Source organism: Pseudomonas sp. HD6422 (assembly GCF_025377065.1).
GTDB lineage: Bacteria > Pseudomonadota > Gammaproteobacteria > Pseudomonadales > Pseudomonadaceae > Aquipseudomonas > Aquipseudomonas putida_U.
This window is the reverse complement of the sequence record NZ_JAHWIW010000010.1, coordinates 1-105,260: the sequence shown is the minus strand read 5'-3', so window position 1 is coordinate 105,260 and position 105,260 is coordinate 1. Positions and strand designations below refer to the sequence as shown.

151 protein-coding genes and 1 pseudogene (1 of these 152 running past the window's edge) are annotated in these 105,260 nt (G+C 56.3%); 108 read left to right on the top strand and 44 right to left on the bottom strand.

Annotated elements, in window-relative coordinates:
* From KY379_RS09620 to KY379_RS09555, 14 genes are all read left to right on the top strand, one after another.
* Positions 1-1,267, top strand: partial view of a hypothetical protein gene (locus KY379_RS09620; RefSeq protein WP_084850946.1) — the 3' portion only. Its footprint begins 842 nt before the window's first position; 1,267 of the gene's 2,109 nt are visible here — the last part of the coding sequence; its start codon lies beyond the left edge, outside the window; it ends in the stop codon at positions 1,265-1,267.
* 222 nt (positions 1,268-1,489) lie between these two features.
* On the top strand, positions 1,490-1,840 hold the full coding sequence (locus KY379_RS09615; protein WP_084850948.1) for a hypothetical protein: 351 nt from the start codon (positions 1,490-1,492) through the stop codon (positions 1,838-1,840).
* A 52-nt stretch (positions 1,841-1,892) separates the two neighbouring features.
* Complete coding sequence (locus KY379_RS09610) at positions 1,893-2,405, top strand: hypothetical protein (protein ID WP_084850949.1); 513 nt, start codon at positions 1,893-1,895, stop codon at positions 2,403-2,405.
* Between the two features lie 15 nt (positions 2,406-2,420).
* The gene (locus KY379_RS09605) at positions 2,421-2,714 is read left to right on the top strand and encodes a hypothetical protein (protein ID WP_084850951.1); all 294 of its coding nucleotides are present in this window, start codon (positions 2,421-2,423) and stop codon (positions 2,712-2,714) included.
* A gap of 204 nt (positions 2,715-2,918) precedes the next feature.
* On the top strand, positions 2,919-3,404 hold the full coding sequence (locus tag KY379_RS09600; protein WP_084850953.1) for a hypothetical protein: 486 nt from the start codon (positions 2,919-2,921) through the stop codon (positions 3,402-3,404).
* 109 nt (positions 3,405-3,513) lie between these two features.
* Complete coding sequence (locus KY379_RS09595) at positions 3,514-4,194, top strand: hypothetical protein (protein WP_084850954.1); 681 nt, start codon at positions 3,514-3,516, stop codon at positions 4,192-4,194.
* Entirely contained in the window at positions 4,187-4,837 is a 651-nt protein-coding gene (locus KY379_RS09590; protein ID WP_084850956.1) for an RES family NAD+ phosphorylase, read from the top strand. Before KY379_RS09595 ends, KY379_RS09590 begins: the two co-directional genes overlap by 8 nt.
* Positions 4,838-4,985: 148 nt before the next feature.
* Positions 4,986-5,846 carry a hypothetical protein gene (locus KY379_RS09585; RefSeq protein WP_084850958.1) on the top strand — a complete coding sequence of 287 codons (861 nt, stop codon included), beginning with the start codon at positions 4,986-4,988 and terminating at the stop codon, positions 5,844-5,846.
* Positions 5,847-6,139: 293 nt separating this feature from the next.
* Entirely contained in the window at positions 6,140-6,931 is a 792-nt protein-coding gene (locus KY379_RS09580) for a hypothetical protein (protein ID WP_139813902.1), read from the top strand.
* A gap of 125 nt (positions 6,932-7,056) precedes the next feature.
* Positions 7,057-7,998: a hypothetical protein gene (locus KY379_RS09575; RefSeq protein WP_084850961.1), complete on the top strand. Its 942-nt coding sequence runs from the start codon at positions 7,057-7,059 to the stop codon at positions 7,996-7,998.
* 574 nt (positions 7,999-8,572) lie between these two features.
* A complete protein-coding gene (locus KY379_RS09570; RefSeq protein WP_084850962.1) occupies positions 8,573-8,932 on the top strand; it encodes a hypothetical protein in 360 nt (119 codons plus the stop codon).
* 267 nt (positions 8,933-9,199) lie between these two features.
* On the top strand, positions 9,200-9,748 hold the full coding sequence (locus KY379_RS09565) for a hypothetical protein (RefSeq protein ID WP_084850964.1): 549 nt from the start codon (positions 9,200-9,202) through the stop codon (positions 9,746-9,748).
* A gap of 4 nt (positions 9,749-9,752) precedes the next feature.
* Positions 9,753-10,925 carry a hypothetical protein gene (locus tag KY379_RS09560; protein WP_249414255.1) on the top strand — a complete coding sequence of 391 codons (1,173 nt, stop codon included), beginning with the start codon at positions 9,753-9,755 and terminating at the stop codon, positions 10,923-10,925.
* Positions 10,926-11,715: 790 nt separating this feature from the next.
* Entirely contained in the window at positions 11,716-13,302 is a 1,587-nt protein-coding gene (locus KY379_RS09555; RefSeq protein ID WP_084850968.1) for a hypothetical protein, read from the top strand.
* A gap of 292 nt (positions 13,303-13,594) precedes the next feature.
* On the opposite strand, the gene KY379_RS09550 is transcribed toward KY379_RS09555, so the two are convergent.
* The 5 genes from KY379_RS09550 to KY379_RS09530 all read right to left on the bottom strand — a co-directional run bounded on the left by KY379_RS09550 (position 13,595) and on the right by KY379_RS09530 (position 17,253).
* Positions 13,595-13,990: a hypothetical protein gene (locus KY379_RS09550; RefSeq protein WP_084850972.1), complete on the bottom strand. Its 396-nt coding sequence runs from the start codon at positions 13,988-13,990 to the stop codon at positions 13,595-13,597.
* 107 nt (positions 13,991-14,097) lie between these two features.
* Complete coding sequence (locus tag KY379_RS09545; protein WP_084850973.1) at positions 14,098-15,189, bottom strand: hypothetical protein; 1,092 nt, start codon at positions 15,187-15,189, stop codon at positions 14,098-14,100.
* 390 nt (positions 15,190-15,579) lie between these two features.
* Complete coding sequence (locus tag KY379_RS09540) at positions 15,580-16,047, bottom strand: hypothetical protein (protein WP_084850975.1); 468 nt, start codon at positions 16,045-16,047, stop codon at positions 15,580-15,582.
* A 622-nt stretch (positions 16,048-16,669) separates the two neighbouring features.
* Positions 16,670-16,849 carry a zinc ribbon domain-containing protein gene (locus tag KY379_RS09535; protein WP_084850977.1) on the bottom strand — a complete coding sequence of 60 codons (180 nt, stop codon included), beginning with the start codon at positions 16,847-16,849 and terminating at the stop codon, positions 16,670-16,672.
* Between the two features lie 101 nt (positions 16,850-16,950).
* A complete protein-coding gene (locus KY379_RS09530; protein ID WP_084859127.1) occupies positions 16,951-17,253 on the bottom strand; it encodes a hypothetical protein in 303 nt (100 codons plus the stop codon).
* Positions 17,254-17,758: 505 nt separating this feature from the next.
* Here KY379_RS09530 and KY379_RS09525 point away from each other — a divergent pair.
* Together KY379_RS09525 and KY379_RS09520 are read left to right on the top strand one after the other, a co-directional pair.
* Positions 17,759-18,826 carry an HNH endonuclease gene (locus KY379_RS09525; RefSeq protein ID WP_253249188.1) on the top strand — a complete coding sequence of 356 codons (1,068 nt, stop codon included), beginning with the start codon at positions 17,759-17,761 and terminating at the stop codon, positions 18,824-18,826.
* Positions 18,827-19,004: 178 nt separating this feature from the next.
* Complete coding sequence (locus KY379_RS09520; RefSeq protein ID WP_139813900.1) at positions 19,005-19,247, top strand: hypothetical protein; 243 nt, start codon at positions 19,005-19,007, stop codon at positions 19,245-19,247.
* Positions 19,248-19,329: 82 nt separating this feature from the next.
* On the opposite strand, the gene KY379_RS09515 is transcribed toward KY379_RS09520, so the two are convergent.
* The 12 genes from KY379_RS09515 to KY379_RS09460 form a co-directional block, all read right to left on the bottom strand.
* Complete coding sequence (locus tag KY379_RS09515; RefSeq protein WP_158242108.1) at positions 19,330-19,473, bottom strand: hypothetical protein; 144 nt, start codon at positions 19,471-19,473, stop codon at positions 19,330-19,332.
* Positions 19,474-19,780: 307 nt separating this feature from the next.
* The gene (locus KY379_RS09510) at positions 19,781-20,635 is read right to left on the bottom strand and encodes a hypothetical protein (RefSeq protein WP_172402843.1); all 855 of its coding nucleotides are present in this window, start codon (positions 20,633-20,635) and stop codon (positions 19,781-19,783) included.
* Entirely contained in the window at positions 20,635-21,072 is a 438-nt protein-coding gene (locus KY379_RS09505) for a hypothetical protein (RefSeq protein ID WP_084850981.1), read from the bottom strand. The genes KY379_RS09510 and KY379_RS09505 overlap by 1 nt, the downstream gene beginning before the upstream one ends.
* 7 nt (positions 21,073-21,079) lie before the next feature.
* Positions 21,080-21,313, bottom strand: a complete 234-nt coding sequence (locus tag KY379_RS09500; RefSeq protein ID WP_176705117.1) for a hypothetical protein — start codon at positions 21,311-21,313, stop codon at positions 21,080-21,082.
* Positions 21,314-21,333: 20 nt separating this feature from the next.
* Entirely contained in the window at positions 21,334-21,540 is a 207-nt protein-coding gene (locus tag KY379_RS09495) for a hypothetical protein (protein ID WP_084850985.1), read from the bottom strand.
* A 375-nt stretch (positions 21,541-21,915) separates the two neighbouring features.
* Positions 21,916-22,407, bottom strand: a complete 492-nt coding sequence (locus KY379_RS09490) for a hypothetical protein (protein ID WP_176705115.1) — start codon at positions 22,405-22,407, stop codon at positions 21,916-21,918.
* A gap of 28 nt (positions 22,408-22,435) precedes the next feature.
* Complete coding sequence (locus KY379_RS09485) at positions 22,436-22,852, bottom strand: hypothetical protein (protein ID WP_084850988.1); 417 nt, start codon at positions 22,850-22,852, stop codon at positions 22,436-22,438.
* Between the two features lie 9 nt (positions 22,853-22,861).
* A complete protein-coding gene (locus KY379_RS09480) occupies positions 22,862-23,188 on the bottom strand; it encodes a hypothetical protein (protein ID WP_178082064.1) in 327 nt (108 codons plus the stop codon).
* 629 nt (positions 23,189-23,817) lie between these two features.
* Entirely contained in the window at positions 23,818-24,045 is a 228-nt protein-coding gene (locus KY379_RS09475) for a hypothetical protein (protein ID WP_084850991.1), read from the bottom strand.
* Between the two features lie 271 nt (positions 24,046-24,316).
* The gene (locus tag KY379_RS09470) at positions 24,317-24,550 is read right to left on the bottom strand and encodes a hypothetical protein (RefSeq protein ID WP_084850992.1); all 234 of its coding nucleotides are present in this window, start codon (positions 24,548-24,550) and stop codon (positions 24,317-24,319) included.
* A complete protein-coding gene (locus KY379_RS09465) occupies positions 24,540-24,821 on the bottom strand; it encodes a hypothetical protein (RefSeq protein WP_261261831.1) in 282 nt (93 codons plus the stop codon). Before KY379_RS09465 ends, KY379_RS09470 begins: the two co-directional genes overlap by 11 nt.
* A gap of 197 nt (positions 24,822-25,018) precedes the next feature.
* Positions 25,019-25,252, bottom strand: a complete 234-nt coding sequence (locus KY379_RS09460; protein WP_084850995.1) for a hypothetical protein — start codon at positions 25,250-25,252, stop codon at positions 25,019-25,021.
* Between KY379_RS09460 and KY379_RS09455 the strand changes: the two genes are divergently transcribed.
* The 21 genes from KY379_RS09455 (at position 25,239) to KY379_RS09355 (ending at position 39,332) form a co-directional block, all read left to right on the top strand.
* A complete protein-coding gene (locus KY379_RS09455) occupies positions 25,239-25,937 on the top strand; it encodes a hypothetical protein (protein ID WP_084859125.1) in 699 nt (232 codons plus the stop codon). The genes KY379_RS09460 and KY379_RS09455 overlap by 14 nt on opposite strands.
* Positions 25,931-26,647 carry a hypothetical protein gene (locus KY379_RS09450; protein WP_084850997.1) on the top strand — a complete coding sequence of 239 codons (717 nt, stop codon included), beginning with the start codon at positions 25,931-25,933 and terminating at the stop codon, positions 26,645-26,647. Before KY379_RS09455 ends, KY379_RS09450 begins: the two co-directional genes overlap by 7 nt.
* Complete coding sequence (locus KY379_RS09445) at positions 26,644-26,871, top strand: hypothetical protein (RefSeq protein ID WP_084851000.1); 228 nt, start codon at positions 26,644-26,646, stop codon at positions 26,869-26,871. Before KY379_RS09450 ends, KY379_RS09445 begins: the two co-directional genes overlap by 4 nt.
* Before the next feature lie 394 nt (positions 26,872-27,265).
* Positions 27,266-28,006, top strand: coding sequence for a hypothetical protein (locus KY379_RS09440; RefSeq protein ID WP_084851001.1), 741 nt, complete (start codon positions 27,266-27,268; stop codon positions 28,004-28,006).
* A gap of 155 nt (positions 28,007-28,161) precedes the next feature.
* Positions 28,162-28,677 (top strand): hypothetical protein, encoded by a 516-nt coding sequence (locus KY379_RS09435; protein ID WP_224372732.1) that lies wholly within the window; start codon positions 28,162-28,164, stop codon positions 28,675-28,677.
* A 53-nt stretch (positions 28,678-28,730) separates the two neighbouring features.
* Complete coding sequence (locus KY379_RS09430; RefSeq protein ID WP_084851003.1) at positions 28,731-29,177, top strand: hypothetical protein; 447 nt, start codon at positions 28,731-28,733, stop codon at positions 29,175-29,177.
* The gene (locus KY379_RS09425) at positions 29,174-29,548 is read left to right on the top strand and encodes a hypothetical protein (RefSeq protein WP_084851004.1); all 375 of its coding nucleotides are present in this window, start codon (positions 29,174-29,176) and stop codon (positions 29,546-29,548) included. The genes KY379_RS09430 and KY379_RS09425 overlap by 4 nt, the downstream gene beginning before the upstream one ends.
* Before the next feature lie 251 nt (positions 29,549-29,799).
* Entirely contained in the window at positions 29,800-30,204 is a 405-nt protein-coding gene (locus tag KY379_RS09420) for a hypothetical protein (protein ID WP_084851006.1), read from the top strand.
* A 149-nt stretch (positions 30,205-30,353) separates the two neighbouring features.
* Positions 30,354-30,872 carry a hypothetical protein gene (locus tag KY379_RS09415; RefSeq protein ID WP_084851009.1) on the top strand — a complete coding sequence of 173 codons (519 nt, stop codon included), beginning with the start codon at positions 30,354-30,356 and terminating at the stop codon, positions 30,870-30,872.
* Complete coding sequence (locus tag KY379_RS09410) at positions 30,869-31,318, top strand: hypothetical protein (protein ID WP_084851011.1); 450 nt, start codon at positions 30,869-30,871, stop codon at positions 31,316-31,318. Before KY379_RS09415 ends, KY379_RS09410 begins: the two co-directional genes overlap by 4 nt.
* Positions 31,319-31,391: 73 nt before the next feature.
* Positions 31,392-31,610, top strand: coding sequence for a hypothetical protein (locus KY379_RS09405; RefSeq protein ID WP_139813899.1), 219 nt, complete (start codon positions 31,392-31,394; stop codon positions 31,608-31,610).
* 335 nt (positions 31,611-31,945) lie between these two features.
* A complete protein-coding gene (locus KY379_RS09400; protein ID WP_084851014.1) occupies positions 31,946-32,191 on the top strand; it encodes a hypothetical protein in 246 nt (81 codons plus the stop codon).
* Positions 32,192-32,286: 95 nt separating this feature from the next.
* Positions 32,287-32,934: a hypothetical protein gene (locus tag KY379_RS09395; protein ID WP_084851015.1), complete on the top strand. Its 648-nt coding sequence runs from the start codon at positions 32,287-32,289 to the stop codon at positions 32,932-32,934.
* A gap of 94 nt (positions 32,935-33,028) precedes the next feature.
* A complete protein-coding gene (locus tag KY379_RS09390; RefSeq protein ID WP_084851017.1) occupies positions 33,029-33,496 on the top strand; it encodes a phage protein NinX family protein in 468 nt (155 codons plus the stop codon).
* Between the two features lie 94 nt (positions 33,497-33,590).
* A complete protein-coding gene (locus KY379_RS09385; RefSeq protein ID WP_084851019.1) occupies positions 33,591-34,127 on the top strand; it encodes a hypothetical protein in 537 nt (178 codons plus the stop codon).
* Positions 34,124-34,681 carry a hypothetical protein gene (locus tag KY379_RS09380; RefSeq protein ID WP_084851021.1) on the top strand — a complete coding sequence of 186 codons (558 nt, stop codon included), beginning with the start codon at positions 34,124-34,126 and terminating at the stop codon, positions 34,679-34,681. The genes KY379_RS09385 and KY379_RS09380 overlap by 4 nt, the downstream gene beginning before the upstream one ends.
* Positions 34,682-35,302: 621 nt before the next feature.
* Positions 35,303-36,364, top strand: coding sequence for a hypothetical protein (locus tag KY379_RS09375; RefSeq protein ID WP_084851025.1), 1,062 nt, complete (start codon positions 35,303-35,305; stop codon positions 36,362-36,364).
* 538 nt (positions 36,365-36,902) lie between these two features.
* Positions 36,903-37,133: a hypothetical protein gene (locus KY379_RS09370; protein WP_084851027.1), complete on the top strand. Its 231-nt coding sequence runs from the start codon at positions 36,903-36,905 to the stop codon at positions 37,131-37,133.
* A 66-nt stretch (positions 37,134-37,199) separates the two neighbouring features.
* Positions 37,200-37,769, top strand: a complete 570-nt coding sequence (locus tag KY379_RS09365; protein WP_084851028.1) for a hypothetical protein — start codon at positions 37,200-37,202, stop codon at positions 37,767-37,769.
* A gap of 229 nt (positions 37,770-37,998) precedes the next feature.
* Positions 37,999-38,976 (top strand): methyltransferase, encoded by a 978-nt coding sequence (locus KY379_RS09360; protein WP_084851030.1) that lies wholly within the window; start codon positions 37,999-38,001, stop codon positions 38,974-38,976.
* A gap of 95 nt (positions 38,977-39,071) precedes the next feature.
* Entirely contained in the window at positions 39,072-39,332 is a 261-nt protein-coding gene (locus KY379_RS09355) for a hypothetical protein (RefSeq protein ID WP_084851032.1), read from the top strand.
* A 60-nt stretch (positions 39,333-39,392) separates the two neighbouring features.
* Here KY379_RS09355 and KY379_RS09350 read toward each other — a convergent pair whose 3' ends face one another.
* The 3 genes from KY379_RS09350 to ligD all read right to left on the bottom strand — a co-directional run bounded on the left by KY379_RS09350 (position 39,393) and on the right by ligD (position 41,118).
* Positions 39,393-39,839 carry a hypothetical protein gene (locus tag KY379_RS09350; RefSeq protein ID WP_139813975.1) on the bottom strand — a complete coding sequence of 149 codons (447 nt, stop codon included), beginning with the start codon at positions 39,837-39,839 and terminating at the stop codon, positions 39,393-39,395.
* 136 nt (positions 39,840-39,975) lie between these two features.
* Entirely contained in the window at positions 39,976-40,260 is a 285-nt protein-coding gene (locus KY379_RS09345) for a hypothetical protein (protein ID WP_084851654.1), read from the bottom strand.
* A gap of 18 nt (positions 40,261-40,278) precedes the next feature.
* Entirely contained in the window at positions 40,279-41,118 is an 840-nt protein-coding gene (ligD, locus tag KY379_RS09340) for a non-homologous end-joining DNA ligase (RefSeq protein WP_172402859.1), read from the bottom strand.
* A gap of 428 nt (positions 41,119-41,546) precedes the next feature.
* Between ligD and KY379_RS09335 the strand changes: the two genes are divergently transcribed.
* From KY379_RS09335 to KY379_RS09305, 7 genes are all read left to right on the top strand, one after another.
* Positions 41,547-41,777, top strand: coding sequence for a hypothetical protein (locus tag KY379_RS09335; RefSeq protein ID WP_084851656.1), 231 nt, complete (start codon positions 41,547-41,549; stop codon positions 41,775-41,777).
* Between the two features lie 73 nt (positions 41,778-41,850).
* A complete protein-coding gene (locus KY379_RS09330) occupies positions 41,851-43,011 on the top strand; it encodes a hypothetical protein (RefSeq protein ID WP_084851658.1) in 1,161 nt (386 codons plus the stop codon).
* Positions 43,012-43,102: 91 nt separating this feature from the next.
* Positions 43,103-43,264, top strand: a complete 162-nt coding sequence (locus KY379_RS09325) for a hypothetical protein (protein ID WP_172402860.1) — start codon at positions 43,103-43,105, stop codon at positions 43,262-43,264.
* A gap of 142 nt (positions 43,265-43,406) precedes the next feature.
* Positions 43,407-43,721, top strand: coding sequence for a hypothetical protein (locus KY379_RS09320; protein WP_084851660.1), 315 nt, complete (start codon positions 43,407-43,409; stop codon positions 43,719-43,721).
* 85 nt (positions 43,722-43,806) lie between these two features.
* On the top strand, positions 43,807-44,277 hold the full coding sequence (locus KY379_RS09315; protein ID WP_084851662.1) for an antitoxin Xre/MbcA/ParS toxin-binding domain-containing protein: 471 nt from the start codon (positions 43,807-43,809) through the stop codon (positions 44,275-44,277).
* A 14-nt stretch (positions 44,278-44,291) separates the two neighbouring features.
* On the top strand, positions 44,292-44,774 hold the full coding sequence (locus tag KY379_RS09310) for an RES family NAD+ phosphorylase (protein WP_371916984.1): 483 nt from the start codon (positions 44,292-44,294) through the stop codon (positions 44,772-44,774).
* 180 nt (positions 44,775-44,954) lie between these two features.
* Complete coding sequence (locus KY379_RS09305; RefSeq protein WP_084851667.1) at positions 44,955-45,368, top strand: hypothetical protein; 414 nt, start codon at positions 44,955-44,957, stop codon at positions 45,366-45,368.
* Between the two features lie 88 nt (positions 45,369-45,456).
* On the opposite strand, the gene KY379_RS09300 is transcribed toward KY379_RS09305, so the two are convergent.
* Complete coding sequence (locus tag KY379_RS09300) at positions 45,457-45,765, bottom strand: HNH endonuclease signature motif containing protein (protein ID WP_253249196.1); 309 nt, start codon at positions 45,763-45,765, stop codon at positions 45,457-45,459.
* 108 nt (positions 45,766-45,873) lie between these two features.
* On the opposite strand from KY379_RS09300, the gene KY379_RS09295 reads away from it, so the two are divergent.
* From KY379_RS09295 to KY379_RS09290, 3 genes and pseudogenes are all read left to right on the top strand, one after another.
* Positions 45,874-46,410 carry a hypothetical protein gene (locus KY379_RS09295; RefSeq protein ID WP_253249197.1) on the top strand — a complete coding sequence of 179 codons (537 nt, stop codon included), beginning with the start codon at positions 45,874-45,876 and terminating at the stop codon, positions 46,408-46,410.
* Positions 46,411-46,534: 124 nt separating this feature from the next.
* A pseudogene (locus KY379_RS27385) lies at positions 46,535-46,759 on the top strand (Arc family DNA-binding protein); the annotation flags it as partial.
* A 174-nt stretch (positions 46,760-46,933) separates the two neighbouring features.
* Positions 46,934-47,194 carry a hypothetical protein gene (locus KY379_RS09290; protein ID WP_224372759.1) on the top strand — a complete coding sequence of 87 codons (261 nt, stop codon included), beginning with the start codon at positions 46,934-46,936 and terminating at the stop codon, positions 47,192-47,194.
* Between the two features lie 17 nt (positions 47,195-47,211).
* On the opposite strand, the gene KY379_RS09285 is transcribed toward KY379_RS09290, so the two are convergent.
* The 8 genes from KY379_RS09285 to KY379_RS09250 form a co-directional block, all read right to left on the bottom strand.
* Positions 47,212-47,775, bottom strand: a complete 564-nt coding sequence (locus tag KY379_RS09285) for a nucleotidyltransferase family protein (RefSeq protein WP_084851669.1) — start codon at positions 47,773-47,775, stop codon at positions 47,212-47,214.
* Between the two features lie 70 nt (positions 47,776-47,845).
* Entirely contained in the window at positions 47,846-48,097 is a 252-nt protein-coding gene (locus KY379_RS09280) for a hypothetical protein (RefSeq protein ID WP_139813976.1), read from the bottom strand.
* 89 nt (positions 48,098-48,186) lie between these two features.
* A complete protein-coding gene (locus tag KY379_RS09275) occupies positions 48,187-48,723 on the bottom strand; it encodes a hypothetical protein (protein ID WP_084851670.1) in 537 nt (178 codons plus the stop codon).
* Positions 48,724-49,181: 458 nt separating this feature from the next.
* Positions 49,182-49,424, bottom strand: a complete 243-nt coding sequence (locus tag KY379_RS09270; protein ID WP_084851672.1) for a hypothetical protein — start codon at positions 49,422-49,424, stop codon at positions 49,182-49,184.
* Positions 49,414-49,734: a hypothetical protein gene (locus tag KY379_RS09265; RefSeq protein WP_084851674.1), complete on the bottom strand. Its 321-nt coding sequence runs from the start codon at positions 49,732-49,734 to the stop codon at positions 49,414-49,416. Before KY379_RS09265 ends, KY379_RS09270 begins: the two co-directional genes overlap by 11 nt.
* An 87-nt stretch (positions 49,735-49,821) precedes the next feature.
* Positions 49,822-50,079 (bottom strand): hypothetical protein, encoded by a 258-nt coding sequence (locus tag KY379_RS09260; protein ID WP_084851676.1) that lies wholly within the window; start codon positions 50,077-50,079, stop codon positions 49,822-49,824.
* A 47-nt stretch (positions 50,080-50,126) separates the two neighbouring features.
* A complete protein-coding gene (locus KY379_RS09255; RefSeq protein ID WP_084851678.1) occupies positions 50,127-50,417 on the bottom strand; it encodes a hypothetical protein in 291 nt (96 codons plus the stop codon).
* Between the two features lie 234 nt (positions 50,418-50,651).
* Positions 50,652-50,822, bottom strand: coding sequence for a hypothetical protein (locus KY379_RS09250; protein WP_158242110.1), 171 nt, complete (start codon positions 50,820-50,822; stop codon positions 50,652-50,654).
* A 373-nt stretch (positions 50,823-51,195) separates the two neighbouring features.
* Here KY379_RS09250 and KY379_RS09245 point away from each other — a divergent pair, with 373 nt between their 5' ends.
* From KY379_RS09245 to KY379_RS09230, 4 genes are all read left to right on the top strand, one after another.
* Positions 51,196-51,723 carry a hypothetical protein gene (locus KY379_RS09245; RefSeq protein ID WP_139813977.1) on the top strand — a complete coding sequence of 176 codons (528 nt, stop codon included), beginning with the start codon at positions 51,196-51,198 and terminating at the stop codon, positions 51,721-51,723.
* Positions 51,724-51,945: 222 nt separating this feature from the next.
* Entirely contained in the window at positions 51,946-52,185 is a 240-nt protein-coding gene (locus KY379_RS09240; protein WP_139813978.1) for a hypothetical protein, read from the top strand.
* 191 nt (positions 52,186-52,376) lie between these two features.
* A complete protein-coding gene (locus KY379_RS09235) occupies positions 52,377-53,378 on the top strand; it encodes a ParB/RepB/Spo0J family partition protein (protein WP_084851682.1) in 1,002 nt (333 codons plus the stop codon).
* Between the two features lie 216 nt (positions 53,379-53,594).
* A complete protein-coding gene (locus KY379_RS09230; RefSeq protein WP_084851684.1) occupies positions 53,595-53,846 on the top strand; it encodes a hypothetical protein in 252 nt (83 codons plus the stop codon).
* A gap of 129 nt (positions 53,847-53,975) precedes the next feature.
* Here KY379_RS09230 and KY379_RS09225 read toward each other — a convergent pair whose 3' ends face one another.
* Entirely contained in the window at positions 53,976-55,001 is a 1,026-nt protein-coding gene (locus KY379_RS09225) for a hypothetical protein (RefSeq protein WP_084851687.1), read from the bottom strand.
* A gap of 308 nt (positions 55,002-55,309) precedes the next feature.
* Here KY379_RS09225 and KY379_RS09220 point away from each other — a divergent pair, with 308 nt between their 5' ends.
* The 3 genes from KY379_RS09220 (at position 55,310) to KY379_RS27380 (ending at position 57,535) form a co-directional block, all read left to right on the top strand.
* A complete protein-coding gene (locus KY379_RS09220) occupies positions 55,310-55,693 on the top strand; it encodes a hypothetical protein (protein ID WP_084851694.1) in 384 nt (127 codons plus the stop codon).
* Between the two features lie 247 nt (positions 55,694-55,940).
* Positions 55,941-56,846 (top strand): hypothetical protein, encoded by a 906-nt coding sequence (locus tag KY379_RS09215; RefSeq protein WP_084851699.1) that lies wholly within the window; start codon positions 55,941-55,943, stop codon positions 56,844-56,846.
* 98 nt (positions 56,847-56,944) lie between these two features.
* On the top strand, positions 56,945-57,535 hold the full coding sequence (locus KY379_RS27380; RefSeq protein ID WP_084851700.1) for a DUF6012 family protein: 591 nt from the start codon (positions 56,945-56,947) through the stop codon (positions 57,533-57,535).
* Positions 57,536-57,637: 102 nt separating this feature from the next.
* On the opposite strand, the gene KY379_RS09210 is transcribed toward KY379_RS27380, so the two are convergent.
* The gene (locus KY379_RS09210) at positions 57,638-58,501 is read right to left on the bottom strand and encodes an Ig-like domain-containing protein (RefSeq protein WP_084851701.1); all 864 of its coding nucleotides are present in this window, start codon (positions 58,499-58,501) and stop codon (positions 57,638-57,640) included.
* A gap of 595 nt (positions 58,502-59,096) precedes the next feature.
* Here KY379_RS09210 and KY379_RS09205 point away from each other — a divergent pair.
* From KY379_RS09205 to KY379_RS09180, 6 genes are all read left to right on the top strand, one after another.
* Complete coding sequence (locus tag KY379_RS09205; protein WP_084851702.1) at positions 59,097-59,513, top strand: hypothetical protein; 417 nt, start codon at positions 59,097-59,099, stop codon at positions 59,511-59,513.
* Positions 59,514-59,583: 70 nt separating this feature from the next.
* Positions 59,584-60,354, top strand: coding sequence for a hypothetical protein (locus KY379_RS09200; protein ID WP_084851703.1), 771 nt, complete (start codon positions 59,584-59,586; stop codon positions 60,352-60,354).
* 103 nt (positions 60,355-60,457) lie between these two features.
* Positions 60,458-60,946 (top strand): hypothetical protein, encoded by a 489-nt coding sequence (locus tag KY379_RS09195; protein ID WP_256819923.1) that lies wholly within the window; start codon positions 60,458-60,460, stop codon positions 60,944-60,946.
* Positions 60,947-61,661: 715 nt separating this feature from the next.
* Positions 61,662-61,796, top strand: coding sequence for a hypothetical protein (locus KY379_RS09190; protein ID WP_256592560.1), 135 nt, complete (start codon positions 61,662-61,664; stop codon positions 61,794-61,796).
* A 123-nt stretch (positions 61,797-61,919) separates the two neighbouring features.
* Positions 61,920-62,117, top strand: coding sequence for a hypothetical protein (locus KY379_RS09185; protein ID WP_084851714.1), 198 nt, complete (start codon positions 61,920-61,922; stop codon positions 62,115-62,117).
* Between the two features lie 840 nt (positions 62,118-62,957).
* Positions 62,958-64,628 carry a hypothetical protein gene (locus KY379_RS09180; RefSeq protein WP_256819925.1) on the top strand — a complete coding sequence of 557 codons (1,671 nt, stop codon included), beginning with the start codon at positions 62,958-62,960 and terminating at the stop codon, positions 64,626-64,628.
* A gap of 23 nt (positions 64,629-64,651) precedes the next feature.
* On the opposite strand, the gene KY379_RS09175 is transcribed toward KY379_RS09180, so the two are convergent.
* Positions 64,652-64,975: a hypothetical protein gene (locus KY379_RS09175; protein ID WP_084851720.1), complete on the bottom strand. Its 324-nt coding sequence runs from the start codon at positions 64,973-64,975 to the stop codon at positions 64,652-64,654.
* 134 nt (positions 64,976-65,109) lie between these two features.
* Complete coding sequence (locus KY379_RS09170) at positions 65,110-66,117, bottom strand: hypothetical protein (RefSeq protein ID WP_084851722.1); 1,008 nt, start codon at positions 66,115-66,117, stop codon at positions 65,110-65,112.
* Positions 66,118-66,282: 165 nt separating this feature from the next.
* Here KY379_RS09170 and KY379_RS09165 point away from each other — a divergent pair, with 165 nt between their 5' ends.
* The 5 genes from KY379_RS09165 (at position 66,283) to KY379_RS09145 (ending at position 68,543) form a co-directional block, all read left to right on the top strand.
* Positions 66,283-66,759, top strand: a complete 477-nt coding sequence (locus KY379_RS09165) for a hypothetical protein (RefSeq protein ID WP_084851724.1) — start codon at positions 66,283-66,285, stop codon at positions 66,757-66,759.
* 86 nt (positions 66,760-66,845) lie between these two features.
* Complete coding sequence (locus KY379_RS09160) at positions 66,846-67,058, top strand: hypothetical protein (protein ID WP_084851742.1); 213 nt, start codon at positions 66,846-66,848, stop codon at positions 67,056-67,058.
* A gap of 127 nt (positions 67,059-67,185) precedes the next feature.
* Positions 67,186-67,650 carry a hypothetical protein gene (locus KY379_RS09155; RefSeq protein WP_139813979.1) on the top strand — a complete coding sequence of 155 codons (465 nt, stop codon included), beginning with the start codon at positions 67,186-67,188 and terminating at the stop codon, positions 67,648-67,650.
* 156 nt (positions 67,651-67,806) lie between these two features.
* Positions 67,807-68,055 (top strand): hypothetical protein, encoded by a 249-nt coding sequence (locus KY379_RS09150; protein WP_084851744.1) that lies wholly within the window; start codon positions 67,807-67,809, stop codon positions 68,053-68,055.
* Between the two features lie 167 nt (positions 68,056-68,222).
* Positions 68,223-68,543, top strand: a complete 321-nt coding sequence (locus KY379_RS09145) for a hypothetical protein (protein WP_176705111.1) — start codon at positions 68,223-68,225, stop codon at positions 68,541-68,543.
* A gap of 18 nt (positions 68,544-68,561) precedes the next feature.
* Here the strand turns inward: KY379_RS09145 and KY379_RS09140 are convergent, their stop codons facing one another.
* Positions 68,562-68,855, bottom strand: coding sequence for a hypothetical protein (locus KY379_RS09140; protein ID WP_084851745.1), 294 nt, complete (start codon positions 68,853-68,855; stop codon positions 68,562-68,564).
* 182 nt (positions 68,856-69,037) lie between these two features.
* On the opposite strand from KY379_RS09140, the gene KY379_RS09135 reads away from it, so the two are divergent.
* The 5 genes from KY379_RS09135 (at position 69,038) to KY379_RS09115 (ending at position 72,094) form a co-directional block, all read left to right on the top strand.
* Complete coding sequence (locus tag KY379_RS09135) at positions 69,038-69,535, top strand: hypothetical protein (RefSeq protein WP_139813980.1); 498 nt, start codon at positions 69,038-69,040, stop codon at positions 69,533-69,535.
* A 57-nt stretch (positions 69,536-69,592) separates the two neighbouring features.
* Entirely contained in the window at positions 69,593-69,874 is a 282-nt protein-coding gene (locus tag KY379_RS09130; protein WP_084851751.1) for a hypothetical protein, read from the top strand.
* Positions 69,875-70,076: 202 nt separating this feature from the next.
* The gene (locus KY379_RS09125; protein ID WP_084851758.1) at positions 70,077-70,451 is read left to right on the top strand and encodes a hypothetical protein; all 375 of its coding nucleotides are present in this window, start codon (positions 70,077-70,079) and stop codon (positions 70,449-70,451) included.
* Positions 70,452-70,508: 57 nt separating this feature from the next.
* Complete coding sequence (locus KY379_RS09120; RefSeq protein ID WP_084851759.1) at positions 70,509-71,276, top strand: hypothetical protein; 768 nt, start codon at positions 70,509-70,511, stop codon at positions 71,274-71,276.
* Positions 71,273-72,094 carry a hypothetical protein gene (locus KY379_RS09115; protein ID WP_224372727.1) on the top strand — a complete coding sequence of 274 codons (822 nt, stop codon included), beginning with the start codon at positions 71,273-71,275 and terminating at the stop codon, positions 72,092-72,094. Before KY379_RS09120 ends, KY379_RS09115 begins: the two co-directional genes overlap by 4 nt.
* 119 nt (positions 72,095-72,213) lie before the next feature.
* Here the strand turns inward: KY379_RS09115 and KY379_RS09110 are convergent, their stop codons facing one another.
* Together KY379_RS09110 and KY379_RS09105 are read right to left on the bottom strand one after the other, a co-directional pair.
* Positions 72,214-72,921 carry a CPBP family intramembrane glutamic endopeptidase gene (locus tag KY379_RS09110; RefSeq protein ID WP_158242111.1) on the bottom strand — a complete coding sequence of 236 codons (708 nt, stop codon included), beginning with the start codon at positions 72,919-72,921 and terminating at the stop codon, positions 72,214-72,216.
* 170 nt (positions 72,922-73,091) lie between these two features.
* Complete coding sequence (locus KY379_RS09105; RefSeq protein ID WP_084851761.1) at positions 73,092-73,508, bottom strand: hypothetical protein; 417 nt, start codon at positions 73,506-73,508, stop codon at positions 73,092-73,094.
* Positions 73,509-73,731: 223 nt separating this feature from the next.
* Here KY379_RS09105 and KY379_RS09100 point away from each other — a divergent pair, with 223 nt between their 5' ends.
* The gene (locus KY379_RS09100) at positions 73,732-74,382 is read left to right on the top strand and encodes an SOS response-associated peptidase (RefSeq protein WP_084851762.1); all 651 of its coding nucleotides are present in this window, start codon (positions 73,732-73,734) and stop codon (positions 74,380-74,382) included.
* A gap of 933 nt (positions 74,383-75,315) precedes the next feature.
* Here KY379_RS09100 and KY379_RS09095 read toward each other — a convergent pair.
* Positions 75,316-76,080, bottom strand: a complete 765-nt coding sequence (locus KY379_RS09095; RefSeq protein ID WP_145994177.1) for a hypothetical protein — start codon at positions 76,078-76,080, stop codon at positions 75,316-75,318.
* A 204-nt stretch (positions 76,081-76,284) separates the two neighbouring features.
* Here KY379_RS09095 and KY379_RS27375 point away from each other — a divergent pair, with 204 nt between their 5' ends.
* Positions 76,285-76,662: a DUF6283 family protein gene (locus KY379_RS27375; RefSeq protein ID WP_220185819.1), complete on the top strand. Its 378-nt coding sequence runs from the start codon at positions 76,285-76,287 to the stop codon at positions 76,660-76,662.
* Between the two features lie 76 nt (positions 76,663-76,738).
* Entirely contained in the window at positions 76,739-77,095 is a 357-nt protein-coding gene (locus tag KY379_RS09090) for a hypothetical protein (RefSeq protein WP_084851775.1), read from the top strand.
* 153 nt (positions 77,096-77,248) lie between these two features.
* Here KY379_RS09090 and KY379_RS09085 read toward each other — a convergent pair whose 3' ends face one another.
* The 3 genes from KY379_RS09085 to KY379_RS09075 form a co-directional block, all read right to left on the bottom strand.
* Positions 77,249-77,449, bottom strand: a complete 201-nt coding sequence (locus KY379_RS09085) for a hypothetical protein (protein ID WP_084851778.1) — start codon at positions 77,447-77,449, stop codon at positions 77,249-77,251.
* Between the two features lie 156 nt (positions 77,450-77,605).
* The gene (locus tag KY379_RS09080) at positions 77,606-78,106 is read right to left on the bottom strand and encodes a hypothetical protein (protein ID WP_084851780.1); all 501 of its coding nucleotides are present in this window, start codon (positions 78,104-78,106) and stop codon (positions 77,606-77,608) included.
* A gap of 106 nt (positions 78,107-78,212) precedes the next feature.
* On the bottom strand, positions 78,213-78,644 hold the full coding sequence (locus tag KY379_RS09075) for a hypothetical protein (RefSeq protein ID WP_084851782.1): 432 nt from the start codon (positions 78,642-78,644) through the stop codon (positions 78,213-78,215).
* A 130-nt stretch (positions 78,645-78,774) separates the two neighbouring features.
* Between KY379_RS09075 and KY379_RS09070 the strand changes: the two genes are divergently transcribed.
* Entirely contained in the window at positions 78,775-80,088 is a 1,314-nt protein-coding gene (locus tag KY379_RS09070) for a phospholipase D family protein (RefSeq protein WP_084851784.1), read from the top strand.
* Between the two features lie 12 nt (positions 80,089-80,100).
* Here KY379_RS09070 and KY379_RS09065 read toward each other — a convergent pair whose 3' ends face one another.
* The 3 genes from KY379_RS09065 to KY379_RS09055 form a co-directional block, all read right to left on the bottom strand.
* Positions 80,101-80,361, bottom strand: coding sequence for a hypothetical protein (locus KY379_RS09065; RefSeq protein WP_084851785.1), 261 nt, complete (start codon positions 80,359-80,361; stop codon positions 80,101-80,103).
* Entirely contained in the window at positions 80,351-80,680 is a 330-nt protein-coding gene (locus KY379_RS09060; RefSeq protein ID WP_084851788.1) for a hypothetical protein, read from the bottom strand. Before KY379_RS09060 ends, KY379_RS09065 begins: the two co-directional genes overlap by 11 nt.
* 508 nt (positions 80,681-81,188) lie before the next feature.
* Positions 81,189-81,866 (bottom strand): GNAT family N-acetyltransferase, encoded by a 678-nt coding sequence (locus KY379_RS09055; RefSeq protein ID WP_084851865.1) that lies wholly within the window; start codon positions 81,864-81,866, stop codon positions 81,189-81,191.
* Positions 81,867-82,039: 173 nt separating this feature from the next.
* On the opposite strand from KY379_RS09055, the gene KY379_RS09050 reads away from it, so the two are divergent.
* The 12 genes from KY379_RS09050 to KY379_RS08995 all read left to right on the top strand — a co-directional run bounded on the left by KY379_RS09050 (position 82,040) and on the right by KY379_RS08995 (position 90,183).
* Positions 82,040-82,393 (top strand): hypothetical protein, encoded by a 354-nt coding sequence (locus KY379_RS09050; RefSeq protein ID WP_084851790.1) that lies wholly within the window; start codon positions 82,040-82,042, stop codon positions 82,391-82,393.
* A gap of 80 nt (positions 82,394-82,473) precedes the next feature.
* On the top strand, positions 82,474-83,055 hold the full coding sequence (locus tag KY379_RS09045; RefSeq protein WP_084851792.1) for a hypothetical protein: 582 nt from the start codon (positions 82,474-82,476) through the stop codon (positions 83,053-83,055).
* Between the two features lie 568 nt (positions 83,056-83,623).
* Positions 83,624-83,950 (top strand): hypothetical protein, encoded by a 327-nt coding sequence (locus KY379_RS09040; RefSeq protein ID WP_084851798.1) that lies wholly within the window; start codon positions 83,624-83,626, stop codon positions 83,948-83,950.
* A gap of 121 nt (positions 83,951-84,071) precedes the next feature.
* On the top strand, positions 84,072-84,863 hold the full coding sequence (locus tag KY379_RS09035; protein ID WP_084851800.1) for a hypothetical protein: 792 nt from the start codon (positions 84,072-84,074) through the stop codon (positions 84,861-84,863).
* 173 nt (positions 84,864-85,036) lie between these two features.
* The gene (locus tag KY379_RS09030) at positions 85,037-85,291 is read left to right on the top strand and encodes a hypothetical protein (RefSeq protein WP_084851802.1); all 255 of its coding nucleotides are present in this window, start codon (positions 85,037-85,039) and stop codon (positions 85,289-85,291) included.
* Positions 85,292-85,348: 57 nt separating this feature from the next.
* Positions 85,349-85,933 carry a hypothetical protein gene (locus KY379_RS09025; protein WP_139813982.1) on the top strand — a complete coding sequence of 195 codons (585 nt, stop codon included), beginning with the start codon at positions 85,349-85,351 and terminating at the stop codon, positions 85,931-85,933.
* Between the two features lie 246 nt (positions 85,934-86,179).
* Positions 86,180-86,770, top strand: coding sequence for a glutathione S-transferase family protein (locus KY379_RS09020; protein ID WP_084851804.1), 591 nt, complete (start codon positions 86,180-86,182; stop codon positions 86,768-86,770).
* A gap of 106 nt (positions 86,771-86,876) precedes the next feature.
* Positions 86,877-87,158: a hypothetical protein gene (locus KY379_RS09015; protein ID WP_084851806.1), complete on the top strand. Its 282-nt coding sequence runs from the start codon at positions 86,877-86,879 to the stop codon at positions 87,156-87,158.
* Positions 87,159-87,172: 14 nt separating this feature from the next.
* Positions 87,173-87,670 (top strand): NADAR family protein, encoded by a 498-nt coding sequence (locus KY379_RS09010; protein WP_139813983.1) that lies wholly within the window; start codon positions 87,173-87,175, stop codon positions 87,668-87,670.
* Positions 87,671-87,775: 105 nt separating this feature from the next.
* Positions 87,776-88,186: a hypothetical protein gene (locus KY379_RS09005; protein ID WP_084851810.1), complete on the top strand. Its 411-nt coding sequence runs from the start codon at positions 87,776-87,778 to the stop codon at positions 88,184-88,186.
* Between the two features lie 132 nt (positions 88,187-88,318).
* The gene (locus KY379_RS09000; RefSeq protein WP_084851818.1) at positions 88,319-88,813 is read left to right on the top strand and encodes a hypothetical protein; all 495 of its coding nucleotides are present in this window, start codon (positions 88,319-88,321) and stop codon (positions 88,811-88,813) included.
* Positions 88,814-89,661: 848 nt separating this feature from the next.
* On the top strand, positions 89,662-90,183 hold the full coding sequence (locus KY379_RS08995; RefSeq protein WP_084859120.1) for a hypothetical protein: 522 nt from the start codon (positions 89,662-89,664) through the stop codon (positions 90,181-90,183).
* Positions 90,184-90,839: 656 nt separating this feature from the next.
* Here KY379_RS08995 and KY379_RS08990 read toward each other — a convergent pair.
* Positions 90,840-91,058 (bottom strand): hypothetical protein, encoded by a 219-nt coding sequence (locus KY379_RS08990; protein WP_084851825.1) that lies wholly within the window; start codon positions 91,056-91,058, stop codon positions 90,840-90,842.
* 206 nt (positions 91,059-91,264) lie between these two features.
* Between KY379_RS08990 and KY379_RS08985 the strand changes: the two genes are divergently transcribed.
* From KY379_RS08985 to KY379_RS08880, 22 genes are all read left to right on the top strand, one after another.
* The gene (locus KY379_RS08985) at positions 91,265-91,906 is read left to right on the top strand and encodes a hypothetical protein (RefSeq protein WP_102059449.1); all 642 of its coding nucleotides are present in this window, start codon (positions 91,265-91,267) and stop codon (positions 91,904-91,906) included.
* A gap of 116 nt (positions 91,907-92,022) precedes the next feature.
* Positions 92,023-92,370, top strand: a complete 348-nt coding sequence (locus tag KY379_RS08980; protein WP_139813984.1) for a hypothetical protein — start codon at positions 92,023-92,025, stop codon at positions 92,368-92,370.
* A gap of 82 nt (positions 92,371-92,452) precedes the next feature.
* Positions 92,453-92,767 carry a hypothetical protein gene (locus KY379_RS08975; protein ID WP_139813985.1) on the top strand — a complete coding sequence of 105 codons (315 nt, stop codon included), beginning with the start codon at positions 92,453-92,455 and terminating at the stop codon, positions 92,765-92,767.
* Between the two features lie 116 nt (positions 92,768-92,883).
* A complete protein-coding gene (locus tag KY379_RS08970) occupies positions 92,884-93,549 on the top strand; it encodes a hypothetical protein (protein WP_084851836.1) in 666 nt (221 codons plus the stop codon).
* A gap of 171 nt (positions 93,550-93,720) precedes the next feature.
* Entirely contained in the window at positions 93,721-94,209 is a 489-nt protein-coding gene (locus KY379_RS08965) for a hypothetical protein (RefSeq protein WP_084851838.1), read from the top strand.
* A 171-nt stretch (positions 94,210-94,380) separates the two neighbouring features.
* The gene (locus KY379_RS08960) at positions 94,381-95,070 is read left to right on the top strand and encodes a hypothetical protein (RefSeq protein WP_084851841.1); all 690 of its coding nucleotides are present in this window, start codon (positions 94,381-94,383) and stop codon (positions 95,068-95,070) included.
* Between the two features lie 36 nt (positions 95,071-95,106).
* Positions 95,107-95,322 carry a hypothetical protein gene (locus tag KY379_RS08955; RefSeq protein WP_084851843.1) on the top strand — a complete coding sequence of 72 codons (216 nt, stop codon included), beginning with the start codon at positions 95,107-95,109 and terminating at the stop codon, positions 95,320-95,322.
* Positions 95,323-95,411: 89 nt separating this feature from the next.
* The gene (locus tag KY379_RS08950) at positions 95,412-95,894 is read left to right on the top strand and encodes a hypothetical protein (protein WP_084851846.1); all 483 of its coding nucleotides are present in this window, start codon (positions 95,412-95,414) and stop codon (positions 95,892-95,894) included.
* A 26-nt stretch (positions 95,895-95,920) separates the two neighbouring features.
* Positions 95,921-96,232, top strand: coding sequence for a hypothetical protein (locus tag KY379_RS08945; RefSeq protein WP_084851848.1), 312 nt, complete (start codon positions 95,921-95,923; stop codon positions 96,230-96,232).
* 944 nt (positions 96,233-97,176) lie between these two features.
* Positions 97,177-97,515 (top strand): hypothetical protein, encoded by a 339-nt coding sequence (locus KY379_RS08940; RefSeq protein ID WP_084851852.1) that lies wholly within the window; start codon positions 97,177-97,179, stop codon positions 97,513-97,515.
* A 203-nt stretch (positions 97,516-97,718) separates the two neighbouring features.
* Positions 97,719-98,057 carry an Arc family DNA-binding protein gene (locus tag KY379_RS08935; protein ID WP_084851855.1) on the top strand — a complete coding sequence of 113 codons (339 nt, stop codon included), beginning with the start codon at positions 97,719-97,721 and terminating at the stop codon, positions 98,055-98,057.
* Positions 98,058-98,259: 202 nt separating this feature from the next.
* Positions 98,260-98,892: a hypothetical protein gene (locus KY379_RS08930; protein ID WP_084859119.1), complete on the top strand. Its 633-nt coding sequence runs from the start codon at positions 98,260-98,262 to the stop codon at positions 98,890-98,892.
* A gap of 53 nt (positions 98,893-98,945) precedes the next feature.
* A complete protein-coding gene (locus KY379_RS08925; protein ID WP_084851859.1) occupies positions 98,946-99,302 on the top strand; it encodes a hypothetical protein in 357 nt (118 codons plus the stop codon).
* 112 nt (positions 99,303-99,414) lie between these two features.
* On the top strand, positions 99,415-99,999 hold the full coding sequence (locus KY379_RS08920) for a hypothetical protein (protein WP_084851860.1): 585 nt from the start codon (positions 99,415-99,417) through the stop codon (positions 99,997-99,999).
* Positions 100,000-100,121: 122 nt separating this feature from the next.
* Positions 100,122-100,562: a hypothetical protein gene (locus tag KY379_RS08915; RefSeq protein ID WP_084859118.1), complete on the top strand. Its 441-nt coding sequence runs from the start codon at positions 100,122-100,124 to the stop codon at positions 100,560-100,562.
* Between the two features lie 306 nt (positions 100,563-100,868).
* Positions 100,869-101,744, top strand: a complete 876-nt coding sequence (gene rpoH, locus KY379_RS08910) for an RNA polymerase sigma factor RpoH (RefSeq protein WP_084852393.1) — start codon at positions 100,869-100,871, stop codon at positions 101,742-101,744.
* A 120-nt stretch (positions 101,745-101,864) separates the two neighbouring features.
* Positions 101,865-102,188, top strand: a complete 324-nt coding sequence (locus tag KY379_RS08905) for a hypothetical protein (protein WP_084852391.1) — start codon at positions 101,865-101,867, stop codon at positions 102,186-102,188.
* Between the two features lie 109 nt (positions 102,189-102,297).
* On the top strand, positions 102,298-102,738 hold the full coding sequence (locus tag KY379_RS08900; RefSeq protein WP_084852389.1) for a hypothetical protein: 441 nt from the start codon (positions 102,298-102,300) through the stop codon (positions 102,736-102,738).
* Between the two features lie 57 nt (positions 102,739-102,795).
* Positions 102,796-103,134, top strand: a complete 339-nt coding sequence (locus tag KY379_RS08895; RefSeq protein WP_084852388.1) for a hypothetical protein — start codon at positions 102,796-102,798, stop codon at positions 103,132-103,134.
* 117 nt (positions 103,135-103,251) lie between these two features.
* On the top strand, positions 103,252-103,602 hold the full coding sequence (locus tag KY379_RS08890) for a hypothetical protein (protein WP_084859117.1): 351 nt from the start codon (positions 103,252-103,254) through the stop codon (positions 103,600-103,602).
* A gap of 154 nt (positions 103,603-103,756) precedes the next feature.
* Positions 103,757-104,185: a hypothetical protein gene (locus tag KY379_RS08885; RefSeq protein WP_084859116.1), complete on the top strand. Its 429-nt coding sequence runs from the start codon at positions 103,757-103,759 to the stop codon at positions 104,183-104,185.
* 386 nt (positions 104,186-104,571) lie between these two features.
* On the top strand, positions 104,572-105,114 hold the full coding sequence (locus tag KY379_RS08880; RefSeq protein WP_084851436.1) for a hypothetical protein: 543 nt from the start codon (positions 104,572-104,574) through the stop codon (positions 105,112-105,114).
* Positions 105,115-105,260 lie beyond the last annotated feature (146 nt).

The following is a 105,260-nucleotide window of genomic DNA, read 5'->3' as shown; positions in this document are numbered from 1 at the left end:
GCCGCGCGACACATCCCTGCCGGCCGGTACCGGGTTGGCAGTGCTGGCTGAGATCAGTGAGCTGGACGACCGAGAGCTGCTGTGGCTGCAGCTGTTCATCGAGCAATGCCAACAGCGCTACTTCCACGAGGGCCAGGCCGAACCTCTCCTGGCCACCGGCTCGATGCTGGCCATCTCGAACAAGCTCGCCAGTGATGACGTTCAGTACCCGGTACCGGTCGGCCGGCAACTCGCCCTGGTCCCTCGCGCCAGCAAGGACCTTACAGCTGCATCGTTCCACGAGTCGGACCCGGGCTGGTTTGAGCGTACGAATCCGAATCTCTGGATGGAACAACGCTTCGCCGAACAAGTCCCGGAGGAATGCCTCTACATTCCCGAATCAGTGATGAAGGCTGGCCAGCTACAGATTGGCCGGGATGTGAAAGGCGAACTGATTGTGAACCATGGGGAATCGCGCAAGGGACTGTTCGTGGCAAACCTGAAGTCGATTCCTCTCAACTCGCTCGATACTCCAGAGCGCATCATCGCGGATGCCCACTATACGGCGCGCCATAACCAGGTTGAGATCATCAAGGGTCTCGCCGCGGCGGACTACAAGCTGCGCGAGCAGGACATGAAGAAGTGGTTCTACAAGGCAGTCGCCAAGAACCTCCCCGCGCTGCTGGACGACCTGCTGCTCGCCAACCACGCCCGGTTCCGCCTGCCCCGGACGGAGAGTGGCCAGCCTACGAGGGGCGTCGCTGGCCCAGCCATGCGGTACATCTCGTACATTTACGAAGCTCGGGCACGGCAGCATGCGCCAGACCCGCGCGATCAGCTGCGCCTTGAACACGTTATCGGCGTCACCAACAGAGCTGCGGTGCAGTGGGATTGCTACCTGCAACCTGGCCAGCATGTGCCGGCGAACCTGTTCATCACACTCAGCACCGAAACCATCTACGACATTGTGGCTCTGACTGGCCTCGAGCTGTCCCAGATACCCCCAGAGCTTCATACCCGAGGCCTGAGTATCTACACCGGCAACCACATACTCAGCCGCCTCGACCCTCTCAGCGGCATCGACAACCCCTGGGATCGCCTGAGGCTTCGCTTCCGTGTGCCTGTGAGTTTCAAGGCATTCAAGGCCTACCGAGCAGAAAGAGGCCTGACTACGCCCGCAATCGCAGCGCTGGAGGAATGGGCGCGAGAGGGTGGCCATCGCGCACACTCTGAAGGCCTGGACCCTTGCCGGTTACTCGAAGACCTTGTCATCAGTCCGGTCGCGTAATGCGGCTGGGCAGTCAGGATGCGAGCGAGGCGGACATTTTACGCGAGGGAATGTCCGCTCTACTGCGCGACCGGGTGAGTTTGGCCACCATCTGAGGGATCCAAAGGCGCTGATTCAGGGGGCGTGATTTAGCCGCGATTTATCTCTCGGGTGGTTCTGCCACACCCAACTCGGGCCGAGACTGTGCTCATCAAATCACACAGCCCGCACAGGACTCACAAGATGCCAAACGTCACCGAGATCAAGAGCACACTCGCCGCAGTAGGTTTCAAAATGCCTGACATGTCCCCTGTCGCTGGAACCAACATCGTCAAGACCGCTGGCTTGGCCGGTTTCTCGAAGGTCCATACCGGCGGCGGTTGCATGGCGCTGCGCTGTGATGCTGGCGACTTCTACATCATGCTCACTGATGAGGGTGGCTGCGACCTGCCTGACGAACAGGACTGGGAGCAGAACCTCATTGGTATCCATCGCGAAACCGACGATGGGGATGAAGAAGTCATCTGCATGTCTGCTCGTAAGTTTCTTGATCTGATCAACGCCGACAAGCTCAACAGCGAGTCGCAGGGTTAAGCCCTGCGGCACCTCTCCCCACCAGCGCCAGCACACCTGACCGGAGTCAAGAATGAACCTAGCATTCCAAGAAGCTCTCGCCGCCCGCCTGCTTTGGGTTGATGTCGTGGTGGTCGACTGTATCGAGGGATCAGAGGGCCAGCTCGAGAAGGCCATCCAGGCTGCATATGACGCAGTTCATGAACTCGCGTCCAACGACGTCCTGATGCATCGCCATTATGGGCCTCGCGCGCCACAGATGCTGCTCGACATCCCGGAGCTGGCGGACCAATACAATCTTGCCCACGAAGCGTACACCCAGAGCTACCACACCAATTATCACCGTGGGGACTTGGTCCTTGAGGCCAAATGGCTCGCGCCAGTTGCGCCGCTGGCCCTGCCTTACAGCGAGTGGATCAGCTTAGTGAGCAAGCGGGTGCGTGAGCTACTGGACGAACTCAAAGTGAGCGATAAGGATGACCTCAACGAATGCACTTACCTGCAGGCTTGGAGCCGAAATCTAGACGTTGAGGAAGCAGCTAAGCATGTAATCGGCAGCGTCCGCCGCGCTGCATTCCGTACCTAAGCAAGGGGCTCAACTATGGCCTTCAAAGTGATCAAGCACGGGCAGTATCTGGTCAAATCCGAGGATGAGGTCTGGGCGGCTGCGACCCATTTTTATAGGCAGCAAACCAGAAAACGGCCCGGGAAGGACTTTGCCGCTTCGATCTATACGATTGCGGCTCACAGCCTGACCATGCTCAATGCTGAGTCTGGTCCCCGGCCGGGCATCGCAGGTTTCGCCCTTTCAGCAAGACCAGGATACGACGTCGACCTGCTCTACCATTTTGACGAGGGCGACCTCCAGAGCATGGTTGATCGGCTCAGCCTCTGACAGGCTGCCGCATTCAAGACCTCTCCAGGCCCTGTCCGTGCCCGAGATTTGCCAGGCAATGTCGACGCCTATCTGAGGAACTGAGGAGTAAAGCGGCCATTCAGGGCAAGCAGCTCCCGGTTGTTATCGTCCTGATCAGGGGCTTCTGGCACACTCCATTGCCCCTGACCATACCCTCATCAAATCACACCTGAGGGCATCCCCATGAGCGCACCACTCTCCCCAAGCTTCACTCACTTCGCAGTCGAGCGTTGCATCCGCATCTTTGCCAAGAACTGTGAGCAGTATGCGCCGGCCTCCTCGCCGAACCGTGAGTTCTTCCTCCCGGTGGATCCGCGCCAAAACCCTGAAATCTTGGCCAACATCACCCGCCCGGACTACCAGCATGACCCTGCAGTCGAGATGGCCTTGGTTCGGACCCGAGTCGAAGGTATCGAGTACTCGGCCGTTGACCCCGCTGGTGGTGCGCTGTATGAAGCGGCCAAGGCCTACGTACCACACGATCACACCTGCCGTTTCGAACCGCTGGGCAGCTATGGTGGCGTCTTCTGGCGGGTGGTTGGGCATGTCTTCGACGCCCCCGCTTCGCCTATGCAGATTCAGGTCTGCAGCGATGAAGAAGCAGCCAAGGCTCTGTGCGCAACGTTCCAAGCCATGCTCGAGGCCTATCAGGGCACGAACCGCAGCTAAGTTCTAGGGTTAGATACAGCGCCCAACGGCTGTTGCGTGCGAGGGTTACAGGGGTTAGATTGGATTTAATTGATTCAATCTAACCTGAATAACTCTGGAGGTGGCTTCGATGGCCCAGCCAGTAGAAGAAACCAGAATCGAAAACGAACACGAGTCTCACCCCGCTCGCATACAGATCGTTGTTGAATCCATTCACAACGAACACCACCCGAAACGGATTATTAAGCTCAACGGGCTGACATCCAAGCAAGTTGACGCATGTTTCGAAGGTGTTGCACTGATGATTCAGGCGTTCGAGGTACAGCTGAAGACCATGCCTGCAGACAAGATTGAAGGCCTGGTCCAGCTGCTTGTACCTGAGAAGCCTGCTCGCCCCACGTTGCTGCGCGAAGCGAAGATGCTGGCCAGGGCGAAGACACGCATCCTCAATAGCGGTGACTGGTTAACGGCCCAGGACGTTGCCGAGGTTGCACAGCTCAGCACGGTCAACGCCAGTTCCCAGCCGAGCAAGTGGAAGCGCGCCGGGAAGATCTTTGCCCTACGCCATGAGGGTACGGATTACTTCCCTGTCTACGGGCTTGATCCGCAAACCGGCTACCGCCCACGCAGCTCACTTGCTCCCGTCATTTCCGTGCTCGCCGACAGCAAGGATGGCTGGGGTATGGCGTTCTGGTTTGGCTCTTCAAACTCATATCTCTCAGGCCGTTTGCCCAAAGAGGTCCTTGCAGAGGATCCTGCAGCTGTGCTCAAGGCCGCCAAGGATGAGGTTTACGGGCCCCAGCATGGCTGAAAAGGAACCAAGGCCCGTGCCAGCTCCGGGTGAGGGGCTGCGCCTGCGTTTCACCACGATTGAGCCAGGCCGCATCTTTCACCGCCTGCACCCAGGCGCCTACCACGCAACAGCCTTCAACGACACCGCTAATGGGAACGGAAGATTCAGCCCCATTCGAAACCTCGCTGGGGAGATCATTCCCACCATCTACGGTGCCGAGACGTTGCACTGCGCAGCCATGGAAACCATCTTCCGCGATCTCGCCTTTCTGCCGGCACCGCGGCACATCGACATGTCCAGGTTCGACGGACATCAGCACTCTCAGGTGAAGGTCGAGAAACCACTGAAGCTCGTTGACCTAACCTCCAAATCGCTAACCGCGCTGGGGCTGATGCGCCGCGACCTAATCGACACTGATGGCAGCCGGTACGGCTATACCCAGAAATGGGCAGAGGCCATCCATGCGCTCGCCCCGGATGCCCAGGGCCTGGCGTGGGTCTCACGACATGACGATACAGCGCAGGTCATTGTCCTGTTCGGTGACAGGGTGGAGCCCAACTCGCTCAACCTGGTTGGCCAGAGTGTGCCGCTCCAGGAGGACTCGACTTGGGATTCCTTGCTGGATCTCCTCGAGATCCTGGACGCGGATGCGAGTTTCTAGGCCAGCGCCAGCCAGTGCTCTACTGCCGGTCCGCGCCCGCGGCGCTAGAGCCAGGTAAAAACCGAGGGTCTATTTTGGTTTGAGGCCTCCGCGACCATCCGCGATACTGGTCGGCATCAGAACCACCCTAAAGGTCATGCAAGGGACAATGGAATACCTCATTACTGGTCCGCAAGTGCGGCAGCTGGAGCAGGGCTGCCCTCCAGCGGCAGTACAAGAAATACTGGGTACCTTACCCTCTGTAGAGAGGGTCTCGGTGGATACCGATCGCACACGCCGAGACGAGGTATCAGTCTGGAGCACTCTGGCGCTTACCCTCCCCAAGTTATTGAAGGTTCACACGGGGAGCTGGTTCTCAAAGGTATGCTCCGGCATCTACTCGATCGGTAGCGAAATCGGTGAGTTTGTTTACTTTATTGGCATGGTCTACGGCTGTATGTGGGGCTACGACTACATTCAGTCCCAGTGGGGCTCGGGTGTAACGGCCGGCATGGTAGCTACCTTGGTGGCGCTCACTGTTGTGGCTGTCCGTGTAGCGACAAGTGTTATCTCCCTCATCATTGCTCTCGCCGAGAAGGACAAGCTAGGTGAGGATGAGTTTTACACACCGCTTTCCGGTCACCTTATTACTGAGTTGCAGATCCAGGGGCTTCTCGAGTCATCCCCCCCTGGCTATGTGATCAAGATGCTCGATAGCCTCCCAGTGATTGCTTACTTCGAGAAAGGCAAAACCCGGCCTGAGGAAACAGAGGTGGCGGCTTCGATGATCGAATCTGGATCGGCGGCCCCTGAGAAAACGCCGAAGTGGTGGGAGTTTGCTGTAGCGATGATCATTCTGGCGTCACCACTTTGGCTGGCGTTCGGTTCTCTCCTCAGCGAGGATCCAGATACGATGGCCACCATCGGCGGATACGCAGTTCTTGCCAGCGTAGCAAACGCCTTGATCTGCCTGGCCTGGGCGCGAGGCAGCGAGCGCTTGATAGCCCAGCGGACTAGTTTGACCTGGTAGACGCCTCACCCGAGCCCGTATCCCCTGCGGGCTATTTACCCCGCCCTTCACCGCCCCTTCCCGTCCCACGCCACACCCTCAGCCACCACAGAATGCTGCGAGTCGTCACAAACCAGAATGCGCCTAGCTGCCATGAGCTCCCTAAAAACGAGGTTGTACTTTGGCTTTGTGCTAGACCCAGTCACCCCTGATACTGGTCGACATCAAAACCACCCAGCGGGGTCATGCAAGGGAAAATGGACTACCTAATCACCGACGCACAAGTCAGGCAGCTGCAGCGAGGTTGCCCGCCAATGGCCGTTCAAGAAATGCTTGGTGCCCTTCCCCATGTACAAAATGCCTCGTTGGATAATGATTCCAACCGTCGCGACGAGGTTTCAGTCTGGAGCACCGTGTGGCTGACCCTCCCCAGGTTGCTGAAGGTTCGCCAGGGGGGCATGTTCGAGAGAGCGTGCTCCAGAATCTACAAGATCGGTCATGAAGTAGCCGATATTCTGGTGTTCTTCGGCTTGGTCAACGGCTGCGTGTGGGGCTATGACTACATCCAGGCCCAGCGGAGCTTGGGGCTCTCAACCGCCATGGCTGGAACCATAGTGGCGCTCACGGTAGCGGCTATAGGTGCAGCCGCAAGCATTGTGACAATCGTTAGGCTCTACAGAAAGGAGGCGGCAGACGGCTTCACCCCACTGTCAGGCCTACTGATTACTGAGTTGCAGGTCCAAGACATTCTCAGATCATCACCGCCAGGCTATGCCATAGCGATGCTCAATGGCCTCCCCGTCATGGCCTACTTCGAGAAAAATGAGATCCCGCCTGAGGGGTTCGAGACGGAGAAGTCGGCGATCGAACCGGAGGCGGTCGCTTCTGAGAAGCCTCAGAAGTGGTGGAGGCGCCCAGTTTGGGTGCTCATCACCCTGTCGGTCTTGTGGCTGGCGATCGGTTCGCTGCTCAGCGAAAATCCAGATACGATGGCTGTGATAGGGTCATGCGCAGTTATTGGGCTTTTGTTTAACGCACTTCTGCGTCGGGTTTTGCGGTGTAGAACTAAGCGAATCATTGCCCAGCGAACTGGGGCCACCTGGTAGACCTGCTGCGCCAAGCCCGCATCCCCTGCGGGCTTTTGCTGCACCCGCCCCACACCTACCCTCCTCAGCCTGGATTCGGGCTTATGTGGTTCATGACTCGCGAGCCCGCTCCAGCTGGTTGATCCATGCGAAAAACGTGGTTGCATTTTGACTTTGCGGTTGAAGCGGCCATTCGTGATACTGGCTGCCTCAACTCCACCCAGAAGGTCATGCCAGGGACAATGGAATACCTCATTACCGAAGCACAAGTGCGGCAGCTACAGCAGGCTTGCCCGCCAGACTCCGTTCAGAAGGTTCTTGATGACCTTCCTCGCGTAACGAAGGTCTCGACTGAAAATGACCGCACCCGACGCGACGAGGTCTCAGTCTGGGGCAACCTGTTACTGGCCCTCCCCCGGATGCTGAAGGTTCGGACCGGCAGCAAATTCGACACAGCGTGCACCATCATCTACAAGGTCAGTCACGAAGCAATCGACATCCTGGTCTTTATCGGATTGAGCTACGGTTGCGTGTGGGGCTATGACTACATCCAGTCCCAGTGGGCCTCGGGCCTCACCGCCGGCGTAGCAGTTACCTTGGTGGCGCTGCTTGTCGCGGCTCTGAGTGCAGTAACAACCATTACCTCAATCGTTAGAAAATTCCGGAGGGAAAAAGCACAGGGTTTTCCCGAGCTGTCCGGCCTCCGTATTAGAGAGTCGCAGATCAATGCGATTCTCAGATCAGCGCCCCCTGGATTTGCAATTAGGATGTTCGATAGCCTGCCCGTTATGGCTACCTACCAGGTAAACGAAAGCCCGGCGGAGGGTGTCGAGGGCGTTGCCGCGCCTGAAGCCCACTCGGCTGCACCTGAGAAGCCACAAAGGTGGTGGGATCTCCCTGTATGGCTGATCACTGCGATGTCCCTGCTTTGGCTGGTAACCGGTTCACTGCTCAGCGACGACCCAGACTTGATGGCCAAGATTGGATCATTCGCAGTTATTTGGCTCGCGGCCGACGCATTAATGCGCCGATTCGTGAGGCTTAAAACTGAGCGGGTAATCGCCCAGCGTACACGACACACCTGGTAGATTCTCTACAACGAGCCCGCATCCCCTGCGGGCTTTTGCTTTAAAACTCCCCGCACCTTCACGACACCCTCAGTCGGGATTCTGGCTGCCTCGGACTACCGTCATGGACGCGTCCATCTCGCAGCCTGGGCAATCGTTGGAAGTATGGGCACTTGGTTGCCCAACCAAAGAGGGCTCCATCGCTTTGAATTCCGAGTGGGAGAGCATCCGATAGCCATTGCGCCAGGGGTCGTTAGGCGACTCCGAAAATCTGACAGTCCCCCCGTTGACTCGAGCGCTGAATGACAGATCAAGACTCTCACCGCTACCTTTCGTGAGCATGGTTTGGGTTCCTAGTTCAGAGTTTGACTGGTCGTGATTATACCCGCGGTACTGCACAGCGAGTGGTAGACCTCGTAACGGACTCATTCTACCCTGCAACGGTAGGGGCGATATGATTTCTAGATAGCGTTTTGGTTTGTTTGGCGCTCCCTCCCAACTTAGAATTTCCCCGCCAGATCTCGGCAAAGTGAACTTGGCTAGCTGCAGCGCCGGCCCAGCCAGGGCTCATCAACACTACGACGACGGGAGACTCATGAATAAAATGATTGCCATGGCCTTTGGCGGCCTCAACAGACTCTACTACATGCGCCACCTGGTGTTTGGGATCATTCTCGGATTGGTATACGCCGCAGGGAAATGGCGCACCGACAGCTTGGATCTCGTCGAGTTTTTGGTGGCAATCATCAGCACCCTTCTGTACCCCTACTCGCGCTTTGTTTACGAGAGCGTTGTGGGCTTTTTCCTGGGTCGCAATGTTCTCGTGACCAGCGGCTTGATCATGATGCTCCTCAAGGTCTGGATTATGATTGCCTGCTGGTTCCTGGCGATCTTCATTGCACCGGTTGGCCTGGCATACCTGTACTGGCACCACAGCCGCGCTCGGGCAAGCTAATCAGCGCGACCTGAGAGCTTTCATACCAAGCCCGCATCCTCATGCGGGCTTCTATTCAAACGCCCCGCCCTCGCTAAACCCTCAGTCTGGATTCACGTTCCAGTCCAGGCCCTATTGTCGGGACCCAATCCACCTCAACTCCAACACTGATAGCGAGGCCACGGTTTGGCTTCTGGCACGCTGGATCTCGGGAGATGATCCTCACATCGTCCACCTGGCAGCGCGAGCCGCGCTACAGGCAACCCAAGCTGCAGAGGAAACGGCCGTATGAGCCAATCCGGAGTGACAAACATCATCACCCTCCCACGGGATCTTGCTGTTCGGATTCTGTTGCGCCTGAACACGGCAGCGTCCGCCTGCAAAACTACTAAGGCGGAGCGTGACGAGCTCCGCGGCATGCTCGAGCAGACCGACGCCGACACCATCAGCATTCCCAGGGACAAGGCTGATCGAATCCTCACCCGCCTGAAACTCACAGCGCCGCGTTTCAAGCTCGCAGCTGTCGAGCGCGATGAGTTGCGTAAATTGCTCAACAAGCGCCAGCTGGCAACTCTAGACGAGGGAGGCCTGAGCCAGAAAGTAGAAAACACTGATCGCGGCGCCGGTGACGCACCTGCGCCAGCGCCATCTCCCGATGTGTCCTCTACCAGTGTTGCAGAGCTGACCGCGCAGCTGACTGATCTGCGCCGGCGCTTCGACTGCCTGCATCAGGGCCTGAAAACAATCGCCGCCGGGCAAGTACCCAGCGGGATCACGATTCCTGACTTTGCATCCGCAGCCGTTGCGGACGCCCAACCCATCAACGCAGGGGCCTAGGCCAATGAGCAACAACGAGCTGGTACCGGGAAGCAAGAGCGATCTCAACCTACTTCCTGACTTCGAGGCCACCGTCCAGGCACTCGAGGAAGCCTATGCCGGCGACAGTAGCCTGGGCTTCATCAATGACGCTGCAGTCTTGCTGCGTAACCTCCATGGAGTTGATCCGCAGGCCATTCGCGCTGGCCTGAAGCCAGGCTATGGTCAGTGCCAAGTGAATGTGCTTTGGAAAGATGGGCGTTCATGGGTGGGCAACACCATCAGCCATGATCAGTACAAAGCCCTCCTCGGCATTATCAAACCTGCAGCTGAAGGAACGAAAGTGGTCGACCACCTGGCTCTCAGCAGCCCTCCCAAACACGTTGCTGAAGGCGATGATGGGCGACTCCCTCCCCCTGAGCGACAGGCAATGTGGCAAACGATCGACAACGCCCTGGCCGGAACACTGCACCCATTATTGCGCGGCGATGTGTGCAACATATTGGCCCCTCTGCTGGTGCCCATGCCCACACGACCAGCGCCAGCACCGTCGAATACAGCACTCAAGGCAACGGCTCCAGTCCAGAGCGCCCCGCCAACAGACACTAGCCCTACCAACGCGAAGAGCCTCGCTACCGGTGACGAATTGACGCCGGAAACCTGGGCTGACTTTGTTCAAAGGCTTTGCCATGACTGCATCGGTGAGGGCGTGCAGGATCACCTAACTGCTGACGTCATGTTCACCGTGCAGGCACGCCGTTTGGTGAGCGGGATCGACAAGGACTTCACCGAAGACCTGGTACTCATTTACGAGGACCGGGAATGGTTTTCCCCGGAGGATTACTGGGATGGCCTTGGCCAAGCCGAGCGTGAAGAGCTTGACCGTTCGATGCTGGGGGTAGTCGGAAAGAAATTCCTGGAGGCAGCAGAGTCTGAGCGCTGGGAATTGCTTGGCGAGCTACCTGACCATACAGTTGTCGGCTACCAGGAAACCTGGGAATTCGTGAACACTCACTTCACGAAGGACGCCGCAGAGGCATTCATCCAGCGCAAGAAGTCAGATTACCGCAAGGGCTTGCGCGTGGCCGTTGAGTCCCAGTATTGGGCCTGGGAGTTCAATGCCATCAAGAATGCGATTCTGACTGGGCGCCTTCAGCTGGTCGACTCCCAGAGCCAGGCGATCGAGCAGCTGGCTTAAACCGCCCCGCGTGCAGCCGGCGCTCTGTTGGTTGCACTGCTCAATTCTAACCAGGCCGCCTGGAGTATCATGCCGGCATCACTTATTTGGCGGGAAACGGATGATGTACGTGGACTCGGAGCCTGTCCGGAAATTCGACGCGTGGGCCATTAATGCGTTTTACCCCCTGTTCCGCAAGGACCGGGCTAGAGCACTCACGGAGGCCAGGGAGCAATCCCAAACGATGAACCCCGCGGAGCGCGATCACGTTATCACCTCAAGCCTGAACCTCGCGGCACGGCAGCGATACATGAGCCACCCTCTGCGTGGCTTAAAACTCGTAATTTGGGGAGTGAGCTTACTATCAACGGTGCTAAACCTCGCCCTTGAGGCCGGCCCCTATAGCCTGGTTTTAATTGGCTTGGTCGCTGCGGTGACGTCGGTGCAATACTTCGTCTGCAGGCGGCAGGCCAAGGCATACGACCAACTCGCTGAGGTGCTGGCCGAGTCAGTCGGGCCGCGCCCAACCTGAGAGTGAGGTAATTTTTGCAACGAGATGAAAATTCGCCAGCTTCTCCCTCTGCAGCTAGAGTAGTACCTGTAATCCCCTTCTGATGTAGCTGCACCCGAAGCCTCAGTCCCGCACTGGGGCTTCGTCGTTTCAGCGACATCCTCCGAGCCAGTCAACTCCGCTGGCACGGGTACATCTTCGCTCTTGATGGCCCTGATTCCGGCCCCCTGGTAGATCGGCTATTGTGAAAGTCGTACGGACAATAGCCGTACACACACCACTGCCAATTTAGGATCGGTCATGCTTGTCTACGCGAACCAGCTGTTCTTCTTGCCAACGAATACAGCTGATGAGTTGATTGGCACTTTCGCCAGATGGCTTGGCAAAAGGGTTCATGTTCCTATCGACCGTGAACGAATGTTAGAGGGCATCAGAGCGCTTCGCTTTCGAGACCAAAGCTTCCTGACGACGACATCCACGTTCGTGCTGGGAAAAAGTGAAAGCTATCCCTTCCTGTTCAATGCAACCTATTCCTATAGTGACAATGAGGTCATCGGCCGACGCTGGACAGTCGAAATGGGCCTACGGCAGCACCAAGCACAAGCTGAAATAGAATGCACAGTGATCCTGAAGACTGAAGAGCGTAGTGCGTGTGTACGAGAGCTAGTTGAGGTTTCTTGTCCAACCTTGATTGAATGGCTCGCTCAGAGGGCTCTAGTCAGCGGAACACCTGGTGCGAATTATCACCTGCTTACACCTGACACGGTCGGTACGTATCTCCAGTTGGTGACTGCAGCAGATCGTCGATTGCCAGTCGTTCTCATGAGTTGTGATAGGGATGGCGCATACTCGATGCCTATCGAGACCATCCAACCGCAGATCGTAGGTCTATGCGACATTTTCCTGGTACCGCAGGTGGTGAGTAGCTATCGACTCGAAAACCTTGTCGGCCGTGACCGTTATACATTCAACGGAGGAGTTAGGATCTTCTGGCCACCCCGGCCTACTGATGAACCTGGATCATGCACTGGGACGGTTTTGCTCCCACCGAGCTCCTCTTCCCCCGGGCATCCGCGCTACTCCGGATCTAACAACCAAATACTTGCGGCAATCACAGACCATTCGAATGTACCGTTGTCCCTGCGCCACATTTCACGTGAGAAAGTATCGGAGCAGATAGTCCGGTCGCGACTGCAGCATATCCAATCAGCGTCGGCTGATCTGCCGGATAACGATGCTGAACTGCAGGTCTATCAGGAGCTGTTAGGCTCAGTCGATGACGAACTGAGAGGCCGAAGCCAGGAAATCTCTACCCTCCGCGACGAGATCAACTCTCTCACTACAGAGAACGGCCGGCTGCTTTCACTCATGGCTGGGTATGGCCACTCGACACACGAGGCGAGCGTTGATGTAGATCTAGTACGTCTTCGGACGGCAGTCCTGGCACAACTCGGCAACACCTCGTCGCTGGTACAAAGCCTTGAATTTGTCCAAGGTCTATTCCCTGAGCGCGTCGACGTGCTGGATTCGGCATTCAAGTCCGCGCAGGAGTCTGACGATGCTCGCTTCAAATTCTGCCGCAAAGCTGGTGATCTCCTGCTGGTCCTTGTGACCAACTATTGGGAGGTGCTGGCCGGCGGGGGGCCAGATCAGACGGCAAAGGACTGTTTCGGTGCACAGGCATACAGTGCGAACGAATCGGGTTTATCGAGCCGCGGACGAGCTGAGCGCACATTCCTCTACAGAGGCGAGCCCGTATTCATGGACAAGCATCTGAAGATTGGCGGCAAGGATTCACTGGCGACCACGCTGCGCATTCACTTCGAATGGTTCAGTGGTGATAGGAAGATCGTGATAGGCCATTGTGGGCGGCACTTGAGATTCTAGTAGCCCGCTTGCCGGGGCTTAAGTGTGTTACGGGTACGTTATCTATGCGCCCCACCACGTAGTGATACCTCCAGCCTGGCGCAACAGGGCCGCCACATCTTCCTCCGTCGCGGGCTCATCTGCATTGACCGTCCAGGAGTACCCGTCAAAGTGCAACCAATGATCCCCCGCGGTCAAAGTCAACGGAAAAAATCTACCGTCAAGCATGTGGCACAGCAGCTGCTCCTTGGGGCTAAATATTGGCGGCGTTGGCTCGCCTGGACGAAGGCTGTAATTCATACCTGTTTCCTTGCTACTTCGACAGGCCGGCTTTCATTGCCAGCGCATCGCTTAGAGCCTGAAGCTTCTCAAGCTGGCTGGGGTCACCCTTCGGATCGAAATAGCTTAAAGGTTCACCTTCGGGGCGCTCATTGAGAGCATCCGAAGCGGGGTTCCTAGGCAAGTAGTTCGCACCGAGAACTGGGCCTTTCAGTGCTGCATTGGTGATGGCGTCTGTTACTTGCGGAGCAATAACCTTCTGACCATCAGCAAGCACGGCCTCGCCTGTCGCTGCCAACGCGGTGACGGCAGCGTGCACAGGTCGTTTGAGGGCCTGTCGGGGAAGGAAGCGTAGATGCCGTATTTTCATTTCGGCAGCAGCTACTTGGCCGTGAATCGCAGATGCCAAGCGGTCCTTCGGTAGAAACATTCTCAAAGCTTCAATCAGTCAGGTATGACACGAGATGGCCCATTCTACCCGCAAAGCCCGGTTTTCAGGCCGGGAATTGGGTGTGCCTAATGAGATTCGCTTGCTGCCTACTCGGACTTGCTACCAATCAACCCAATTGACCATCCGCTGGGGTTACCGATGCCGTTCACCGTGTACTTCTGGAAGAACTCTGCGCTGGACTCGCACTGGGTCTGCACCATAAAAAAGCGAATCGTACATTCAGAGCCTTTGTCCTGAAACTCCGGCCCCGGCTCATTAATGTCCTGTAGAGCAATTGCTGCGTTAAACAACTTGTCGAACGAGTCAAGCGATCTGTTCAGGAGCAGATCGTGCCAAGTCCCCTTGTGATGAATCTGGCCAGCGTAGGTGAACCGCTTTCCCCCAATTTCCTTTTGCTGCAAATGTCCCCAGCAGAGGAGAAGTGTATCCCCCCCTGTGATCGCTTCTGCGCTTTCCAGCATCACTCGACGGACTTCATCTGCCATCCGGTCATGATGATCTAGTGGCGTGTAAGCGAGGCTGGTCAGGAAGACCGGCACCATTTCTGCCTCTGATATTTCAGAGCCGCACGGCATGAAGAACGATGGAGTACCATATTCATAATTTTCGTCATAGCTATCCTCGATCAGATCGAAGCCCTGATCGCTGTAGAAGTCCCAGAAAACCCAAGGCTCAACCGGACGAGAAATGCGCATACGTTCGGTTATGTTGTCCAAGTTGACGCCTTCGAGGCCTGGCGCACCACTGAGAAAATCCTTGAGCATTGCGTCTGTTACCCGGGGATCATCAAAGCCTGGCATATAGAGATTCAGATCGTCTTCTTCGGACGGAGAGTGTACGGTACTCCGGTCGATGGCAATGGGCCTGGGTAATTTTGAGCTGGAAGGACTGAGGTTCGCGGCCAGATGGACGGCCATCAATGGGTTGAGTGCAAAAACATCAACCATTACATCAATGTAGCTATCCCGTCGAGCCATCAACTCGGCTACTTCAAGTTGCTCGTCTGGAGCACTAGGCTTCCTACTCCCTATCGCGCTGGTAACTGCATCCCACGTACGGAAACCGCAGAGGTTTGCATACATGGCAGCGGCCTCTGCGCGCTCGATGCCCAAGCTCTTGCCGCAGGCCTCGACCCATAGGCGAGCCAATTTGTGATCACTTGCGATGAATTGCGTCATGCCGGGGCCTCATTGCTCAACTCAAGTAGTTCGGTGCCCGCGACTCGTAAGGCTGGGCATCCGGCCATCAGTGTGGCGCGCCATCCTCGGCTTGGCACCACGCGGTTTTGTCAGTTAAGCGCACGATTTCGCCGCCGCAAGTCTGCTCGATCCTGGGGATCGGAAATCGCATCCTTCCCTACGTCTTCGGCCCCGGTTATTAGGCCGGGGCTTGGGTGCCGCGCGAGATTTCCTTAACTATTGGCATCTAGGTCAGGGTTAGTTCGAATCAACTGCGCTACCTGGCGCTTGGCTTCTCTCAAGGTGGCCACTGCCCAGACAGCCCTGTAATGCCAGTGCATGATGATTCGAGTGTCGAATCCTTGAATCTTGCTGTCCAGGGCAGCCCCCTTACCAGAGGGTGCGAGGAATATTCTGGTAAAGCCACTTATTGGCTTCGCCGACACTACTTTTCTTCCACCGCTGCTCATATTCATTTTGGACTCTTTGATACTCATCCCAACAATCCAGCGGTGTCTGAGTATCCAGGTAAGCCAGCCACTCGGCACGGCGTCTCGCGCTCAACGTACACCACCAGTTCACGGCGGCCTCTGGCGTTTCATCGTGGCGGCGTTTGGATTCTATCGGGTGAAATTCACTCAACAAATCCTCGCGCTTGTTAACGTGCGTATGCTTGAGCTCGTTGCGCAGCCAGTTCTCCACATCAGCACTGAGCTTGTGCGTGCGCTGGCAGGCATCAATGAAACCAATCACGCGCTGGGCGGCCTCACCGGCTTCCCACAGCGTGCGCAGCGGGCCGATCTGGTCGTGCATGTACTTCATGCAGGCAGCACGTATATCACTCTCGGTCATGGTCATCTTAGAAGCCTCCGCAGCAGCATCTGTAGCATGAGCCCGAACTCGGTGTACCGGCAACTCGGGTTAAGGCTCTAGCTTACGTCGCCGTCCAGCTCTCTGTAGAGCCAGATTCAGTGCCGGACGTGTCCACCCTGGCCCAGCTCGAGCTACACGCTTCACAGTGCGTGTATCGTTGAGCGCAAACTGGGCGGCTTCCAGCAGTTCAACGAGCAATCCATTGTCTAGCTGGGCGAGTGTGTTTTTGATGTGGTTCATGATTTCCCTAGAGTCCGGTTCCGCCCCCGAGGCTGCTCACCTTCAGAATCTACATAGCTAGTAAGGGTGATTAGCCCCCGAGAATTGGTGACCGCAGCCGCAACGGTAATTGCGCTTTGTGCCTGCAATGGGCCCAGCCAAGCCGCCACATTTACGGCAAGACACAGAGTGGTTTCGAAATTCATTCTGCGCTTGCGCTCGTTTTGCTGGACCGCCCGAAAGTACGTCCACGACTTCTATACCTTTCTTAACTACGTCCCAAAATCCCATTGGTAATCCTCGATTAACGCTTAGTCAGTAAGCAGCCTCGGAGGGCTGCCGATGCCCAGCGCAAGGGCTGGGCTTGGGCATACCTTGTCGTTTTCCGTTATTCGGGTTCGTTGGTGGTCATCTCAACACCGCCATCCCACTCGGCCTGGACTCCGGCACCGCACGACGCACAGGCCGTCGTCACCTTGGTCGCAGATTCCGCCAGGTGCAACTGGCCGGCATGCCCGCAAGCCTCGCAGCGGTAGACGTACAGGACTATTGAGGTGGTCGTATCCATGGTCACGCTTTCCTGCATGTCAGTATTTGTTATTTCAATGCATCAAGATGACGTCTTGTACCACCATCGGGCATTCCCTGAAAATCTGGATCAGGTGTGACTTAGGAGTCCTCATCAATTGGGTACAGCCGCAGGGAGCAATCCCGAAAGTCACCAGAAAATCCATAGAGATCTTCTTCAGTCAACGCTCCTGCAATATGGAGCCCCATCAGCAGACGCCACATTTGCGATACAGGCGCGGCCTGCTCTTGCATTGCGGGATCTAGTAACAGCTTACCGATTTCTATCAGAGCGCCATCCAACTTGAGCGCAGTAGAAGCAGGAAGCGGACGGACAGTAGCAATGATGTCGATAAGGAGTTGCTCGACTCTTGCAGCGATTTCACTTCGAACAGCAGATGTCATGGTTAGATATTCCTTCATTTTCCCAGATGCCAATAATGTTGCGCGGCTAATAGGTGCAGTGATGGGGCTCTCTGTCAGGATTGGTGACGAATCGCGGCCGATCCTGAGAGAGTGGGCAGCGGGCCTCCTGAATAGCTTACAGGCCCGAGGGCCGTGTGTTATGGGAAAATTCTATAGGCACTCGCAACTCTTGCAGGCAAAGCTTGGGCCATTCGCATTGGTTACTATCAACCATCGCACGTATTAATCTTGCATGTGCGATAGAGGCCTTGCCAATCGCATTTACTTCAATACTGACAATGGACGATCCATGAACAGAAAGGCCCGGCCTAAGCGCCAGCCCAAACCTTTTGCGAATGCGCCTCGAGGGCAGCTTGGTCGTTGGCGTGGGTACCGGGCCTGGGCCGAGTATTTGAGCGAGTTCACTCGCTATGCCCAAGAGCCAGAGGATTGTCCGAACCACTTTTGGCCAGTAGTCAGGACCATGGAGCGGGACAGAGCAGTATTGGCCTACCCGCTGGGGGATGCACATCTCCAGAACCTGGTGGATGTTAAGCGCCCGATCGCAGGTCCGCCGTTGCTCGAGGCGCCGCGGCATCTGTATGCCCTTGAAGTAGGTGATCTGGCAGATTTCACGACCGACGACGTCCTCTTGGCCTGGTCATTTCGGGACCAGTGTTGCGGATCGATCGAAGTCGCCTCAGAGCTGTATGCCCTATACCGGGTTTTGAATGGCGATGATGAAATCTATGCCGGCCCGGCCGCGTACATGGTCGACCCGGCAGTGCTGGCTATGTTCGCGGTACCGGGCATCGAAGAGCAGGCCGTTCAGGGAAGCAGCTCAACTCCAAGCGCGGGGAATGAGCGGGAGATTCTACCTGGCGACGGGGATACTCAGGATCAGCCAGCGGGCCTCACCCTGGCTGACGTTCGCACTCTTACAGCAGAGCCGCTAAGGGCAGCCTGGGCCAACCGGCCAGAAAGCTTCGCGTCGCTGGAGGCAGCCGCCGAGACCCTGGCCATCTTGCGCTCCCTGAACTCTGCTGACCCTATGAAGCCCACCTTCCACTCCATGATGGACCATGACCTGGTCCAGGATCTATTGGACACCCTCCCGCTCGAGCTATCCCAGGCAGCTCCAGCGCCGGCAGTGGAGCTTGAATACTTACGTGCAGATCAGCGTCAGGTTCGCTCTCAGGCAACGGTCGTACGGCCCCGACAAGGAAACTTCCGGGCATCTCTCCTGCAGCGGTATGGCGGGGCATGCTGCATCACCGGCTGCAAAGTCGACACCCTCCTCGAGGCTGCGCACATTATCCCCTACCGCGGCGATCAGACCGATGATGCAAGCAATGGGCTTCTGCTGCGTGTGGACCTGCACCGCCTATTCGATGCACACCTGGTCACCATCAATCCGGGGACATTCACTGTTGAGGTGGCCAGCGCCATCCAGGACGCTGAGTACAGGGCGTATCACGGCAAGACCCTGTTCACGTTCAGTCCCAAGCCTCGGGTTCTATTCCTCGAAACCCATTACGCTGCCTTCGTAAAAGCGGCGCGCGCGAACCAATAGAGAATTGTTCCTAGGGCATGAACCGACATATTCACTGGGCAAATTGTCTGAACAGCTGAACTACGGCCCGCCCGGCTTGCAAAGATTCGCCACGGCTTTATCGGGCCGTGTGGGGTTTTGGCACAGCCGGCCTGGGGTGATGATTGACGTCATCGAAATCACAACCAGGTACAGAGTCATGACCACTAGCGCCACTGCAAACCTGCTCAACACCCAAACAGAAGTCACTGATGCTGATCAGTCCTCGCTGATGTCAGCCACTCAGAAGCAGGCCATCGCTGAGCTGCGAGACAGAGGATTTGCTGTAGTAGTCTTCAGCCCCGAAGAGCTGGGCTGCGTGAGCCGGGATCGGCTGGAGAGTCGCTTGGTAGCGGATGGGAACGAACACATCGAAGATATCACCGAGTTGGAAAACAACTAGTTCAAGGTCTTCCGCCGAAAGCACCACCGGGCAGCGGCCTTCCAGACTCGCTCAAGGTAGCCATAGAAGTGGCTAACCTGGCTCAAAAGAACTCAAGAACCCTCACTGAGACTTCCAAACCACCGTCGATCAATCCAACGGGAAACACGGTGAGTCGACTGCGGTAGCCTGCGAAATAGCGAACCATGTTCAGGTTGCGGTCCACAGCCAGAGGCTTGTCGCCCATCAGGTCGTGTATTCCAGCTGCCATCTACTGGACTGAAAGACAGGGCTCGATCCGTACGACACGCCCCCGACCTGCAGGAGAAAGGGACTCAATAACAACCTGGCCAGCCATCAGAACCAGGTTGTGCTTTCTACCATCGAGACATGCGCAGCGACCTCGAGGAGGATTTGTTCACCAAGACCGGGAGGGAGGTCTCAACGATCCGCCAACATTTTCCCAGATAGCGCCTGTATTCTGTTTGGCATCGAGTCTCCATGCAGGGTAATTTGTTTGCGGTGTGTGATAGGGCCACAAAGGTAAAGCGAGGTCAGTACGGGAATCTCGAAGTGAAGCCAATGGACTGTTGAGGCCCTTTATAATCCCGCAGGTATGCGTCGAACCTCTCAATCATTTGGGTGAACACGTGGAGCGCGGCGGCTGTTGGATCAGGGAATACTAACTCCCCCCCATCATCCCGCGTATGGTACAGGTCGACCACGTTGTCATCCCTGAGGCGTATGCCGGGCAGGTCTGAGAGGACGGCTGCCAAGCGCACAATTTCGTCCTGCCACTGATGAAGATCAGGGGTGAATACCCAGTGAGGATGGTGAGCATTCCACCTTCTAGCCGCATAGAGACCGGCACGGCTACGGATCTTGAAGGTAACTTCGTTATCCAGACATACGCGCGCCCCATATCGGGAATCCGCTCGGACGTAGAACAGTGCTTTCCTATACCCCTCAAAGATTGGCCAGGTCTCGTTCAGGAATTGCACAGCATTATGATGATCGCGGGACAGGTCGCTCCCGACGTTAAGCGCAAACCTCCGAGTCCTACCCCCCTCTTGGTGCGCCTCGATCGCAAGATACTTCCATTCGTCGAGCATCTGAGCTGGAAACAGCTCTGCGCTGTTGTCGACCATCCTGTGGCATACCGCACACAACCAGATCCCATTGTCGTAGCCGTGCCGATCCATACCTTCAGGCAAGTCCCGGTACCTAGCTGCACCAGGCTTTGCCCCACAAATGTGCGCCGCGTCGCCGGTCAGGCGATCCTTCCGCCTCGAACGGTCGAATACAGCAGTCTGGACCCCACAGAAGGGAGCAGAGCAATACCCTCCAACGTCACGGCGCAAGTCTTCCTTCACGCGTGGGTGGAATCCTTCTTCACCGACATTACTCATCATTCAATCCTGCCCGGCTCAGACTTCAGCCATTGTTGTAATTCGAGGAAGCCTACCCTTCCAAGCCCTGGAACTGTCGACCGCTGCCCCTCAGACACAAACTGCTCCCTTTGGCTGACCGAAGGTCGATCGGTGATCTCGCCGGACCGTACTGCCTCCAATACCTGTTCCCGGCTGACATAACCGCCCTCCACCAAACGGTTAGCAGTCTGACTGCTCAGCCCGGTGTGCCAGTAGGTCACCGGGTTGGCCAAGCACTCCCCCTTGCGGTTCATCTGGCCCGCCCGACTCGGACTTACACCGAGCGCCTGGGCAAGCTCACTGAGTGTCCGACCCTTCGCATATTCGGTATGAACCCACAGGTAACGCTCCTCTGGTGAAGCGAACGCAGGGGGAACCTTTGTGGTTGGACTGCCATTCATTTCCTGTGTCGACATCGCGCAATCACCTGACAGCTGTGTGCGACTTGAAGGAGCAGAACGCCGCAATACTTGCGCCGACAATCGCAACAGCTGTTTCGGTAGAGCTGAAGGTGTCCGAGCCCCATATGAAGCGATACGCCATGCCCATTGTCACGATTCCAAAAATGAGAGCGAAAAGGTCGTACCCTGGAATGGAAGTAACCGGCCCGCCTTGTACCAGCCAATCTTTGAAGGTTTGACTACCCTGGTGACGCATGTTTACACCTCCCAGCACTATCATTTGATCCGGCCTGATTGGATGCCGGCGAAGAGATCGTGCCGGTACTGGTCAGTCTCGATGACCTCAGATTCTCCAAAGCGACGCAGTTCCCACAGCCCCACCCCATCTGCCCTGGAGAGGGTGAACGTAGCGATGCCGCCGCAGCGCACCTCGATTGTCCCATCTGGTTGCTCATGGTCGCTCCAGGGCAGCATCATAGCCATGTAGTGTACTCGTTCGGTTCGTTGGGATCGGTGCTCAATAGCGCTTCATGCCAAGGTCAGCCCGCAAAGGCTGCTAGCCCTATGAGAAATTGGCGGCCGCGTATGCCGCCTGAATGGGGTTCTTGCGAAGGCGCCAGCGGTGGCCGCACTTTGTGCACTCGCCATCGACGTCCCCGGTTGCCTGAGGGTTGACGCCTGCGACACGATCAACCAGAAGACCATCGCGAAGCTCGTAAACATCGCTGACGATGAAAAACTCGTTCAGGTTGATATCACGCCCACCGCACGCTGGGCACCGGCAGAGAATCGGAGTTCCTTTATCCATGATCAGCCCTACCCTTCGTTCACTTTCGGTACCGTCGACCTGGTGGACGATCAGTTCTTGATGATGGTCTCTTGCACGTCTTGAATCGTTTTGGCGCTCAACTGCGGGGCTCGGCTCGATTCGTCGACCATGATCTTTTTGCCTGTGCCGGCGCTGCAGGGCAATTGCTCGACGGAGGCACTGCCGGCGGTGTCAGCTGGGAGGATGCTGTCCAGAAGAATGGAGCAGCTCGCCACCTGGTAAAGCAAGCGGTCGCGAAGAGCGTAATCTTTCGAGCGCTCTGCCGTGTCCGCCGCAGCCTGGTAGAGAGCGCCAGCGCGCACCAAGTTGCGCTGTCTGTGCTGTGGTTTCCACCAATCGGAATCAAATGGCCAGGACTTGGGCTGCGGACTGCTGTCATCACCTGCATTCCGATAGCTCAGCGCGGCAAGCTCCAGGCTTTCTGCACCCAACTCATCGTCATTCTTAGCCGTCCAACCTTCAGTTTCGATCTGGCGCTGGCGCTCAGCAGCGATCAGTTGGATACCGGTCATGTTACTCATCGTACTTCTCCAAGCTCGGATGGGGGGATCAGCCGCGGGCTCGTACACGGGCGGCATCAACACTGCGCTCTTGCACGTCATGGGACGGGCGTTGACGCCCCTGCCAAAGCTTGCCAGCAATCAAACCAACGATTCCGCCGAAGATCCCCTGGATGCCTACAGCTAACCAATGTGCTTTAGTCTCAGCGCTTACAAAACCGATTATGAGAGCACAGGACATCAGGGAGAAAACAACTGCGACGCCGATCGACACTTCGAACGAGACAAAGTCAAATTGTTCGCCCTCTTTTGGCCTCTTAAAAGTAGCCGACATAAGGACGATCATTAGAGCAGCTGTCAAACTAATAGCGATCTGCAGATAACTGCACATCAACCACACAACAACGAAACCAATCACCACAATCAAAGCCACAACCAAATACTTTAAAAATTTCAAGAGATTCATACCCTCAATTCAAATAGTGCATTCGGATATGGAGTCATCCGAAAGAGTTTTGAAGCCCGGTTCCTCACAGTCAACCTGGAAGAGCTCGAACGCATGATCAAGATCACCGCTCACCTGTGCAGAGATAAATTCATCCTCTCGGTAGATAGCGGCGGCCAGCCTATGGTTGCCATCCAGCACAGGCCAGCTTGGACCGCCGAACCCGAGACCAGGGCAGCCCACATCGAGTTGGATCGGTTCACTGGCCGGGTTCAGAACCAGATAGGCGATACGTGCCGGGTGATCATCGCCACCGGGTAGTGCGGCTAGGCGCTGGGTTTGGAGCGCGATTCGCACGTCTCCCATCCTAACTGGCCCTCCCCATGGCGATTCATTGCCATACGGATTGCAATGGCCTTTCAAACGAGGTACCGGAATGTTTACTGGCATCGTCGTTGGCGTCCTATGCGCTCTTTAATTCTCAGATGGTTCTTTAAACCCTTTCAACTCGCCAACCCTCCTGGCGATAAGGGCCACATCAATAGGCTCAAGTTTCGAGCTTGGCACACTACAGATTTTCCAAACCTGTGCCTTTGTCCGCGGCCCGTAAGCAGCTTCAATAGCGTTTAGTTTGGCCTCTCCCTGCGGTGACCAGTAGGTGAGAAACATACCGAGACACACAACCGTGAACATAAACAAAGTTGAGGAAAACTCAGCCTCGCAAAAGACGGCGCTACCGAAGAGTGCGACTGTCAATGGGCGATCAAGCTGAGTAGACAGCTTTGGAGCCGTCCGCAAGAAAACCTGGGTGAATATGCGCTTGTCTATGAAGCACGATATTGCGTCTGTGATTAGCTTACGGCTCATTAGACTTACCAGGATTCAAAGCGTCGATTGTGCGCAGTGGCTGTGCCTGCGGCTCGGACTGGGTAAGGGCACAAGGCCGTGCATCCACAAATGGTTAGAAGCATGGCCATGGCCGGGGCCTACTTCGCCGCGGCGCTCTCCAGTGCGAAGCGGATGACCATGCGCTCAGCTTCCTGATACTCGTCGCCTTCCGATGCCATTGGCACGCACAGTTTCGCAAGCTCGTGCAGCTTACAGTCCTTAGCCAGAACCGCGTTCTTGCGCCAGGCCAGGACATCGGCCGCCAAAGCCGGTAAGTTCGATTCAGTAAAGCCGCGGGCGGCAAGTCGATGTACTTGAGCAGACATGTCGGGCACTCCTTGGGTTGTGGACGTTGGCCTTGAGGTTGAGCGCATCTTCCTCGCCATTAGCGCGTGCCAGAAGCCCGCACCGTTGATTTCTGATCGTGATCCCAGCCGCCCCTTGAGCCTCGGTCGACCGATACCCTCAGGCTTAATCGACAGTGCTAGGTGCCGAGGTTGGGATGCAAATTCTATCTCGGGGATTGTCGCACTCTTTTTTCGGAGACCAAACCAAGAGGGTGGGGTCAAAATTCAAATCCAAAGCTCAGCTCTGGTCTCACTGATCGCATTGCGGCAGGACTTCAAAATCCCTGACCTGGACCAACAGGTATGTTCCTGGCAGATCACCGAAGAAGGCGCCAGAAACGCGTTGCCCAGCGGCCGGAACAGTCACCGACAGCACTTGCTGCTCCACCTCTTCGGGTCCGCTTTTGCCGTCCTCGTCCAGACGGACAGCTTGAACCATGGAGCGGTATCGGTAGTAGCTGGGGATGCTGAGTTCAGTTGTCATGAGGGACTTTCCCATTACTTGAGGTAGCGTCGGCACCGCCATCCATCAGAGCCGCCAGCTTTTGGAATCCCGCGCGTGCGCCCGGCCGGATCACATCATAAAGCTGACCCTTTATTTCCGCCTCCGGACCTGAGGGATCGAATGTGTGACCTGACTGCCAGCGGCTAAAACCGGCAAGCGCCTTTTCGCAGGTCGACTCAGCGGTACCCAGTGCACTTGCCAGGGCTTCGATCAGATCTGCAGCGGCCTGCCGTTCACGCAGGAGATCCATTCTGCTAGGTCCACAGTCTTCACTGGGGGCGAGCCGGAGCTTGCCCACCAATTGGTCAATTTCAGCCTTCTGAGGTGTCATATTGATTCCTAACCAGATCGTGCAGCTTAAGTGGCGACACGATTGAGATCGTCAGAGGGGATACCTTCGGGAACTGGACCGACTAGGCAACCCTCCAGCTCTGGCCCGCGAAGACTTCAGCCGCGGGCTGGTAATTGCTGGTCAGTCTTAGGCGACCAGCCCACGCACACCAGAGATCGCTTCAGCGGTTCAGGCGGCAAAGCAGCCTGAGCACCGCACTTGGCATCAATGTCGGCCTGGCGTTGCGCTTCGGCCTGAGAGGCGTGTTGCTGCCAACCATAACCAGCGACCAGGATCGCTGCGGACAAAGCCAAGACATGCAATGGGCGAAGGTGGATGACGATTTTCATTGGTGGCGACTCTCCAATTTGGTCCAGACCTCTGGACGTTGGCCTGGATGTTGAGCGTATCGTCCACGCCTTTAGCGTGTGCCAGAATCACATCGACCTCAAAACATCCACTGGTTGGCCATTAGCTGATTTCGTTCAGGTCTCGACCCTGCCGCTCCCACTCGGCCACACGGTCAGCGCCGTGCTCCCGAATCAGAGCCTGGCGGCGGCGCTGGTACAAAACGCCTTCGTATTCCTCGCGGGTCAGGACCAGATCTGGACCCAATTCAACAAGGAGCTCATTGACCGAGGAGCCCCATGTGAGCGGGCAGGAGTTAGGAGACTCCTCGCCTACGTGGCGCACAATGGATTCGCCAACTTCGTGAATGGTCTACTCCCCGAGGATTTCTCGGATTTCGTAGACTGCGTTGCGCTTGAAAAAATTAGCGCCCTTCATAGCAGCACCGACAATCAAGCCGTCATCTTCGTCACATCCACGAAATACAAAACGACCAACTCTCATTTCCAGACCTCCGTAGTGATGTCGAGCTTATGTTCAGTCCTTGTTACGCGTACCAGAAGCCCCATGCGCATCTTTTCCGCCCGGCGTTCGGCATTAGAACACATGGCTCTGGCAGAGGGTTCTGGCACAAACAAATCTCCAACATCCTGGATTTCTACTCACATAGGAGATCCACCATGCTAGTGACTGTTCGCTTCAGCTACATCGCAGATGTCATCCCGCCCCGCTGCCGCAACCCACGACCAGTTCGCTTTGACGATGGCGTTGAGGTGGTCACTCTTCGAGAGATCGAAGCCTTGGCAGCACCTGTGGCCATCATCAGCACAAAAGCGGATGAGCCTGTCCCTGTGCGGATAGAGTACCGATGGTTTGAGGGTCAGCTATGGACCAGCTGCAGCGTGTTTGCCTGCCAACGTCAGGCGCAAACTTCTGGTGGGACCGACTTCGAATACTCAAGTCCCGGTACCGAGCTTTCACTGATCACCGACAGCGCCACTTTGTCCGATCACCGCCTGGGTATTTATGTGTCCTCGAGCGTGGGACAAGAGGCCATCGGTCAGTACCTGCAGCACTGGGCACGAGGCTTGATCTTTATCGATGGGCAGCTTTATCGCCCGGCCGGCGAGCCCCGCTATGTGGTGATGACCTTCGGCCTCAGCAACAACCACGGCGGGACTTCGGTGCTGTGCACGGATTACTCGAATTCCAACATCAAGGAGGACGCGTACTTTTCGTTGTACCAGCTTGCGCAAGCGCAGCAGTATGCAGGCCGGATTGCAGCTGCGCGCGGCGACACGAGATCATTCCGTAGTGATCCTGGACTCAGCTTCCAAGTCTTGATCCCGGAGGCAGTTCAGATCGATAACCGGATCGACCTCCAGGTGGCAGCATGAGCGCGCCTGCAGCGAGTCTGGCGAAGGTCGCCAAACCAATCACTGATCATACCTACATCGACCATCCAAATGGCTTCGCATGCCCATGGTGCGCCTCGGGCAACATCACCTTTTCGGGGACCAACCTCACCTTTCACGGCGACTCCATCGGCCAGGCGACCTCATGTGACGACTGCGGGCGCGAGTGGGAGACCATTTACACGCTGACGGGATATAGCAGCTAGATTCTCCAGTCGTTCCCAAGCCCGGCATGCTCCGGGCTTTTCTTTGCCTGCCTGCTGGGCATTTGTTTCCAGAGACAGGTGATGAATCATAGCCCCGGCACATCATTGCACCATCAGATCATGCCGGTTTCAAAAAAATTAACAGACCGGAGAAGATAAGCACCCAGATACTCACGGTCATTACAATTTCACACGCATTGTTCATGTCTATCTGGCCCTTAAAAGGTTCTCGGCTTACAAGCCTGGCATGTAGGCAAACATGGTATCGGTTGCCTTGCTTGCCGCGCCAGTGAAAATCCCCCTCCCAAAACGCATGCACAAAATTCAGTGATTCTGGCACGCTTTCAACTGAGCCAGCATATGCCCGACTATTCAGTGGCATAAAGGGCCCGAAATGACGAACTCCCCCAGCAACCCTCTCGATACCCTGCACTTCACCAGGTTCTCTCTCGTGCGCTGCATTCGCATCGCCAGCGAGGGCGGCACGTACTGCCTGCCAGTTGATCCACGGCAGAATCTGGAAACCTTGATGGAGTTCGATTCCCTGGACCAAGCAGGCGCAGACACCAACCGCTTTACGCTGCTTGAAACTGCCCACCGAGGAACCGCCTACGCAGTGGTTGATCTGGAGGATGGTGAGTTGGAATCTCTGGTAGACATGGCGAATCCGGGCGACGAGGCATCCAGCCATTCACTGGGTGTGTACAACGGCATCGTATGGGCAATTTATGGATACCTATCCGAGAACCCGAGCGCCGGGATCCAACTCATCGTCGACGAGGATATGACCCATGCGGCTAATGTGCATGCCGCCTTCGAGGTAATGCAGAAGGCCCACATGGCCAGCAGCGTCAAGCGCCCTCCTGCTCCAGCGCCAGTCCCTGTAAGAGTGGTTGTTGCACACGATGGTGGCCGACTGCTGCATGTGACCGGCGATGCACCAATTGATGTGGTAATGGCTGATTTCTCCTCAGACGCCGCAGAGCGGTCGAATGGCCATGTTTGCATGAAGGGCGAGCCGGTGGGACTGCAGCGAGGGTCGTTCCCCTTTACGGGTGAGTCTGGCGCGATCGTCGGCCATTTCTTCCAACAGATTGATGCACGCTCTGATGAGCACTTGGCTAACGATGGCTGACGCCACGAGTTTGTGAGGGGCAGGACTGGGCCCCCAGTCCTCCCGCCTCGACTATTGTAGAGCCATCACTAGAATCAACAATTTTGCGTGCCGATGCTTCTGCCACGCGCCCCTCAACCTCATGATTCACTCCATCACGAGATCGGAGCAGCATCATGACGCAAGCCTACACCACCCTCCCCAACCTGGTACCCGCAGAACTGCTTAAGGCAGCTATCGACCAACTCAATAAATGGAATCGCAATCCCGTGACGCGGCTCAGCTGGGTCAACTGGCGGCAGGGCTATCAGATCAAGATGGGCTGGTACGACGGCGCCGCACTGAACTGTTACCTCGACTTCAAGAAGAACAGCGCCGGCCGGGACGCTGTGCTCAAGCACCTGTTCAACCTGCATGCAGGACCTGGCAAGAAGCCCAGCGTTATCAATGGCCACGGCTGGACCAAGCTGTGCCATGAATTCAGCACCGGTGAGTTCCTGAGCGTGAACGAGGTAGCCGAGGTAGCTAAAAGCCTGGGATGTGAGTTCACTGTCATCTACGTCCAAACGTGCGTGTCCGCCCGGCCAGTCTTCGAGGTGATGGGAATACCACTGGTCCCAGGCGAAATGGGGAAAGAGTGGATTGATGGTGAGTTCGTCCCGTACTCCTGCCCCTCCGGGATGAACCTCTAAACAGCATTCCTGCGACGCCGTGCCTGAGCTGGATCAATGAAAAGGACACCGACATGACTGCCACCCCCACCCACTTCAAATACCACTGCCGGATTTGCCATAGCGATCGGCTGCAAGCAATTGTCGTCGACGCCCCGCCTGAGACACCTATACCGGTCTGCTGCGGGGGTTCTCGAGATATGGCTTACATGGGCGTGCACGCGCAGAGCGAGGAAGGCCAGGCCGGTACCGCCTGTGACGATCGTGAACAAGGCAGTTTCGGGCCTAACTCCAAGGCAATCTGGACAAGCACCGCGGCGGCGAGCAAGGGTCCTGTTGAAGTCCTTATCTTGGGACCGGCCGACGAGAGCACCTATGATCGGCATGACGTCGGGCCTATGTACGACATCCAGCTCCCAGACGGTTCAGAGGAATGCGCCTTCGAGGATGAGCTGGTGACCGACAGCAGCGCCCTGAAGTTCGGTACCGAAGCTATCGCCCCAGAAAAGGTGCAGCCATGAAGGCCCGGATCGAAAAGAAGCTGAGCAAGCGCTTGAAAGAGATCGCCCCCTCCCAGTTTGATGAAATGTGGCTTGATTGGTTCGAGCCAAGCGAATTGGCCTATTCGCAGAACACACGGGTGAGGCACGTTTGGAGTGTGGGTGGCGGCAATGAAATCCGTACTGTTTGGGAAGAGTGGAAGAAAAATTGGTGTTGGCAGGGCCCATTTGAGGCCTATCCCGAAGGTCACAAGCTGGAAGGCTTTCCTAACACTGATGGTTTCCGTGCTACGACCATCAACTTGTTGAAGCTCGCGGCCGAATGCGAGCGTCTCGGCACAAAGAGCTCGCTTGAAAGGCTTCGCGCCCTGGCAGGTGCTTCAAACCGCTAGCTGAGCCGCTCAACTCATGAGGGCTCGCTAGATCGTGATGTTGCTACAAGCGCCAGCCTACAAACCGATTTCCGCCAGATTCTGTATCCAATCAATGTCCGGGGGAGGATCTGAACAGAGATCCATCACCGGGCGTGGTGATCTCGCCACTCTCATAACAAAGCAATTGCCCCGGGGCGGGATTCTGCCACGGCTGAATCGCAGTGAAGATAAGGCCCATGAATCGCGGCACTTCGCACTGAGGAACTCTAATGAGCGCTTACACCCCTGACTACCGCCCTGAAATCGGGCAGACCCTCTTCATGTCATTCATGCACGAGGCACCTTTTCTCGCCACGGTGAACGGTTTTCATCGTGATCCCCGCATGCCCCAGGAACAGATCGAGTTCACGACCGCCAAGCTCAACAAGGCGCGCTCGTCGAGCATCGGCTTTTACCGGTTCTATCCGAATGCCCCGATCGACAGCAAATACTGCTACAGCGTTGTTGTGAGTACAGGGAATGACCGGGAGCACTTCGAAACCGTGGAAGGGTATTTTTTGGACCCTCAGAGCGCGTTCGATTTCAAGGCTCGCCTTGAATCTGGCGAAGCCAAATCCCGGTGCGAGTTCTACGTTAAGGGTGACCCGTTTCGAGTTGAGGTAGAGCTGCTCTGATCACGGGCCTCTGCTGAACAGAGCCCCATACATCGGGCAGGCTCGCCGCGCTGGCGAGCGCAGCAAACCGCTAGCCCCGCCAGCTCACTCAACACTGGCGACGACTTACCGACAGCGTCTTGACGCTGGATTCATGAAGGGTATGAGCTGTGATAGAAGAAGACATCATCAAGCTTTCAGCCAAGGCCATGGGCTTCCAACTAGAATACCGCCGCAGCAGCGACGCCTATTACTACGATGACCCTGAGACGGGCCGAGAGGTTTGGCTGCCAATGCAGGACGATCGGCAGGTAGTTCTCATAATTGCCAAACTCAAGGTCGACATAACCTCGCTGGGCGGACTTGCCCGGGCAACGGTATACGTGCCGTGGGTCGGTTTCAAACAGTGCGAGACTCCGCACGCAGACGAACCTGGCGCGCGTCGGGACGCCCTCCGCCTGGCGGTGGCCACGGTTGCAGCAAAATATGGCGACGGGATGTTGGACGGCGATACAGACGAGCGTGTTTTAGGGCATCTTCTCCAGACTGAGGGATCGACCGCACATGACATGCGCGCCGTCGTTCGAGCGTCTCGGGAGGAGATCAGCGAGGCCTGCCAGCGTCTGAAACGAAAAGGTCTGGTGATGAACACGGGGCCGTACTGGAAAGCAGTTGGAGACACAAAGTGAAAGCATGCGAGAAACACAAGGCCGAGCCTGTACGCGGTTACAGCGAATGCCCTGGGTGCGAAGTCGAGAGCCTGCGGGCGGAGATCACCAAGCTGAAAGCCGAGAATGAGTCACTTCAGGAGAAGGCTGAGCTTTATGTACAAGTTCAGCGTGCGGCGGGTCAGCTTCCTGCAGGATGGTTGATCCGTGTTGCAGTGGAGCACGGAGGGGGCGGAGTCGAAGTCATTGACGATGCTGGTAACGATGTTGAATTCGTGGGCGCGGGCGGTATGAGCGAAGATGTTTCTGATGCCCTTGAGCTCGCGATCTCCTTGGGCAATAAGACCGAAGATGTTCCTGACGCACTAGAGCTCGCGATCTCCTCGAACAAGACAAAGGCCGGCCGGCCTGACTACAACGAACTCGACGACGACCGCGATGAGGAGGTTTTCGAGGAGCAACGCTGATCCGGCTCATCAAGCGCCCTGGGTTACAATCCCGCCCAGGGCCATCTTGCCCGGCCACCTCGGTTTAGGGCCAATGGCATACTTCGTCATCATCTACCGCATCAAGGGCTACAGCCCTGCCGATGCATCCAACCCAGATCCTTACTGGGGGAAGATAATCTACACCGCCAACGGAGCCTCAGCGGGGACGGAAGACATCGAAGTCGTCCGCAGACTAGCATCGTCTGCAGAGTGGACGCCTGAAGGCTACGAACTGCTATCGGTCACAGACAATGACGCCGCGGCATGCTGATCGCTTCAGCTGCAGTGACGATGACTGAAGCTCGCCGGCCGCACCATCCAGTACACTAGAGCGCTCGAAATCCATGTCCCAGGACCAATACCCAAATGGCTGCAAATCGTAAGACTTTCTCTATCTATGCAATCGGCCTTGGGGTAGCTGCCGTCTCTTACGGTGCTTACACCCTCTGTGCTGCACCGGCCGACCAGATCGGATTGTTTGGGATTCCCGAGTCCGCCTGGGCTGGGTCATCAATAGCACTTGGGCTGGTTCTGGTGATCATGAATGTCCTGCACAGGCGCTAGTCGTTAACCGGGTCTCAATCCTACACCTACGGAAACCATCCCATGGAAGTCAGCGCGAAGCTCCCGGTAGGGACACCCGTTCAGTTTACTAGCGAGTGGCTCGCCCGCATCGCCCCCGCAGAGGCCAAGCGGTTCGCCAACCGCAAGGGGATCATCAACGGTTACAGGGGACAGTTCGGAACTGGAGTTCCTGAGCCAATCGTCCTATTCCCGAAGAGCGGCCGGCGGTCGGAAGTGAAGTTGTTTGAGGTGCCTTGGAGCCGGCTTGAACTCCTCCCCGAGGACTGACCATTTACCACCGGCTCACCATGGAAAAATGGTTCTGCCACACCTGATCCGCCTTGAAGATGGCTCCACTGTCCACGCAGACCGGAGCCTCAAACATGAACGAAGCATTCCAAGAAGCCCTCGCCGTTCGCCTTCGCTGGGTTGATGTCGTAGCCTTTGAGCGGACCGCCGGCTGTGAAGACCTTTCCCTGAAGGCGCTTAAGGATGCATTCGAGGCAGTGCAGTCGCTGGCCTTGAGTGATGTCTTGCGCTACCGACACTACGGGGCCCAGCCTCCCATGATCCTTCAGGATGTGCCTGAGTTGGCTCTACAGTACACCCTGGCGTATGAGGTCTATACGGACCATTACTTCCAGAATGCTCAGGGTGAGTGGAACAGCACGAACTGGGCCTGCGAAGCGCTCCACAACTCTCCCTCTCTTATCCCCTACTGCGAATGGCTGGCAGGGGTAACGATCAACCTAAGCCAGCTGATGCAGGTCCCAGCCTTGGAAGTAGCAGAGGCTACAAGCGGTCAGACCAGGACCCTGTTCATCGCCTGGAGCAATGGGCTTCCTGCAGCACAGGCTGCGGCAGAGGTACACCAAGAGCATGTGTTGCACCTTGAGGAAACCAGGCTCTGGGAGGACCAAGAAGCCTACCGCCGGCACTTCGAAGACATCGCGGACACGTACGCGTTTATTGAGGCTGACTTGTGGGCTGGCTGGCGCGAGGACTGTCAGGAATTGGATATGGCCGCCTGATTAAGGCAGATCCACAAAAAATGCTAAGCGGGCTTCTGGCACGTGGAATAGCCCGGCAGGATGACCACACTTAAAGAATATGCTTGGAGCAAACATGCACACTCAGCACGAATCCACCGCTTCCCCAGTCGCTCTCCTAACCGGTTTTGTCCCGTTCGATATCAACCAGCTCGATGGCCCTGCGCTTGACTGGGCAGTCGCCCAGGCAGCCGGGATCCCCGTTAAGATCCTGCCTGCGGTTGCCAAAGATGTGGTCCGGGCGCACTGGGTAACTCCGCATGGCTTCGGATCGTTCCGCCCGAGCAGCGACTGGTCTGATGCAGGCCCTCTGCTGCGCGAGTTCCAAGTTGCGCTCTACCCAGAAGCCCATGATGGCCGTGAGGGTACGGAAATGTCCGAACGCTGGGTAGCAAATGTCTATTACGAGGGCGGCCTCCAGTACACAACCGAGCCTTGCCGTAACGAGCTGATCGCTCTGTGCCGTGCCATTGTGGTGACCAAGTTCGGTGAAACCGTAAACGTGCCACCCGAGCTGGGGCTTGAGGACAAACTCGCAGCCTAATTCCACAACCTGTTGGCCGGGAGTCGGACCAGCGTTTGGCATGCACTCCCGCCCACCGCTAGCAAGCAACGACACAACGCAGCCAGGAGGCCGCATGACCGAACAACATCAAGCACCCGACCACATGCTGGCGATCCCGTGTTCGCTAGCGGTCTCGCTGGCTGATGACATTGGCACTTCGATGATCGAAGCACGCTCCAAACTGCGCCAGCTCATCAATAGCCAGGTTGAGGAAACCAAGGGCCAGCCTTTGGGCTATTTGATCGAGTGCGAATATGTGCAGTCGAAGTCACAGTCGCGATCTGACGCAGGTGAAATCCACTGGATTGACAATTGGAAACCTTGGCGAGGGTTTTGCGACAAAGCTACAGACCGCCCTCGCAACTGCGCTGGAGAGCGAGGGATTCGCAATCTACAGGTGACAGCGCTCCGTGGTTACGCCGAACCTGCAGAGGTTCAGGAAATGCGTACAGAACTTGCCGAATCGAAAGACAAGTCTGAGCGCCAGCAAGCACGGCTGACCGAGCTCGAGGCCCTTCTGAAGCGCGCTCTGGAATCCACTCCCAAAGAGTTGCGGTACGATATCGAGGATGCGCTGTCTGCCACCGCCGGCCAGGGAGAGAAGGTATGAGCGACGACGTGCAAGCAGTTTGCATCCCACGCTACGTTGGACAAGTCCCTTTAACGGGGCGCTTCTACGCCGCCGAATGCATCCGCTGCGGCTGGATCGGCAGCTCACAAGCACTGACCGATGACTGCCAGTGTACGCGGGAGGTTGATGGCCGCTATTGTCTCGGTGATACCGATGAAGTCGGGGCCGGCCGCCTGCTCGGAATTATCCAGGCCCTGGCCGCGGCGCGTGACCAGGTTCAGCGCCAGCCGACGATCTACCAGGTACGCATGAAGCACAAATCCGACGCTGAATGGCGGGAATGGGGTGAATGTTCCAAGGAGGTTTACGACGACTTCTATGGCCATCCCGAGTCCAACAAGTTCGGCCTCATGCGCGAAGTCCGAGCACTGTACGCCGATGAAGGTTGGAGCGAGGTAGAGCGACTCCGTACTGAGGTTGAGAAGCTGACAATCTCTCACGAAGCCGCTAACGCAATGCCGAAAAGGCTGCAGGACGAGAACGACACACTACGAGAGCAGTTGGTCAACCAAGCCGCTGCAGACCGGCAGTAGTCCGCTTCAAAGCCGAGATTGGCTCACGAAATCCTGGGATTGCCATGTGGAATGATCGGCCATTCAGGTGCTGATTACCGAAAAACGCACCGATGACCTGCCTGGCGCAACGCCAGGCAGGTAGGGTATTCAGCACATCACTTGCCTTCCGTCGACATGACACGGGCAATTGCACTTTTCCACTTCCGCGACCTGCTGCACATTCCAGCCCTGCCCTTTCAGGGCCGCAAACAGTTCGTTCAAGCGGCGATGATCGATCTCCTCACTCGGGGATTTGAACTTCAAGCTCTCTGCGCCGCAGCACCCAAACATTAACATCCCTCCGAGAATAGTCAGGCCGGATAGCCCACCGTGGCCGAGGTGATCGGCCCCGCTGATTATACTGCTGGGGCCAGCCAGCAGTAGTCCAACGTGTGGCTTCAGCACATCGAATCACCATGTTTGGGGACCAGCCGCTGCATTTCCCTCAGATCACCAGTCGCTCACCTTCAGAGCCTAATTGAAGATTTAAAGCCTGCGCCCTGGACAGAAGAAACCTTCAACGTGGAGGTTCTGGCACGCGCACATCGGTTTGAAACTAAGCCCATCGAACACACCTTCCTCAGTTCCAGGAGAAACCACATGGGCTCAACAGTATCCACCGCCAAGCTGGTAGGGGCTTTTCAAGGCAACGACGGGCAACTCTGCTACGCACTGTTCGAGCAGACGTATTCCAAGAATTGCCACCCTCATACCCCGGTTTGGAATGCCATGCAGGTAGGCGACCTTGCCGCTACCATAAAGGCAATTTTCTCTTATGGATCGTCGTGTGAGGGCGGCATGCTGCAGGGTGCCGGCGGGCGGCCGATTACCCCTGAAGGGTACATTGCCAGCTGGCTTAAGGAACTTGAGAACCCGGTACGAATGCACGATCGGGATATCGAGTTGAAGGTATCTGATACCTACCAAGCCCCAATCGCCAACGGTGACTTTGAGCGGGTCAAAACCGTACTCAACGATCTAGGAAGGCATGACATCGTGACATCGCTTGAAGCTGGCGAGTCAGTCACTGTCACCCTTCACAAAGACCACGCACTTTTGGGGGCGATTTATGACGGCCGCAATGCTGGACTGTGGCGCGTCATGCCCGCGTACGATGTTCCAGTACACGGCCTACGGGATGCTACCCTCGGATACAAACCACAAAAAGCTAAGGGTTATCAGATAGACGTCCCTCAGGTCATGAAAATTCATGAAGCTGACTGCAGCCTTCTGATGCCCGATGAGGAAGGAAACTGGCGCTGCGCTGGGTGGGCTTACAGCATCGTTGGAGAGTTCGTGAGGACGCTTTGGGAAGCAGAGCTGCGCGAACCTGGCAGCTACCGTTCAAGGGTGAAAGCGTACCGGGCCGCCATCGATAATGCTGTCAGCATGCCGAAGGACGCCAAAGTCATTGTAGACACGACCGTCAAACTGCTCTCCTACGAGCAGACCAGCGTTGATGAGGCTGTTCAGAAGTTTACCCACCAGGCCGTAGGACAAGAATTGCACTTGGTCGTGCCTGAAGACCGTGACCAACTGTACTACCTCACTCGCCTGCCACCGTCTTGTGCTAAATGGGTCATCACCGAGCGATCGGCCCAAGCCCATACGAACCAGAATGGTGACATGGCAACCATGACTCAGTTGAGTCTGCTGGGTTGAGTTGTCCAGCTAGTCGCCCTGGACATTCCTAACCCTCGCAATCCGGCGGCATGTGCCCGCCGGCTTGCCCTTGCCCACCACTTTGAATCCCCCGTTGAGGTACTCGAACACATTCAGTCGCTCCCCACGGGTGCTGGTGGCACACCATGCACCACTAAATGATCTCGCCGACGCATATTCCTTGAAGGGCAAAAGATGATGACCGAGGAGCGCACCGCTAACCTTTTCCGCATTGGCTTCACATCAGCCCGTATGGGTGTATCGGGCAAATACCCATACTGGAATCGCCAGGAATACGGGGCCTATCTTGACGGCTGGCTAGCAGGGGCTCGCACCCGCTGACCAGGCCCAAACTGAATCTGGAGCCAAGCAGCATCACCGCACTAGCCAGGACACGCAGATTCAAAGGTACAACCCGGTCAAAGACGCTAAAATGGTCGAGCTACCACTCCTCGACTCAGCACCCTCTTTTGCGGGGCTGGATAGGGTATTGCATGAACGCATCAATGGGATGAACCCTCAACAGCACAGGTGACTTATGAGCAATGTGACAAGGGAGCAACTGCAACAGCAACTGGATACTGCGGAGCAGGAACTGGACATCTGGGAGCGGCAACGTTTCACCCGTGAGGATGGAAGCCCGGCGCAAGATCGCCGTTTTGAAGAGCGTGGTGAAAATCTTGGTGCTCGAATTTCGGATTTATCCCGCCAGCTTAATCAGCTGAACGAGGATGAACACAGAGACACAGTCAATACTGAAGCCCAATAATTCTCAAAGCCGCTGTTCAACTCTGAACCGCGGTAACAGATTCACACCATCAATAGGAGGTATGCAGTGGTCGAAATTATTGAATTGCAGCCTCAAGAGGCTCCTAAAACACTGACTGCCCGCCATGCAATCGAAACGCTGGGGGAACATTACACTGCGTTTCTTGCAGCTAATAACTTGAGCGGGTGGAAACCCGCTGAAGACTACGTACTTCGAGACGACAGGCTTGCAGACGTCCTCGTTGAGATCAGCCTCTCAACCGGTATGTACCTGGGACACTTTAAGCGCGTCGCTTCGAGGCTGCGCATTTTGACCGTACAGGCAGATAGCAAGATCAAGCAACGTGCGGTGTTAGAGATGATAGCGAAAGCACTCGGATATCCAAGTTACCTGCTAGCCAAACGATGCCGCTCTCCAGAAGATTTTATCGAGAACCTATGGCCGGTTGGGGCTTCGATTAGCCTGCATGCTTTGGAGTTTGAGCGGGGCGCTGTAGTGGGTGACCCACTTACTAGCCGTAGGCTTCTCCAGCACTATCGCTTCAATGAGCAACGCGACCGACTGCCACGGGCAGCCAGGGAGGGCCAGAAGGAGCGGCTGAACGCACAGCGATATGCCAAGCTGCAGCCCCGTTAACTCTTGAGGCCTTGCGCCTAATCGGCCCAGTATTGCTGGGCCGAGGTCGATGGCCCTGCCTTTTCACTTCCTATCCCAGGCTTTGAGCGTGTCACGCTCCGCCCTCCCCTGAGCAAAATTCGTGATCCTGGGGTGCTAGTGGCACACCCGGCGCCGCCACACAATTCTTCCCATCAAATGCACCAGCACACTCAATTTGCTATCTGCTGCGGCGGGTTAAGGAATCAACATGGCCAAGCTATCCAAAGTCGCGGCGAAGCTGCACCACCAAGCTCTCGATCTGGTCCACTCCGACAAACGCCTAACCCTGGATGACCGCTATTTCATCCTGGAACACTTCCATGAGTCCGCGACCAACATGAACGGGCTTGCTGGCGCCTTCTTCACCCCCGAAGGCTTAGCGAACGACCTTTCAGTTGAGGTGCAGGAATGCAAATCGCTAATCGACCTGTGCGCGGGAATTGGCAGGCTCGCCTTTGCCTGCCGTGAGCGCGCAGAGCGCATTGTGTGCGTCGAGCTGAATCCGGAGTATGCGAAGGTGGGTATGCGGGTTATGCCAGAGGCAGAGTGGATCGTTGGTGATGTCTTCTCGCTTCAAGAACTGGGCCGCTTCGATGTCGCGATTTCGAACCCCCCGTTCGGGGCTGTGAAGACCGGCAAGGCGTTCAGTGGTCGCTACACTGGCGCGAGCTTTGAGTACAAGGTTATTGAGGTGGCCAGCCAAATTGCCGACCACGGTGCCTTCATCATCCCGCAGCAATCCGCGCCGTTCCGCTACTCAGGTTGCCGAAACTACAGCGTGGAAATCACCCCGCAGTGCCAGAAGTTCATGGACCAGTCAGGCATCCTGCTTGAGCACAATTGTGGCCTGGATACGTCCGCATACCTGGACGAATGGCACGGCGTAAGTCCGATGTGTGAGATCGTCCTGTGTGATTTCACTCAACCCCGCCGTGAGGCTTTAGAAGTCCCAGCGCCGGCGGTCGCGCCCCTGCCAGCTACCCTGGCGACACCACTCAATCAGCTCCAGGTTGTGAAGCCGAAAGAACAGAAAGAAGTCGTCGCGCAACCAACGTTAGAGGCACCGAATGCGCAACAGCCTGACGCAAAGCCAACCCCTGTCATGCCTGCAACTAAATCGAAACGTCCCAAGGCCCGCCAAGCCGATGCAGACTATGGGCAGCTTTCTCTTTTCGATGCAGCGTAAGGAGGTTCAGGATTGGCCGGCATGCTGACCCGGGCACCGTCTGTCCCATGTCACCCGTGTATCATGCTGGGAAGGCAATCACACTGAGACATCCCATGCGCTGGACACTCTTGAGCCTCACCCTGCTGGCCACCCTCGCCCAGGCCGCTGCCACTGACTGTTACTCGATCAAGGACAAGGATAAGCAGCGTTACTGCTTAGCGTCTGCAAAGGGTGATGCATCCAGGTGCTACTCCATTCGCGACCATGACGCCAAGCAGCTCTGCCTCGCCGAGATCAAAGGCAATCGGTCCAGCTGCTACAGCATCAAGGATAAAGACACCCAGCGGCTGTGCCTGGCCAAAGTGCCCAGGTAACAACGGACGCTTGATGTGAAGGGTGCTTAGCGCCGACCGTTCAACACGATGCCTCGCTGATCAGGAATTCGACGAAATCGCTTTGTCGTACCAATCAGGCAAATATCCATCAGGGTCCGATAACTGTTTTGCCTTTCGGGGATGATTTCTGACCCAAACTTTCAACCCCTCAAAAGCTGGAGAAAGATAAAAACTTGTTAAACCCATAGCCTGCCCAGATGTGTGATGCCTTATTGGAATTCCAAATTCAGACGACAACTGAACTGCATCCGCCTCGGTAAAATTCCGAAGTGGAATTTTGACCTCGGAAGTGTACTTAACTACGTACCAACCCTGCCGTAGAGCGACCCCAGCGCGCGGCACATCCGGTTCGAAATGCCGAATGGAGCAAGGACCAAGATTCACTGATCCACCTTCATTAGAGCTTATCCGGGGACCATCGAAAGAAATCCAGCCAGTAAATTCGATACTGCCAATATTGGCCGTATGAAATATTTCAGACTTCATGCCTACTTGACCTCATGCAGAAGGTAATGGGTTGTGTGCAGCGCCATGCTTATGAGTTTAGACATTGATTCAAAAGCCCTTGGCGAGTCCCGAGAGTGATGACATGAGGCCTGCCACTGGTGTCGATCAGTCCCTTCTACAGCCTATCCTCCTGGAGCTGCGCGTCGTATTGCCTCCAGATGCGCTCCTCTATGTACTCCCCATACCGCTCTGCGAGCGCGGCGCATCCGTTGCGCCCCAGATCAGAGGCCTCGCCGTTTGAATCAAACGTGATTCCTGAGACCACTCGAAACTCCATCTCACGGTAACCTTCAACGTCCCAGTCGCTGGTCCATAGCGATGGATGAGCATCGGCTATCACCATTGAGGTGATCACACACTGCAGAACGCAGGCCTCGGCCTCGATATCCACCTCATACACGATGCACTCCCGGTCCGCTTAAAACGGATCCGTGTCACTCTCCAGGCTGATGCCCTCCGCAGGCTTGTCCTCTCGAAGGCCCATGAAAACGGCGTGGCGCACCTTTCCGCGAGGCGTGAGCTCCATAAATCGGACTTCGACCACCAGGCGTGGCTCAACCCAAACGACCACGCCACCTCTTTGCGCCGGCGGATGAGGCAATGGCGCGGTATCGCGCTGAAGCGGCCGAAGCTTTGCCAGGAGCTGGTCGAGTTGGCGACCCGTGAACCCTGATCGAACCCTGCCTGAGTACACAAGTTGCCCGGCGTCATCGTGGAGCCCGATGAGCAATGATCCGATGCCGGCTGCCGCGCGGGTATAGCCCAGCACCACAAACTCCTGTCGGTTCTGGCACTTGAGTTTGATCCAGTCACCGTTGCGCTCTCCGCCATAGCGACTGCCCTGGCGCTTTGCGACCAGGCCCTCAAGTCCCAGCGCACAGGCACTGCTGAGCAATGACGCCGCATCGGCTTCGAGCGTTTCAGAGAATCGGACGCACTTCAGCTCACACTGTTCAAGCAAAACTTGGAGCATCTGGCGACGCTGCTCGATAGGGAAGTCGCGCAGATCCGCACCATCGAAGAACAGTAAATCGAAAGCAAAGAACATGAGGGGCTCTGTGCTATTGGCACCGAAAGCCTGTTGAAGTAGATGGAACGCCGGCCGCCCCTCCTCATCCAAAGCCACCACCTCGCCGTCCAGCCAGGTTCCGCGGGCTGGGACCCGGGCCAGGTCCTGGGCGAGCCTGGGCATCCGGTGAGTCCAATCGTGTCCGTTCTTGGTCACCAGCATGACGCTCGAATCCAGGCGCGCCAGCATGCGGTACCTATTTGAACTTACACTCATAAAGCCAGTCGCCCGGGGGTGGCCGGCTGGCCAAGGTAACGAGTTGTGGCTTTATGCGCGTTGGGGCAACACCTTTCTTGATTGCCATATCCCGGGTCTCGCAAACCCTCAATATCAGGTTGATGCCCTGAATGGGTAAAAGGTCAGTCGATCAGCCGGCCGGACTGGGCAACGAGCGATCCAGCGGCCGTCTCGAGGCCTAAAGTGGGTAAGTCGGATCCTCGGACAGGTTTTGAATCCCACCTGAGCAGCGACCTTGCCCTCAGCCAACTTGATTCGGCCTAGCCAGGGCAACTCTGCTGCAGCTTCTACCCGGCGCTGTATATCCCTCCGCTTCTGGCACGCGCAGTAGTTGACCAAGATGTGTGCTCATCAAATAGCCGACACGGACGGGACTGAAAATGGCCGACAACATGCAAATGTGCTGGGAGTGGCTCAACGATCGCAGTCGGTACGCATCTGTCATCATCGACTTTAACGGTGATCAGACCTACAAGCATCATCGTGTCAGCTGGCACGTTCAGGGATTCGGCTGGTGCGATGCAACGGGCAAAAGCCTTGAAGAGGCCGTACTGAACGCGATCAACACTCGCGTCGACAATGAATCTCTGGAATATTTTACGCCTGAGTAGTAGGCAGCTGTGCGGATACCAGCCAACTGACCGTCGCGCTTCAAAAATCCTCCCACTTCAACGCAGGTGTTAATTGACTACGATCACATGGGATCTGAGAACCCTCAGCGCAGACACGCTTGTTAGCGACAATGCAGGGATAGTGCAAACCGGATTTATCAATGAGTGGGGATGGTCATCGAAAACCAAGCTTCGGGTTCCGGCCAAACCCGTCACTTATGAGCGGTCGCCAATTATTGCTGTAGGTGCATCAGGCAGCGTACGCGTAGGCAACAAGATTGCTGACTTCCTGCTAGACCACGACCTCGCAGACGACACCAGGCCTTCCGCCCTCCTCGAGGCTGATCTTCGCGCCCACGCAACATCAGTTCTTGCGGCCTATCCTCAGGACGCTTCTCTTTTAATCCTGACTGAAAGTCAGTGCTGGCGCCTCAGGGCAGTTCCTGGCATGCCGATAGACATAACTGATGTCACCTCCCACCCGACAGCAATCGGCGCGGGTGCCCAGTATGCGCAGCCCTGCCTGAACGCCGGTCAAGATGGCATCGCGAGCATTATTGAAGCCGCGCGGCACCCCTCCTCAGAAACCAATTTTGACATCGACTACGTTAGTCGAGGGGCCACGCCAACGATAAAGCGTGCGTGGCGGTCGCACACAACCCTTAAGGACCCCCAGAGGTTGAACAGGGTGATTACTCGCTGCATCGCGTTCGTCGGTGGGTCGCTAACCGCAGCGGGTGGAATTGCAATTCAGGCAGGGGGCATAGAAGGCACTTCAGAGATGCTGTGGGTCTTTCTCACCATGATCGGATTGGTGGCGACTGTTTCTTCGGTGCTCACTTCTTTACGCAACACGCGAGGGCTAGCTAATCACCTGATACCCATCGGAATGATGGTGCTACTCCTGTCCTGGGATGAGAGCAAGCGCTTCCTTGAAGCCCACAACCTACCCCCTCTTATACTGATCTACATCGCAACGATATTGGGTCTGGGCGCACTTCGAGCAACCTGGCCCTGCGTAAGGCTCCCGTTGATCGCAGTGCATGTCGCGGCCGGTTTGACGCTAGGCTTGCTGGCAGCGGTGACCGTCTTTGTGCAGGACGACTGGTCCTTGTTCTTTGCAGGCGCCACTGGGGTTGGCATCGGGTACGCGGCAACACTTTGCACGGTAAAACACAAGCTCAAGATAAAGGCTCGAAACTGGGTAATCATTGAGCGATCCGAGGCAATGTAGAATCCGCAGCAGCTGAGCTAACCTAGACTGGCAAGCGCGTTCAAGCGCAGTCAACACTGTGAGCAGCTCGATCAGAGAACGAGAGATATCCATGCAGAAGCCGAAGCACGAACCGAAACCTCTGATGGCAGCCCGCTTCCAGGCTGAAGCTCGCGCCGCCCTCGCCAATCGCTCCGGCAATGCTAGTCGTTTCCTTGATGCTGCCCTGTCCAAAGGTCGAGACATTGAGCCGGTTGGCCGCCTTGCCGGCTGACCGACTGCATATGATTCTTAAAAAGCTGCCGCAAGGCGGCTTTTTTTGTGCCTGTCTTCCATGTCACTTCGATGAATTGGGTTCTGGCACACGGCAGAGAGATGAGAATGTCGTCGAATTCTGATCAAGTAAGGAATCCCACATGCCTTCCGCCCACATCATCACCCTCTCTTCTGGACTGCCGGTCCCCGTCGTGCAATACAACTCGACCATCGATGGCGATGGCTTCTACGTCAGCTACAACGATTACGACACCGGGCCTGAGCTTTACGGCTGCGATACCACGGCGCTGGTGTTCGGCCAGATGCAGGCCTTCTACATCCTCAATGGCGACCACCGTGCTGCCTACGCTGCTTTGATCCCTCAGGGCTATGAGGCCTGCCTTGATTACTTCAAGGCCAACATCGAGCAAGCAAACATCCGTAGTGACCGGCTGCCACATGCTGGCTGCGTTTAAATTTGGCCTGCAGCATGCCGCTTTAGATAGATGGAGGGACCGGCGATTGGCACACCCCGTAAATTGGCGGTATCATGATTGCCAAATGGCAGAAATCAACGGAGGCGCCATGAAAAGCACGGCTCATCCAAACACAACCATGGTCACTCTTCTACTCCACGACCGGGGCATTGAAGATCGCATGGACGTTTATCGGGCAATCGTCCAGGGTTTCAGCCTTCGCTCGGTGCTCGCAATGATCAACTCCTCCGAGGTCTACAAGCGCGGTGGCGTTTTGTCGAAAATTGTTGGCACCTCCGAGCGCACCCTTGCCCGTCGGATGCAGGAACCCGACAAGCCTCTCACTGCTGAGCAGAGCTCGCGGGCGCTCTACTATGCTGAAGTGATGGAGAAGGCTACCGAGGTCTTGGGTACGCGGGAACTTGCTGAAGAGTGGATCGTTAAGCCCGCAATTGGCCTTGATGGCGAAGCTCCGATCAACCTGATCGCCAATGCCGTGGGTTACGAACTGGTGAGCGATTACCTGACTCGTATGGACCATGGGGTCTATTGCTGATGCCGAAGCACCCTATGAGCAGTGAGGTTCACTTCTGGCGTCTGGATTCAAAACGTTATGCCTCTACCTGGGATCTTGGGATAGGTGCTGAGAAAGGGGGCGGTCGATGGAACCCAAAGGGCTTGGCGGCGGTTTATGCCAGCCTAGATGCATCGACCGCTATCCTTGAGGTTGCAGTGCACAAAGGTTTTGGGTCTCTGGATGCTCTCCCCTACGTACTCACCCAGGTGCGAATCACCGACCCTTCGAAGATTCATGTTCTCGATACGACTGCTATCGCCAACGCCAACTGGTTACTGCCCGGCACCCCGAGCCGAAGCCAGCAGCACTACGGCGAGGAGCTACTGAACAAGCACCCCTTTGTCGTGCTCCCATCTAGCGTCTCGCGCCACAGCTGGAACCTGGTAATGAACCCTGCGCTGGCTCGGGGCCTGTATGAGGTGGTACTACAAGAGCCATTCTCCCTAGACGGCCGGCTCAACCCTCCTCTGCACTGAAAACTTCGACCTACGGGCCGCGGCCGATCAGGCAGGCCCGCAGTTAAACAGACAATCAATGCCCACTCATGTCCGTTTAGCTTGGGGTTCTGCCACTGCGCCTCCCGCCACACAATCAGCATCCTTACTCGGCCACTTGGGCTGCCAAGCCTACTGGGCAGCATTTGAAGGATGTGGAAAATGATCGCAGCTCTATCGTCAATTCTGTCCGCAATGATGAAGGATGAGTCCACCTTCGCGTGCGCTGAAGCGCTCTATGCCGAGTCATTCAGGTCCGATCGGACGTTCACCGTTGCCGACGGCTTCTATGGTCGCGAGCAACTCGTTCAGTACCTGATGGAGCCTATTTACAAGCAGACCGATGAACATCAGTCTGCCCGCCGGCAGGCCGATGAGGACGACTTCGAAGTGTGGTTCGAGCCTAAGATTCTGAAGCCTGGCTGGGGTAAGGAAGAAGCAGAGCTTTACGTCGACCAGGTTGAGTTCGTGGAGCTCTGCAACTACAAGGGCGAGGGTGAAGGCTATGAAATGGCCTCCAGGGTGGGGCACCTTCGCGTTTTCGTCAGCAAGTACGAATACCGAGCGGCGAATTAGCCCGGCGCGCGGCAGAAAGCCCGCATTTCAGTGGTGAGTTGCTCGCCCTATCCCGCAGGTGCAGCCTTCACGTTGCACTGCGCAGTCATCACCTGAACTGAAGTGCAAACTCCAAGAGCCCTTTGTTTATCTCATCACTGTCCTCGCTATAGTGGGCGTCTCGATGGCAATTCGGGCACAGCGCTACGCAGTTGTAGTACCGGTCAGACATCTCGGCTCCCAGCACATGGTGCACGTCGAGAAAGCCGTGGAATGATCGGCTTTCGGTACATCTCTCACACCGGTACCCTGCTCGCTCTAGCACGGCCAGCCGCACCTTGGGGTCACGTTTCACATAAGACCGAACAGCGCTCACTCTCTCGCCCAGGTCACGCCCTAAAGCTGAATAATCCGGCATTGGGCAATCGTCGAAAGTGTCGTCTGGGCTTGGAGGACTCGGATCAGAAGCGGCCCTCTTCGCCAGATCTACAACTCCTGGCCATTGCCACAGCACGTCAGCCACCAGGTGAGTGTCCGGCATTCGATCATCCTGAAGCCAGAGAGTTGGACTTGTCCCATTCTGGGCATGGTTCTTCCTAATCCGTCCCTTCAACCCTTTACTCAACAGCTCATCACTCACCTCGCGCTGGCGATTCCAAATCTGATGCAGGGCATCGATCGGGATGAGCGCCGCGTACACAACGGTGTCAGCCTCACGTTGGAACAGAAGGTTATGGGTGATGCCCTGGGCTACGTCTCTCCCTACCACGTGCTCAAGAGTGGCGTCCCAGCCACCAGGTCGAAGGTGAGCAGTCAACTGGGCAGCGGAGTACTTCTTCTCGTTAGGGTTGCGGCCGTCGCGCCGCCAGCACAGACGTACTCGCGCTTTCACAGCATCGCCATTTGGCATTTGGAAGACGAGGAACTGCTGGGACGCAGCACCTGTGGCTACCCGGTGATCACCGGTGACGCTGATGCCACAGGCTTCGAGAAATGGACGCACAGCATCCCGGGAGAGCTGCTCAGCTTCCAGGCTCTCAGGCCCCCGGAACTGACGGAGTGACTTTTTTGACAAGGGAGATCTCCAACTGAGGGGCCACTCGGCCGGAAGAGGGTTGAGACTCAGGAGCAGATGCGCCACGATGCGCATCTTCCGGCAACTTGTACTAGAGCCTGCCGGTACGTGAATGCACCCAACCCCAGAATCGGCTGATATGTTTGTCCCCAAAAACGCACTCGCTCAGAAACTGCTGAACAATGCCCGCGCTCAGCGTCAGCCGCGACCAAAATACGACTCGAGGACTGCAGACAAGTATGTGATTCGCACCTCCAGATCTTTACTCGACGCTGTGGCAGATCTCGGCAAGGTGCATGGCCGGAGTGGCAACTCTGAGATGGTAGCAGCCATTATGGAATCTCTCGCTGGCCGCCAGCGCACCACTGCTATGCGGAACATACTCATTGCCCGTCTTGGTCAGCCTCTGGCCAGCCAGGTTTTAGCATGTGTGGATAGGAGGCCTGCCGAGCCCGTGAAGCAACCGCGATATGCTGACAGTTCAGTGCTAAGGCTGCCTGACGGTGTTCGCATGTCGATCATTGAGGTAGTGGCTAGGTCAAAAAAGGAGACCGGCCGTTTCCCTTCCATGGTGGCGTACGTGAACGCAGCAATTGTTTTCTGGATCAATATCCAACGCGAGTGCGATGCACTGTTGAACGCATGCATGATGATGGATGAGTCTCTAACCCAGTTGTCGGGGTTGGACGGACTGGATTTGGAAGTGGTGGCTGAAACGAGCGATGCGGCCCTTGACGACCGCGCTGAGGCTTTGACCCACTCGGAGTGCTAGTGAGCCTCTTTCCTGCGTCATTCGGCTTCGGTGTCATAGACCAACACGCTTGACTGCTTTAACGCTTGATGGATGCAGGGCGTATCCTCCTCTCCACCGTACCAATCAAGATCGATGATCACAGGAACAATTCCGGCTATCGACGCCTTGAGTCGTTGTGCTTCAGCAGTCCAGGTCGTAAAAGCGCAGCTGTCGCCCTCGAGCGCGGCAATCTCAACAGCCACGTCCAGGTCGCTATCCGGAGAGTTCGTGCCGCGGACTCGGCTACCAAAAAGGTAGGCCTTTCGAACAAGCTGCTCGGACTTAGCCCAGTTCGCGACAGCATTTGCCATAACCTTGAGGCCTGGCACGAGGGTGGCGCGCCTAGCTTTTAGATCCGACATGCGAGTCACCGCTTCCTCGCTCATCCCACTGTCAGGCAGATGGCAGGGTTCTAGCAACGCATCGAGCGCAGCATTGATCTGCATGAAGCTTTCCTGATCTTCTGTGCGGACTTTCCCGTTACCCAGCTCATACAAGCAGGACAGGCCGGCCAGGTGCTGATACGCAAGGTTCAGTAGGGTAGTCTCCAGCTTCGTCATGACGACGCTCCTCTAACAACATGCGGGACCCATGGTGTCGGCCCTCGGCCTGGGGATGGATGGGATCAGGCTATTCAGCGCCTCGGACGTCCAGCTGGCCTGCCCGGGTCGCGCCCAGGTCGATGCCCAGGATTCGGGCCGCGTCAAGAATCGATTGCTCTGCATGGCAAGCATCAGACATTTTGAGCGGACGCTCGCCACCTTCTAGCGGAAATCCAGCTGTTTTCCGAATCATCTTGATGGCATGACGCAGGGCGGAGGCACTGCCCTGAAGACCGTCCAGAGAAACGGTGAATTGCTTACTCGGTGCGTGGTATTGCATACGGGCCTCTCTCCCTTAAGCGCAGTTGTTCCCTCTCTACGGCCTTAGCCCCGGGTGCGGCCGGGGCTTGGGTACAGCTGAGGTCGCTTTTACAGAAACACGGTATCCGTCACTGACTTTTTTCCGTCTGGGCCAACGGTAGTCATTCGCATCCGTGCCCCCTCCCCGCCTCGGGTTTCAAAACCTTCAGGAGGCTCGACGATGAACCCAATCATCCGTGTTTCCTCGCTACCCAGGTGGATTCCCTTGGGGAAGGTTTCGTTGTCTGGCAGACAGTCAGAAAAGTACGGGCGGACTTGCTCAATTTCCGCGGTAGTGAGCGGAAAGAAATGGTTGTTCGAATGCTGCATCAGCCATCCGCCTTCGCCCTTACCTGCGTGACATAAAATGTAGTTATCTGACCCGAATAGCCCCTGTTTGAGGCGAACCTGGGCAACCCAACCAATTGAGCCGAGAACCGATCCGCCATGCGGGCCAGTCATAACGAAAATGCCTTGCACAGGCATACGCGTCTTGCCGAAACCGAATGTTTGCTTCCATCGTTCTTCATGGTCCGCTCGGATCGAGTCAAAAATTTGCTTGTGCAGTTCATCAAACTTGGCTTGGTTGGATTCATTCAGTGGCACGGTTTGTCTCCTTACATGGACATTGATGGCGCGCCAGCTTGCCCCGTACACCCGCAATGGGCACGTGGCATGAGCGCACAAAGATCAATTAGGCTATGACGAAAAATACCCGCCGTACGGCTCTTCGTTCGAAAGAGATTCCAGATAAACCTCATCCCTACTACGTGGACCTGTAAGCCACATCGCTTCAGCGGAGGCACGAGATCCGAATTGCCATCGCTCGCTGCCGTCGTAGTGGAGGTCCTTCGTCAATGTGACAGGGAGCTCGGTACCGGCAGCATTGGCTGGCTCAGCAAAGTCGAGTAATCCAGCCTCGTACCAGGCCCAGGCTGCCTTAGCCGTTGCGAATAGAGGCCGGTAGGCCATATCAACCGTGTTATCAAAAATGAGGTAGAGCCTACGACCATCCTCGAAATCTACCGCTGCGCATGACCGCGACATAATTACCCCTAAGCAAATTACTTCCAGCTCGACCGGAGTTGGCTGACAGATTCTTTCCAATCGGCCGGCAACGGTACCGCCAGGATTGCCGATACCTTTTGTACGCTCATACCATGGTTTTCAGCGATGAAGGCACGCGTGTCGCCGTAGCCGAACGACGCCCATACGGACAAAACATCATCCCGCGGGATAGGCTTTTTGAAGGAAGGCAGCTGCAGCCCCTCAGAGCCAAAGCCAGCTGCTGGTTGATCAAAGCTCATGCCTGGTCCTTACCAGCCTATCCGGCTGAGGTGCGTCAACAGGCGGCCATTCAGTGCGGTGCGTCTCTTCCAAGACACCAGTGTCGTAACCGACACCAGACAGCATCAATGCGCGACCTTCATCCTCGGTGTAACCCTTGGCTAAAGGAGCCGGGTCTACCTGGAAACGCCCTTCGATAATCATCGCCATGCAAAGCTCTTGGGGGAGATCATCGTCGGGACTTTTGCCAGGCAGGACTGCTGGGAGACGCGGATCGATGCCAGCTTTGATCAGTTCACCCAGGTACTGATGCAGTTGCCCAATATTCAATTTCAGATCCTCAAATTCATAGAAGCCACAACGCTCATGCCGAGAGCAACCGTTCCACCGGGTGCCAGGGCAACGCAGTCCGGAACCTCAGATTTGCTGCTTGAACTGGGCAGCCCAATCCTCGACCTTGCCGCCACCAGCTCTCACATCAGCTGCGCGAGTCTTGGAATAGTCCACGCCAAAGCGATCCATCCAGTCGATGGCCTGCTGAGCAATGCTGATCTGTCTCTTGAGCTCGTACTTCGGCGGACGAGCTTTAGCTGCCAAGTCACTAACTGTCGCCAGGGTGCAGTCAGTGATGTATGCCAGGCCCTGACCAGCATCACGAACGTCGTGTTTGTTCATGCGGTAATTCCTTTCAAGAAACCCGGGAAGACGGCCGTGGGCCGGCTTCAGCCAGCATTTTGTAACGGGCGTGCTGAAGTTGTCAGTTTCATCGTGAGGATATGATCCGGCAAGGTGGCCACAAATTGGTTCATGTGAGCCAGCGGCGCTGGAGCATTCATGATCCTCAAAACTACTGGCACATACTGGGGCTTCAGCCGAGCCAGCATCCGATAACCCGCCTTCATTACAGCTTTGTCGGTGCCATGGATTTTCGCAGCTAGGGCCATGACCGTAATTGCAGTGAGCAGGCAGTATGGCTTGGATGCATCTGAAGAGTGCGTAACAAAGTGAAGCATGTATTGGTTTCCAGATACCGGTGTTCCAGGGCTCGACCCGGCTAATGAGAGGTTGGCCAGCACACCAAAAAGGTGAGCGACGGTGAGTTCAGGGTAACCGCCGAACTCATCAATTCAACCGCGCAGCAGGGGAGTTGCCCACTGCCCTTGAAAAGGTCCGGCGAGGATTCGCGACGGCAAATGTTGCGCACAGAACGACCTAATGGTCACCATCAACTGCTCTAGAACATAGTGTCAGCGGTCGATCAGCCCAACCTTGGACGCTTTCCAATGCGCCGCGGCTACTACTGTGCCCATGGCGAAGAATCCGGAAAGAGCCTTTTGCCCAGCGAAAAACAAGGCCGCGCCGGCGATCAGGAAGACTGCCATCACAGTGAAGTGAAAATATTGAGGCTTGATTTTCATGTGCAGGCCAGGAGGTGGATGGTGTCGATTGGCGACAGGGGTCGGTGCCAAACTGAGAGAACAAATAGCCTGGAGCAGCCGACCTGAATGATACCACCCGATAAAGTCCGGACAATCCTACAGCGATAGGCTGTTCAGGCTTGGCGCATCCCGGAATCGAAATCCGACCCCCAGTTTTGGCTTTTTGCCTATCAACGCCGACCGTATAGTTGGGATGTTCGGCCTGCCCTCTTCTACTGGTCCGAATGCTCCCATAGGGGGCCAAAGCAACATCCAAAGCCGGCATCGCCGCTTCTGGCACGCGGATAGGCGCAATAAGCTGGCACCACTCTCGAAAAACCTGGCCCGCCGACGGTGGAAGTGGAGAAGGACGATGACGACTAACAGTTCATTTACGCTTGGTCCAGGGCAATGCCAATTGCCTAAATCAGCAGCGGCCGGCCAGGGAAAAGGTAAAAGCGTTGTCAGCGAGACGGAAATGTTCATCACCGAGGCTGCCAGTAGGGGGTGGTCAAGGAATGAGGTCTGCGAGGTCCTGAATATTAGCTGGGGATCCCTAAAGGCAATGCTAGAAATTATGCCGCCTCTTGAGTGGGTGCCCGGTAACAAGTCATTGAGTCGTCAGCGCAGCTATGAGCAACGACGCGGGTATTTTCCTCCTGCTGCAACAGCTGCACTACGACTTGCCGTTGAAAAACGACGTCAAGAAGGGATTCAGGAAGTACAGGGCACTCGAGGATCTATCAAGGAGTTGGCCAAGCTTTGGGGAGTGAGCGCGAGCACTGTGCGTCGACGGATGAGCGCCGGCCTTTCGCTAGAAGCCGCCTTGACCACCCCCATTATCCCGCGGCACTTAAGACGTCGGGGGCTGGATCAGGCCAATCCCAAGGCCGAATCCTAGGTACCATCATTAACGTCACGGGATGGCGATAGCCTATTCAGGGGTGCCATACTCTCGGGCCAGCCGTGGTATTCCTGCCACTCACCATATTGCGATGCTGCACCCCGCCACCATTAAATGACCCTTCGGAACGAACAAAGAATGGACGCGCCTAGTCGCCGTTACCTCCCCCATCCATATGCTAAAGCCTCTCCATCGGAGCTGAAGACCATTCGGAGACGAGTGGATATCTATGCGGTGATGCTGACCACCGCAGCGGTCGCCTTCGGTATAGCCGGCTTTCAGCTGTCGTCCATGCCGGGGCGCTTAATCGGTATGTCTGGGATGATCGCTTGCGTATTCTTCGCTACGTATCTGGTCGACACAGCGCACGGCATTTCAAATCTCCTACGCAGTCACAAAAAGCCGGCCCGTGCTCCTGAACATGCAATTGACTCGCCGGGCATCGATCTGGCTGCCTAAGTCAGCGCCAGCCGGCATCGCCCCAGGGCCCAGCTTTATAGCCCTGGGCGATCGCTCAGGTACTCGCATTTCAGAATCTTGTTGAGGGAATGGAGAACCGATTAGGCACGATTTTTTTTCGAGTGATGTGGTTCTGCCACATCTCAATCCGCTTGAAGATGGCTCCATCAACTTAAATGGAGCTACAGATCATGACCAACCAAAACGCCACCCTCGACCTCTTCACCGAAGCCGCCAAAACTGCTCTGGCAAGCTGCAACTCTCTGCGCAACATGCACGACACCGCCAAGAAGTTGATCGACAAAAATGAGCTTGGCCAGGACTTCGACCCAAAGCGCAACAATGCCTTTGAGATGCCGGTGGCCCTCCTCCAATGCAATGTCGAAGAATCGATTCGCAGTGAGTTCGATCAGGAGCAGATCCGCAGCATTGCTGATGCTTACCTGGCAGGCGACTATGTGAAACCACTGGGTGTCGCCCCAACCAACGGAAAGCTGCGCGTGGTCCTTGGTTTCACCAGCTACCAGGCGCTCCTCCTCGCCAACAGTGAAGGCGCCGGCATCAAACGTGTGTGGGTGGTCCAGGTTGACGGCGGCCGCGCCAAAGAGGTGGTTCGTCAATGCGTCGATAGCTTCAGCGTGGCGGTTTCTCCTCTCGACCTGGCTAAGGCCTATAGCGAGCTGGTGAACGTGCACGACTATTCAGCTGAACAAATCGCTCTAGAGACCCACCGTAATGAGCGCCACGTCCGCAAGATGCTCGCGCTGCTGGACGTCCCAGAAGAGGTGCGGGAGATGGTTGGCAACGGCCAGGTCTCTGTAACCCGCGCCCTCAGCGCCGACCGCCAGTGCAAGGCCAAGGGACAGGATACGGTGGTTCACATGAAGGAGCAGCTCGAGAAAGCTCAGCGCAACGGTTCCAACAAGATCACGTCCAAGTCCACCGGTGCAGCTCCAGCAGCCCTGTACGGTCGCAAGGATCTGGATGTGGCCGCACCGGTGCTCGTGCAGCTGGCTGATCAGCTGGAGAATGCCCTGCCCATCATGGAAGCTGCTCCGGAAGACTTGAGCATCACCCTCAAGCTCAGCGCGGCTGACTTCGACCTGAAAGAGTTGGCGCTGTCCTTGGCCAACCTGCGCGCCGCGTTCAAGTCTGCACAGGGCGCCACCGAGGTACTGGCCAAGGCGGTGTAATCCCTCTACGCACGATGACTGGGCCGCACTGCACAATGTGCGGCCCTAGGCGTTGATCTTCCAAGCCAGCTGCTCCCCTCCCCTAATAACCCCTCTAAAGCCCCCCGTTTCTGACGGACTCCTGCGAAAAAGACCATGCTGTTTTGGTTAGGCCGATTGTGCAAAGGACCGTAGAGTCTCTTCGACGCATCCCGTGTCGACCCAGAGACCTCTTACATGAAAACGAACGAACGTATTCGCGACTTCCTTTATCGCATGAGCAACTTCATCTGCCTGATCGTAGCGGCCGGGTTGATGATCTGGATTGCCCCAGGGGCGGACCATCTGCGGAGCATGGGCCTACAAGATGACCTGATTCGTATGGCCATGGTCGTTGGCGCAGTGATCCCTGGCCTAATCGCTGCCGCGATCCTCCGCACGCTGATTGCATCTCCAACGCCTACCCCCAATGAGAGTCGTGCTGGCTGATACCTCCAGTTGCAGACTGGGTCGAGTCCCGGCCGGGATTATCAAGCCCGGCCAGGCTCAGCGGAATCAGCTAGGCGCACCGGACATCAAAAAGCCGCCTAGGGCGGCTCGATGTGCGGCTTGCCTATCTCATTGAAGGGAAGGCGAGGTACCAGGCATCAGACTAAGAACCACCTGCCCCTCTTGAGCATACACCCGGAAGCGCCGTTCAACTCCACCACACCGAAAAATCTCGCTAAACGATCCGAGGCCGCGATCATCAAGCTCAAGGGCCTCACTCACATCATCCTGGCACGGGACAGTGTGATATTGGCCAATGCAGGAATACGCCTTACCGCTGGTGACAACCGTTTCGCATTCATAGCAAGCGGCCAGCTGAAGGGCTGAAAGGTGCTTGAGACCTGGCACGGGCGGCAGAGTAGACACCACGACACCTGCCCAAGGGTCTTGCACACAGGGTTCGCTCCCATTCAATCCCGCGATGGCCCCCTCAACTGTCGAAGCCCAAGCCTGAAACTCATCCCAGCGCTGAACCGCTTCGGGGCTGGCATCCGCCGCTTTATACGCGGTCGAGGTGATGTAGTCGGCGAAAGCAATCGCCTCAGGCTCGACATGCCCGACCGGGCAGAATCGTTGGTGTAGGCTCAACAAAGCGCACCAGGCAGCAATTACTCCCGCCTGCATGGACTTATCATGCCGTTTCATCAATGCCGCTGAGTATTGCTCCCAGGGCTCGACCCCAGTGACCTCAAAGGTCCAGGTACGGTTCTTCCCCATCACCAGGGTTCCCGTTTGCGAGTTGAACACGGTTGCGAGCGCGGTTGAGATCACTGCCGAGGTGGTTCGGACGAAGCTCCAGAACTGGTCTGAATCACGCACCACATAGGGCAATCCGTCATGAGTGAGGGCATTGCGCACCAACAGCAATTTTCCGACAGGGATTGGCCCGTCGGCGGCTATAGAGTTGTCCTCCCACTGGACAACGCTCCAGTCATAGCTCAACTCATACCCATCAGGGTCACGCCATACACAATCGCTCTCATCGACCTTCACCAGGCGTTGCGTCAGAAGCCCGCCGGTACCGCAATGGCGCAGCTGGCAGTTCACAGATGCACCAGCGATTGGGAGGCGTTCTTCGGGGTTGATCCATGGCATAGGTTGGGTGTGTCCAGTCTTCAACAGAGGGTGGGCCGTGCGACCAGAGGGCCTACGGAGAATGACAGGATAACGGCTGAATACGAGATACAGAAACGGTCAGAGTCGGATCCGACATACCGCTCTGTGTATCGGCCAGCATTTGGGGCATCGGTGAATAGATTCTCCATTACCTGTCAGCTAGAACCGCGACGGGTTCCTGCTCAAACCGCGGTAGGAATCTGTGATCCCATTTTGGCTAGCTCAGTCACCAAGAAGGCGTTAGGCTCCGATTGGATTTGAGCACATTCCAAAGGAAAGGTTAGGAAATGAAGATGGCCGAGAAATCGAAGCAGGTAGTCCTGCGAAACGTAGCTCTGGCGCTGGGCAACGACCTAAGGACCGTGATTGCCCCAGTACTGGCAACTGCGGCAGTGGCAAGTGTTGCCCATGACTATGTCAAGGAGTACGTAGGTGGCGGCTGGTATACCCTGGCTTACGCCTTGGCCGCATTTGGACTGGGGATTGTAGTTGCCTGGCTTCTTGGACCTCTAAACGGTCGCTTGATCCTTCGCGCAATCGAGCGAGACTACGGGCCCAAGACTCGTGCCCATGTTTTTAAACTGCTCAATGATGCCCGCCCAGGCGTTCCAATCAGCATTGATCTTCCTTCGATCGCTCGCTCCAACGGTGAACCCCTCTCCCGGACCTAAGCGCTGCTAGTTGCCGGTGAAAGGAGCGCAACCCCGAGATCGATGAGTACAGTGGCAATATCGGAATTCCGCGCACCCGCTTTGGCTTCAGCCCCCGCGATGTAGAACGTATATTCGTATAGGCCAACCGAGGTTGGCCCAACGACCGCGGAGCTTCTAAGTTTTGAAAAACCCCATCCTCAGCTACTTCTGCCAGAGACAAGTAGGTCCTGGTGTACCATCCACGACGCACGCGACCGATGGAGATATGACGCGCACCTTGTGCGGACGGCCAGTACCCCTCAACAGTGACCTCGAATCTCTACGCGACGCCGGCGGAGCAGTGACCTGCCAGACCTGCAGTCGGGTGCTGAAAAAGCGCAAGGTGCATGACGCCTATATCGGTCCAACATCATTCCTTCCCAGCAACAGCATGGTGATCGACGGCTTGGTGCTTCGCGAGTTCGGATGGGGTGGCCTGGACCGTGGTTTCGAGAGCTTCTTTGCCTATGGGCACACCCAGCCTGGTAAGCTTCTCGAGGTTGCTCGACAGCTCGTGTGTAACGACTTGCCTGGATGGGAAGAACACTGCATCTCAGTTCACGAATATTGGGTGAGCGCCCCTGCCTTGGACGATGGCCAGATCTGCCACCTGCAGTATGGATGGACGCCCGAGCTTGAGGATGACTACTTTACTCTGCACAGAAGCCGTCCGCTGAACGTCACCGTTCTCCGCCACGAAGCCTGGGAGCTGGTAGAGCCTGATAAGGCAGACCTGCGACGCGAGACTGAATACCAAGTCCGCAAAGTCAAGGACTGGTACCGCGGCGCGCGTCAGCTTGGTCGACTAGCCACGCCTCACGACATGGAGGCAACCTACCTCCCAGGCTATACGGTCGTTGGCATCCCCCCAGGTGAGAGCGAAGAGCTCTGCCTTGAATGGCCAACTTCGAATTTCGAGGAGGCGATGGAGAGCATCGATCTCCACGAGCAACGCGGGGCAACAAGCCTCACCCTCGCGGGAGATGGCTGCAGCATCGGGCTCGAGGCGCTGAAAGGCGATGCCGGCATGATCATTCGCTATGGCATCAGGAAACATGGGCCGGACGTAGCATTCCATCAGTTCCTTGATTGGTACGAAGTCGGTGGAAAGACTGAGGGTTCACTAGCCTGATGAATTCTGTGGCTAGGTTTCGGATAGGCGATCTGTTCCGCCCCCTTTAATCTCCCTGTAGTGCCGGGCCCTACCGGCGTATTAGGGGAGCTGGTCACATGGGACTGATTCATCTCACGCCGCATTTCATCGTGCCGCAGAGCGTTAAAGCGTTAGACCTGGTTGACGTCTCCTGTACGGAGCTGGACTTAAGCCTGCAGAACGGGATAGACCTCACCGTTCGCAGGCCCTGGCCAAACAAGGACTATCGCGTGGCTTGCCGTAAGCAAGGCCAGAAAGCCATCCTGGGCTTCTTGGTTGAGCGTGAGTCAATCCCTGAGAACTTCACGGTTGTCACACGCTGGAGCCTTCACCGCGATCGGATACTGACGCACACCGTGCGCTACAGCCTCGTTGACCGAGACTATGATTTTGTCAGCGACCTGATGAGCATGTGGTCAAGCATCGGTGACAACGTTTACCGATCCAGGTGGCCAGACGTTCCAGAGTACGGGTCCCCGGCCGCTAGCCAGCCGCGAATGCACCTCGACCTAGATCAAGAACGCAAGGGGATCTACAGAGATTTACGTGACGACGAAGGAAGACTGTGTGGGCGGGAGGAGACCGTGTATGTCCCTACCCTAGAGCTCGGAAGGCTAGATCATTACTGCAGAGCCGATCGGCTGCCAGATCGTGCATCAGCATTCTGAAGCAGCCGCTAAGGGCTGCAGTATCTGAAATGGGCGAGGCAAACCCAAGCTAAAAGAACTCAGCCTCACTGGTTCGAGGCTGAGATTGCAGCTCGCTTAAACCTAGTGACCACCTCCGGAGTAGTAAACCTGGATCCTTACATTGACGTCTTTAAACACAGTTGCGCCCCCATTGGTTGCCGTAAACCTAACCGTACTAGTGAAAGTACCGGTACGCTGAACGACAAATTGGTATCGCGTGTCGGATATTTTCCTGACCTCAATCCCGTAACCGCTGATCATGAAAGCACTTGTCGATCCGCCGCTAGGCAGCGACAAGTCGTAATTGAACGCCATGTTGACGTCGACCCTGTTGTTAGACATACCGTAGTAGGACGCTTCAGGGTCCCCTCCAATAGATACATCTGCAGGCTTGGTTCCGACTGCACTTTGCGTACGCGTGACCTGTATGGTTTGGTAGAGGGGCTGAGCACCACCTACGTTCCGAACAGCTCCGGAGACACTGCTCTGTTCACGATCCTGTCTGTAAGCAATCTGATTTTGCGAGCAGGTCGCGCTCTGCGTGAACGACGAACCGGATGTGACGGTAGAGGCATCAGGCGTCCACGGACTACAGTTGTAGGGCCCACCATAGTCGGCCCAGGCTGTGTACAAGGGCGCAATAGGTATCCACTGATCCGTAAAAGGAATGATGATCTGGCCGGTGCCGCCGTCCTCAGATGTAATCGCCGTCACCGTGGCGTTGCCGATGACGTTCGATGAGCGGAGCTGCACCGTTGCAACACTGTCTTCGTTAGTTTCGGACTGTGCAGCGCTAAGTGACCCGCTAGTAGTTGTCCACTGAACGTTGATGCCTTCACCCAATCCAACACCGTAATAGTCAGTCAATCTTGCGGTGATGGTGGCCACCTGGCCCGTAGCCGGCAGCGAAACGGGATTGGCTATTAACTCAAGGTTGATAGGCATTTCGCATGACCGCCACCCTCCCCCAGAGTTGTCGCATACCACTGGCTGCCAGCCGCTAGCCCCACTTCCAGAAATCCTGATGCCTTTCCAGGTCTGCGCTGGTACCAGACCTGACCAGAGAATGGCAGCAACCACAGCGAATGTGTGCATACCCCGGGGACGCCAGAACCGCGCACCCTTCCCGCCCTTTACTTGTCGCATTTAGAAGCTCCCGTTGTTGTCGATTTTTAATTGTTCGACAATCTTTCGAGAGTGTGTCGATATCCCCGATTCCTAGCAATCCAAAACATAACTGCGGAATTCTGCTGCTCGGAGCTCTGGCTAAAAAATTTTAGCTTTGGGGTAAATCATCTTCTCATGGCCGCGCGGCGTTGATCGCCTGGCATTTTTGGGGGGCGCGATGGAGGAAATACGACCCGGTTTTTGAGGGAGGGTAAAGGTAATCTGATGCTACCCCCTGGCGCACGTCGACCTCCGACCTAGGGCGTGAAGAGGATCGTCGGCCTGCATGCCTTAACTTTCAGACAAGGGTTCTGGCACGGGCAAAACCGCTTCAACCTCTGCTCAAACGACACCCAACCCAGGATCATTCAAGATGAATACTCAACTTCAACACGCAGGCGGCATCAGCAATATCATCGGCGCAGTCCATGCCCCTTTGTTCAAACAACATGTATGCATGGTTTGCGAGGACACCGGCCTTGTGGCCACCGAGCATCAGAACGACGCCGGCGAGTACCTCAACGGCCGCTGCTGGAAGAAATGTGAAGCCAGCGATGCCGTCGTATGGAGTCACGATCAAGAGCAGTGGATTCGTCCAGCCGACCCGGTCCGGTTCAACCTTCGCAAGTGTGAAGCCAGCACCAAGAAGCCATGGATTGTGGAAGATACGCACTCCAACCCAGCAGAAGATCCTGTGTTGTACAGCTTCTCCAGCAAGGCCAAGGCCGAGCGCTTCAAAGCTGAGATGGAAGCCGAGCATGGGATTCAATTGCCAGCCGGCACCCACTGACCGAGTCACCATGCTGATCGACTGACGTCGTCAGATACTCATCTTTTTGCCCGCAGGCTAAGGAGCCCAGGTGTCACTGAAGTATGCCTCTAACCAGCTCGAGCAGTGCTGTCACCTCAAAGATCTGTTTGTGTTCGAGCACCAAATTGGTCACCGCCGAGAGGTCATTCCGGTAGTGACCGAATACACCCGCACAACTCTGCATAGCGGTCCGCAGGGTGAGTTTGAGTTCTTCCGGGCGCGGGCCGCGCATCGTGGGGCGAGTGGCTCCATATTCCACACCTGGCACAACCAAGTGTCGGTCACGGTTTGCCACCAAACCAAACAAGTGAAGTTCGGCCCAACCGGCCAGCTGATCATGAACAAGCGCGGTATTGGCCTTGGCCCAGCTCTGATGGCCTGCGTGATCACGTGGCTACAGAAGCACGACGTTCTCGACTACACCATTGACCCGGGCAGCCTGTCCGAGGTCGATGCCAAGACTGTTGCCGCCAGAGAGCAGCGTAATCGGTTCTACATGGCATTCGGGTTTGAGCTCTCGACATATGGAAGCCCCCTGACCGGACTCGATGTCGTCGAAGGGACATTCACGGCGGCGAATGTTCTAGCCCTGAAGGTTCCAGAGCGGTACCAGAACCGATTGAAACCTTGGTTTGCCTTTGAAGACAGCCTGAAGGACGAACGAGAATCTGGTGTGCGGTGTCTCGATGAGCTCAAGACGCTCGATCGCTGGACCCACGGGAAATCCTGGTTTGGCCGTTGGCTGCTCAGCTACATGGGCTGGCCGTTGCGATTCGCCACCAGGCACATGCACAAGCGGAAGGCGTGGGAGCCGGAGTAGAACGCTGTGTGAAAGCAAGATCCAGCCGTTATGTTCCTTGGGGACAGGCACCGAGCTGGATGCGCCTGGCGTGAGATTTCCATTCCAACCACCGAGATCGAGAATGAACAAATCAGTTTTCCTGAGTGCAATCGCACTCGCCCTGGTGTCGCCCTTGCTACAAGCTGCTGATCGTCTGCAGGTGAATACCGAAGTCATGGTTGATGGAAAAGTCGTGCAGCACATGACGGCCTACGTGGGAAGTGGGGAGAACATCCACTATTCCCGCCCGAAGACTCACGAGGTCCTGAGCGGGGTTGCCGGCGGCAAGCCACAAAAAAAGATGGTGCCGATCGGCTTTGAAGGGGACATCACCCCAAGGATCACCCAAGACGGTGAAGTTTTGATCACCAGCTCGGCTTCGTATATTGGGATGCGCGGGAACACCTCCGAAGTAACAGCCGGCAGCGCCATCAAGATCACGGATCTCTGGAGTCAGCACCTAGGCACGACCCGGCTGGGTAAAATCGGTGAACGGATAGCTCTTGACCCGTACCAGCACCTCAGTGACCACATCGTAAGTGTTGTCATAGTGGTCAAGCGCGTGCATTGATCCATCAGAACGATAGCAATGTATACTCGCCCCCTGCAGTAAATCGTTAATGGCACTGAACGGCTACTGAGCCTGTTCGAGGCCTGAATTCATGAGGTTCAAACTTCTGTGATTAAAAAAGTATTGCTTGGTCTTGGCGTAATTATTTTTGTTGGGACCGCAGTTTGGTCGTCATATGATCGTGAGGCAAAATTCTGCTCAGCGACGCCTGAGCAGATCATAAAAGCGTCTCAGAAATCACCGTGCGTTTCTAGTGAACTTAGTGCAATGTCCGATCGGGGGGTCATCATTAGAGTAACTTCAATCGAGCAAAGTGTTGCTCGCTGCTCTGTGCTCACAGCTCAGAAGGAAGCACTAGGCACTGTCAAAAGTAAAAACGATTAATCCCTATCTCATTTTTCGAGCTGGCTACGCAGTGGAGCACCAACCAACATGCTCCGCAGTCAACTCACCCTTACGGCAGAATTCCGACGATATGTTTTGAGTTGCGAAGCGTACGCTCGAACATCACGCTTGATGACTTCGAACCTGACCAAGGACTACGCCCATCATGAAGCGGCTCTCCCCGACGCACCTCACACTCTGCCTAACCCTTGCCGGGTACGCGGCGGTTTTCGCCGCCCCAGCAATTGCAGGCCAGGCCGCCAGGGACCGTGGCCCTGCCCCTAGTGCTGCAGCGCTCGCCGCGTGCGTTGGGCACAAACAGGGGGATCGCGTGCTCGTTAAGACCGCTAAGGGCAAGACGCTTCACGGCACTTGCCGCAGCTACCAGGGCAAACTGGCCGCGCGGACCCATATCCGCCACAAGAAGGACAAGAGCTGGTGGCAAAAGGTGACGGCTTGGTTGTGAGGATGACCAGAGCAGCTTAGCCGGCCACACGCGGTCGAACTAGTCGGCCGCAGCTCCAGCAGCAATGGGTTCTGCCACACCGACGCAGGCGCTATCTTGGCATCATCACTCAAGGATGCCCCAATGGCCACACTAGCCTTCTGCGACTTTGAGGATGCTTTGGAGGCGTTACAGGCCGCCTCTACTGAAGCATCCATCACCACCCTGGTTGACCAAATTGATCAACAGTTCAACGCCGGGACACTTGATGTCAGCCCCGAGCAGTGGGCGAATCTGGCATCCGAGGTGCTGGTGACAGTAACGCGAGTCCGGCGCGACTAGACCGGCACACCTCAGAAAAACGAAGGCCGTTCAGTGGAGAGCTTGGCTGGTTGTGGCTGGTTGCATGCCTGGCGCTGGGGTCACGATGTTATGGCTTGCCAGCCAGGCGGATAGTTTCGAGACAGACTCAGCGTTCCCGCTCGCGACAGCGTAGAAAAAGCCGGTACCGAGTACGACGAGGACACTTCGGTCATCGAAAACGAACACGGTGAAGTCAGCAGCTTGCTCATGGTGGATGAACTTAGCCGTGCTGGTAGATTCGGGAACGAGCCAGTCGAATCCCCTCCCCTCACCTGGGTTGACGGCTTGAGCCAGGAGAATTGCGCGTCGCATTATCGGCGGTAGCGGCGGCCGATCGGAGGCCAAGATGGTGGCGTCGATTTGCGACAGTCGATCGAACAGGCTTGTAGCCAAACCGCAGTCCTCATTTCCAGAAAAGATGTTGCGTAGGATAACGCGGCGGAGCCCGGTGACCAGCACAATCCACTCCCCCAGGGCATCAGCCGATAAAGGAAGCGCAACCGATTTCGGCCCAGCCTCGCCAACTCACTACATTTCCTCTCCTCGGGTACAGAAGGGCTTGCATCACCAAAATCAACTCAAAACGTCAACACGAAATGGGGTTCTGCCACGCGAGAGACCTATGAAAATGTGCTCATTCCGATTTTGAACGCAGTGAGCTCCCCATCATGTCCACAGCCCAGCCCCTACTAAACCAGAGCATCCAGGCAGGCCTCTTTGAGGAACTAGTGCCAGTGGCCGGCCTGGCCCCGGTTAAGGAAAAGACCTTTGAGGATAAGGTTCAGGACGCAATCGCCGCGATCAAGCAGCAGGTCATTGATGGACGGCATCTTGTTGTTGCCTGGTCAGGTGGACTCCTCAGTAACTCTCAACCTAGCTTTTACGGCGCTGCGTGAGCTCAAGGCCGATGGCATTGAAATTCCGACGCTGCACGCTATTCACTCCCGGACCGGCATAGATAACCCCGTTGTCGAGCTTTACAACAAAGGGCAGATCAAGAGCATTGAGGCGTACGGGGAGGCTTCGGGCATACCAACACGCGTGTGGGTCGCCTCTCCCAACCTCAGCAACGATTACCTTGTCAGTCTTTTGGCTGGACGAACCATTATGAGCGTTGGGGGGAACTCACGTTGCCAGCAGATGATGAAGGCTGCGCCCCTCACCCGTATCAAGCGCCAGGTACGCGCTTTCATTGCACAGACGACCGGGGTCAAGCCTAAGGACGCTGAGCTGGTGAGTCTCATTGGCACCCGCTTCGACGAAAGCATCGCGCGCGCAGCCAAGATGAAAGAGCGCGGTGAAAACGCGACTGAGGCAGTGGATGCAATGGACGATGGACAATTGGTTTTGAGCCCCATTGCTGACTGGAACACATTCGACATCTTCACCTACATCGGATGGGTACGATCCGAAAAAATCGAGGCCTATAACAAGTTCGATGAGCTTGTAGACATTTACCGTGATGCGAACGGTGGTGACTGCATGGTCAACGCATACATTGCGGGGAAAGAACAGAGCCGGCCACCATGCTCAAGCAGGACCGGTTGCTCCCTCTGTGGACGCATAAGTAGGGACACGTCCGCATCCAATATGGTGGCAACGGATGGTGGAAAGTATAGGTGGATGGCGCCCCTCCTCGAACTACGTTCCTACATGCTGGCCCGTCACTTCGACCCCTCGGCTCGCTGTTGGTTAGCCCGCACTTTGAACGAAGAGACGGGCAGTGTGAATATTTGTCCGAATTCCTACAGTCCGGCGTATTGTGAAGACCTGCTGCGCATCATCCTGACCATTCAGATCCGAGAGGAAATCGCGGCCGGCCGATTAGGCATCGCTCCTCGTTTCACCTTGCTTGACGAGCGCCAGTTGATTGCGATCGACATCATCTCTGCTCGTTATGGCTACCAAAACTCGTTCGTCGCCTTGCGCACTTACAAAGAGATCTACGAGTGCGGCAAGCGCTTTGAAATTCCAGACCTGGAATCGATACCGAAGTACACAGAGAAGGACGTGGCCTTCCGTGCAGAAGTACCTTTTGCCGACGCTGAGTATCACAGCGCATGGCGCGGGTTCCGCAACATCTCGCACGCCATGGTCGACTGGGAGTCCACAACCACCCTCGCGGACGGAACTATCGTTCAGTCTGCAAACACCGGCAACGAATTTGAGATCGATGAGGAGGGTGCTGCTCTGTTCATGGCGTTTGAACTGGACTACGCCTTGGAGCGTATCAACCTGCTTGATAACCCGATGGCAGTTGTTGACTACTTCGTCGGCCTGGGCACGGTCACCCTCTACAAAGGGAGTTTGGGTGAGTGGGAAAGAATGGCTCGGATGAGTAATCAGGTCTTCGCGCACCGGATAAAGGATATCCTCCATGACCCGCATGCACTCGTAGAGACCCTTCGGGCAAAATTCAACGTCGAGCCAGTGGGAGCCGTCCCCACGAGTGAACCGGCCACCCTGTCGCAACTGGAGTTTTGGCTTTAAGCCAGGAAGGAATTGCCGCGGGTTTACTGCTCGCCAGCGGGATCAAGAGCTTTCACTTTCACCGGGTGACGCCACACGAGATGCCGGCTGAATGCCTGGAAAGCACCGATAACAAGCAGGCCAGTGCCTACGGCATTTGACACGGTAAACCATAGAATTATGTCCGCCCAGCGGGTACCAAGCTGGACAGCATTCACGGAGCCAACAAGGAGGGTATCTATTACCAGTTGATTGGTTTGCATCAGCGCGTGGTAGCCGCCAAAACCCGTCACGGCCGCGCTCAACAACAAGAGCACGCCAAAAAAGGTTTTGTTAACGTCTAAAAATGTCTTATTCGGGTCCTTCATCGGAATTCTCGGGAAGTGGTTGACGGATGCTTGGCTAGCCTCGATAGCTTATAGGCAGCTCATCACACCTGCTATCCAAAGCACCGCGCCCAAATTTCTACATAAGGATCTGAATACGACCGACTCGAGATAGATCAGAAGTACCGTTTATTCCCGCCAGACGTGGTGCAGTACCGACCTCCCCGCGGCCCGTAACAAGCATTGCCCCCATTGCACGAGCATCCACCATTGCTGTAGCCCTGAGAGCCGCCCCGTTCTGCAGGGGCTTGGTAGAGGTCGTGATACCGGCGCTGTTTCGCCTCGGCGGCTACCTTTTGCGCACGCTGACGCGCGAATGTCGCTGCTTTCCTGTCGCCCTCAGCCTTATCCTGGGCCAGTCTTTGTGCCCAGGTCTTGTCCAAGTCGTTGGCCATTGATTTGTAGCCAGCCGTTGTCACCACAGCCCGAACCACAGCAGGATATGGTTCCCTTTCCTTGTGACCTCGCACAGCGAGGCGGCTACCGTTCTGCAATACCTCATTGCGCGCGTCCAGGGAGGTGGTGAGACGCACGGCCGCCATTGAGTAATCAAACGACGGCTGCGCCTTGTAGAAGCTGACTATGGGCTCCCCAGCGCGGGCAGCCTGCTCGAGCGGTCCCTTAAGCTTCAGGATTTCTACAACGGCTGTCTCCATAGCCTCCGTCGAGGCTGCCGATCCCGATGCCGCCCTCCCCTGGTAGGTCTTTACCGTGGCTTCGTACTGTCCAACTCGCCATGCCAACAGTTCCTTAGCCTCGCGAAGGGAGCGCTCGTAGGATTCCAGGCTGCTGGAATCAACGTAGAACGCTGTACCTGAACCATGTATCTCCTTAATTCCCAGGAGGATTATCGGAGGGCGCTGGTTTTGATAATCGGGGGTCACGAATCCATGAGCCCTGGCCTGCTTGTACTCTTGCTCGGTTACCGCCCGATCAACGAATCGAGCACATGAGTCGACCTGGATACTGACCCGCTCACAGCCGGCCCGGGAGAGGTCATATTTGCAGGCCTGGGGGATTTCAGCGTCAGGGCAAGCGGCGCGGTATTGCACTTGCTGGGCGTTTTGACATCCGGCCAGCAAAGCGAAAGCAGCAACTGGGAGCAGACGGTTCAGCACACGCATTGAATGGGATCTTCCAAAGGGACGGGCTTAATGTTCGGGCGCTGAGTTTGAAGTGCCGGCGGCCAAAAGCAAGTCCCTCTGGGAGGGTTTCGACTGTTCGACGGGGGTTCTGGCACCATACCCATCATGCAGAATGGAACAACACATAATCAGCCAGGCACACTCATGACTATTAGCGCGTACCAACTGCTCCAATCGCATGGCTTCCAGCTGATGGCTGGACGTCAACGCGTGGAAGTTCTGGCCAAGATGGGCCAACCGATCAAGATGATCGATACGGAGGGCAACACGTTCTCTGTTGTCATCACGCAGGGTCACGTCCGCATTGATGACCCCATTCAGGATCTCTATCCGCCCATCATGGTAGAGCGTAGTCACATAGCCCCAGTCAGCGTCACCACCGTTGCCGGTAAAAAGCTTGAGCTCCGTCCCATCCTAATGAATTGGGTGCCCTCTCAGGACCATGGTGACTGGATGCGTTTCATAGGCCACCACGTACCAGGCTCCGCCCTACCCGAGATCGACCAGCGCCGGCTGCAGGTTTACATGCAACAACACCAGACTGAGGCGCTGACTGATGGAACTGGTATCTACACCCTCGCAGGTGACTCGCTCGCACATTGCGATCCGCTCAATCGATAGGGATCTGAAAAGTGGAATGAGGGGATTCTGCCACACTGCGGAACGCCCGAACATGGCTCTATCAGAACGCAAATGGGATTAGAGCCATGACCACCGAACAGACCTACAGCTCCTGGGAAGAAGAGATCACCCAACTGATCGCAGATGATCTGGGTATCACCTACTCCGATGCGGCCGGCATTGTCGAAGGCCAGGACTTCTACGTAACACAGTCGTGGGGTAAAGGCATGGATGCCCGTCAAACCGCCGACAAGGTGCTTAACGAGTCCCAGCCCAAAGACACTCCTGCCGAAGAGTAAGCAAAGTAGTCACAGCTGGCATGCACCGTCAATCGTAAGACGTACACCAAGCCCCAGCATCACTGGGGCTGAGCCAGTAGTGAAGGTTGCGATTCCCGCGACCAAGCTCGATCAGGGAAAGCATTTCATGACCCGCGAAGTAAGAAAGGTCCCGGCCAACTGGCAACACCCGTCAGATGGCAACTTCCCCGATGGGAAGCCTCGGTTTGATCCTCTGTTCAGCGCTAATAGGTTCATCAGCAGAGCTGCTCAATGGGACGAGGATGCTACAAAGTGGGAGCTCGGGGAGTTTCCCGAGGAAGCTGACGATAACGATCGCGCATTGAGCTTCGAAGAGTGGGATGGTCCCCGCCCTAACCCCGACGACTACATGCCGCTTTGGCCGGAGTCGGAGTGCACCCATTTCATGATGTACGAACTCTCTACCGAAGGGACGCCGATCAGCCCGGCATTCGAAACTCTAGAGGAGCTGGCCACCTGGCTTGCCGATAACCAAGTCTGCCTATACGCCAACGAGCCGACCAATTACGAGCAGTGGTTGAAGGTGTGCAATGGCGAGCCTGTAGAGCTGGCGCTCACTCCGCAGCGGTAATTAGTCGTTTCGACACTACCTCATCTACGGAACTAGGTCTCCAACGATGTAAAATGGTGATGAACCGCGGCACCGCCCAAGCCCAGCCCTTGCTGGGCCAAGTCCGGTGAAGCAGCCACTTTTTGAGACACCCACCTCTCCCTGGAACGCCAGCTCATGAGCCGTGTTGAACGCTACGCCGCCAAAGTGCGCGCCTTTGTAGAGACTTGGAAAGGCCAATCGCTAGCCGATGTGGCCTACCAGACCGGCCGCAAGATGCGCCAGCAAGGCAGGCACTGGAGCATGGCTTATCGCTTCACCTACCCCGCCCAGCGCCTGGCACGCATCGGCTACCACGACGAGGCGCGTGGACTGCCGGACCGCCTGCGAACGCAAGACTGGCCATCGGCCTGGGTCCGGGGTTGAAGCGTTATCCCTAATGCCCCGTACCCTCATACCGGTAACAGATTTTCGATCCGTCTCCGTTAGACGACGGCGACTGATGTCGCCTATCACCGGCCCGCACCGCGAGCCTGAGCAGCATAAGACGCCTATTTGGCGCCCCGAATCATGGTAAGGATGGCAGTTCAGTTATGGACCACTTTGTAAAAAACGCTGGGTACTACGGGGTGATTGCACTAATGATCGGCGTAATGCTTGATCTGATTGTGATCCGTAAAGCCCTGACGGCTACCTGGCTTCTCCCTCTAGCCGTCGGCATTCTCTGGGTTTTCGGAGATAACGCCCAAAGAGTCGAGAAGATAAAGTCCGAACAGGCTGCATTGGCTAAGCAACTTGAAAGCTGCGAAAAAATCGGAGAACGCGACCCGCAGTCGATTTTTCAGTATCACCAAGTTGGATACCGCTGCCCAACCGAGGCCGGAGGGAGTGTTGAACGCTGGATCAATCAGTGATGAGTAATCCCCTGTTGGCTACCCCTGCTGTTTAGCCGACTCCATGTCATCGCAGAGCGCTGTGTAAAGACTTTCCAGGATCACCAATAGCTCAGGCTCCTTGTTGCCCAATTCTTTATTGAGTTCGCGCACCCGAGTGACCTCCTCGGCAGTCGGGCTGCGGTTCTCGGACAAGGCCTTCATGCAGATGTTGGACCGCTCATTTCGGATCTGAACCAACTCTGCTCGCAAGCTCTCCACCATGGGGATGTAGTGCAGCGTCATCACTCCAAGCGTGACCTGCTGGGACGGATAGATGTAAGCGTCACTCATGATTCGCTCCAGTAAACAGGGCGACCTTAGGTCAATCAATCATAGCCACCAGGCTGACCCGCTGCGTAGCGCCCAGCCTAACGGTATGCGGCCTAAGAGATAGGACCCAAAACAGCCGGATGTGCTTCTGGCACACAGGGTTTACCCACACCATGGACACATCAAATCTTGAGGTGTCTGCCATGCAATGCTCCGTCTCGCCGCTCACGATCGTCGCCCAGTGCTCTGTTCCCTCCGTAGTCATCTGCGCCAGCCACCCAACCCTCGGGCCAGTCTACTGGTGCTTTACCGACGGGGCAGATCACAACGCCCCGAGCTGCTACACCCTAACCACTAATCGCGAAAGTGCCCTGACGCTTCGAAAAGGGTGGCGGGAAGGCATCATTGCCTGGAACCACCGTGATCACATGGCAAAGGTCATGGCCGACGAGAACCAGTTCCTTGAAACCTACGATCTGGACGAAAGCGAGGATGGGACCTGGGCCACTGCAACAATCCTAGGCGGCATGCTGAAGGCATTGCAGGAGCGCAGCGGCCAGAGCCCTGAAGGCTTTTCGGCCTGGCTGACGGAGGCAGCCTGGCTTGACGAAGAAGTCCAGGACGAAGGCATCGAAAGCTCAGAAACCTATCTGATCCCCCAACTCAAGCCTGTCAATGCCTGGCAGCGCATACAAGCCTGACCTGATGGCGCGCGAGCGTGCGCCAGCTACCCGAATTTGATTACCAAGGAATTAGAGATGCCAATGTACTTAAGCGGCCACTGGAACCACATGTTCGAGGGTGAAGAGCATGAGCGCATGACCCGGGTCGTGATCGATGTCGAGGCCAAGAAACTGGTGTTTGCCCAGGTGCAGCGCATTCGATCCATCGCCTCCAGCTATACCGAGGCTCTGCAACCGGAGATGCTGGACCTAGCTGACTCCATCGAGAACGCGAACAGCGATCTGTTTGACGATCCATCTGACTTCGGGTTGGTCGTAACCGAAGGGATACCGGAGTGGGCATCAAACCTCGTCTGAGGTCAGCTCAACTGGGAGCCTGAGATTTCCAGGCAGGGGTTTTGACTTGCACCTATCAGAGGCTGAGGCCTATGTTCGAAACCCCAACACCGGATGAGATTCAAGATGGCCACAACAGAAGCAGAGCGTTTGAGGCTCAATCGCCAGTTCTTTGAGGAAGGATGCTTGTGCATTCTCGAAGCAAAGACCATCAGCCCCTGTAATGACCACCTTCACCCCGGAATATATCACCACCAAATCGCGCATCGCCGAACACCTGGGCGCCGCCGGCTGGTCGGTCGCGTCGCCACGCGATAGGGAGGTGTCTTGCATGATCGCCCAGAAGGAATACCAGACTGCTGTCGGCGGCAAAACTGCAACCATCTCTTTGGAGCCATGGACCACCTGCCTGATGCTCGTTAGCGACTACCAGAGCGAGGGCAGCAACGCGCTGAGCACCAACTCGCTGATGGTCAAGCCCGAGATTGATGACTCGACCCTCGCCGCGGCGATTGGCAAGTACACCGCCAGCGTCGACAAGGCAGTAGATGGCACGTACGCCCGCCGGCTGCACCTCCAGTTCCCGAAATCCGCTTGATTGGCTCCCGGCTTACGCAAGACAGTCATTACAGCTCCACCCACAAACGGCGGGCCCATGCTCAATACAAACGATCTTTCATTTCAAACCACCTCTCAGGCGTACCGCACTCTTCTGGCCGGCAGCGCCGACCGGGCGCTGAGCTTTTCATCCTTTGCCGTCGTTCTGTTACGAGCTGGGGAGCTTCACCTTGCTCTAACAAACGATGGGCTGATCGACATTGGAAACGCTCTACCTCTCACTGATGAGCTTTGGGACATCGAGCGGGGATGCTGGAGCGCGCATGCGTCCGCTGAGCTCACGCTCGGCACAGTGAACTATCCGATGACGGTCAACATCAGCGGCCACAACATCTGCAGCTTCAATGCGGATAGCGTGCGGTTCACCTTCGAAGGGGACGACATTCAAGATCCAACGATCTCGGAGTGCGGTCGATTCGCCACACCACCCTCCTACTATGGCTTCCGCCAACTGGAATCCTCGGTCTGGGAACTGGATATCGGCGAGGGGGATGTACTGCAGCTTGCTGGAGAGACCTTCCTACGCAGGAACCAGGCAGGCGACATCCTAGGCCGTGTGCTGATTTCGCAGATCCAATTTGACTTCGAGTCGGACACTGTCGACCAGGTGGCCACGCATCTATCCGACGCTCTATCTCGTGCTTTGCACGTCTCCTCAGGGATGATCGAGTACCCGGTGCCCTCATTGCTTGCTGAGGCGGTCGCAGAAGGCTTCAAGCTGGGAATGTTTGAGGTGATCGGAAACGGTATTGCCCGAATCACTGCAAAAGGCAGGACCATGGCTCAGGGTGGGGTCTCGGTATGACTGGGCAAGCACAGGGCAAGCTGCATTCCCAAGACGCCAGGCTGATCCGCAACATCAGCCAATACCTGGACAGGGCACTTTCCCAGTGGCTGGCCTCACAGCCACAATTGAGCATCGAAGCGAAGGTAGAGATACCGGACTTGTGGGGCTCGCTCATGTCCGTAGCGGTGGCTCATGCACGATGCCTAGTAGGGCATTTCCAGATACCGAGTCAAGGTGAGGGCCTGGAACTGTTTCTGGACACATGCCACGAGCGGTTTCTCTTCCCCGACGTTCAGCCAGCGTTTCCGGCGTCTGCTTTCCTTCAGAGGGTAACCTTGGCCGAATGGGCAACTCTTGCAAATGACCTTCAGGTCCCGATCTGGGTGGCTGAAGAAGTGAAGTCCTGGGGCAATCGTCAAGGACTGCAGAGCAGGGACAGCGGGGTTAGTGCCGGCGAGGTTGCACCCCGTTTGGAGCCCAAAGCCCAAACCCAGGCCACCCTGGGTGAACCGGCGGGTAAAGCAAAAAAATACAATGTCGAAAAGGTGCTTTGGTTCGCAAGCGAACCCAAAGGTCTACACGTCTCGCCGAATGAGTCAGCACGCTTTAGCGACCTGGACGAGATCGTTGAATCGCTGGTAGAAGCTGGCCAGCTCGAGGAGGCTTCGCGAGACAGCACAGGTACCTATTACCGGTGCACCCATAGCGGGCTGATTGCTCACTTCGAGCTTAAGCTGAAATATCGAACCAGCCAGGGTAAGTCGACCACCGAGGTAGAGGCAAAGCTGGCAGAGCTTCGTGGCTGCGGAACCCTTAACCGTGCAACGCCGGGGTAAAAGGTGGCGGATCGATAGCGGGCAATGAACGGCTAAAGATTGCGAAGACTACCCCCGGCAACCGGGGGTAGAAGTATTGACGGGGACTGGAACTTTGAAGTCAAGGCTCCCGATTCACGCTATTCCCATTGAGCGACTACCCAGTTCAGCGACAGCCCAATGACTACAGCCGAGCTATGCATGAGGATGGGCACCAGCAGTCCACCGGTTTGAATTCGCGCCAGCGCGAGTAGCACACCCAGCAGCGCCATCAGCAGCAGTGTTGGCCAGTGGTTGTACTGACTATGGATGAGCATGAACATGCTGGCGGTCACGAGAACAGCGACCCATTTCCAGATCTGGCTGTTCAGGGGGAAGACTTGAACGAAGAAGTGGCGGAAAAAGAGCTCCTCAGAGATTGGCGGCAAGCAGATCAGCATGAGCACGCACAACACCCGCTCAGGAAGGCTCAACCCGGAAAAGAGGTTGACCATGAAATCCTCGCGGGGGAAGCCTAGACCCACATCAAGGCCTACGCAGACCAGGTAGACCAGCAGCACCAAGGGAAGGAACAATTTCAGGCTCCTCCCCACATCCTGGCCAATCAGTGAACGAATGCCGGAGATAGAGCGCATTTGCACCACAAGCAGCATGATCAGGGCCAGTGCCACCAAGCCGTGCGTCCCGGCTGTCCAGAGAGAATTCCAGTTCTCTCGGCCGACAAGGTTGAAAACTACGCCGCTGCCTAACATGAAGATCGATGCGGCCACGAAGGCAAATATGATTCGCAGCCACAGAGGCTGGGTCGACCTGGCGGGTCCTTTCAAGGTGATGGATTCAAACTGCACGTGGAGCATCCTTCGCTGTTGGGTTGACCTCCATATTAACGCGAGGCCTCCCCTTCCCATTCAAACCCACCACGGCAAAATGAGGGGAAATGCACAGAAACCCAAACAACACGACTAGTCCTGGTAGTAAGGATTAGCCCATGATTCACAGCTGCATGAATGGATGAGTTTCAAATTGTCCCTTGATCCCAGCCATCTTCAGACACTTCCACCATAGCCACAGCCTCCGGTTGCTCCATCATTCGGCGGACGAGTTCTGCTACGTTGGCCGAAGCCTGGTAATAGACGGCCTCGGACCGTTCGAAATTTGCGAACAGCAGATCTTTGCGAATCTGTGGGATATCACCTTCGTACTCCAGGGCCGCCAACGCTCGCTGCAGGCCTTCTTTGGCCCGTTGAAGCTCCCCTATGTACGAAACCAAGGGGCTTCGATACACGAACTCATCTTCATCAGCAGCTTCAGTGGTGCGTCCGAGTACCAGCAGAGCTGCTCGCTCCGCTTGCGCCTTAGCCGGCAGCGCGGAGGCTGCAGGATCGGTCTGTACCCTGTCGAGGGCTGCGGCGAGGATGGTCAAGGGGGCGGACATCTGTACTCCTTACAAGATTCGGTTCAACGTCTACTGACCGATTGGACAGGTAAATCAGTCACACCCATCTGATGAAAGGTGGCAGACGTGTTGCATGCCGGGCCGAGAGCCATCCCCCAACCTCGGTATTCAATCGGCCGATCCATGCATGGCCCTATCAGTACAGTGCGACATACGATGTCGTCTGTGGTCTATCCTATGGCACACCCTACGGAGGCAGACCATGTGCTCACATTACGAGGCGCCTTCGCAGCAGCGCCTTCTTGACGGCTTCGGCGTCACGCCTCAGCTCCCGTTTCAGCCGGACTTGTGGCCAACCTACCGCGGCCCCTTTGTACGACTGCCAGATGAAGAGGCTGGCGACGAAGAACGACCATCATTTGAGGCCTTGCTCGGACAGTTCGGGTTGCTACCGTTTTGGGCCAAAGAGCCATCCCTCGGAAGGCGAACCTACAACGCACGCTCTGAAACAGCCTCAAGCAAGCCTTCGTTCCGTGACGCCTGGAAAAAGGGGCGGCATTGCATTATTCCCGCTATCGCGATCTACGAACCTGACTGGCGCTCAGGGAAAGCCGTGCCGACCAGGATCACACGTAGCGATGGAGGGGTAATGGCCATCGCTGGGCTATGGGATGAGTGGCGGTCCCCGGCTGGCGAACTCCTTCATAGCTTCAGCATGCTCACGGTCAACGCCGACGATCACTCCCTCATGAACCAGTTCCACAAACCCCAGGATGAGAAACGATCGGTCGTCATTCTTCCCAATGGATCAATCACTGATTGGCTTCGAGCCGGAGCGGCTGATTCGATGGACTTCATGCGCCTTTACCCTGCCGAAAAACTGACAGCCGAGGCTAGGCCTACCCATTACTGACCGAGCATCCTACCGATGGATTTTTAGAGGTGCACCCCAAAAGGGGCCATCCAAATTCAACCGCTGAGGGAGCGGCATCAACAACATGCGACTGCTGACGCCAGAGCCACCTGGGCCGGGCGCTCTCTTCACTCCAGGCATGACGGTGTCAGGCCTGGCCCTAGCCGGGGTTGGGGTTTTCGCCCTGCAGCGCAGAGCAGTGCCTATTTGACTGGTCGTAGACCAAAAACACGGTGGTGCAGTCGAGCCGCAGCTTGCTCAAGTGTCCCCTCAGGTTTGGGAGATTCAACTGCTGCCTTGCGCACATCCAGACTGGTGGTGCTTAGCCGAGGTAGGACATCAGTCAAATCTTTAGCCGCGGCCCCGCTGGCGGGATTATCCATTTGGTCGCAATAGCGCCTCGCCCCAGGGGGCTGATCAGCCTGATGAAGGCCTACGCGCTCAGCGAATACCCGAGCATTAGCTTGATGCTGGTCTTCGCCGGTGGAAACAATACGCTTATAGACGTCGGTCACACGGTAGCCAAACCTGGACAATGCATCCTCATCCAGCGTCGCGATCGCCGAACAAGCGACCATACGCAACGTGGCAAGCTGTTCGGTTAGCGCCGGCATGCCAGGGAAAAGCCATCCGCCATTCTCTAGCGGTGAACAATCCACGGATAAGTCGGATGCGAGCTTGGGTGCCCACTTCATCTGAATCTCGAAAATCATGGCTAGGGGCGCAAATACGTCCCCCTTTTAGTCGAGTTCCGGCTGTATCGGGCCACCAGCTTGCTGAATGACCGACTTGATCGATTCAAGGATCTGCTCGGGAGCTACAGATAGGCCGTCAGTGGCGGCAGCCTGCCTGAGACTTCGGGTGATTGCAGAAATGTTCAGCAGAGGGGTTGAGGTCATGGTCGAATCACCCAGTTTTCTAGACTGTATCTCGCTACTGTGCAGGAGTAGCCATGGCGACCTTACTCAAGTCGCAAGCATCTGCTATTGGTTCCGGCACAGCCATCCCCCGATCACGGTAGCCCTGGCTCAAACCTGAGCATGCTGCAGCTCGTGGCCAGTTATCCACGGCATTGGCTCCGTAGCTCATGAGTGACAGAAGGGTCATATACGTCTTCATGTCTTCATTGCTGTTAAGCCTGTTGACCGCGGTTTTAACCTCCTCATAGTCAGCCACTGAGAGGTCCAAACTACCCTTGCGCTCGAACTTGTCCATGAGGACTTGCTTGGCCTCAGGAAGGCCCTGGGCGATCTCGATCAACTCGACAACCTTCTCGGAAGGCGCCCGCTTGAATTTTGGATGATTGAGATACCCCACCGCCATCAATATGATTCCCGCCCCAATGCAGCAGGCAACAACTGAATTCTTAAGTGCCATAGCCATACCTGTTTCGCCCTCCCCTCGTTTTGCCTTTCCAGCTGCCCGCTTCAGTAATCCCATGCGGACAGCAAATGCTAAGCCGGTCGTTCCCATAACCACGGCTAGCTTTTGGTGCTCGAGCAGCAGACACACTTGCGAGGTTGCCATGAATAGGCCTGCGGCCAAACCCAAGTTGCCATCACGATCAAGAACCGAAAGAACGCGTCTTGCCTTAGAAGCGAGTTTCGAAAGCACGGTATCTCCTGACAGACTGAATCGAAGCGGCCAGTTTCTCACACCGAATGCGCTTGACCTCCAAAACTGAGTGATCATTTTCATGGCTCACACTCTCAGCGTGGAATTAACCAGGCTCGCTGGCCACCCATGAAGTCTCAAGGGTTCTGCCACACCCACCCTACCCTCAAGCTTTCCAACCTTGCCGCCCAGCCGGGCTGGCTTACCGCGCATCATTCGGGCCGGGAGATCAACTGCCCCGGTATCTGCGATAATTGCGCTTGAATCACACCGCACAGGTTCCCCCAAATGTCCAGCTCTTGCGAACTCAACCCTCTGAACAAACCGTGCCGGTCCTGCCCATGGCGCGTCGACCAAGACGCACAGAGCATCCCCAACTTCGACTTGGAGCTCGCTGAGCGGCTGGCTCACTGCAGCCCAGATGAAGAAGGCATGGGACCAAGCTACCTGGACCCTCTCTTCGCTTGCCACGCCAGCCGGCACGGCGAGGAATTTGCCTGTGCTGGATGGCTAGCCCGGGTCGGGCATGCCCACCCCCGTGTGCGATACCTGGTTAGCACTGGGAAAATTCCGGAGCAGGCCCTGGAGCCAGGCAGTGACTGGCCCGCGCTGCATGAGACATACCCGGAGGTGCTCGACAAACTTCGGGAGACTTCGATCGAGTGAGGTAACGCGCTCTGGCCTCTGCCACACTCACCTGTAATCGAAGATGGCTCCATCCCACCTACCCTTAGGAGCCATCATGGATATGAACAAAAAGCTGACAACAACCGGCATCTTTCGCCCGGGACAGCCGCCTCAACTCTTCCCCGAGTTAGACGCCCACCTGAATCGCATGCAGTCCTTGGCCTTCCGCATTGGTGATCAACTCACCGGTCAGCCAGCAGGCACTGTGGCAATCATCAGCAAGGAAATGCAGATCGGGGTTGTCCCATTCCGTGGAAAGATCGAGACGGTCATGCTCGAGCATACACGCCCGACCAGCCGGATGATGATGTTCAGTGGTTCTGCTTCACCAAACAGGTGTACCAAGAGTGTGACTGGGGTGCCGAGGATCAAATTGATGAGATCAGTGAGCAACTGGAAGCTTGGCTCTTGAGCCCGATCTTTGAGCAGTTGAACCCTGTAGATCGCCTACTGCAACTCGCGCATGGCCTGGAAAATGGATCGAGGACTACGATAGCTCTCTTGCTCCAGAATGAAATTAGCTCAGCCTGGCAGCCCATCCCCGAGGGCTGCCAATCAGAAGTCCTTACGCTGCAGCCGGGCGTGCCAGTTCCTGGCAACGTAGCGCCAGCTTATGCTGGTAGTCGGCACCGGTGCAGGTGCCCTCAAGACGAATCACATCGCCTAGAGTGATGTGCTTTGCGCCATCTGCACGGATCTGCGCCAGCAAAACCTCGCACAGCCTCACTACGTACTGCGGTGCTTTGTGCTCAGCATCCTGCTTCATCGCATCTTTGCTGCCATGCCGGGCAGCAACACCGTTAACAACTAGTGTCCAGTATGGTTCCAGCTCGTGTTGGGTCCGCGTCATGTCTTCAAGGTCTCTGGCTAAGGAAATGAGCAGCCAAGGGGTCAGTCCTGGCCGCAATCGGCTGGTCGCTGTCTATGCGGCGTGAACCTGCTTCAACACAGCAAGGCCCAGGGCAGTGAACGTGATTTCAAAGTCGTCGTCATCCTTGTGCAAAGACTCTGGCATCTCTGCCATCAGCCCTTTCTCGCGGCATGCTTTGGCCAGGCGGAACTCCTCACGCGGGCAGCTTATGTAGCTCTTCAGGTTGAGGTCACGATCGAAGCCGTTCAGGAATGATTTCTGTGGTGCCGTCAGCTTGGTAGCAAGGCTGGCGGCTTGCCGATCCAAAAGCCACTGATCAACATCCTCAGCGCGGACCTCGACCTTGGCCCATGCCGCAAACGCAGTGCGGGTGGAGTTGTTCTCGGTACCGGCCGCGATACCGCCTGAGGAGACATGCGATTTGTAGCGGAGGCAGTCATTATCCGCGTCCGCTGCATAGAGCTTGTACTCAGGGCCTTCCGCGACGACCTCACGCAGACCGCTCTTTCCATCGCTGTAGAAACGCGCGACACCGATATCCTGCTTTTTCATGTTCTACCCATCCTGAAATATTGGCCACATCTGGGCCTGGTCCGTAGTTTGAATCAGCATAACGGCAGGCTAGGCGTGCCAGTACCCCCATTCAGGGCAATAACCCCTACCCCCTCATCTCCGCTTCGATTTCACACTGCAACTCCCTAGCGTGTGCGTCGACAGTGGCCTGGTCCCCTGGGATGTAACGAGCAGGTAGATCTTGGAGTGGTGCAACGACAATCGGGGGCAGCCCAAACTGATCTCCAGTGATGTCCACTACGAATGCTTGCCCAGCTTTGCTGGCCTCGATCCAGTAATGGCCGTGCCCGACCTTGCCAATGAACAGCCCACCATCGGCCTCACCATCTCCGCCCCGAACGATGGCTTGATAGCTCGTAAAGCGGTTGATCAGTGTCTTACACAGCACCGCGGCATACAGGCAGGCTCCCGATGTCCTCTGGTGCCCCAGCGACTGGGCCAGAAGGCTCTCGAAAACCGCGAGCGTGCTACTTGCCAGGCTGGACACTTCAGGAGGAGCTAAGTGGTGGACTTTCATCAAACCGGTTCCTGACTGGGCAGGCCATTGTAGGACCTGAGCGAGCTGCTCACCACCAGCCACGCTGGCGGTATAATGGCCATCCTCAAAGCCAGTGCGCCTCGCGCTCCAGTAGTCCAGGGATGGTGGAATGATCCGCATCAGAACCAAGATGGCCCCGCGTTGGAAAATGCAGATCCAGGAGGCCACCACGCCCCTGACTGTTCTCTCCCCCTACATCACCAAGAACAGCACTCTCACAATGCTGGCGGAGAAACAGGCCACGTTCTATACCCGGTTCGAGGTTCGGGATTTTGTATGTAGGGCGTCCACCCTGGCAGCCTTCAAGCACCTTCTAGCCAAAAATTGCAAGATCTACGAGATTAAAGACCTTCACGCGAAGGTGATCATGGACGATGAAAATTTCGTCACACTCGGAAGTCAAAACCTCACCTATCGTGGCTCTACGGAGAACAAAGAGCTCAGCGCTTGCTTTGATGACGGCCACCCTAAATCCTGTGAGAGGGTCCGAAGTGTCGTCAAAGACTGGACCGCTGACCCTGGCGTGCAACCAATCGACTTGGCCAGGGTTATCAGAATGGGTAGGGATGTCAGGGCTGCTAAGAAGGCATACGAAGAATTCAACAAGGTCATCTCAAATATCCAGGACGATGCTGACTTGTACCAGGCCGGCAGGATCCAGGCTGCAAAGGACCGACAGGAGCGCGTTAGAGCTGCACGCAAGGCTCAGAACTTGGCAGCGCTTAGGAATGCTGTCCAGACAGCTACACCGTCTGGCGTGACGCACACTGGCGTCGTCAGGCCGTCGAGGAAATCCCCGTGCCTCAAATTTAACCAAACCACCAATCTGCTTGAATGGACCAGGAAGAACGGTTCACCGTTGCCACCGATGGAGATGTCGAGCCGGTGCTTATGTGTTCTAGACCAGCAAAAGGTGGGCTGGGCGCGGCTTGCCAGTCAGCAGATCACCAAATTTGCTCAAAGCATGACCATCGGGGGAATACTGCCCAAGCCCTTTGATCAAGTTCGCGTAACACTCTCTGCGACCCTCAAGGATCTGAAGCGCGCGTCCTCGGATGCCACCATGGTCGCCATCCTGAAGAATGACCAGGGTGCAGAGCTATGTTCAGTCTCCATCCTGTACTCAATCGACAATACCAGCGTGCTCGGCGTCGGTGGGCCTAAGGCTAAACGGACAGGAAGGAAGCCGAAAGCGATAGATCATCTCAGATCGGAGCTGAAAGCCTGGATTGAGAGCAACACACCTGAGCTGGAAAGCCGCTTGAGCAAGAACATCACCAGCACGACCCCTTTACCCAGGAAGCTTGAAGGGTTGAATGCGGATGCGTTCTTGGGAGGCATAGGATCGACGATCGAGGTGACCATGGTCTTCAAAGGACGGAACGGAACCAAGCCAATCCTTGTGGCGAAGACCATTAGCTGATCGCTTGTGGCCTCACAGGCCTGTTCGACGCTCAATCGCATGCTGCTTATGAAACGTTCGGCCGATCGCACGCTCCGAGACGTTGCGGCGAAATTTGGAGTGAAGATCTCCTCGGCGCTCAGGCGGAGAGTCGACCCTGGTCATCCAGAATCCAAGGTTCGACTCCCAAGAGTCGCAAAAAAACAGCAATCCCTCCCAGTTCTGGAAGGTGAAACCAATGGTTTCGTGGTCTGGATCGGTCTGCGTGGTCTTGATCACTTTTTCATGCAGCACAGGCTGCCCCTTCAGTTTGTGGTGGCTGGCCAGGTCGGAACACGCAGTTGCAGTCATCATCGAAGTGAGCAATGCAGGCACCTTTCGCATCGAAGTACTTGACCCGCCATTTAGGATGGCAAGGGTGATCGTGGGTGCCCATCTTCAACTGGTTTGAATAGCGGACCTTCAGGTGGGCGCTGTCAGTCATGCCGACGATGGTGCCGATATCACCATCCACCTCGACCTGCATCTTCAATTGCGCAAACTCCAAGCCACGGTGTTTGATCATGGCGGCCACAAACAACTGCGCTTTCGTTCTTTTGCGGACAAGTTGCATTTGGATTTCCTTACAATTCGGGTGGGGCCGGGCGGCATACCGCCGGGCAGTGTTCGCAGACCGCTGTCTTAGGTTGCACAGCCTTACCGTGGAGTGAGCGGCGGAGGTCGCCAGTGACCGAATGCCCGCAGCTAAGCTGGTACACGAATGAGCCAGGTCTATCGTCTTTTTTTACGCTCTTCACTTTTCTACGCATGCATGCGCTCCTTTGCTCTACGTTGAACCCGCTGCCTGAACGATCATCTCGATGCTGCTCTGCAAGCCATTCATCAATGAGGAGATCTTCCTGGGAAAACTCGCGTGCCAACATCCCCAAATCACGATTTCTTGCTAGATGCCGCAACCGGCCTATTCTGCCCCTACGCGAAAGCTGACAACTCTCGGCAGTTCAGTGGACCAGGTATAGGCATCCGGGGCTCGCCCGTAACCCGCCGCCATGCAAGTTTCGTTGCCAGGCTTGGGAGATGAATCAACTGGCCACTCGCGCAGCTCCCCGCTACCCCATCCCTCAACCAAGCCGGCGCTTCACGTACTCAGCCGCCTGGCGCTCAAGCTGACCAATGTGTCGGTGAAGCTGCTTTTCTGCATAGAGCATCTCCTTTCGCCCCCATCGTTGCATTTGCTGACCTAGGATGGCCTGAGCCTGGGGGGAATGTAGGAGTTTGGCCGCGTCGACAACCTCGATCGTGCCGGCCGAGCTGGCCTCTCGAGTATTCATCACCACCTGGGTATTTCGAGCACGAAGCACTCGGAACCCCAGGCGCTCGTAGAAGGGGACTTTACTTATCGGGCAGGTCAACTCTGCATGGGGATAGGCCGATAGCGCGCGGGCTATGAGGTCAGAGCCAATCCCACGACCCCGATGAGACTTCAGAACGGCCATATAGGTGATGCCGCAAGCTCCGGGGTGGGTTGGTATGGGCAAATACAGCAGAAAGCCCACGACTGTTTGGTCGTCATCGTCAAAAGCAACAAGCAGCTCGGCGGGCGGCTTCTCAGGCTGGCCAATCCACTGGGTGTAGTTGAAGATTTCCGCCGGCAGAACCCATTCATGTACCTCGTAGAGGTAGTTGCTCGCAGGAATCGCCAGCATGCTGAGATCCGTCAGATAGTTGGCTGCCATCTGGCACACCTGGTTGGTAACCGCAGGCGGCGGTGACGTCTCGTTAAAAAGCGTAATGGGCATTTGAATCCTCGTGGGTTCCTTTCCTGAGCGTTGGCTCGTGAGCATGCCCGAGTATATCGAGTAACCTCCTGCTGCCCACCAAATAGGGTTCTGGCACGGCCATTTGCCTCCTAGGATGGAACCAATCGCGGACTTAACGTCCCGCCCTTCCCTTCAAGCAGAGGAAAGCTTTTATGTCGAACGCCTTCGGTCAAATGTTCACTAGAAACCCCAGCGGTAGCCACAGCGCATGTGACTATGATGCTGCTGTCCTTTCGTTCGAGTTCAACGGGATGGCAATCACAAATCCGTTCGTTGATGAGAGCACCATTGTGCAGGTGGACCCTACCTACTACGGCTTCGCGGAAGCCCAGATCGGGGTCATAAAAGCACTCCGGCTCAACCTCCCTGAGGGCCGTTACATGCTGCTGACTGACGAAACTGGAGTTCAGCTCCCAGACATGGATGATGTCGATCGCAACTTGCTCAAACTCTACGATGCAGAAGGCAAGTTGAGCGCCTACTGCTTCATTGGTCATATCCCATAACGGCACACCCAGTGCCCCGTTCCTGCAAGATACGGGGCCACCCTCAGCAGAGATGTCGAGCCACTCAACAAGGAAGCCCTATGCATCAGTACGACGAAATTATCAGCCAGGCCCAGGGCGCCCGAGCCGCAGGATCAGCCAAGGTTAATCCGTATCCTGAAGGCAGCATCGCGCATGCATTTTTCGAGCATGGCTGGAATCTTCCTCGCCTCTCGCATGACCGGGCAGTTGTCGCGAATGAGATCCAGCGGCTGAGATCGGAGCTGGAGTATGCCCGGACCTTTGAAGCATCCGCCGCATACCAGGCGGGGCGTCATGAGGGTACGGTCGACGCCCGGGCGCTACTTTCCAACTATCGCGTGTTATTGCAAGACGCTCGGCATCGTGTAGCAAACCTTTCGCGGGCGCCGGTACCGTTCGCTGACCCTTTGGACGGTCCGGTTTTGGCAAGATTGGACCGCGCCGCCGAGCAGCTTCTTAATGCGGCCGACGTTATCCCCTCAACTGATGGTCAGGCCCTTGTGCGCCACCCACCATCGCAGATCAGGATATGGGCCGACATGTACACGAACATGGGTGGCCACGCGCTTATGGTCGACATGCTGTTGGCGTACCTGGCAATCGCCACCAACGGCGCCGACACCACGCCTCTTGCCGAGTGATGGCTGGGGGTTTCGCGGTTCTCTGACTTAAAAGGGAGGCCATGTCAGTCTCCCTTTCTCATGTTCTCGACGAGCACTTTTACCTCCCGTCATGGGATGTGAATACAGACCCGAAATCCCTTCTCTGAGGCTTCTGCCACAACTGCTGAGCCGTGAGTATGAACTCATCAACTACTCACCTGAGGCTGCACCATGGAAGTCATCTCGCTACCCGTTATCAGCACCAACCATCTGTCGAAGGAGGTAGCCACACTGCTAACTGAGAATTGCGGACGGAACCCCTGGGTGCCCTGTGCGGCATGGGAGAGCGGGTATTTCATCTCCCTCTTGGGAGTCGAGGACAAGATCCAGAATGGCGTCGACGTTCCGCAATGCCTTCGGGATATCGCGTCCTGGCTGAGCGGAAAAGCCCTGCCATGCTCAAACGGCGATTCCAAGTGGACTGCCACATGGGTCCACTTTGATCAGAGCGCTGACACGGTTGAGGATCTCCCGGTCTACGAGTGGTAAGCCACACGCAGCTTGCAGCTCTCCCTGCCATCAACCCACACATCAATCAGGCACTATCATGACCCCAACTCTCGACACCGCAATATCATCTGCCGGCGTTAGCCCTATCACGGGAATCAAACTCTCGGTACCGGAATTGTTCACAGAGCCGACCTTTCAGGCCTGGCTCAACTCATCGCAGGCCATGACTTGGCACCACCGGCAAGGTCCGGTATGTGAGGGTGATATTGCCGATGTGGTCATATTCGTGGATCCGTCGTTATCCGGTGAAGGCACAGATACAGATATGCCCGGCTGGGATCTGGTCGTTGAAAAACTTCGGGCTGCAATCGGCAGCGGTCCCTTCGGCGGGAACCACTTTGTAGTTGTTTTGAGCAACAGCTAAAGCCTGGAACCTAATCGGGGCGACGACCTATGTCAAAGTGCGCCCCAATCATCCTGAAGGCTTCTGGCACATCGAACCCGGCATGAGACTGGCACCATCCAAACCAGCCAGGTACATCACAATGACTCGCCAGCAACCCAAATTTGAAGTACAGGATCTCGTTCAACTCTTGGCCGATATCCGTGCTCCGCACATCGCGAATGAAATCTCAGGCCAGGCTTTCAAGCCTCAAGCGCACCCACTCTACATCGAGTACTCGCTTGAGTTGCTGCGCCAGCTGCTGCCCGTCGCCGCGCTTGAGAAGTCGTATACCGGCGCAACGTTCAACCATCGGCACGACACCCCTGATCATTTGGTATGCAACCGGACTGTTCGGATGATGCTCAAGCTGCTCGATGATGCGTTCTATGAGCGATTCAAAGCCGAGCATCCGAGAATGCCAAAACAGCTGACTGTTCAGGAGTGGGGAGGTTTCATGCTGTTGCTCCGCTCCCACGACTGGCACAACGGCGTCCCTGTGTACCCAAGTGCAGGTTTTGGGGTGGATACGTCGATCCCGCTGGACTTCATTACCGAGGAGCAATGCGCAATGGCCCGCGCCGCAAGACTTGGGATCGCATTGCTTGATCATGATCCTTTCGATTTCGCCAGAGAGATCAAGGGCTATTACCCAAATACCTCTCTGTCTGCCCTAGTCCTGGTTGTGACCAAAGCCCAGAGCAAACAGCGTGTGTCCCACATTGTCGATACCGCGCGTGGGCCTGCTGGCGCGTTTGTCTATCACGCAACGATCGAGCAAGCCGAGCAAGGTGTTGATACTGCTGCCGAACAATGGGGCTGGACACTTACCCATGGGGAGCGCGAATGCGCTATTCAAGGGCTACACCTGGCTCCACCGGCCTCGCCCCTCTAACGGTTCTCGCTGAAGACCACACCCTGATGAGCCAGGATTCTTGCCCGGCCAGCGCCAGTCCCTGCGCGGGGTGTGGAATCGACGCCACACGAGAATTGATCGCTGGCAAGGCTTCTGCCACACCCAGGGCAACCTGACGATAGCTCCAACAAACTTCAATGGAGCTTCGTCACATGAACAAAACTACCAATCTCTCGATCTATGCGGACAGCCCCCAGGCGCGGGCCAACGATGACCGACTGACCCCGCCGCAGACAACGCCTGTCCTGAGCCAGGAAGAGGACGAAGCCGGCTGGGCTGAGTTCACCCGCCTCACACAAGAATCGCGTGAGCGCGACAAGCAGCGCTCCAAAGCAACGGTACAGATGGGTCTACGCAAGCTTGAGGCGTGCCTCGGTAATCCACACCTCAAGGCTGAAGGAAAATAAGCAACGTCTGTCTGGGCTGACACCGGAGATTTCACCTGTATATTTAGGCCATCAACCATGGATTCTGATGTTCAGGTAATTTGGAGTTTTCTGAAGATGTCCACAACTGTAAAGAACTCTGCGCTTGCCGTCGCTTTGAGTGTTGTTTTTCTCGCCACAAGCGCCGGTGCATCAGAGGACACACGCTTAGCAAACGGCAAGCCATGCTATTCGACCGAACGAACGTTCTACGCCGAAGATGGTGTTACTCCATTTCAGTGTCAAGCATCTGGAGGGCCGGCGTACGCGTTTAAGGTCTATGTCGGCGAAAAGCTCCTGTGGGATGGAATACTGTCCGCAAAAGACGCAAGCGTTCAGTTCGATCTCCCAGGAGACGTTGCTGGGAAGCAAGCACCTCAGCTAGTGTTGACTAGAGATCTTAAGGCTGACCCTGACGGTCATGTAATTTTTTTCGGTGAGGAGCACCTCCAGGCAATACTACACCTCGAATCCGAGGACGGTTCTGTGCATGTGCCGACAACACAGAGCATTGGAATATCTCTCCGCGTCAAAGACACCACTATCGTTGATCCGGTTGGGCCTATCGCGGGTTCATTAGTAGATTTCAGTACCTATCGTTTAGTGGTCAGACCAGCGAGCTAGAACTATCCGCCGCTGTGTTCGTGCCGATTTCTAATCTAATTCCCCGGGGCGACTCTGAACATCTGGGAACAACTGGCCCGGCCTGAGTTCTTCGACTCTGAAAGAACTTTGGAAGGCCGCAAAGACAAGCTTTCGTTCCCGATGTTCGGAAATGCGAAAGTCCATTGGTTAGGCATAATTTGCTTTGTAGTACACGCCTAGGCGTGTACTATGTGTGCATCAGCCAAGCACAACGGAGTTTCCACAATGTCCATTTCCTCCAACACCAAGCTGTTCACTTCCGCCAACTGCGTTAAATCGCACATTGTGCGATTCGCTGCCGAAGTCAAAGGGCTGGAGTATGTTGAACTCGACATGGATCAACACGCCAAGCTGGCGCTGGCCGTGGACGTTACCGAGGCTCCAAGCCTGAGCGATCGCCATGTCACCACTGGCGAGCTGGACATCATCATTGAGTACATCGACGAGCAGCACCCGCAACCTCCCCTGCTGCCTGCAAACACCGCCAGCCGTGCCGTCTACCGTAAGCAGGTTCGCTCCTTCCACAAGCAACTGTTTCCGCTGCTGAGCGCCGCGAAGGCCGGCGACATGGCCGCACAAGCAGGCTTGCGCGAGTACCTGCATCAAATGGACAGCATGGTTCAAGGCGTTGCGTACTTCGCCAGCAGCCAGATCAGCGTCATGGATGTAACCATCGGCCCTTGGCTGTGGGCGGCTAAGGAGGCTGGCTTGTGCCTGAAGCCGTACCGCGCACTGTCTTCCTACGCTGACCGCTTGTTCGCACTGCCTGCGTTCCAAGCCAGTCTCAGCCAGCATGCGAAGGAAATCGCGGCCTAACCGATCAACCGAAGGGCCAACTTAGGTTGGCCCCATCGGCAGCATGAGAAGGCATAATTCCTACTTGAGCGCCGGGCATGGCCCGGCCACGTTACCGGTACCAGCTATGCACTTTGACCACCCTGTATGCACCCACAAGAACGGCACCGCCAGCTTGGCTGACGAGCACGCGCGGATGCCTGATGACTTCGAATCTTTGGAACCAGGACCGAAGCCGGGGGTTGAAGGGATCTTGGCTCAGGACGCATGGGCTCGTGAAGTCATTGATCAAGTTGAGTGCATTCGTTCCCAAGAGCCGGACCTGAATTTTTACCACCTCTGCAGAAAGGCAGGCGTTACTGTCCAGCAGTACAAGGATGCGCGGGCCTATTACGGGGGCTTTCAGTGATAACAGCTAATGGCATGTTGCTGTTTCACCACAGGTCTGAGATCTACAGCAACTGGTTCTTGCGAGACTTCACCATGAGGGGGTTGACCTTCTCCTGTGTGGAGCAGCCGCTGATGTATGCCAAAGCCAAGCTGTTCGGCGATGAGGTCCGAGCTGCGAAAATCATGGCCACACCAGATCCAGCGGAGCACAAGGCCCAGGGTAGACTCGTTAAGGGCTATGTGGAGAAAGTGTGGGTCGCCAAGCGCCGCCCCATCCTCAGGCACAGCCTGTACGCCAAATTCACTCAGCACAACGACCTGAAAGCCAGTCTGCTTGGGACCGATGACTTGGAACTCGTAGAGGCCAGCGCCAGCGATACGATTTATGGCTGCGGATTTTGGGAGACTAATCCCCGGATCTACGATAAGCGCAATTGGCGAGGCGAAAGCCTGCTGGGGCTAGAGTTGATGTGTGTCAGGGCTCAAATCCGGCTAGAGGTCGATTCGGGGGTACCCCACAGGCAGTACTAGAAACGGAGCTAAAACGGCGCACCTACCAGGGATGGGGTACCATTGGCTCCTTTTCTTGGCCTGACAATCAATCTCGCCCGTAGGGCAGTACTTAGGATTCACTTTGTGCGTTTACTTCTCTCTTTCGCCTGGCAATACCTTGTCCTCTGGTGTGCCATCAAAATCGGTTTCGCGCTGCAGGTGATCGATTCGGTCAAGGTTCCAGTCCAGGATGCCAGGGTGTGCGAGCTGATTGGCCAGTCCATTGAAAATGGCGCATGCCGCATGGTAGGCCGGGCGGTTGGAAATCTCGACAGTACCTGGACTATTACCTCCCATACGAATGATGCCATCACTCTTTCGCACATCAACCCAGGGTTCATGATGTACGACCCACGTCTTTGGCACATGCTGGGCGGTACGATCGGAGTTTCAGTTTTGATCATTGCGACCATCCTCCTGATGGTCCTGCCTCTTATTTGGCTGGCACCCGAGCTAAAACTCGGCCACCACCTACGACGCTTGGCGTCGAAGTAATGTTCTTGCCCCTCCCCTAATTCGCCGCCGTCGCGACCAATGATGCCGGTGAAATTCGGCACCCCATTTTGAGTTGCAACCCCTCTTCCTCAAAGTAACCTTGGGATTTCCAGCCAAATCCCAAGGTGCCTCATGAAAGCAATCCTCCTCTCAGCCGCTCTTGCCTTGAGTGCAACTGCTACCCAAGCGAATGATCTATTCAAGATCGACACAGAGCTGAAGATGAACGGCAAAGTCGTCTCTTCCACCAGCGCGCAAATGTTGGCCAGGACTTTCAGCCAGGTAGAGAACACACAGAGCCAGGCCTACGTCGAGTCCGTCACCATGAAAGGGGATGAGGTAATAGATCTGGTGCAGAATCGGGTGGAGACTGGTTACGGGTTCTTCAGCTCCGCCTATGCAACTGGTGAAGGAAAAATCCAACTGTCCTATACGATGGACTATACCCGGCTGCTCTCTATGCGCCGTAAGCCGATCGAGGGGACGGCCGCATTCATTGAAATCCCAGAAACTGAGTCGATCATCAATGCAGGCTATGCGGTACTCACTCGCGGAGAGCCTTTTACGATCCGCGGCGGCAGCAAGCATGGTCAGTGGGAACTGATGGTGACAGCAACCAAGATCTGAATCAGGGTTACTGTATAGGGGCACCAGCAAGGAATTGCTGGGGAGGTGCTGGGTAACTTAGGCATACCCAGCAAACGGCTGGCCAGCAGCGCGAAATGGAGGGCGGCACCTCAGGCGGTGCCGCCGGCTTCGGCTCAGATGAAGACTTGTTGAGCGCCACCACGCGGGAGGCGATTGCGGCCTGGCATTTCGGCCAAACGATGACGCCACGATTCGCTCGGGCTCAGTGCCGAGGGTGATTCGGATACACGCTGTGCTACATGGGCAGCAGGCGCTGCCTGTGCCGTCACTGCAGGCTGACGCGCTGGCGTAGCAACGGTCTTCTGCTCAGGCTCTGCACGAGGGGCTGCTTTCTTCTCAAGCGTTCGCAGGCAGGACTTACATGTAACCTGCCCCTGATCCTGGGTGATAGATAGACTCGCGCCGGTACGACCGCAAGAGGAAGTGTTCAGGGCTTGCGAAAAGTGAATGACCACGTTTGTATCTCCGATGAAGGTGCGCTATGTGCACAGCCACCAGCGCGCTGGCAGTAGCTGTGTTCGTTGAGGAGGCCATCGTCTCAGCGAAATGCGCGTGCCAGAACCACCGAAGAGGAAATTTTTCGCATGCCGGATTTGGGTTGCCCCTCCTAAATTCGATGAAGAGAACCAGGGCCAGTAATACCGCACTGGCAGGCATTTGGGTAACAGCCGTTAAGCTGGCAAGGCCATTCAGAGTTATGAGCTGTCGTTGACCTGCGACGCTCTGGAGCTGAGGGTGGTTACCAATCGACTCCCAAGATGGGAATGCTACGGCAGTGTTCTTTACCCTGACCGAACCTTAACTTATTGTCGCGCTCGAGGAGCCAGATGACCGAGCAAAAACCAAGGGTGTACACCGAACGATTTTACATGCGCAGGCTTGGGCCGGCGCTGGCTCAGATTTTACGTGATCAGCTCGACTTTCTAGGCCCGCGACTGATCGTGGGTGCAGATCGAGCCACCTTCACCCCGGGCTTCGCATTCGAGGGTATGGTGGGAAACGCTTACCGCCAGCGCCAGCACACAAAGCTGAGTGATGAACCGAGCGGCGACACCTGGTTCACTATTGGCATGGATACCGGGGAAAATTGGGCAGTTGAGTACCTGCTGGGGGAGAACAACAACGTCAAGGTTCGTACACCAGCTGCGGAACTCAACTGGGTACATGAGACTCTGGGCCTGGCTGAAACTGTGGTTCGACCGCTATTCGTGGATTGGGTTTTGCGTCGCGGCCTGACCAGGGAATTTGGTCCTGATTACCATGACCGTCTTGCGGAGGAAGTAACGTACCGGCGCTACAACCGGGATCTTGCTCTGCTCTATAGCAAATTTGGCATCCAGTGCCGGTAAGCCTCGCACTGCCAGCGGCGTGTCCAGCACGGCCGCTCTAGTGTGGCCGGGTAGAGGCATCGCCCACACCAAGTCAGTCAATCCGACTTTCTCGCATGACCAGATGTCTGCCTCGCAACAATTGCCACGTTCAAAATGTGCGAACGGCACCCTCGCAGGCTTCTGGCACTCGTGCTAATGCATCACAATGACGAATCTTAATTGTGGACCTCGGCAGTGGTTCTGCCCTGGCCCTTCGGCTCATTCATCACTGCAGATCAGCAGACTAAAGGAAAAGTGATGGCCCTCGAATACTGGCTAGAAACGAGTGTCCTTCGTGACCGTGTGTGGCTCCAGGCCTCTGATGGCAGCACCGTTGGACGCTTCAGCCCTCGGGGCATTGACTTGCATAACACGATAACCGAGCAGATGGCCGGCCTTGGGGAATGCAGGCTGTGTACACATGGCGCAACGTCCGTCGAAGACTGGACTCTGTTTCGCGAAAAGGCTTTCGAGTGGTGGGGTATCGAAGTCCCGGCTGACGCCTTCGATATCAAGTTGCTTGCGGGCTCTACTGCTACTCCAAGCGACAACACAGCGGCCGGCGCAATAGCGGTTACCCCCGCGGGGAGCTGACAAGATTCAGTCAGCCAGCGTTGTCCCTGGCCGGCCAACTTTCAGTTTTTTGCTTGCTCGAGCTGCTTTGCGCGGCGGCGAGCAAAACGCTCGCTGGATTTGGCCGAGTGCCAGTATGCGAAGATCAGCAACGCAGTCATGAAAAGGCTTTTGACCACGTACCATAGGCCATAGGCGAGGATGGTTGCACCATAGACCGCAAGCGCCCAGGGGAACACGGCAACCAGGAGCAAAAGGGCGAAAATTATGGCTAGCGGCATGGATTCCTTCCAAAAAGCCTAATTGTAACAGTTGCTTAAAGGCAGTCCGAGGGAACCGGGGCATCACGCCAGAGCCTAGCAGCTCAAGCTTTCGGCCTGGCCAAGGCGGTTGCGGTTGAAGGAGAGGAGTCCTCACACCAATCTCAAATCGGCTTCTGACACGTCAAGTCTTGTCTGATGATGGGCTCTCATCATGGAGACCCAAAATGCGCTCGAACTCCCTCAAGGGCAACCTACTCTGCCTCTATCTCGCCCTTTCGCTTGAAAAGAAAGACACCCTTCGCGTTCCCTGGGATTACTGGAATGGTGGACTGATCTGCGACGGTCGCGAGTTCGGGCCATTCGATACCAAGGCTGCCGATCAGAATCCTTACGCACTGGCGGCCATTATGCCAATCGTCAGCAAGTGGGGTCTTTCAAGTCGCCCGATCGGCAACGCAACCTGGCTCGTAGAGACCCCAGATGGCCGAAGCTACATGGCCCCACACCTGATTCACGCCTATGCCCTGGCCATTATCGGCTGCGTGTTAGGCGAAGATCTTCCAGAGTGGTTTGAGGACACACACCTGAGTAAGAAAGTCTTCCTCCCGCCGTACAACGTCGAGCATGGTTGCACTGGACCAAGTGAAGCGGTTCCGAACCTTCACACATTCCAAGCTCCTGCCGCCGGGACCATCAGCTATAGCGAAGCACTTGGCAAAGCCAAGACCATGGTCGCCGAGGAGCAGGCCTACAACTACTCCTGCGATGGCCACTCTTGGGTCCAGCTTCAACTCATGGACGGCACTGTGCACACCCTGTACCAGGGGGAGAGCACGATCGGTCTTCCATCTATGCCATACGTTTAGATCCTGAGCAGGGCTTTGACTGCCCTGCCCTCCGTAAAGGTGCGCACCAATCCGGTACACTGGACCCGCTGGCGGGCATCAACTCTCCGCCAGCCCGTAGATTTGAGGGACGATCTTTGAAGCAAACAATCAATATTCCTTTCCCCCGCGCCGTTGGCCCTGGTAAAAAATCCAAGGTTGCGATTGCTGCTCACGAGGTATCCCCTCCGAAGGGGCACTGGAAACAGTACTGGACCCGCCACCTGCTGAACATCTCGCCAGACATCCGTCTGCCGCGGGGTTTCAAACAGAACCTGGTTGAAGAAGTGTCCATACCAGCCCATGCCGAACCTGCTATCCCGCCAAGTTGGATCGAGCTCAATAAAGGCTCGATCACTGAGGCAGTTCAGATGCTGACGCCGGCAGTTCCTCCTAAGAAGCCAACCCGCAAGAGGGCTAAGCCCCCTATCGCGACAGGCAACTGACGAAAGCAGCCTGCCCGGAATGGGCAGGCCACCTCAATGCTAGATCTCCCACTACAGCTTCTGGCACATCCAAGCTCGGCTGATGATGAAATCCATTGAACCCAATGGAGCAGCAAAAATGGCCGCACTGCACGACTTTCGATTCATCCTCCGCAAGGCCTCTTTCAAAGGCAATTTGGTTTTTCCGGCCGCTGGCAGCGCCTCAATCCTGATCGAAGAGTGCAAGCTCATGACCTATGCCGACGCCCAGGCGCATCTTGCCAAGCTCAGCAGCGCCGCCCAGTCAGTAAGCCATTCAGCAATGCTAAGCATGAAGTACCGTGTAGACAGGAAGCCGCGGGGCTGGAACCAGAACCCCAATCGCATCGACTATGAGGCCCCCATACAGGGTGTGTAGCGACTATTCACGCAAGGATGAGCACGGGGCCGGCTTTGAATTCCGATCACGTGTTTTGGGTTGCTGCTGATTCTGCATCGCAGACAATGAGGCCTCATTCTTCATCGAGCCCTGCCATGAAATCCACACCAACCGTCTTCAACGCGGCGTCAGAGATTACCGTTGTACCTAATAAACGGGGGCCTCTTGCACTCTCTGCACCCGGCTATTTCTTTGAAATAACTACTGGTATTGGGGGGACGGGGATGGTGCTGCGCGCCCGTGATGAGATCGAGACTCGGCCCGGGTTTGATGGCCCCCTCTCCTACGTGGTGACCGGATGCGAAAACTTCGAATCGACCGTAGTCCATTTCAGCAGCCGGCTTGAAGCTGAAAAGCTGATCGAGGCAATACAGGCGGCTCAGGGCAAGAGGAACGCTCCAAATCCATACGTCGAAATACCACGGAAGTGGAAAGACCGATTGCTATCGCTTGGCGAGTTCTGCGGAGCTGCGCTGGTCGTAGGATTCTTGGGGGCCGCCGCGGCCAACATTGGCTGGAATTTCACTTCCAACATGGGAATGTCGGATGAACGCTCAACCCATGCCACGGCAATGCAGCAAGACTTGGCCTTGTCCAAGTACGAGGAGTCCATCACCCAAATGGATCAAAAAGCTGCCCGCATGATTGGCCAGCAACTCATGGCGTCTGCCATGAAAGAATGCCGTGACGTGAGTGGGTGCAAGCAGGCCGAGAGCGACCAGAAACCTCCTACAACGGACAATTCGGAAGGTGCTGAGTAGATTCCTCCTCTGCCGTCCTTGCTTGACCGTGTCGGCAACCGCGCGGGCTGAAATCTGCGCCTTTCTACGCTACCCCTGCATTGATTGGCTGATTGTGATCCCCGGGGTGCTTCTGGCACCCCTGCCTTACCCCGACACTGGACACATCAACCATCAAAGGACCCGCAGGCAATGGCTAACGCACTCACCATCACCCTCACTGAATTCAAGACCCTGGGCAGCTCCGAAACCCATTGCGGTTATGTGGCAATGGATGACTACAACGACACGTTTTGCCGTGTGTCTACTTCATGGGAGGGCTTCAAAAAAGAATTCCCCACCCTCGAGACTTTGTTGAATCACGTACTTGGCGAGCAGGCATTTTCTGACCTCCGCGCCTCTTATACCGTTAGCGGGCTCACCATCGAGTTGGACGAGGTGAAGGGTGACGTCGAGGAGGAGCACCTCTCGCTCCATCACATTTCTGTTGAAGGCGCTGAGTTCCTCTACGAGAGCCAACCGCTCGAAGCAACACCGGCATCTCAACACAACGCTGCTGAGCCAGATATTGAAGTCCTCCGGGGGCTGCTGAAGGAAGCCTTGAACTTCACGGTTGGTGAACTCGACCAAGTGGACTTCGAAGACCTCAAAAAGCGAGCAGCTCTACACCTGGGTGATTGACCCTGTAGGAATGAGGCCCTCCTCGGAGGGCTTTGATTTGCCATCCGTACCCGCAGCTCACCACATTCCCTGCTAAACCAGTCCGAAGAATTCTGAGCACAAAGCGGTATCGGGTGGTTCTGCCACGGAATGACCAGCCTGAGAATGGGCCCATCAACTAGGAGACGGGTCATGGCGGATAAACCAGCAACAGCTCAGACGATCGCAGGCGCTACTCAGGACGGCACCCTGCCGGCCATGAACCGCATTCGCTTGCGAGCTCAGCTGGGGATGGCTGACGACATCACTGCCGCCAACATTCGACGCGCCACCGCCTTGGTACTGCAGCGGGTCCAGGATTACTACTCCGTCGTTCAATACACTGGACCGGCCTATGTGTATGGGCGGGTGGACAGCGAATACCCATCGGCGCTTTACGCTGAAGCACGGCACAATTACATGAACGACACCTGGATTCATCAGGAAATGTCGCCGACACATACCACCTGTACTGCAGAAGTTCTTTTCCGCGAGGCAGGCTGGTTGTGCCTCGACACCGCTTGCAGGTTGGCCGTCCATGAGTTGGCAGAGGAAGTGCCAGAGGCCCGAGATGTGTTAAACCAGGCCCGTTATGCCGTAAGAGAAATGTGCCGCCACCGCGAGCTGACTGACCTCAACTGGGCTGACTCTCGACGCCGACTGGGCACACCAGGCATACGCAAAATGCTCAAGCGGCTCACCTCGAAACTGAGGGCTGTTCGGATTGGCAAAGGCTGCATCATTCCAGTAATCCTGCCCCCGGGCCGGTTCGCCATATCCGAAACCTACCGAAACGTTGCGGACTGGTCCTACGAGGATCGTCCTTTAGCCCATGCCTGCTGAGCAGGCCCTCTCACATCCTAAATGGACTGACTCATCATGACCCAAACCTGGACCGTTGTACGTTTCCCAAATGGCAGCTGGAGTTACGGCGGGAAACCCACAGACCCCGACTACGAAAACAGCGAGGTATTTCGAATCCAGGCAGAGACCTCGAAAGCTGCCATCAAAGCAGCACAAAGCAAACGCGCCGCGGCAATTGCAAAAGCAAAGCGCCAGGCGGCTAAGCAGCCAACTGCAGAGCAAGGCGAGTAGTTCTGGGTCACGGCTTGTGGCACACACAAAGCGGCCCCAGCATTAATACTGTCGAAACGCCTCGTGTCATCAACTGAGAGGTATTGAGGATGTTCAAGGGTACAAGAACGGTTTTCACAACCGCGCTCCATCGAGCTGGGCTCGCCGTGGCGTCTGCGGAGCATGCTCACAGCCACTTCGGGGAGGAATTCACCCGTGTAACGGTATGCCAGTACTGGCTTGAGGGTTTCTTTGAAGGCCTAGCAATAGGACTGAAAGCGGCTCGAGAGCGCCAGCCAGCATTCAACCCGGACTATAAGGCGATCGTCAGTTTCAAAGCTCAGGCTGGGAGTTTGCTGGTAGAGGTCAACCTGACTGACGCATCGGGCTTCGCTAAACCGGTGATCAGTACCCTGAGTTACGCGGAAGCTATGGCGGCCGCATCGGGGCTGAAAACACTCCGTGGCACAGGCATTTTCGCACTGGCCGACGACCAGGCTGCCGAATTCATTCGTTGCGCGGATGAGCTCCGGCGCTTCAGGAATTTCAGCACGTCAAAGCCCCAGGGCAGCACTCGTCCTGCAACTCACTAAACCCTAAAAATAGAAAGGAATGGATCATGAATAAGACACCAGCCATCAACGCAACCTCCACCACCCATAACGTGGCCGCCTATGCTGCCTGCATGGATGAACTGGCCGTTCAGATGGTCGAATCGGCCGGCACTTTGCGTGAGTCCGCTATGTCCACGGTAGCCGGCAATGCCATCCTCCAGACTGTCACAAGCATGGAGCTGCGCGCGAGCCAGATCCGAAACATCACCGCTGAGTTCCGTTTGTCTGGCGATATGGCGAGCTTCGATCAGGCCTGCCAGCTGGCCGGTTGGTCGCCCGATCGCCAGGCACTTGCTTCGCTGCAAGTAGCACACTGAGCGTGGTTGCCTCTTCTGCTTTCGAATGCGCTGCAGCCAGACACCCGCGGGCCGGACATCTCGGCCCCGTGACCCGTAGCCGAACCATCCAGCCAATTGTGAACGCTGGGCTTTAGAGGCCGTCGGCTGAGTGCCCGGCCTCGAGATCCAATTTACGGGTAGCAACTGCAGTCTATTTTCGCTATACCTGTACTCAACGTGGGCCACTAGGATCGGCCGGGAGCACATGCCCTCGGCAATACAATGAGTAGAAAAGGCATTCTCGACAGCATCGACCTATCAAGAGGGGTCGACATAGCTTCATCCCTGGACTTGAAGTACGAATCCAGGAGAGAAAGGCGCAAAGCGCGAATCCACCTTTTCCTCATGCTCATCACAGCAATCGCAGCCCTCGGAAATCTCCTACCTGGCTTACAGCTGCCGGCTGTATGGATCGTCTCCTCGATCAGCGCCCTCCTCCTCGCTCGCACCCTCCCCACCGTACGGTCGGCCATGCACAGAACGAAGGCCACTAAGGCGTCTGCATTGCAGATTCAGTCCTTGCTCGGCAGAGAGTGTCCTGAGGACCAAGCCTTCGCATTCAAGGTCTCAAAGTTTCAACCCAGAATGCGGTTACGGGTAGCAACCATCTCTAACGACAATCGTCTTTGCATCCGGACCTACAGTGTTGAAGCCGGCGGGGAAGCCTGTCTCGAAGTGGAAGACCGGCAGGTTTTCGTCAAGAGATGGTTGAGCCGGAATTTCGGTGAGGCCTGGAACCAGCTGGCCCTGGATCGCAGGATCTCCATCCCGCGCGCTAGAAGTCCCAAGGTCAGGTTTGGAACGGTCACCTCGACACCGGCCGGCTGACGGCGAGCTTTACGTGAAAAATTCTCGTGGGCCTGGTTCTGCCACACCTATTTGGCCTCGAAGATGGCTCCATCAACTTATGACTGGAGCTCCTCATGAACAATCAAATCACCCTGGCCACTCGTAACGGCATCCGCTCGGTCGAGTTGTTCAGCACTTTTGAGAGCAGCATCGCCGGCGAAACTTTCAGCTTTGCCATTCATCGCCACCTTTCCTGTAATACCCACGTCAAGGTCTCCGATTTGGAGACAGGAATGGGCATCACTGAAATCCCAATCGCGGGCCTTCCCCAGATCCAGAGCTCGCACCTTGTGTCGCAGGCAAAGGCAGCGCTTACCGTGCTAATCGAAACCCGCGGCGCTGAAGCTGTAGCCCAGGTGCTGAAGAACAACCGTCTTTCTGCACAGGTGCTCAATGAGCGCACGGTTCACTAGCCCACTCGGCCCGCGATAGGGCCACCTGTGAGCACAGCACTTGAATTTGGAGTGGGCGTTTTGACTAGCCTTCGGCAGCCATACCCATAGAATCAATCAACTCGCCACCGAGATTAGGGATTTCGGGGCTGGTGGCACGCTCAATCATGAACAAATCTGAGCGGAATGATCCGGCCCCGCCGGCAAGACAAAGAGGAATACACATGCGACCATCGAATCACCAAGTTTACAGCAGCCGTACCGCAGATAAATTTGTCGTGCGGCTGCCTGAGGGGATGCGCGAGAAGATTGGGGAGGTTGCCAAGGCGCGCCACCGCAGCATGAACTCCGAGATCATCGCCCGCCTTGAGGAAAGCCTGGCCAATGAGACTGACGACTCCAAAGTCCAGGTGTACAGCGACAGTCTGTCGACTAGTGAGAAGCTCATGCTGAGTGCCTTCCGAAAGCTAGCTACTTCCCAGCAGAAGGCACTAGTGGACCTCATTTCGGCAAAGCCCGTTTCGAAGGACTCTGAGCAAGTGAGCGAATCCAAGGCTGCTTGATCCTTCGCAGAAAGCCCGGGTACCAAGCTACCTCATTCGTATGCTTGCCCGGGCTTTTTCATGCCTGCTAGCCAGAGCCTGACTCTGAGACTGGTCGGGCTAGTACCTTTGCAGGCAGCGCCTGCACGGCATCACGCTTTCCGCTTCTGGCACACTCCTAGTCGCAGGACGATGGCTCTACACAACTCAGTGGAGCTCTCCCATGGAACACGCCCAACCCGTCCTGAATCTCAACCAGGCATTCCACAGCTATCAAGCGCTAGGAGTCATCCGCAATCTCCGGCCGCGTGCAAGGGTCTGCCTGCAGGGTCACAAAAACCAAATCGCCAAGATCATCCTCCTGGCCGACTATCAAACAACCTACTGGGACCCTCTCCTGGCCAGCGCCTATGCCGTAGCTGCGACTTTTGTACTGGATGGCGTTTGCGCACGCACCTACCAAGCAATTGTTGCTAGTGCGATCCGTCAACACGGCGCAAGCACACCAGCTCGAGGCCAGCGAGCTGAAATGCAGGCCCTGTGTAACCTGATCGCTCTTGACCGTTCGGTGTGCATCCAATCAGACGAGGCGATCGTCGACCACCTATCTGGATGCTCTACAGCTTTTGGGTTCCTGGGCGCGGCCTTGAACAGCATCAAAGGCCGAAGTCTCTACAGCGGCCACGAAACAGTTGCAGGGATGAAGGGAGCGTATACCCCTGACCAGATCAGTGCTCTTGTAAGAGAAACACTTGCTGAGGGCATGACGACCTTCACCTATGAGCGCCTGGCTCAGGAGGCTTCAGTGGGCGAGCACGAAAACTGGCGCTACGAAAAACTTAAGGCCGCCGCCTAGGTTCATGCGACCCGGGGCCCTCTGCGGCCCCTTTCCAGAGGAGATCAATATCCATGCGGATGACTCATTCACCTTTTCCCAAACACGCCCCTCACATCATCGAGGCTCTTGAACGTGCAAGAGTTGAGAAAGCGGATGGGGTACTTTCGGGATTCCGCCTATTAGACGCTGATGGTGTCGGTAGGCGTAAGGCTGGCGGGTACACCTTTGGCCGGGCAGGATTCGAAGACGAAACGCCCATTCACACCAGTGAGGTCACCGTGGTCGGGCTGGATGTCATAACGACAAGCAGTGGAAGTCGCTATGTCATCGCCGACTATTACGGGGATGCAAAGGCTGAGCTCAAGGAGCTGAAAGCCGTGATGAGAGGTCAAAAGAAGGACCAGCGCCCCTTGGCCAAAACCCATTGATCTGGCTGTCCAAACGACCTCGCCCACTGCCCTAAAAAAACTTCCCAGGGCTGCTTCTGGCACGTGGCACCTACCCTTCTAATGAGCTCATCAACTACTGAGGAGCTCAACCATGACCCACGTGATCATTACCCCTGGCAAGAAGTGGATTCCCGCGGCCAGAGTGGTTTCCAAGACAAATGCTCATGGAGACGCCACTGTCACTGGTTTCTACCAACGCTTGCCCACTGGTATCCGCTTTTTTGATCTCGAAGGCGCCCTATTTGCCTGCTTAGTCACTAATCGCCAAGGCGAGAATTTCTTCGTGACCGCAACTGATCATGGTACCGGCCAACGGTACATGCACAGCACTTGCTCCATCACTGAGGCCAAGCTGGGAATCCAGGGAATGGGTTACATGGCCAAAAAGGAACTCGAGCAGCGCATCGTTGACGACCTCGATACCCATCAAGCCAATCAGGTTATGGAGAAGCATGGCGTGGACTTCGGGCAGTTCGTAGGAATGGCCAATGGGGAACCGACTTCGGATGACACGCGGCATGTGTTCTTCAAAGCTGGGCTTACTGTCGATCCACACGGAATTGAAGACGATGGATACCTGCTAGCAGGCAGAACCGGACGGCGGATGCTTTCCGCCGCTGGCTTCGCCTATGAGAACGGGAAGTGGCTGAAAAACGCGCCGGCGGTAGCTGCATAACTACCGGGGATCTCGCCGGCACGGACGGTGCCTGGATTTACATCAAGAGTGGGGGGGTCTGGCACAGGCGAGCCCCCCTCAACCTAACAACTCCACACAGTAACCCTTAAGAGAGAAATACCATGAAATATCTGTTCTGCAACCGTATCAATTACCACTGGGCACACTTCGCCCTAGGCCTTTTGGTTTCGAATTGGGTGGTCGTCGCTTTGCTGAAACTCAACGTTATACACGAGGCGCCGTCGCCATCACTGGCGCTGGCCGTAGCAGTTCTGATCATTTCGCCAGCAATGTTCTTGGCCAGAAAGCGCTGGTACCCAGAAGCTCATGAGGAAGGTCAATGGACGCTGAAGTGGGTTGGACTCCGGGCGGTGACTACTGCAATCGTCTTCGACATCCTGGCGCGCATCGTCAGCTGGCTCGTCCATAGCACGGTTGCCTCGTTTGCCGACCTTCAACCTTTGGTCGGCTATGGCATCTCGCTAGCAGCCTATGTGATTGCAGCCGCATTGATCGGTCGTTACCTGTCGCAGCGTATTGTTCCTTCAAAAACGCTTGCCTGAGTTGCGAGCTCCTCACTGTTTGGATACCCCGGTTTGGGTAGCACTGTAACCAACCCGGCCATAAACTGGCCGTGGTTGGTTAATGGTCCGTATCCTCGGTGGGCGCTCGAACTCCCATTATCGTTACTCCAGGCCCATCCCAGCTTACCTGCAGTCGAGTTGCCCAGGTCGATTCTGGAGTAGGGTAAAGGCTGAATGTATGGCCGAGCCGCTTTTGGCACACGTCGATCACCCACAAAATTCCCTCATCAACTCACCGCAGCCCACCTGGAAGGCGGGCCAACCCTTTCTCTAAGGAACAGCTACATGAACGCCATCACCCTGTCTCGCGCGGCGGCTGCCCAGATCCCTATGGTTCCAGGGTCGAACGTAGACGCTTACCTCGCAGTGCTCAATACAATCCCCATGATGAGCGCCGATGAAGAGCATGCGCTTGCTATCCGGTTGGCCGAGCACAACGATCTCGACGCCGCTCGGCAGCTGGTTGTATCGCAGCTTCGGTTTGTTGTGTATGTCGCCAAGGGATACTCGGGTTATGGGTTGCCTCTCTGTGACCTGATCCAGGAGGGCAATGTGGGCTTGATGAAAGCCGTCAAACGCTTCAATGTCGCTGCTCAGGTGAGGCTGATTTCTTTCGCAGTTCACTGGATCAAAGCCGAGATCCACGAATTCATCCTACGAAACGGGCGCATGGTCCGCCTGGCTACCACGAAGCCCCAGAGGAAGCTCTTCTTCAACCTGCGCAAGCAGAAGAAGTCACGCGCCTGGCTCACACCAGACGAAACGCAGCATATTGCAGAGACTCTAAATGTGAGCGTCCGTGACGTCCGGGAGATGGAATGCCGTATGGCGGGAAACGACACTTCGTTTGATCCTGCAGCTGATGCAGATGACAAAGTAGCGTTCCTGTCCCCCGCGCATCAGCTCGGCGACCACAGATACGACCCGGCACGTCAGTATGAGGCCGCGTCTGATGCAGATGGCATGTCAGGTGATCTACATGCGGCGTTGGACAGCCTGGATGAGCGAAGCCGTGACATTCTGGCCCAGCGCTTCCTCGGCAATAGCAAAGCCACTCTCCATGACCTGGCAGCCCAGTACCAAGTGTCAGCTGAGCGTATCCGCCAGATTGAAAAGCAGGCGCTGGCCAAGCTTAGGGGCGCGATGCCTCTGGCAGCCTGAATTCGATGCCTAATTGGGGGCGATGTAACCGCGTAGGTGGCCCCCAAGCATGAGTAGCGCTCGGATTTATCACGTGCCAGCATAGGGTGAGACGCGAACGCAAAGTTCGAGGAGGCTCCCATGACCGATCATGTCAATGCCGCCACCCTTTTACTGCTATTGATCTGCAGCTCCTCTCTGGCACAAAGCTTCGACCGCGGCTGCATCATGTTGAACCCTGTTCAGCCAAACACACTTCGCGCACATGAGCTCGACACCAGAGACCTCTGTACCCAGGATGGGAAAGCCATCAGCTATCTGAGCGTTGGTGACGCCCGTGGCTGGGATGGCAAGGTAGTCCCTCCCTATAACCGGGTCCGAATGACTGTCAGGGGGCCGGTGACAGTAACCAACGTGATTTTTCAAACCCCGTCAGCGACCTATCGCCTGCAGATCACGCCATAGGTTTCGGGTGCCCCTCGGTGGGTCGAATGGGCCAGAGATTGCATGCTAGGGCTTCTGGCACAGCTACATTTCTCCAAAATTAGGGCCATCCACTTAGAGATGTCCCGCTATGAAAAACGCAAGTCAGCAAGCCCCGCTCTTCGCCTCCGCTCTCCTGGCATCCCTTGGTGTCGACGATCTCTCCAAGATTGTGAGCCAAAGCTACGACTCCCAACCTCAAATCCACAAACGGTCAATCACCTACCGTGAACAAACGACCGTATTCGTGGAAGATGCCGAGGCTCAGTTGCGCCTAGTGGTCCGCCTGACCGTAGAGAGCAAGAAGCGTGGAGCTAAGCGTGTACCTGTGGAGAACACCTTCCCCAGTGTGACCATCAGCCGGCTTGTAGGTTACTCCCCGGAGGAGAACAAGTGGGGAACAGTGAGTTACACCACCGAGTACCCTGCTGAGCCCTCACTTAACGATGCCTGGGATACGCACCAGTTGCTTGAGTCGATCCGTTCGACCATGCGACAGAACGGCCCTTATAACTGGTACCAAGCCGTTTAAAAACGGTGCTACCTACTATCTCAGCAGGGCCTGCGCCCTGCTCGTTAGGAGCTGCCAATGAGTTTCCATGTAACCACCCTCTCTTGCCTGGATTCGATCCTCAAGGAAGGTCTGCGGCCTGCGATCGGGCCCCGGTCGATTGAATTGAGCGAGTCGGTGGCGCGCGTTTACTTTTTCCCCACGCGAGAGGCTGTTGAAACGGCTTTATTGAACTGGCTTGGCGAAAGCCTGGGAGACGAAGACATTGCGATCCTGGAAGTAGACTGTACAGGCCTGCAGATGTATTCGACCTGCCAGTATGAGGAGGCATGCGAGGATCTCGTTCCACCAACCAGGATCGTGCGCATTGAGAATGAGGACTTTAGCCCCATTTCATCGGAGAGTGCTCGTGGCTAAGGACCGCGACACAGCTAGTGTAGAGTGTTGAATTTCGAGACCCCATTTTGACTAGTCCTAGCTAGCACAACGGGGCATGATATTTGCGCTCAACTCAACCGACCCTGTGGCGTCCTAATGACAAAATTCTGGTTTCCCGTAGCGCTGGTCGCTCTGGTTTGGTTACCAGAGGGATACGCCGTCGCGCAGCCCATCGCGGTGGTCAACCTCCAACCTATCTCGGCCGGCATGGCCACCCCAGTGGTGCTGAAGGTCGATGGCTCAGCTGCCAAATGTTCCTACATGGGTCATGTAGTGGAAGTGGCGTCGGGTACGCCAGAAGCACGCTGGCTGATCAAGGCTGAGCAGCGCACTTGCCTCAAATCCAAGGCGGGGGATCTAACGATCTCTAGTGTCCAGGCGCTAGTGCCGCTAGAAACCCTACCAGTCAAGCGCAATAGCTCGCTACGCCTGTATCTACGGGACTGAGCTATTTCCCGGGACGCCTTCGAAGTCGCCAAAAGTTTCTGCATGCGGAAACTTTTGCGGCCTTTCCACTCTACGCACAATTTTTCTTCACCCTGCAGGTGATCCACACCCTCAAGCGGCCCGTAGGGCCGTTAAGCCCCGCACAGGACAAATTATGACAACTGACCATATGCACACGCCGGCGAGCAGCCTTATCTCCGGCATCCTCACCTACGCCGTTATCTTCTTGGGGCTAGCGCTGACCCTGGGCACCATGGTCCCAAGCTCCATTTCAGGCTATCTGTCTCATTGCTGGATCCTTGTCGCGGTAATGGCAGGAAACACATGGAGAAGGACCCTAATCGCGGCATTTGCAAGGCCCTTTATTGGTGTGATCGGGATGGGGGTTGGCATCTCAATAAGCGCCGCTTACTTCATCTTGGCAAAAATGCTCTTCGGTCTAATGGACCTGGTCCAGGGCTTTTCAAATTCCACCCAGGCCTCCATTGTCCTGGGTGCAGTAGCTATTGTTTGGGCCTCTCACAACATTGCACACCTCTTTGCCAAGCGGCTATTCGTGAAGGAGTTGGCTCACTGGACATAAGTCAAATGGAGAGCTCGACCATGACCCACGTCAGCAAATCGTGCACCCATCCTTGTCGCTGTTGGCACGCGACCACCTAAGGGAAGATACATCTCAAGATTTTCAGGAGTTTCAAAGATGCACCGTACCACCACCCTATTGCTTGCGGCGGCCACGTCGGCCGCAACATCCAAACTGCTAGCGAAAACCCTCGGCGGAAGTGAAAGCGTAGCTCGGGCAACAGCCCAAATGGCGAAGCGTGACCTGCAAGCCTTAGAGGCCCACGTCTACGCTACCGGCGTTGACCTCTGCGATCATCCCCTGTTTCGCCTGGCCCATGGGGTTCCGCGGGATAACCACAATACTGCCGTGCTGCCGGCATAGCGTTCACGGGTAGGAGATCTCACATGGAAGCATTGGATATTCAGGCCACTCGATCAACCTGGTCGCAGACACTGGTTTCCTACTACTTCGTGGATGTGGGCCACTTGGCCCAGGCCATCTACGATGCGATACCCCTTCCCGCGCGGCTCAAGTTCAAGGTTCAGGACCTGACCGCGGAACTCACCAGTGACCTTGCCATCTTTCCCGAACGTGCAGGCGGGTGGTATTGGGCTGATGGCATGAATGAATTTCTGGGCATTCATCTCTTAGTACGTAGGTACGGCCGCTGGATGAAAGCTCTAGGAAAGGCGCTTGGCTTCGATGTCGAATCTTCGCTGGTAGAGGATGATTGGCTGGAAGACAACGCTCCTGAGATCCAGGCAATTGTATGGGGCCTCATGGATCGTGTACGAGTAGAACTCAAAGCCGCCAAAGCTATCTCCGACCCACATGCACTTGCATCGGCCATCATTGCCACACGCCGATCTGTCGAGGCCGGGGAGCAGCCTCGCCAAACCCAAATACGTGCAGCTCGCCTCACTCAAGGCCTAAGGCTGGTGAGGTGATCCCGGAGCCCCAGACTGTTCGGGTGATCGTATGCCACCTTTCCGCAGCAATGACCCTGGACAGCAGGTTGAATCGCCCCTAGTTTCGTAGACACCTCCAAGCCTCATAATGAGGCCCAAATAGGAGGTGCCATGAGTCGTCAGCG

Excerpts from the sequence above, each read along its gene's own strand:
- KY379_RS09615 (WP_084850948.1), top strand. The coding sequence starts at position 1,490 with ATGCCAAACGTCACCGAGATCAAGAGCACACTCGCCGCAGTAGGTTTC.
- KY379_RS09610 (WP_084850949.1), top strand. The coding sequence starts at position 1,893 with ATGAACCTAGCATTCCAAGAAGCTCTCGCCGCCCGCCTGCTTTGGGTT.
- KY379_RS09605 (WP_084850951.1), top strand. The coding sequence starts at position 2,421 with ATGGCCTTCAAAGTGATCAAGCACGGGCAGTATCTGGTCAAATCCGAG.
- KY379_RS09600 (WP_084850953.1), top strand. The coding sequence starts at position 2,919 with ATGAGCGCACCACTCTCCCCAAGCTTCACTCACTTCGCAGTCGAGCGT.
- KY379_RS09595 (WP_084850954.1), top strand. The coding sequence starts at position 3,514 with ATGGCCCAGCCAGTAGAAGAAACCAGAATCGAAAACGAACACGAGTCT.
- KY379_RS09590 (WP_084850956.1), top strand. The coding sequence starts at position 4,187 with ATGGCTGAAAAGGAACCAAGGCCCGTGCCAGCTCCGGGTGAGGGGCTG.
- KY379_RS09585 (WP_084850958.1), top strand. The coding sequence starts at position 4,986 with ATGGAATACCTCATTACTGGTCCGCAAGTGCGGCAGCTGGAGCAGGGC.
- KY379_RS09580 (WP_139813902.1), top strand. The coding sequence starts at position 6,140 with ATGGCCGTTCAAGAAATGCTTGGTGCCCTTCCCCATGTACAAAATGCC.
- KY379_RS09575 (WP_084850961.1), top strand. The coding sequence starts at position 7,057 with ATGCGAAAAACGTGGTTGCATTTTGACTTTGCGGTTGAAGCGGCCATT.
- KY379_RS09570 (WP_084850962.1), top strand. The coding sequence starts at position 8,573 with ATGAATAAAATGATTGCCATGGCCTTTGGCGGCCTCAACAGACTCTAC.
- KY379_RS09565 (WP_084850964.1), top strand. The coding sequence starts at position 9,200 with ATGAGCCAATCCGGAGTGACAAACATCATCACCCTCCCACGGGATCTT.
- KY379_RS09560 (WP_249414255.1), top strand. The coding sequence starts at position 9,753 with ATGAGCAACAACGAGCTGGTACCGGGAAGCAAGAGCGATCTCAACCTA.
- KY379_RS09555 (WP_084850968.1), top strand. The coding sequence starts at position 11,716 with ATGCTTGTCTACGCGAACCAGCTGTTCTTCTTGCCAACGAATACAGCT.
- KY379_RS09550 (WP_084850972.1), bottom strand. The coding sequence starts at position 13,990 with ATGTTTCTACCGAAGGACCGCTTGGCATCTGCGATTCACGGCCAAGTA.
- KY379_RS09545 (WP_084850973.1), bottom strand. The coding sequence starts at position 15,189 with ATGACGCAATTCATCGCAAGTGATCACAAATTGGCTCGCCTATGGGTC.
- KY379_RS09540 (WP_084850975.1), bottom strand. The coding sequence starts at position 16,047 with ATGACCATGACCGAGAGTGATATACGTGCTGCCTGCATGAAGTACATG.
- KY379_RS09535 (WP_084850977.1), bottom strand. The coding sequence starts at position 16,849 with ATGGATACGACCACCTCAATAGTCCTGTACGTCTACCGCTGCGAGGCT.
- KY379_RS09530 (WP_084859127.1), bottom strand. The coding sequence starts at position 17,253 with ATGACATCTGCTGTTCGAAGTGAAATCGCTGCAAGAGTCGAGCAACTC.
- KY379_RS09520 (WP_139813900.1), top strand. The coding sequence starts at position 19,005 with ATGACCACTAGCGCCACTGCAAACCTGCTCAACACCCAAACAGAAGTC.
- KY379_RS09515 (WP_158242108.1), bottom strand. The coding sequence starts at position 19,473 with ATGGGCGACAAGCCTCTGGCTGTGGACCGCAACCTGAACATGGTTCGC.
- KY379_RS09510 (WP_172402843.1), bottom strand. The coding sequence starts at position 20,635 with ATGAGTAATGTCGGTGAAGAAGGATTCCACCCACGCGTGAAGGAAGAC.
- KY379_RS09505 (WP_084850981.1), bottom strand. The coding sequence starts at position 21,072 with ATGTCGACACAGGAAATGAATGGCAGTCCAACCACAAAGGTTCCCCCT.
- KY379_RS09500 (WP_176705117.1), bottom strand. The coding sequence starts at position 21,313 with ATGCGTCACCAGGGTAGTCAAACCTTCAAAGATTGGCTGGTACAAGGC.
- KY379_RS09495 (WP_084850985.1), bottom strand. The coding sequence starts at position 21,540 with ATGGCTATGATGCTGCCCTGGAGCGACCATGAGCAACCAGATGGGACA.
- KY379_RS09490 (WP_176705115.1), bottom strand. The coding sequence starts at position 22,407 with ATGAGTAACATGACCGGTATCCAACTGATCGCTGCTGAGCGCCAGCGC.
- KY379_RS09485 (WP_084850988.1), bottom strand. The coding sequence starts at position 22,852 with ATGAATCTCTTGAAATTTTTAAAGTATTTGGTTGTGGCTTTGATTGTG.
- KY379_RS09475 (WP_084850991.1), bottom strand. The coding sequence starts at position 24,045 with ATGTCTGCTCAAGTACATCGACTTGCCGCCCGCGGCTTTACTGAATCG.
- KY379_RS09470 (WP_084850992.1), bottom strand. The coding sequence starts at position 24,550 with ATGACAACTGAACTCAGCATCCCCAGCTACTACCGATACCGCTCCATG.
- KY379_RS09465 (WP_261261831.1), bottom strand. The coding sequence starts at position 24,821 with ATGGATCTCCTGCGTGAACGGCAGGCCGCTGCAGATCTGATCGAAGCC.
- KY379_RS09455 (WP_084859125.1), top strand. The coding sequence starts at position 25,239 with ATGACGATTTTCATTGGTGGCGACTCTCCAATTTGGTCCAGACCTCTG.
- KY379_RS09460 (WP_084850995.1), bottom strand. The coding sequence starts at position 25,252 with ATGAAAATCGTCATCCACCTTCGCCCATTGCATGTCTTGGCTTTGTCC.
- KY379_RS09450 (WP_084850997.1), top strand. The coding sequence starts at position 25,931 with ATGCTAGTGACTGTTCGCTTCAGCTACATCGCAGATGTCATCCCGCCC.
- KY379_RS09445 (WP_084851000.1), top strand. The coding sequence starts at position 26,644 with ATGAGCGCGCCTGCAGCGAGTCTGGCGAAGGTCGCCAAACCAATCACT.
- KY379_RS09440 (WP_084851001.1), top strand. The coding sequence starts at position 27,266 with ATGACGAACTCCCCCAGCAACCCTCTCGATACCCTGCACTTCACCAGG.
- KY379_RS09435 (WP_224372732.1), top strand. The coding sequence starts at position 28,162 with ATGACGCAAGCCTACACCACCCTCCCCAACCTGGTACCCGCAGAACTG.
- KY379_RS09430 (WP_084851003.1), top strand. The coding sequence starts at position 28,731 with ATGACTGCCACCCCCACCCACTTCAAATACCACTGCCGGATTTGCCAT.
- KY379_RS09425 (WP_084851004.1), top strand. The coding sequence starts at position 29,174 with ATGAAGGCCCGGATCGAAAAGAAGCTGAGCAAGCGCTTGAAAGAGATC.
- KY379_RS09420 (WP_084851006.1), top strand. The coding sequence starts at position 29,800 with ATGAGCGCTTACACCCCTGACTACCGCCCTGAAATCGGGCAGACCCTC.
- KY379_RS09405 (WP_139813899.1), top strand. The coding sequence starts at position 31,392 with ATGGCATACTTCGTCATCATCTACCGCATCAAGGGCTACAGCCCTGCC.
- KY379_RS09400 (WP_084851014.1), top strand. The coding sequence starts at position 31,946 with ATGGAAGTCAGCGCGAAGCTCCCGGTAGGGACACCCGTTCAGTTTACT.
- KY379_RS09395 (WP_084851015.1), top strand. The coding sequence starts at position 32,287 with ATGAACGAAGCATTCCAAGAAGCCCTCGCCGTTCGCCTTCGCTGGGTT.
- KY379_RS09390 (WP_084851017.1), top strand. The coding sequence starts at position 33,029 with ATGCACACTCAGCACGAATCCACCGCTTCCCCAGTCGCTCTCCTAACC.
- KY379_RS09385 (WP_084851019.1), top strand. The coding sequence starts at position 33,591 with ATGACCGAACAACATCAAGCACCCGACCACATGCTGGCGATCCCGTGT.
- KY379_RS09380 (WP_084851021.1), top strand. The coding sequence starts at position 34,124 with ATGAGCGACGACGTGCAAGCAGTTTGCATCCCACGCTACGTTGGACAA.
- KY379_RS09375 (WP_084851025.1), top strand. The coding sequence starts at position 35,303 with ATGGGCTCAACAGTATCCACCGCCAAGCTGGTAGGGGCTTTTCAAGGC.
- KY379_RS09370 (WP_084851027.1), top strand. The coding sequence starts at position 36,903 with ATGAGCAATGTGACAAGGGAGCAACTGCAACAGCAACTGGATACTGCG.
- KY379_RS09360 (WP_084851030.1), top strand. The coding sequence starts at position 37,999 with ATGGCCAAGCTATCCAAAGTCGCGGCGAAGCTGCACCACCAAGCTCTC.
- KY379_RS09355 (WP_084851032.1), top strand. The coding sequence starts at position 39,072 with ATGCGCTGGACACTCTTGAGCCTCACCCTGCTGGCCACCCTCGCCCAG.
- KY379_RS09350 (WP_139813975.1), bottom strand. The coding sequence starts at position 39,839 with ATGAAGTCTGAAATATTTCATACGGCCAATATTGGCAGTATCGAATTT.
- ligD (WP_172402859.1), bottom strand. The coding sequence starts at position 41,118 with ATGCTGGCGCGCCTGGATTCGAGCGTCATGCTGGTGACCAAGAACGGA.
- KY379_RS09335 (WP_084851656.1), top strand. The coding sequence starts at position 41,547 with ATGGCCGACAACATGCAAATGTGCTGGGAGTGGCTCAACGATCGCAGT.
- KY379_RS09325 (WP_172402860.1), top strand. The coding sequence starts at position 43,103 with ATGCAGAAGCCGAAGCACGAACCGAAACCTCTGATGGCAGCCCGCTTC.
- KY379_RS09320 (WP_084851660.1), top strand. The coding sequence starts at position 43,407 with ATGCCTTCCGCCCACATCATCACCCTCTCTTCTGGACTGCCGGTCCCC.
- KY379_RS09315 (WP_084851662.1), top strand. The coding sequence starts at position 43,807 with ATGGCAGAAATCAACGGAGGCGCCATGAAAAGCACGGCTCATCCAAAC.
- KY379_RS09310 (WP_371916984.1), top strand. The coding sequence starts at position 44,292 with ATGAGCAGTGAGGTTCACTTCTGGCGTCTGGATTCAAAACGTTATGCC.
- KY379_RS09305 (WP_084851667.1), top strand. The coding sequence starts at position 44,955 with ATGATCGCAGCTCTATCGTCAATTCTGTCCGCAATGATGAAGGATGAG.
- KY379_RS09300 (WP_253249196.1), bottom strand. The coding sequence starts at position 45,765 with ATGCCGGATTATTCAGCTTTAGGGCGTGACCTGGGCGAGAGAGTGAGC.
- KY379_RS09290 (WP_224372759.1), top strand. The coding sequence starts at position 46,934 with ATGTCGATCATTGAGGTAGTGGCTAGGTCAAAAAAGGAGACCGGCCGT.
- KY379_RS09285 (WP_084851669.1), bottom strand. The coding sequence starts at position 47,775 with ATGACGAAGCTGGAGACTACCCTACTGAACCTTGCGTATCAGCACCTG.
- KY379_RS09280 (WP_139813976.1), bottom strand. The coding sequence starts at position 48,097 with ATGCAATACCACGCACCGAGTAAGCAATTCACCGTTTCTCTGGACGGT.
- KY379_RS09270 (WP_084851672.1), bottom strand. The coding sequence starts at position 49,424 with ATGAGCTTTGATCAACCAGCAGCTGGCTTTGGCTCTGAGGGGCTGCAG.
- KY379_RS09260 (WP_084851676.1), bottom strand. The coding sequence starts at position 50,079 with ATGAACAAACACGACGTTCGTGATGCTGGTCAGGGCCTGGCATACATC.
- KY379_RS09255 (WP_084851678.1), bottom strand. The coding sequence starts at position 50,417 with ATGCTTCACTTTGTTACGCACTCTTCAGATGCATCCAAGCCATACTGC.
- KY379_RS09250 (WP_158242110.1), bottom strand. The coding sequence starts at position 50,822 with ATGAAAATCAAGCCTCAATATTTTCACTTCACTGTGATGGCAGTCTTC.
- KY379_RS09245 (WP_139813977.1), top strand. The coding sequence starts at position 51,196 with ATGACGACTAACAGTTCATTTACGCTTGGTCCAGGGCAATGCCAATTG.
- KY379_RS09235 (WP_084851682.1), top strand. The coding sequence starts at position 52,377 with ATGACCAACCAAAACGCCACCCTCGACCTCTTCACCGAAGCCGCCAAA.
- KY379_RS09230 (WP_084851684.1), top strand. The coding sequence starts at position 53,595 with ATGAAAACGAACGAACGTATTCGCGACTTCCTTTATCGCATGAGCAAC.
- KY379_RS09225 (WP_084851687.1), bottom strand. The coding sequence starts at position 55,001 with ATGCCATGGATCAACCCCGAAGAACGCCTCCCAATCGCTGGTGCATCT.
- KY379_RS09220 (WP_084851694.1), top strand. The coding sequence starts at position 55,310 with ATGAAGATGGCCGAGAAATCGAAGCAGGTAGTCCTGCGAAACGTAGCT.
- KY379_RS09215 (WP_084851699.1), top strand. The coding sequence starts at position 55,941 with ATGACGCGCACCTTGTGCGGACGGCCAGTACCCCTCAACAGTGACCTC.
- KY379_RS27380 (WP_084851700.1), top strand. The coding sequence starts at position 56,945 with ATGGGACTGATTCATCTCACGCCGCATTTCATCGTGCCGCAGAGCGTT.
- KY379_RS09210 (WP_084851701.1), bottom strand. The coding sequence starts at position 58,501 with ATGCCTATCAACCTTGAGTTAATAGCCAATCCCGTTTCGCTGCCGGCT.
- KY379_RS09205 (WP_084851702.1), top strand. The coding sequence starts at position 59,097 with ATGAATACTCAACTTCAACACGCAGGCGGCATCAGCAATATCATCGGC.
- KY379_RS09195 (WP_256819923.1), top strand. The coding sequence starts at position 60,458 with ATGAACAAATCAGTTTTCCTGAGTGCAATCGCACTCGCCCTGGTGTCG.
- KY379_RS09185 (WP_084851714.1), top strand. The coding sequence starts at position 61,920 with ATGGCCACACTAGCCTTCTGCGACTTTGAGGATGCTTTGGAGGCGTTA.
- KY379_RS09180 (WP_256819925.1), top strand. The coding sequence starts at position 62,958 with ATGGACGGCATCTTGTTGTTGCCTGGTCAGGTGGACTCCTCAGTAACT.
- KY379_RS09175 (WP_084851720.1), bottom strand. The coding sequence starts at position 64,975 with ATGAAGGACCCGAATAAGACATTTTTAGACGTTAACAAAACCTTTTTT.
- KY379_RS09170 (WP_084851722.1), bottom strand. The coding sequence starts at position 66,117 with ATGCGTGTGCTGAACCGTCTGCTCCCAGTTGCTGCTTTCGCTTTGCTG.
- KY379_RS09165 (WP_084851724.1), top strand. The coding sequence starts at position 66,283 with ATGACTATTAGCGCGTACCAACTGCTCCAATCGCATGGCTTCCAGCTG.
- KY379_RS09160 (WP_084851742.1), top strand. The coding sequence starts at position 66,846 with ATGACCACCGAACAGACCTACAGCTCCTGGGAAGAAGAGATCACCCAA.
- KY379_RS09155 (WP_139813979.1), top strand. The coding sequence starts at position 67,186 with ATGACCCGCGAAGTAAGAAAGGTCCCGGCCAACTGGCAACACCCGTCA.
- KY379_RS09150 (WP_084851744.1), top strand. The coding sequence starts at position 67,807 with ATGAGCCGTGTTGAACGCTACGCCGCCAAAGTGCGCGCCTTTGTAGAG.
- KY379_RS09145 (WP_176705111.1), top strand. The coding sequence starts at position 68,223 with ATGGACCACTTTGTAAAAAACGCTGGGTACTACGGGGTGATTGCACTA.
- KY379_RS09140 (WP_084851745.1), bottom strand. The coding sequence starts at position 68,855 with ATGAGTGACGCTTACATCTATCCGTCCCAGCAGGTCACGCTTGGAGTG.
- KY379_RS09135 (WP_139813980.1), top strand. The coding sequence starts at position 69,038 with ATGCAATGCTCCGTCTCGCCGCTCACGATCGTCGCCCAGTGCTCTGTT.
- KY379_RS09130 (WP_084851751.1), top strand. The coding sequence starts at position 69,593 with ATGCCAATGTACTTAAGCGGCCACTGGAACCACATGTTCGAGGGTGAA.
- KY379_RS09125 (WP_084851758.1), top strand. The coding sequence starts at position 70,077 with ATGACCACCTTCACCCCGGAATATATCACCACCAAATCGCGCATCGCC.
- KY379_RS09120 (WP_084851759.1), top strand. The coding sequence starts at position 70,509 with ATGCTCAATACAAACGATCTTTCATTTCAAACCACCTCTCAGGCGTAC.
- KY379_RS09115 (WP_224372727.1), top strand. The coding sequence starts at position 71,273 with ATGACTGGGCAAGCACAGGGCAAGCTGCATTCCCAAGACGCCAGGCTG.
- KY379_RS09105 (WP_084851761.1), bottom strand. The coding sequence starts at position 73,508 with ATGTCCGCCCCCTTGACCATCCTCGCCGCAGCCCTCGACAGGGTACAG.
- KY379_RS09100 (WP_084851762.1), top strand. The coding sequence starts at position 73,732 with ATGTGCTCACATTACGAGGCGCCTTCGCAGCAGCGCCTTCTTGACGGC.
- KY379_RS09095 (WP_145994177.1), bottom strand. The coding sequence starts at position 76,080 with ATGAAAATGATCACTCAGTTTTGGAGGTCAAGCGCATTCGGTGTGAGA.
- KY379_RS27375 (WP_220185819.1), top strand. The coding sequence starts at position 76,285 with ATGTCCAGCTCTTGCGAACTCAACCCTCTGAACAAACCGTGCCGGTCC.
- KY379_RS09090 (WP_084851775.1), top strand. The coding sequence starts at position 76,739 with ATGGATATGAACAAAAAGCTGACAACAACCGGCATCTTTCGCCCGGGA.
- KY379_RS09085 (WP_084851778.1), bottom strand. The coding sequence starts at position 77,449 with ATGAAGCAGGATGCTGAGCACAAAGCACCGCAGTACGTAGTGAGGCTG.
- KY379_RS09080 (WP_084851780.1), bottom strand. The coding sequence starts at position 78,106 with ATGAAAAAGCAGGATATCGGTGTCGCGCGTTTCTACAGCGATGGAAAG.
- KY379_RS09075 (WP_084851782.1), bottom strand. The coding sequence starts at position 78,644 with ATGAAAGTCCACCACTTAGCTCCTCCTGAAGTGTCCAGCCTGGCAAGT.
- KY379_RS09070 (WP_084851784.1), top strand. The coding sequence starts at position 78,775 with ATGATCCGCATCAGAACCAAGATGGCCCCGCGTTGGAAAATGCAGATC.
- KY379_RS09060 (WP_084851788.1), bottom strand. The coding sequence starts at position 80,680 with ATGCAACTTGTCCGCAAAAGAACGAAAGCGCAGTTGTTTGTGGCCGCC.
- KY379_RS09055 (WP_084851865.1), bottom strand. The coding sequence starts at position 81,866 with ATGCCCATTACGCTTTTTAACGAGACGTCACCGCCGCCTGCGGTTACC.
- KY379_RS09050 (WP_084851790.1), top strand. The coding sequence starts at position 82,040 with ATGTCGAACGCCTTCGGTCAAATGTTCACTAGAAACCCCAGCGGTAGC.
- KY379_RS09045 (WP_084851792.1), top strand. The coding sequence starts at position 82,474 with ATGCATCAGTACGACGAAATTATCAGCCAGGCCCAGGGCGCCCGAGCC.
- KY379_RS09040 (WP_084851798.1), top strand. The coding sequence starts at position 83,624 with ATGACCCCAACTCTCGACACCGCAATATCATCTGCCGGCGTTAGCCCT.
- KY379_RS09035 (WP_084851800.1), top strand. The coding sequence starts at position 84,072 with ATGACTCGCCAGCAACCCAAATTTGAAGTACAGGATCTCGTTCAACTC.
- KY379_RS09030 (WP_084851802.1), top strand. The coding sequence starts at position 85,037 with ATGAACAAAACTACCAATCTCTCGATCTATGCGGACAGCCCCCAGGCG.
- KY379_RS09025 (WP_139813982.1), top strand. The coding sequence starts at position 85,349 with ATGGATTCTGATGTTCAGGTAATTTGGAGTTTTCTGAAGATGTCCACA.
- KY379_RS09020 (WP_084851804.1), top strand. The coding sequence starts at position 86,180 with ATGTCCATTTCCTCCAACACCAAGCTGTTCACTTCCGCCAACTGCGTT.
- KY379_RS09015 (WP_084851806.1), top strand. The coding sequence starts at position 86,877 with ATGCACTTTGACCACCCTGTATGCACCCACAAGAACGGCACCGCCAGC.
- KY379_RS09010 (WP_139813983.1), top strand. The coding sequence starts at position 87,173 with ATGTTGCTGTTTCACCACAGGTCTGAGATCTACAGCAACTGGTTCTTG.
- KY379_RS09000 (WP_084851818.1), top strand. The coding sequence starts at position 88,319 with ATGAAAGCAATCCTCCTCTCAGCCGCTCTTGCCTTGAGTGCAACTGCT.
- KY379_RS08995 (WP_084859120.1), top strand. The coding sequence starts at position 89,662 with ATGACCGAGCAAAAACCAAGGGTGTACACCGAACGATTTTACATGCGC.
- KY379_RS08990 (WP_084851825.1), bottom strand. The coding sequence starts at position 91,058 with ATGCCGCTAGCCATAATTTTCGCCCTTTTGCTCCTGGTTGCCGTGTTC.
- KY379_RS08985 (WP_102059449.1), top strand. The coding sequence starts at position 91,265 with ATGCGCTCGAACTCCCTCAAGGGCAACCTACTCTGCCTCTATCTCGCC.
- KY379_RS08975 (WP_139813985.1), top strand. The coding sequence starts at position 92,453 with ATGATGAAATCCATTGAACCCAATGGAGCAGCAAAAATGGCCGCACTG.
- KY379_RS08970 (WP_084851836.1), top strand. The coding sequence starts at position 92,884 with ATGAAATCCACACCAACCGTCTTCAACGCGGCGTCAGAGATTACCGTT.
- KY379_RS08965 (WP_084851838.1), top strand. The coding sequence starts at position 93,721 with ATGGCTAACGCACTCACCATCACCCTCACTGAATTCAAGACCCTGGGC.
- KY379_RS08960 (WP_084851841.1), top strand. The coding sequence starts at position 94,381 with ATGGCGGATAAACCAGCAACAGCTCAGACGATCGCAGGCGCTACTCAG.
- KY379_RS08955 (WP_084851843.1), top strand. The coding sequence starts at position 95,107 with ATGACCCAAACCTGGACCGTTGTACGTTTCCCAAATGGCAGCTGGAGT.
- KY379_RS08950 (WP_084851846.1), top strand. The coding sequence starts at position 95,412 with ATGTTCAAGGGTACAAGAACGGTTTTCACAACCGCGCTCCATCGAGCT.
- KY379_RS08945 (WP_084851848.1), top strand. The coding sequence starts at position 95,921 with ATGAATAAGACACCAGCCATCAACGCAACCTCCACCACCCATAACGTG.
- KY379_RS08940 (WP_084851852.1), top strand. The coding sequence starts at position 97,177 with ATGAACAATCAAATCACCCTGGCCACTCGTAACGGCATCCGCTCGGTC.
- KY379_RS08935 (WP_084851855.1), top strand. The coding sequence starts at position 97,719 with ATGCGACCATCGAATCACCAAGTTTACAGCAGCCGTACCGCAGATAAA.
- KY379_RS08930 (WP_084859119.1), top strand. The coding sequence starts at position 98,260 with ATGGAACACGCCCAACCCGTCCTGAATCTCAACCAGGCATTCCACAGC.
- KY379_RS08925 (WP_084851859.1), top strand. The coding sequence starts at position 98,946 with ATGCGGATGACTCATTCACCTTTTCCCAAACACGCCCCTCACATCATC.
- KY379_RS08920 (WP_084851860.1), top strand. The coding sequence starts at position 99,415 with ATGACCCACGTGATCATTACCCCTGGCAAGAAGTGGATTCCCGCGGCC.
- KY379_RS08915 (WP_084859118.1), top strand. The coding sequence starts at position 100,122 with ATGAAATATCTGTTCTGCAACCGTATCAATTACCACTGGGCACACTTC.
- rpoH (WP_084852393.1), top strand. The coding sequence starts at position 100,869 with ATGAACGCCATCACCCTGTCTCGCGCGGCGGCTGCCCAGATCCCTATG.
- KY379_RS08905 (WP_084852391.1), top strand. The coding sequence starts at position 101,865 with ATGACCGATCATGTCAATGCCGCCACCCTTTTACTGCTATTGATCTGC.
- KY379_RS08900 (WP_084852389.1), top strand. The coding sequence starts at position 102,298 with ATGAAAAACGCAAGTCAGCAAGCCCCGCTCTTCGCCTCCGCTCTCCTG.
- KY379_RS08895 (WP_084852388.1), top strand. The coding sequence starts at position 102,796 with ATGAGTTTCCATGTAACCACCCTCTCTTGCCTGGATTCGATCCTCAAG.
- KY379_RS08890 (WP_084859117.1), top strand. The coding sequence starts at position 103,252 with ATGACAAAATTCTGGTTTCCCGTAGCGCTGGTCGCTCTGGTTTGGTTA.
- KY379_RS08885 (WP_084859116.1), top strand. The coding sequence starts at position 103,757 with ATGACAACTGACCATATGCACACGCCGGCGAGCAGCCTTATCTCCGGC.
- KY379_RS08880 (WP_084851436.1), top strand. The coding sequence starts at position 104,572 with ATGGAAGCATTGGATATTCAGGCCACTCGATCAACCTGGTCGCAGACA.